Source organism: Telluria sp. ZT3P25 (assembly GCF_059685895.1).
This window is the reverse complement of the sequence record NZ_JCASIJ010000001.1, coordinates 1,704,869-1,820,211: the sequence shown is the minus strand read 5'-3', so window position 1 is coordinate 1,820,211 and position 115,343 is coordinate 1,704,869. Positions and strand designations below refer to the sequence as shown.

General features: G+C 63.9%; 93 protein-coding genes and 3 tRNA genes (2 of these 96 running past the window's edge). 38 read left to right on the top strand and 58 right to left on the bottom strand.

Annotated elements, in window-relative coordinates:
• Positions 1–314 carry the 5' portion of a DUF2721 domain-containing protein gene (locus tag AC56LY_RS08215; protein ID WP_499578224.1) on the bottom strand. Its footprint begins 145 nt before the window's first position, so the window shows 314 of its 459 coding nt (coding positions 1–314); its start codon is at positions 312–314; the stop codon falls past the left edge of the window.
• A 180-nt stretch (positions 315–494) separates the two neighbouring features.
• On the opposite strand from AC56LY_RS08215, the gene AC56LY_RS08210 reads away from it, so the two are divergent.
• The 4 genes from AC56LY_RS08210 to AC56LY_RS08195 are packed head-to-tail and all read left to right on the top strand — an operon-like array spanning position 495 to position 3,589.
• Positions 495–1,520 (top strand): acyl-CoA dehydrogenase family protein, encoded by a 1,026-nt coding sequence (locus AC56LY_RS08210; RefSeq protein ID WP_499578222.1) that lies wholly within the window; start codon positions 495–497, stop codon positions 1,518–1,520.
• Positions 1,508–2,281: a PIG-L deacetylase family protein gene (locus tag AC56LY_RS08205; RefSeq protein WP_499578219.1), complete on the top strand. Its 774-nt coding sequence runs from the start codon at positions 1,508–1,510 to the stop codon at positions 2,279–2,281. The genes AC56LY_RS08210 and AC56LY_RS08205 overlap by 13 nt, the downstream gene beginning before the upstream one ends.
• A complete protein-coding gene (locus tag AC56LY_RS08200; RefSeq protein WP_499578217.1) occupies positions 2,274–2,879 on the top strand; it encodes an SAM-dependent methyltransferase in 606 nt (201 codons plus the stop codon). Before AC56LY_RS08205 ends, AC56LY_RS08200 begins: the two co-directional genes overlap by 8 nt.
• Positions 2,876–3,589: a glycosyltransferase family 2 protein gene (locus AC56LY_RS08195; protein ID WP_499578214.1), complete on the top strand. Its 714-nt coding sequence runs from the start codon at positions 2,876–2,878 to the stop codon at positions 3,587–3,589. The genes AC56LY_RS08200 and AC56LY_RS08195 overlap by 4 nt, the downstream gene beginning before the upstream one ends.
• Before the next feature lie 924 nt (positions 3,590–4,513).
• Here AC56LY_RS08195 and cyoE read toward each other — a convergent pair.
• Both cyoE and AC56LY_RS08185 read right to left on the bottom strand, forming a co-directional pair.
• On the bottom strand, positions 4,514–5,476 hold the full coding sequence (cyoE, locus tag AC56LY_RS08190) for a heme o synthase (protein WP_499578211.1): 963 nt from the start codon (positions 5,474–5,476) through the stop codon (positions 4,514–4,516).
• 132 nt (positions 5,477–5,608) lie between these two features.
• Complete coding sequence (locus AC56LY_RS08185) at positions 5,609–6,298, bottom strand: hypothetical protein (protein ID WP_499578209.1); 690 nt, start codon at positions 6,296–6,298, stop codon at positions 5,609–5,611.
• Between the two features lie 306 nt (positions 6,299–6,604).
• On the opposite strand from AC56LY_RS08185, the gene AC56LY_RS08180 reads away from it, so the two are divergent.
• Positions 6,605–9,835: a di-heme oxidoredictase family protein gene (locus tag AC56LY_RS08180; RefSeq protein ID WP_499578206.1), complete on the top strand. Its 3,231-nt coding sequence runs from the start codon at positions 6,605–6,607 to the stop codon at positions 9,833–9,835.
• Between the two features lie 241 nt (positions 9,836–10,076).
• Here the strand turns inward: AC56LY_RS08180 and AC56LY_RS08175 are convergent, their stop codons facing one another.
• Positions 10,077–10,667 carry a TetR/AcrR family transcriptional regulator gene (locus AC56LY_RS08175; RefSeq protein WP_499578205.1) on the bottom strand — a complete coding sequence of 197 codons (591 nt, stop codon included), beginning with the start codon at positions 10,665–10,667 and terminating at the stop codon, positions 10,077–10,079.
• Between the two features lie 79 nt (positions 10,668–10,746).
• On the opposite strand from AC56LY_RS08175, the gene bdcA reads away from it, so the two are divergent.
• The 3 genes from bdcA (at position 10,747) to map (ending at position 12,568) form a co-directional block, all read left to right on the top strand.
• Positions 10,747–11,460: an SDR family oxidoreductase gene (gene bdcA / locus AC56LY_RS08170; RefSeq protein WP_499578203.1), complete on the top strand. Its 714-nt coding sequence runs from the start codon at positions 10,747–10,749 to the stop codon at positions 11,458–11,460.
• Positions 11,461–11,579: 119 nt separating this feature from the next.
• On the top strand, positions 11,580–11,798 hold the full coding sequence (locus tag AC56LY_RS08165) for a ParD-like family protein (protein ID WP_183552352.1): 219 nt from the start codon (positions 11,580–11,582) through the stop codon (positions 11,796–11,798).
• A complete protein-coding gene (gene map, locus AC56LY_RS08160) occupies positions 11,795–12,568 on the top strand; it encodes a type I methionyl aminopeptidase (protein ID WP_499578200.1) in 774 nt (257 codons plus the stop codon). The genes AC56LY_RS08165 and map overlap by 4 nt, the downstream gene beginning before the upstream one ends.
• Positions 12,569–12,578: 10 nt before the next feature.
• Here map and AC56LY_RS08155 read toward each other — a convergent pair whose 3' ends face one another.
• The 10 genes from AC56LY_RS08155 to AC56LY_RS08110 all read right to left on the bottom strand — a co-directional run bounded on the left by AC56LY_RS08155 (position 12,579) and on the right by AC56LY_RS08110 (position 23,270).
• Entirely contained in the window at positions 12,579–12,965 is a 387-nt protein-coding gene (locus AC56LY_RS08155) for a DsrE family protein (RefSeq protein WP_499578197.1), read from the bottom strand.
• Positions 12,962–13,408 (bottom strand): glycine cleavage system protein H, encoded by a 447-nt coding sequence (locus tag AC56LY_RS08150; protein WP_499578195.1) that lies wholly within the window; start codon positions 13,406–13,408, stop codon positions 12,962–12,964. Before AC56LY_RS08150 ends, AC56LY_RS08155 begins: the two co-directional genes overlap by 4 nt.
• 35 nt (positions 13,409–13,443) lie before the next feature.
• Positions 13,444–13,539 (bottom strand) — tRNA-Sec (locus AC56LY_RS08145).
• Positions 13,540–13,582: 43 nt separating this feature from the next.
• Positions 13,583–15,502 (bottom strand): selenocysteine-specific translation elongation factor, encoded by a 1,920-nt coding sequence (gene selB, locus AC56LY_RS08140; protein ID WP_499578193.1) that lies wholly within the window; start codon positions 15,500–15,502, stop codon positions 13,583–13,585.
• Complete coding sequence (gene selA, locus AC56LY_RS08135) at positions 15,499–16,956, bottom strand: L-seryl-tRNA(Sec) selenium transferase (RefSeq protein WP_499578191.1); 1,458 nt, start codon at positions 16,954–16,956, stop codon at positions 15,499–15,501. The genes selB and selA overlap by 4 nt, the downstream gene beginning before the upstream one ends.
• A 2-nt stretch (positions 16,957–16,958) precedes the next feature.
• Positions 16,959–17,990, bottom strand: coding sequence for a formate dehydrogenase accessory protein FdhE (gene fdhE, locus AC56LY_RS08130; protein ID WP_499578189.1), 1,032 nt, complete (start codon positions 17,988–17,990; stop codon positions 16,959–16,961).
• A gap of 145 nt (positions 17,991–18,135) precedes the next feature.
• Positions 18,136–18,765 carry a formate dehydrogenase subunit gamma gene (locus tag AC56LY_RS08125; protein ID WP_499578187.1) on the bottom strand — a complete coding sequence of 210 codons (630 nt, stop codon included), beginning with the start codon at positions 18,763–18,765 and terminating at the stop codon, positions 18,136–18,138.
• A 10-nt stretch (positions 18,766–18,775) separates the two neighbouring features.
• A complete protein-coding gene (gene fdxH / locus AC56LY_RS08120; RefSeq protein WP_482898745.1) occupies positions 18,776–19,705 on the bottom strand; it encodes a formate dehydrogenase subunit beta in 930 nt (309 codons plus the stop codon).
• A 3-nt stretch (positions 19,706–19,708) separates the two neighbouring features.
• Positions 19,709–22,783, bottom strand: a complete 3,075-nt coding sequence (gene fdnG, locus AC56LY_RS08115; protein ID WP_499578183.1) for a formate dehydrogenase-N subunit alpha — start codon at positions 22,781–22,783, stop codon at positions 19,709–19,711.
• Between the two features lie 136 nt (positions 22,784–22,919).
• Positions 22,920–23,270, bottom strand: coding sequence for a hypothetical protein (locus AC56LY_RS08110; RefSeq protein ID WP_499578181.1), 351 nt, complete (start codon positions 23,268–23,270; stop codon positions 22,920–22,922).
• 586 nt (positions 23,271–23,856) lie between these two features.
• On the opposite strand from AC56LY_RS08110, the gene AC56LY_RS08105 reads away from it, so the two are divergent.
• The 7 genes from AC56LY_RS08105 to AC56LY_RS08075 all read left to right on the top strand — a co-directional run bounded on the left by AC56LY_RS08105 (position 23,857) and on the right by AC56LY_RS08075 (position 36,320).
• Positions 23,857–26,853 carry a TonB-dependent receptor gene (locus AC56LY_RS08105; RefSeq protein ID WP_499578179.1) on the top strand — a complete coding sequence of 999 codons (2,997 nt, stop codon included), beginning with the start codon at positions 23,857–23,859 and terminating at the stop codon, positions 26,851–26,853.
• 90 nt (positions 26,854–26,943) lie between these two features.
• A complete protein-coding gene (locus AC56LY_RS08100; protein WP_499578177.1) occupies positions 26,944–28,623 on the top strand; it encodes a sodium:solute symporter family transporter in 1,680 nt (559 codons plus the stop codon).
• Positions 28,624–28,671: 48 nt separating this feature from the next.
• Positions 28,672–30,888, top strand: coding sequence for a beta-glucosidase family protein (locus tag AC56LY_RS08095; RefSeq protein ID WP_499578174.1), 2,217 nt, complete (start codon positions 28,672–28,674; stop codon positions 30,886–30,888).
• Between the two features lie 41 nt (positions 30,889–30,929).
• On the top strand, positions 30,930–31,334 hold the full coding sequence (locus tag AC56LY_RS08090; RefSeq protein WP_499578172.1) for a helix-turn-helix domain-containing protein: 405 nt from the start codon (positions 30,930–30,932) through the stop codon (positions 31,332–31,334).
• The gene (locus AC56LY_RS08085) at positions 31,331–32,896 is read left to right on the top strand and encodes a GH39 family glycosyl hydrolase (protein ID WP_499578170.1); all 1,566 of its coding nucleotides are present in this window, start codon (positions 31,331–31,333) and stop codon (positions 32,894–32,896) included. The genes AC56LY_RS08090 and AC56LY_RS08085 overlap by 4 nt, the downstream gene beginning before the upstream one ends.
• A gap of 52 nt (positions 32,897–32,948) precedes the next feature.
• Positions 32,949–35,342, top strand: a complete 2,394-nt coding sequence (locus tag AC56LY_RS08080) for a glycoside hydrolase family 3 N-terminal domain-containing protein (RefSeq protein WP_499578168.1) — start codon at positions 32,949–32,951, stop codon at positions 35,340–35,342.
• A gap of 105 nt (positions 35,343–35,447) precedes the next feature.
• A complete protein-coding gene (locus tag AC56LY_RS08075; RefSeq protein ID WP_499578166.1) occupies positions 35,448–36,320 on the top strand; it encodes an alpha/beta fold hydrolase in 873 nt (290 codons plus the stop codon).
• Between the two features lie 360 nt (positions 36,321–36,680).
• Here the strand turns inward: AC56LY_RS08075 and yfcF are convergent, their stop codons facing one another.
• A complete protein-coding gene (gene yfcF / locus AC56LY_RS08070; protein ID WP_499578164.1) occupies positions 36,681–37,298 on the bottom strand; it encodes a glutathione transferase in 618 nt (205 codons plus the stop codon).
• A gap of 1,037 nt (positions 37,299–38,335) precedes the next feature.
• On the opposite strand from yfcF, the gene AC56LY_RS08065 reads away from it, so the two are divergent.
• Together AC56LY_RS08065 and AC56LY_RS08060 are read left to right on the top strand one after the other, a co-directional pair.
• On the top strand, positions 38,336–38,500 hold the full coding sequence (locus AC56LY_RS08065) for a hypothetical protein (protein WP_499578162.1): 165 nt from the start codon (positions 38,336–38,338) through the stop codon (positions 38,498–38,500).
• A 195-nt stretch (positions 38,501–38,695) separates the two neighbouring features.
• Complete coding sequence (locus tag AC56LY_RS08060; RefSeq protein ID WP_499578160.1) at positions 38,696–39,286, top strand: hypothetical protein; 591 nt, start codon at positions 38,696–38,698, stop codon at positions 39,284–39,286.
• 14 nt (positions 39,287–39,300) lie between these two features.
• On the opposite strand, the gene AC56LY_RS08055 is transcribed toward AC56LY_RS08060, so the two are convergent.
• The 5 genes from AC56LY_RS08055 to AC56LY_RS08035 all read right to left on the bottom strand — a co-directional run bounded on the left by AC56LY_RS08055 (position 39,301) and on the right by AC56LY_RS08035 (position 49,646).
• On the bottom strand, positions 39,301–40,392 hold the full coding sequence (locus AC56LY_RS08055) for an SGNH/GDSL hydrolase family protein (protein ID WP_499578158.1): 1,092 nt from the start codon (positions 40,390–40,392) through the stop codon (positions 39,301–39,303).
• 64 nt (positions 40,393–40,456) lie between these two features.
• Complete coding sequence (locus AC56LY_RS08050; protein WP_499578156.1) at positions 40,457–43,324, bottom strand: glycoside hydrolase family 31 protein; 2,868 nt, start codon at positions 43,322–43,324, stop codon at positions 40,457–40,459.
• A gap of 47 nt (positions 43,325–43,371) precedes the next feature.
• A complete protein-coding gene (locus tag AC56LY_RS08045) occupies positions 43,372–45,051 on the bottom strand; it encodes a GH35 family beta-galactosidase (protein ID WP_499578154.1) in 1,680 nt (559 codons plus the stop codon).
• A gap of 30 nt (positions 45,052–45,081) precedes the next feature.
• Positions 45,082–47,385, bottom strand: a complete 2,304-nt coding sequence (locus AC56LY_RS08040; RefSeq protein ID WP_499578153.1) for a glycoside hydrolase family 95 protein — start codon at positions 47,383–47,385, stop codon at positions 45,082–45,084.
• A complete protein-coding gene (locus tag AC56LY_RS08035; protein ID WP_499578151.1) occupies positions 47,382–49,646 on the bottom strand; it encodes an exo-alpha-sialidase in 2,265 nt (754 codons plus the stop codon). Before AC56LY_RS08035 ends, AC56LY_RS08040 begins: the two co-directional genes overlap by 4 nt.
• A gap of 213 nt (positions 49,647–49,859) precedes the next feature.
• Here AC56LY_RS08035 and AC56LY_RS08030 point away from each other — a divergent pair, with 213 nt between their 5' ends.
• Positions 49,860–51,440 (top strand): aldehyde dehydrogenase (NADP(+)), encoded by a 1,581-nt coding sequence (locus AC56LY_RS08030; RefSeq protein WP_499578150.1) that lies wholly within the window; start codon positions 49,860–49,862, stop codon positions 51,438–51,440.
• 83 nt (positions 51,441–51,523) lie between these two features.
• On the opposite strand, the gene AC56LY_RS08025 is transcribed toward AC56LY_RS08030, so the two are convergent.
• From AC56LY_RS08025 to AC56LY_RS07985, 9 genes are all read right to left on the bottom strand, one after another.
• Positions 51,524–52,987: a tyrosinase family protein gene (locus AC56LY_RS08025; RefSeq protein ID WP_499578148.1), complete on the bottom strand. Its 1,464-nt coding sequence runs from the start codon at positions 52,985–52,987 to the stop codon at positions 51,524–51,526.
• A gap of 169 nt (positions 52,988–53,156) precedes the next feature.
• Positions 53,157–54,299, bottom strand: a complete 1,143-nt coding sequence (locus tag AC56LY_RS08020) for a sugar ABC transporter permease (RefSeq protein WP_499578146.1) — start codon at positions 54,297–54,299, stop codon at positions 53,157–53,159.
• Between the two features lie 16 nt (positions 54,300–54,315).
• Positions 54,316–55,869 carry a D-xylose ABC transporter ATP-binding protein gene (gene xylG / locus AC56LY_RS08015; protein ID WP_499578143.1) on the bottom strand — a complete coding sequence of 518 codons (1,554 nt, stop codon included), beginning with the start codon at positions 55,867–55,869 and terminating at the stop codon, positions 54,316–54,318.
• Positions 55,870–55,964: 95 nt separating this feature from the next.
• The gene (xylF, locus tag AC56LY_RS08010) at positions 55,965–56,969 is read right to left on the bottom strand and encodes a D-xylose ABC transporter substrate-binding protein (protein ID WP_183552288.1); all 1,005 of its coding nucleotides are present in this window, start codon (positions 56,967–56,969) and stop codon (positions 55,965–55,967) included.
• 112 nt (positions 56,970–57,081) lie between these two features.
• The gene (locus tag AC56LY_RS08005; protein ID WP_332532123.1) at positions 57,082–58,860 is read right to left on the bottom strand and encodes an IlvD/Edd family dehydratase; all 1,779 of its coding nucleotides are present in this window, start codon (positions 58,858–58,860) and stop codon (positions 57,082–57,084) included.
• A gap of 21 nt (positions 58,861–58,881) precedes the next feature.
• Positions 58,882–59,754 carry an SMP-30/gluconolactonase/LRE family protein gene (locus AC56LY_RS08000; RefSeq protein ID WP_499578141.1) on the bottom strand — a complete coding sequence of 291 codons (873 nt, stop codon included), beginning with the start codon at positions 59,752–59,754 and terminating at the stop codon, positions 58,882–58,884.
• Positions 59,751–60,554: a D-xylose 1-dehydrogenase gene (gene xylB, locus AC56LY_RS07995; protein WP_308638191.1), complete on the bottom strand. Its 804-nt coding sequence runs from the start codon at positions 60,552–60,554 to the stop codon at positions 59,751–59,753. Before xylB ends, AC56LY_RS08000 begins: the two co-directional genes overlap by 4 nt.
• 77 nt (positions 60,555–60,631) lie before the next feature.
• A complete protein-coding gene (locus AC56LY_RS07990; RefSeq protein WP_499578139.1) occupies positions 60,632–61,852 on the bottom strand; it encodes a fumarylacetoacetate hydrolase family protein in 1,221 nt (406 codons plus the stop codon).
• A gap of 385 nt (positions 61,853–62,237) precedes the next feature.
• A complete protein-coding gene (locus AC56LY_RS07985) occupies positions 62,238–63,341 on the bottom strand; it encodes a LacI family DNA-binding transcriptional regulator (RefSeq protein WP_332532126.1) in 1,104 nt (367 codons plus the stop codon).
• 164 nt (positions 63,342–63,505) lie between these two features.
• Between AC56LY_RS07985 and AC56LY_RS07980 the strand changes: the two genes are divergently transcribed.
• Both AC56LY_RS07980 and AC56LY_RS07975 read left to right on the top strand, forming a co-directional pair.
• Positions 63,506–65,476 (top strand): peptidase U32 family protein, encoded by a 1,971-nt coding sequence (locus AC56LY_RS07980; protein ID WP_499578136.1) that lies wholly within the window; start codon positions 63,506–63,508, stop codon positions 65,474–65,476.
• Positions 65,477–65,683: 207 nt separating this feature from the next.
• Complete coding sequence (locus AC56LY_RS07975; RefSeq protein WP_499578133.1) at positions 65,684–66,418, top strand: SDR family oxidoreductase; 735 nt, start codon at positions 65,684–65,686, stop codon at positions 66,416–66,418.
• Positions 66,419–66,437: 19 nt separating this feature from the next.
• On the opposite strand, the gene AC56LY_RS07970 is transcribed toward AC56LY_RS07975, so the two are convergent.
• The 13 genes from AC56LY_RS07970 to mltG form a co-directional block, all read right to left on the bottom strand.
• Entirely contained in the window at positions 66,438–67,136 is a 699-nt protein-coding gene (locus AC56LY_RS07970) for a glutathione binding-like protein (protein WP_499578132.1), read from the bottom strand.
• Positions 67,137–67,155: 19 nt separating this feature from the next.
• Positions 67,156–67,755, bottom strand: coding sequence for an NAD(P)H:quinone oxidoreductase (wrbA, locus tag AC56LY_RS07965; protein ID WP_499578130.1), 600 nt, complete (start codon positions 67,753–67,755; stop codon positions 67,156–67,158).
• Positions 67,756–67,878: 123 nt separating this feature from the next.
• Entirely contained in the window at positions 67,879–68,778 is a 900-nt protein-coding gene (gene lpxO, locus AC56LY_RS07960; RefSeq protein ID WP_482898715.1) for a lipid A hydroxylase LpxO, read from the bottom strand.
• A 190-nt stretch (positions 68,779–68,968) separates the two neighbouring features.
• Positions 68,969–69,196 (bottom strand): DUF6139 family protein, encoded by a 228-nt coding sequence (locus AC56LY_RS07955; RefSeq protein WP_499578128.1) that lies wholly within the window; start codon positions 69,194–69,196, stop codon positions 68,969–68,971.
• Positions 69,197–69,310: 114 nt separating this feature from the next.
• Complete coding sequence (locus AC56LY_RS07950) at positions 69,311–69,511, bottom strand: hypothetical protein (protein ID WP_499578127.1); 201 nt, start codon at positions 69,509–69,511, stop codon at positions 69,311–69,313.
• Between the two features lie 321 nt (positions 69,512–69,832).
• Entirely contained in the window at positions 69,833–70,747 is a 915-nt protein-coding gene (locus AC56LY_RS07945; protein ID WP_499578126.1) for a class I SAM-dependent methyltransferase, read from the bottom strand.
• A gap of 124 nt (positions 70,748–70,871) precedes the next feature.
• The gene (locus AC56LY_RS07940) at positions 70,872–71,546 is read right to left on the bottom strand and encodes an ankyrin repeat domain-containing protein (protein WP_499578124.1); all 675 of its coding nucleotides are present in this window, start codon (positions 71,544–71,546) and stop codon (positions 70,872–70,874) included.
• A gap of 3 nt (positions 71,547–71,549) precedes the next feature.
• Positions 71,550–72,332, bottom strand: coding sequence for a TatD family hydrolase (locus AC56LY_RS07935; protein WP_499578122.1), 783 nt, complete (start codon positions 72,330–72,332; stop codon positions 71,550–71,552).
• Positions 72,333–72,385: 53 nt separating this feature from the next.
• Positions 72,386–72,904 (bottom strand): GNAT family N-acetyltransferase, encoded by a 519-nt coding sequence (locus AC56LY_RS07930; protein ID WP_499578120.1) that lies wholly within the window; start codon positions 72,902–72,904, stop codon positions 72,386–72,388.
• 34 nt (positions 72,905–72,938) lie between these two features.
• Positions 72,939–73,316 carry a PilZ domain-containing protein gene (locus AC56LY_RS07925; protein WP_332532138.1) on the bottom strand — a complete coding sequence of 126 codons (378 nt, stop codon included), beginning with the start codon at positions 73,314–73,316 and terminating at the stop codon, positions 72,939–72,941.
• A gap of 10 nt (positions 73,317–73,326) precedes the next feature.
• Positions 73,327–74,343, bottom strand: coding sequence for a DNA polymerase III subunit delta' (locus tag AC56LY_RS07920; protein WP_499581992.1), 1,017 nt, complete (start codon positions 74,341–74,343; stop codon positions 73,327–73,329).
• 2 nt (positions 74,344–74,345) lie between these two features.
• Positions 74,346–74,954, bottom strand: a complete 609-nt coding sequence (gene tmk / locus AC56LY_RS07915) for a dTMP kinase (protein WP_499578119.1) — start codon at positions 74,952–74,954, stop codon at positions 74,346–74,348.
• 14 nt (positions 74,955–74,968) lie between these two features.
• Positions 74,969–75,970 (bottom strand): endolytic transglycosylase MltG, encoded by a 1,002-nt coding sequence (gene mltG, locus AC56LY_RS07910; RefSeq protein ID WP_499578117.1) that lies wholly within the window; start codon positions 75,968–75,970, stop codon positions 74,969–74,971.
• Positions 75,971–76,145: 175 nt separating this feature from the next.
• Between mltG and ygfZ the strand changes: the two genes are divergently transcribed.
• From ygfZ to AC56LY_RS07895, 3 genes are read left to right on the top strand one after another with little or no spacing between them, the layout of a single operon-like run.
• Complete coding sequence (gene ygfZ / locus AC56LY_RS07905) at positions 76,146–77,150, top strand: CAF17-like 4Fe-4S cluster assembly/insertion protein YgfZ (protein ID WP_499578115.1); 1,005 nt, start codon at positions 76,146–76,148, stop codon at positions 77,148–77,150.
• Between the two features lie 2 nt (positions 77,151–77,152).
• Positions 77,153–77,458, top strand: coding sequence for a DUF4936 family protein (locus tag AC56LY_RS07900; RefSeq protein WP_499578113.1), 306 nt, complete (start codon positions 77,153–77,155; stop codon positions 77,456–77,458).
• Complete coding sequence (locus AC56LY_RS07895; protein WP_499578110.1) at positions 77,449–78,210, top strand: NRDE family protein; 762 nt, start codon at positions 77,449–77,451, stop codon at positions 78,208–78,210. The genes AC56LY_RS07900 and AC56LY_RS07895 overlap by 10 nt, the downstream gene beginning before the upstream one ends.
• Before the next feature lie 20 nt (positions 78,211–78,230).
• Here the strand turns inward: AC56LY_RS07895 and AC56LY_RS07890 are convergent, their stop codons facing one another.
• Genes AC56LY_RS07890 through AC56LY_RS07880 form a run of 3 tightly spaced genes read right to left on the bottom strand, consistent with a single transcriptional unit; the run spans position 78,231 to position 80,273 of the window.
• A complete protein-coding gene (locus tag AC56LY_RS07890; protein ID WP_499578108.1) occupies positions 78,231–79,139 on the bottom strand; it encodes an SDR family oxidoreductase in 909 nt (302 codons plus the stop codon).
• 23 nt (positions 79,140–79,162) lie between these two features.
• On the bottom strand, positions 79,163–79,945 hold the full coding sequence (locus AC56LY_RS07885) for an SDR family oxidoreductase (RefSeq protein WP_499578107.1): 783 nt from the start codon (positions 79,943–79,945) through the stop codon (positions 79,163–79,165).
• 25 nt (positions 79,946–79,970) lie between these two features.
• A complete protein-coding gene (locus AC56LY_RS07880; RefSeq protein ID WP_499578106.1) occupies positions 79,971–80,273 on the bottom strand; it encodes a Dabb family protein in 303 nt (100 codons plus the stop codon).
• Positions 80,274–80,496: 223 nt separating this feature from the next.
• Between AC56LY_RS07880 and AC56LY_RS07875 the strand changes: the two genes are divergently transcribed.
• On the top strand, positions 80,497–82,200 hold the full coding sequence (locus AC56LY_RS07875) for an MFS transporter (protein ID WP_499578104.1): 1,704 nt from the start codon (positions 80,497–80,499) through the stop codon (positions 82,198–82,200).
• 63 nt (positions 82,201–82,263) lie between these two features.
• On the opposite strand, the gene AC56LY_RS07870 is transcribed toward AC56LY_RS07875, so the two are convergent.
• From AC56LY_RS07870 to AC56LY_RS07860, 3 genes are all read right to left on the bottom strand, one after another.
• Positions 82,264–84,354: a 3-hydroxyacyl-CoA dehydrogenase NAD-binding domain-containing protein gene (locus tag AC56LY_RS07870; RefSeq protein WP_499578102.1), complete on the bottom strand. Its 2,091-nt coding sequence runs from the start codon at positions 84,352–84,354 to the stop codon at positions 82,264–82,266.
• Between the two features lie 103 nt (positions 84,355–84,457).
• Positions 84,458–84,655: a YqaE/Pmp3 family membrane protein gene (locus AC56LY_RS07865; protein ID WP_343028176.1), complete on the bottom strand. Its 198-nt coding sequence runs from the start codon at positions 84,653–84,655 to the stop codon at positions 84,458–84,460.
• Positions 84,656–84,728: 73 nt separating this feature from the next.
• Positions 84,729–86,396: a 3-(methylthio)propionyl-CoA ligase gene (locus tag AC56LY_RS07860; RefSeq protein WP_499578101.1), complete on the bottom strand. Its 1,668-nt coding sequence runs from the start codon at positions 86,394–86,396 to the stop codon at positions 84,729–84,731.
• Positions 86,397–86,610: 214 nt separating this feature from the next.
• Between AC56LY_RS07860 and AC56LY_RS07855 the strand changes: the two genes are divergently transcribed.
• The 7 genes from AC56LY_RS07855 to AC56LY_RS07825 all read left to right on the top strand — a co-directional run bounded on the left by AC56LY_RS07855 (position 86,611) and on the right by AC56LY_RS07825 (position 91,703).
• A complete protein-coding gene (locus AC56LY_RS07855; RefSeq protein ID WP_499578100.1) occupies positions 86,611–88,101 on the top strand; it encodes a protein adenylyltransferase SelO in 1,491 nt (496 codons plus the stop codon).
• A gap of 31 nt (positions 88,102–88,132) precedes the next feature.
• A complete protein-coding gene (gene msrB, locus AC56LY_RS07850; RefSeq protein WP_499578098.1) occupies positions 88,133–88,528 on the top strand; it encodes a peptide-methionine (R)-S-oxide reductase MsrB in 396 nt (131 codons plus the stop codon).
• 12 nt (positions 88,529–88,540) lie between these two features.
• Complete coding sequence (locus AC56LY_RS07845) at positions 88,541–89,173, top strand: septation protein A (RefSeq protein WP_499578097.1); 633 nt, start codon at positions 88,541–88,543, stop codon at positions 89,171–89,173.
• Entirely contained in the window at positions 89,170–89,463 is a 294-nt protein-coding gene (locus tag AC56LY_RS07840; protein ID WP_499502162.1) for a BolA family protein, read from the top strand. Before AC56LY_RS07845 ends, AC56LY_RS07840 begins: the two co-directional genes overlap by 4 nt.
• A 104-nt stretch (positions 89,464–89,567) precedes the next feature.
• Entirely contained in the window at positions 89,568–90,347 is a 780-nt protein-coding gene (locus AC56LY_RS07835) for a peptidylprolyl isomerase (protein ID WP_499578096.1), read from the top strand.
• An 84-nt stretch (positions 90,348–90,431) separates the two neighbouring features.
• On the top strand, positions 90,432–91,208 hold the full coding sequence (locus AC56LY_RS07830; RefSeq protein WP_258834112.1) for a peptidylprolyl isomerase: 777 nt from the start codon (positions 90,432–90,434) through the stop codon (positions 91,206–91,208).
• Between the two features lie 114 nt (positions 91,209–91,322).
• A complete protein-coding gene (locus tag AC56LY_RS07825; RefSeq protein ID WP_499578094.1) occupies positions 91,323–91,703 on the top strand; it encodes a GNAT family N-acetyltransferase in 381 nt (126 codons plus the stop codon).
• Positions 91,704–92,064: 361 nt separating this feature from the next.
• Here AC56LY_RS07825 and purL read toward each other — a convergent pair whose 3' ends face one another.
• On the bottom strand, positions 92,065–96,096 hold the full coding sequence (purL, locus tag AC56LY_RS07820; protein ID WP_499578093.1) for a phosphoribosylformylglycinamidine synthase: 4,032 nt from the start codon (positions 96,094–96,096) through the stop codon (positions 92,065–92,067).
• Between the two features lie 225 nt (positions 96,097–96,321).
• Between purL and AC56LY_RS07815 the strand changes: the two genes are divergently transcribed.
• The 4 genes from AC56LY_RS07815 (at position 96,322) to AC56LY_RS07800 (ending at position 100,571) form a co-directional block, all read left to right on the top strand.
• Complete coding sequence (locus tag AC56LY_RS07815) at positions 96,322–97,953, top strand: response regulator (RefSeq protein WP_499578092.1); 1,632 nt, start codon at positions 96,322–96,324, stop codon at positions 97,951–97,953.
• Between the two features lie 11 nt (positions 97,954–97,964).
• A complete protein-coding gene (locus AC56LY_RS07810) occupies positions 97,965–99,272 on the top strand; it encodes an energy transducer TonB (protein ID WP_499578090.1) in 1,308 nt (435 codons plus the stop codon).
• Positions 99,273–99,299: 27 nt separating this feature from the next.
• Complete coding sequence (locus AC56LY_RS07805; RefSeq protein ID WP_499578089.1) at positions 99,300–99,539, top strand: hypothetical protein; 240 nt, start codon at positions 99,300–99,302, stop codon at positions 99,537–99,539.
• An 81-nt stretch (positions 99,540–99,620) separates the two neighbouring features.
• Positions 99,621–100,571 carry a YdcF family protein gene (locus AC56LY_RS07800; RefSeq protein ID WP_499578088.1) on the top strand — a complete coding sequence of 317 codons (951 nt, stop codon included), beginning with the start codon at positions 99,621–99,623 and terminating at the stop codon, positions 100,569–100,571.
• Here AC56LY_RS07800 and AC56LY_RS07795 read toward each other — a convergent pair.
• Together AC56LY_RS07795 and AC56LY_RS07790 are read right to left on the bottom strand one after the other, a co-directional pair.
• Positions 100,568–101,038 (bottom strand): FKBP-type peptidyl-prolyl cis-trans isomerase, encoded by a 471-nt coding sequence (locus tag AC56LY_RS07795; RefSeq protein ID WP_499578086.1) that lies wholly within the window; start codon positions 101,036–101,038, stop codon positions 100,568–100,570. The genes AC56LY_RS07800 and AC56LY_RS07795 overlap by 4 nt on opposite strands.
• Positions 101,039–101,120: 82 nt before the next feature.
• Positions 101,121–104,720: a hydantoinase B/oxoprolinase family protein gene (locus AC56LY_RS07790; protein WP_499578085.1), complete on the bottom strand. Its 3,600-nt coding sequence runs from the start codon at positions 104,718–104,720 to the stop codon at positions 101,121–101,123.
• A 109-nt stretch (positions 104,721–104,829) separates the two neighbouring features.
• Here AC56LY_RS07790 and AC56LY_RS07785 point away from each other — a divergent pair, with 109 nt between their 5' ends.
• Positions 104,830–106,362, top strand: a complete 1,533-nt coding sequence (locus AC56LY_RS07785) for an NAD(P)H-hydrate dehydratase (protein ID WP_499578084.1) — start codon at positions 104,830–104,832, stop codon at positions 106,360–106,362.
• Here AC56LY_RS07785 and AC56LY_RS07780 read toward each other — a convergent pair whose 3' ends face one another.
• On the bottom strand, positions 106,363–107,040 hold the full coding sequence (locus AC56LY_RS07780) for an ABC transporter ATP-binding protein (RefSeq protein ID WP_499581990.1): 678 nt from the start codon (positions 107,038–107,040) through the stop codon (positions 106,363–106,365).
• Positions 107,041–107,089: 49 nt separating this feature from the next.
• On the opposite strand from AC56LY_RS07780, the gene AC56LY_RS07775 reads away from it, so the two are divergent.
• Both AC56LY_RS07775 and mnmH read left to right on the top strand, forming a co-directional pair.
• Complete coding sequence (locus AC56LY_RS07775; protein WP_499578082.1) at positions 107,090–107,746, top strand: arylesterase; 657 nt, start codon at positions 107,090–107,092, stop codon at positions 107,744–107,746.
• A complete protein-coding gene (mnmH, locus tag AC56LY_RS07770) occupies positions 107,743–108,804 on the top strand; it encodes a tRNA 2-selenouridine(34) synthase MnmH (RefSeq protein WP_499578081.1) in 1,062 nt (353 codons plus the stop codon). The genes AC56LY_RS07775 and mnmH overlap by 4 nt, the downstream gene beginning before the upstream one ends.
• A 2-nt stretch (positions 108,805–108,806) precedes the next feature.
• On the opposite strand, the gene AC56LY_RS07765 is transcribed toward mnmH, so the two are convergent.
• The 6 genes from AC56LY_RS07765 to lon all read right to left on the bottom strand — a co-directional run.
• Entirely contained in the window at positions 108,807–110,954 is a 2,148-nt protein-coding gene (locus AC56LY_RS07765; RefSeq protein WP_499578080.1) for a beta-glucosidase, read from the bottom strand.
• 142 nt (positions 110,955–111,096) lie between these two features.
• Positions 111,097–113,016, bottom strand: coding sequence for a SurA N-terminal domain-containing protein (locus tag AC56LY_RS07760; protein ID WP_499578078.1), 1,920 nt, complete (start codon positions 113,014–113,016; stop codon positions 111,097–111,099).
• A gap of 115 nt (positions 113,017–113,131) precedes the next feature.
• Positions 113,132–113,208 (bottom strand) — tRNA-Asp (locus AC56LY_RS07755).
• A gap of 25 nt (positions 113,209–113,233) precedes the next feature.
• A tRNA-Asp gene (locus tag AC56LY_RS07750) sits at positions 113,234–113,310 on the bottom strand.
• Between the two features lie 81 nt (positions 113,311–113,391).
• Positions 113,392–113,664, bottom strand: coding sequence for an HU family DNA-binding protein (locus tag AC56LY_RS07745; RefSeq protein ID WP_332532657.1), 273 nt, complete (start codon positions 113,662–113,664; stop codon positions 113,392–113,394).
• A gap of 209 nt (positions 113,665–113,873) precedes the next feature.
• Positions 113,874–115,343: the 3' portion of an endopeptidase La gene (gene lon, locus AC56LY_RS07740; RefSeq protein ID WP_499578076.1), read on the bottom strand. The gene runs 945 nt beyond the window's last position; the window shows 1,470 of its 2,415 coding nt (coding positions 946–2,415); its start codon lies off the right edge, out of view — the gene reads right to left on this strand; its stop codon occupies positions 113,874–113,876.

Here is a 115,343-nt window from a genome sequence, read left to right as displayed (position 1 = left end):
TGGACGAGTGGCAGGCCGGTGGCGTCACCGAGAAACAGCATGGCGATCACCATGCAGATCAGCAGGCCACACAGGGTGGTGGCGGCAATGGCAATATTGATCAGGTTCGAGCGGCGGTGCAGATTGCTCAGCGCTGCCACACACTCGGCATCGACGCATTTGACCGCGCGATCTTCGAGCAAGCGCATCTGGTCGATGATGCGCCCAAGCCGGTTGGTCAGCACGATCAGCACGATGCTCACACCGGCAAGCAGGAACACGGGCGCGATGGCCAGCTGGATGACCTGACCGATATCGCCGAGCTGGATGTTCATTGCAATGCCGTCCATGGAGGGAAAGATGACGGCAGTGTAGCAGTATCAATATGCAAAACACGAGAGACAAGCAACGCTTCACCCCGACCAGATAGTGCCAAACTGTGTGACATGGCGAACAGGCAGAATGCTGCCTCGCCTGCTAGCATCAGACTGTTGCAATAAAAACACGTCGATGCCATGCAGACTCCCGTTTCAACTTCCCCTGGACTGACCACGCTGCGCAGCAGCCTGGCCAGTCTCGCCGGGATACCCCCGTTAGATGCACTCGTCCAACTCGCCCAGGGCGGCCACACACGTCTTCCCCTGCCCGGCCATGGCGCGACGCTCGGTCGCTGGCAGGCGCTGGCCGCCGTCGGCGCACATGACCTGCCTCTGGCCAAGGTGTTCGAGGGTCACACGGACGCCGTGGCCATCCTGTACGAAGCGAAAGCGCAGGTGCTTGCGGACATGCCCGAAGCTACCTGGGGCACCTGGTGTGCGGAGCCGCCGGATGCACGCCTCGAACTGCTTCCGGCGCAGGACGGCCATATTCTGCGCGGCCGCAAGGCCTGGTGCTCGGGCGCCCACGGTGTCACGCATGCGGTGGTCAGTTGCTGGGATCCGGACGGCGCGCCGATGCTGGCCGCAGTCGACCTGCGCCAGCGCGGCGTGCGCGTGACCGACGATGGCTGGAACGCGGTCGGCATGCGCGCCACGGCCAGTGTCGACGTCTGGTTCGACGATGTGGTGGCGACGCCGCTGGCGGGCCCGGGCTTCTATGTCGAGCGGGCCGGCTTCTGGCAAGGCGGCGCGGGCGTGGCTGCATGCTGGTTTGGCGCCGCCACGCGCCTGGCCGATGCGCTGCGTGAACGACTCGCCGAGCGCAGCGACGCGCATCGCCTGGCGCAATTGGGCGAGGTCTCAGTAGCGTTGCAGGGCTGCGCCGCGCTGATCCGCGAAGCAGCGGCCGTCATCGACAATGCTCCCGGCGTCAATGCGATGCGCACCGCGATGACGGTACGACTGAGCGTCGAAGCCACCGCCAACACGGTGCTGCACGCCGTGGGCCGCGCACTGGGCGCTGGTCCACTGTGCAAGGACGCCACCCTTGCGCAGCTGTATGCCGATCTGCCGGTCTTCATGCGCCAGAGTCATGCCGAGCGTGACCTGGAAGCTGTCGGCAAGCTGGTCGCGGCGCTGGAGATTGCACCATGGACCTTATAAACCGCTCGCGGCATATCGGCGGCACTGGCCCGGCAGCGAGCGACTGGGCGCGCGACGCCGCGCTGGCCGCGGTCGTGCCGATCACGCTCGACGAGCTGATTCCGCCCGGCGCGCGCGTGGTCGTGGTCGCGCCCCATCCCGATGACGAAATCCTGACCTGCGGCGCCTTGCTGCATCTGGTCGCCGCGCGGGGCGACGCGCCGCTGATCGTGGCAGTCACCGATGGTGAAGGCAGCCATCCCGGCTCGCCGGCGTGGCCACCGGAACGCCTGCGCCACGCACGCACTGATGAAACCAATGCGGCCCTGGCCCACCTGGGCATCGACGCCAGCCGCGTGCGGCGACTGCATATTCCCGATGGCGGCGTCACCGCTGCCGCACCGGAACTCGAGCGCCAGCTGGCGGCCATCATCGAGCCGGGCGACATCGTCGTCACGACCTGGCGCTTCGATGGCCATCCCGACCACGAATCGACGGCGCTGGCCTGCAGCACCGTCGCGGGTCAGCGCGGCGCCCGCGTGCTGCAGGCGCCGGTCTGGGGCTGGCACTGGAGTGCGCCGGGCGACGGGGCGATGCCCTTGCACCAGGCGCGCAAGTTGCCCGTGCCGGCCAACGCACTGGCACGCAAGCGTGCCGCCCTCGGGTGCTTTCACAGCCAGATCGAGGGCGACGCCAGTAGCGGCGCGGCGCCCATCCTGCCGGCGTTTGCAATGGAACGCCTCCTGCACCCCTTTGAGCTTTATTTTCCCGACCATGCGTGACGCCCAACCTCTGGCCCATTTCGAAACCCTGTACACCGCATCGGACGACCCTTGGGATGTGCGCGGCGCCTGGTATGAACAGCGCAAGCGCGCGATCCTGCTCGCCAGCCTGGGCAAACGACGCTACCGCAGCGCGTTCGAGCCTGGCTGCGGCAATGGTGAAATGAGCATCGCGCTGAGCGCGCGCTGCGAGCGCCTGCTGGCCTGCGACGGCGCGGCCAGCGCGCTGGACGCAGCAGGCCGCCGCGTACCCGACGCCGCCACGCGCGGTATCCGCTTCGAGACGCGTCGCCTGCCGGTCGACTGGCCGCTGGACGACACCTTCGACCTGATCGTGCTGAGCGAACTGGCGTATTACTTCGACGAGGACGCGATCAACTCGATGCTGATGGCCGCCGCAGCCAACCTGGCGCCGGATGGCGAACTGGTGCTGTGTCATTACCTGCACGACTTCGACGACCGTATTACACCAACCGCGACCGTGCACGCAATTGCCGACGCATTGCCCGGCGTGCGGCGCGCGCTGCACCATCGCGACGAGGCATTCGTGCTGGACATCTGGCGCCCGCTCGCATCGACACAGGGAGACCGCGCATGATCGGCGTCGCGATCCCCGCCCACAACGAAGAAGCATGCCTGGGCGCCTGCCTTCAGGCTGTCCTGCACGCGGCGACGCATGTGCAGCTGGCTGGCGAACCGGTGCTGGTGTGCGTCGTGCTCGACGCCTGCGACGATGGCACCGCCGCTGTCGTGCGCGGATGGCAGGCGGCGTTCACGCTGGCCGGTTGCCGGCTCGATGCACTGGAAATCTCGGCGCGCCAGGTAGGCAGCGCGCGCGCGACGGGCGCACTGCACCTGATTGCCGCCGAGGCGCGCTGGCTGGCATTCACCGATGCGGATACGCGCGTCTCGCCGCAATGGCTGGCCATGCAGGTCGCGCTGGGCGCCGACGTCGTGTGCGGCTCGGTGGCGGTCGACGACTGGTCGCCCCACGCCGCCAAGGCGCAACTGCTGCGCGAACATTTTGCGCGCACTTACCACGACCGCGACGATCATCGCCACATTCACGGCGCGAACCTGGGCGTGTGCGCGCTGGCCTATCAGGCGGCCGGGGGGTTTGCCGCAGTGGCCTGCCATGAAGACGTGCTGCTGGTGCGGGCGCTGGAACTGTCGGGCGCGCGCTTCGCCTGGAGCGCGCTGCCACGCGTGTTTACCAGCGCCAGGCTCGATGCGCGGGCACGCGGCGGCTTTGGCGACACCTTGTTGGCCGTGACCTGCGAGATGGAAGCGGCCCTCCCGACGACCTGAGTGTCGTCAGGAACGTACTGCCAACCCGTCAACGCAGATGAGCCTCAGTCAGTCGGCGAGTGGCCCGGCGGCCTGCAGCAATCTGCATGCCGTCCACCAGCAGCTGCGCCGCCCAGCGGAACACTGTGTTTTGACTGACCATCCCGCGCATTGCACGCAGCTCTTAGAGTTGCCGTTCATCTCATGGGGTGGGCTATGTTCGATACTCGGCGCCACAATGAATGCAGACAAAGCACTTCCGGAACACGACACTCATCACAACGCCCGCCCAGCCTTGAGCGCGAGACTGGCTGAGCGAGGCCGGATGCGGCGGTTTGAAACCCTGGATAGTGGGATGCTTGGAGCAACCAGGGCATTTGTGCAGAAACGCTAGCATCACGTGTACACCTGCCGCCAGAAAAAAAGCCCAGAGCGCTACATCTACGGCAGGTTTCAGAGCGTACATGCCAACCGCTTGTAACACCCACAGAACGCCTGTCAGCCCCATGAAAAACCACGTGACCAAGACGCTAATCGAGTCAGCGCGTATATGGCCGACCTTTGGGTATTCCGAAGGAATCATCTTAGTAAAATCAAAAAGACGTTTAAGGGCCAGAAAATGCGAACGACGGCTTCTGGCCGAACCGAGCCGTTCAGCTGAGCATATCAGGTCACTAGATTGAAAAGTTCAAGTCTGACCGCGACAGGCCGAAAACGATCCAAAGCAGACTTAGACACCGCAACGAGGTACTGAATGATCCAGTGCGTGAGCTTGGGCATGGCTTGATCCTCGGACATTTGTGAAAGTTCGCTTTTAGCCGAAGCCGGCCTATAGGCTGAGCATAGCAGCTTGCCAAACTGAACAATTCACGGACTGTCACGAGGGACCGGTTTACTCCAGGACGGAATCCTGTCGGTCGGTCGAGGCCGCATACCCAGAGCGCCTCAAGCCGCCAACAACAGGGTCAGGTAATGGTCTGCCAGCAGCGCGCCGAACAGCAGCGCCAGATACACGATCGACCAGGCAAATGCCTTGCGGGCGATCGCGTCGCTGTAATGCTTGTGGACCAGCCACCCGTAACGCAGGAACACGGCGTTCAGCGCGCACGCGCAGGCGAGGTAAAACAGACCGCTCATCCCGACCGCCCAGGGCAGCGCGGTCCCGAGTGCCAGCGCCACGCTGTAACGCCATACCTGCTGACCGGTATGTGCCATGCCGTGCGTGATCGGCAGCATCGGCAGGCCGGAGCGGGCGTAGTCATCGCGCCGCGCCATCGCCAGCGCCCAGAAATGCGGCGGCGTCCACAAAAAGATGATCAACACCAGCAGCCAGGCCTCGATCGGCACGCCATTGGCGACCGCGGCCCAGCCCAGTGCTGGCGGCATGGCGCCGGCAAACCCGCCGATCACGATGTTCTGCGGTGTGGCGGGTTTCAGCAGCAAGGTGTAGATGAAGGCGTAGCCGACGAAGGTCGCGAGCGTCAGCCACATCGTCAGCGGATTGACCTGCGTGTACAGCAAGGCCGCGCCGGCGCCGCCCAGCGCCAGCGAAAACACCACCGTATGCAGTGGGCCGAGGTCACCGCGTGCGGTGGCGCGCCGGGCCGTACGGCTCATCCGTGCGTCGACCCGCGCTTCCAACAGGCAATTGACGGCAAAAGCGGCGCCGGCGAGCAGCCAGATACCGGCGGCGCTGTACAGCAACACGGACCAGGCGGGTGCGCCATCGGTGGCCAGCAGGCTGCCAATGACGGCGCAGAACACGGTCAGCAGCGTCACGCGCGGCTTGGTCAGCGTCCAGTACTGACCGGCACGCTGCACCAGGCCAGCCGCGGGCGACGCGCTGGCAACGACGTCAGGGATAGCCAGCGCGGCCGGCGGGATTTCGACAACTTTTGAATTCGACATGATCGGGCGACCGCTGCGGGCAGGTGGTCAGTTCACAGAACCCGTCATGCTAGAGGAAATCGGCGGCGCGACCAACGGGCAATTTGTCCTACTTGCCAAGCGAGCCACATGCGCGCCGCCAGTCAATCCGTCTCAGCGCACCTGGTTTGCGCGAGCATCGACCGCATGATCGCGACCTGGATCCAGGGCCGCCACCCGGTGCCTCAACACGACTGCCTGCAGACTGCACAGCGCCACGTAAGCCAGCAGTTCGACCAGTTCTTCGAAGACCTGCGCCCGCGACGCGACCAGATCGAGATGGCACGACATATGCCCCTCGGCGCAGGTCGAGCCCACGGCCGCGCCGAGCGCCACGAACAGCAGCAGCCACGGCGCGCTGCGTACGAACGCCAGGCGCACCACCTCGTCGATGCGGTAATGCCAGGCGGTGTACGCGAGCCAGCCGATCAGCAGCGCCGCACCCGGCCAGACCAGCGGCTGAAACCACAGCGGCTCGGGCGGCAGCGCCCTGCCCGCCGCATCGAACCCGGGCACGGCGCGCCAGGCGCGGCCCCAGCTGAGCTCACGGCCCGCCAGCAGTAGCCAGACGGGTGCGGCCCACAGCGCCAGCATCGCCGTGCGTTCGGGCCGCCGGCGCAAGAACACCACCACCGCCAGTACAAAGCCGCTCAGCAACACCACCACCTGAGCGTTTTCCAGGACGCCTGCCTCGCGGCCCCACGCCAGCGGCAGGAGCAAGCTCACGGGATAACCAGCCACGAGTGCCGCCAGCAGCGCCCACTGCGCCGGGCGCATCTTCGCCCACAAAAATAATCGCCCCATCGTCTCTCCGTTTACACAATTGTTGCCCATCTGAATGGGCTGATTCGCAATTGTACGAATTGGCATGTCGCGCACGATTGGTTTTTCGAGAAATGCGACGGGCTTGCCGTGTATTTATTGCTACCAGGTGCAACGGAAGTGTCACATCCGCGCAGATTCCTTGACACGTCTTGAGCCGCTCGGTTACCTTATGGTTAACAATTGCCATATAGCAATTATAACGATCCCGGTCGGCGAGCATGACCGGGGCATGCGGAAAGCACGTTTGTAGTTCACCCATTGACGTTCATACCAAGGAGTTCCACCATGGATCAACTGCCTCGCGGGCAGTCGTCACGCCGCATCCGCATGCCCGGCCTGCCGTACGCGCCCACCCTGCTGCTTTCGGTATTACTCACCGGTTGCGGCGGCGGCAATGGCGAGTCGCCTGTCGCCGTCATGCAAAACGCCAGCGCCAGCCTGTTCAGGACCGTGGCCGGCGTCTTCGCCAGCACCGAGACGGCGCTCACCCCGGTCAAGGCCCAGGCCAGCTCGGCTGAGCGGCCAGATCTCGATGGGCCGGCGGCGATCGACCATGATGCCGGCACGCGCTGGGGCAGCCGTTTCACCGACGATGAATCCCTGACGCTCGACTACGGTGCGACGCAGACGATCACCCGCGTGCGGATCGACTGGGAAGCGGCCCACGCCAGCGCCTACCTGCTGCAAGTGTCGGAGGACGGCGGCAGCTGGACCACCATCAAGACCGTCACCGACAGCGTCGGCGGCGTTGAGGATTTCACGGGTCTGAACGGCCAGGGCCGCTACCTGCGCATGAAAGGTGTCAAGCGCGCCGGGCAGTATGGTTATTCGATCCTCGAGATCCAGGCGTTCACCGGCACCCCGGCCGCGCCAACACCCGACCCGGACCTGCCAGCGCCACAGCTGCCGATCGACCTGACCCACCCCGGCGTGGCCGTCAAGCCCGTCGCTGCAACCTCGTCGACACCCGAAAACGGCGGCATGGCGGCCGGCATGGCCATCGACGGCAAGCCCGGCACACGCTGGTCGAGCCGGCCGGAAGACGGCGCCTGGATCAACTTCGATTTCGGCGCGCCCACGGCAATCGGCTACATGAAGCTGAACTGGGAACAATCGTACGGCAAGGTCTATACGGTGCTCACGTCGAACGATGGCGTGACGTGGACGCAGCTGCGCCATGTCGGCACCGGCAAGGGCGGCGTCGAGGAATTCTTCAACCTGGGCTTCCAGGCCCGCTACCTGCGCCTGCAGGGCGTGGCCCGCGCCACGCAATACGGCTACTCGCTGTTCGAAGTCGAGTTCAAGTCGCCGGGCAGCGACAACACGCTGCCCGATGCGCCGACGTCGGCCGTGGCGTTCCCGGCCAATGGCGGCGCGCTGAGCCCGCTGCCTGGCAGCGCCGAGCCGATCGAATCGCTGCAATTCACGCTCGCGGACGGCACGCTGGTGACGCGCTTTGGCGCCCGCGGCCTTGCGCGCCATGGCCGCGAGCGCGGCGAAGACTGGAACGAGATCGGCTACGGCCCGAACGACACGGTCGACCCGGCCACCGGCCTGCCGCTCGACAAGGGTCCGGGCAACTACCTGACGTTCGTGCCGCAGTACCACAAGAACCGCACCTGGGGCGTCGAGATCATCGACAACAGCCGCGTCGCGGGCGTCACGCAACCGATGCTGGTCGTGAACCAGTACACGACGGTCGACTTCCTCAAGGGCGGCGTTGCCTTCTTCCGCCAGTTCGACGAACCGCATTCGACCGGCTATGGCTGGATGCGGCCCGGCGAACTGGTCGACAACGATATCCCGATCTGCAAGCCGACGCCGTACCCGCAGAACAACCGGCTGGCCAGCGCCAACGGCATCAATGGCGGCTGCACCTTGCTGGTCAAGGATTACCCGGGCCACAGCGAACTCAATAGCGAAGGCTTCAGGACCGGCCGCAGCGTGCCGGGGCGGCCGCTCGTGAAGGGCGACATCATTGAAGTCTCGCCGTCCTACTTCACCACGCGCGAGGCATTGGGCGCGCTGGGCGACACGGGCGGCATCCGCTACTACTCGCAGGAATGGAGCTACGTCGTCGGCCAGGGCCTGCGCCCATGGTACGGCGTACAGCCGCGCCTGAACTCGGTGCCGCTGCCGGATGAGGTACTGTCCGGCGGCATTGGCTCGGTGTCGTACAACTACAGCGACAATGGCCTGTTCATGTTCCAGCAGCCGCACAACAACGTCGGCATGCAGAACATGCAGCGCTTCGTCGAAGGCCGCCGCCTGCTGCACACCAACTTCACCACCGGCGAGCACAATGAAGCGGGCAACGACCGGTATGCAGCGGCAGTGGGTCTGCAGGGCAGCCGCTTCAACCAGTCGGCCTGTATTGCCTGCCACGTCGGCAACGGTCGCAGCCCGGCGCCAGCGGCGATCAACCAGCGCCTCGATGGCATGGCGGTGCGTGTGGCGCGCGTCGGTCCGCAAGGCCAGCAACTGCCGCATCCCACCTACGGCACCACGGTGCAGATGAATGCGGTCTCGAGCAACGGCACGCCGCAGAACTGGGGCACCGGCGTGCGCGTGACGGGCTTCGACACCCGCGTTGTCCAGCTGGCGGACGGCACGAACGTCGAACTGCGCAAGCCGACCATCGCCTTTGACGGCCCGGTACCGGAGACCGTCTCGCTGCGCGCGGCCCAGCCGATGATCGGCACCGGCCTGCTCGAAGCCATTCCCGAGGCCGACATCCTGGCACGCGTGCGCGCAAATCCGGACGGCGACGGCGTGCGCGGCACGGCCAACTTCGTGTTCGATCCGGAAACCGGCGCCGTGCGCCTGGGCCGCTTCGGCTGGAAAGCGTCGAAGGCCACGCTGCGCCACCAGGCGGCGTCGGCGCTGCTGGCCGACATGGCCGTGACCTCGCCCGTCTACCCGAGCCTTGCCTGCGACGCCAACCCGGCCGCCTGCGCCACGGCGCAGCGCCAGCGCGGGATCTCGGAAGCGGAGCTGCAGTCGATCTCCAACTATCTGGCACTGCTGGCCGTACCGGCCCAGCGCAGCCTGGCGAGCGGCTTCCCGAAAGGCGTCGCGCCGCTCGACGAGCACCGGGTCGACACGCGCCAGGTCGCCACCGGCCAGAAGCTGTTCGAGACGATGCGCTGCGTGGCCTGCCACACGGCGTCGATGAAGACCGGTGCGAACCACCAGTTCGCCGAACTGCGCGACCAGACCATCCGGCCGTACACCGACCTGCTGCTGCACGATATGGGCCCGGGACTGGCGGACAACTACGTCGAAGGCCAGGCCACCGGCAGCATGTGGCGCACCGCCCCACTGTGGGGCATCGGCTACAGCGACAAGGTGATGGGCAAGGATGGCAAGGTCGGCTACCTGCATGACGGCCGCGCACGCACCTTGAGCGAAGCCATCCTGTGGCACGACGGCGAGGCCGCTGCCGCGCGCAAGCGCTTCGAGAAGCTGGCAACGACCGAACGCGAGGCGTTGCTGGCGTTCCTGCGCTCGCTGTAATGTCACATCCGCTGTGACGATGGCGCCGGGTTCGCAGCCCGGCGCTTTTTTTTCGCCTCGCATATTTTGCACTGTGAAAGCCGGGGTCAGGTCTGACATTTGGACACGGTCTCGACAATTGGGTAGTCGAAACCATCTGGACCGGGCCATGCTCATGTTGGTCATGACACCATTGGCCGTAGCTCAGGCTGAGGCCGTGTCTGAATGTCAGACCTGACCCCGGCTGTAGACCCCGGCTGTACTATTCAGGCAGCGCTTGCTCCAGCGCCAGGCCGGCAAGTCGGGCAGTTGCCAGGAGGCGCTCTACGCCGTGGCCGTTGCGGGACTGCGCGGAGAGTCCCGTCATTGTCGCGCTGACGAAATCGGCCAGATATTCGGCCTGGTCCGGATAGCGCTGCGCAATATAGTCGCGTATGGCGGCCTCGGCTGCACTGTGCACGCGACGTGCCGCGCAGAAGGCTTGCGCATCCTTGGTGTGAATCCCTTCGAGCACCAGGCAGCCGGCAGCTTCCGGATCGGCGCCATACCGGCGCGCCGCTTCCTCCAGTACCGCTTTGAGGCAGGCCGCGACGGGGCGATCCGCTACCAGCAACGTCTGCAGTGGAATCGTGCCTGTGCTGCCATAGCGCACGAGGATGCGTTCATACAGTTCGGCTTTACTACCGAATGCGGCATAAAAACTGGGCGGGTTGATGCCGAGCGCCTGCGTGATGTCACTGATGCCGACCGCATCGTAGCCGCGCGCGTGAAACAGACGCTGGGCGCTCGCAACGGCCTGGTCGATATCGAAGTTGCGGGGACGTCCCCGGGGTTTGGCCATATCTGTAGTCATTCTTACATAATCCTTGACGAGCAATTTTCTGTGGATATATTATGTAACTCATCTTACATTAATCAACAGGGAGTGTCTCATGTCATCGTTTCAGGGAAAGTCAGTATTGGTTCTGGGTGGCAGCCGGGGTATCGGTGCGGCGATCGTCCGCCGCTTCGCTGCCGAAGGTGCGCTGGTCACGTTCACCTATGGCCAGTCAGCGCCAGCAGCGCACGAGCTGGCAACTGCCACGGGCAGCAAGGCGGTCATGACGGATAGTGCCGACCGCGACGCCGTGATCGCGCAGGTGCGCGCGAGCGGACCGCTGGACATTCTGGTGGTGAACGCCGGCATCGCGATCTTTGGCGATGCGCTCGACCAGGACCCGGACGCCATTGACAGGCTGTTCCGGATCAATGTCCATGCGCCCTATCACGCTGCGGTGGAAGCGGCGCGGCAAATGCCGGAAGGCGGACGCATCATCGTGATCGGGTCGGTCAATGGCGACCGGATGCCGGTGGCCGGCATGGCTTCCTACGCGCTGAGCAAGTCCGCCTTGCAGGGTTTGGCACGCGGACTTGCGCGCGACTTCGGCCCGCGTGGTATCACGATCAATGTCGTGCAGCCTGGGCCGATCGATACCGATGCGAACCCGGCCAATGGGCCGATGAGAGACCTCATGCACAGCTTCATGGCCATCAAGCGCTTTGGGCGGGCCGACGAGGTTGCGGGCATGGTCGCCTGGCTGGCCGGACCGGAGGCCGGATTCGTCACCGGGTCCATGCACACCATCGACGGCGCATTCGGTGCCTGATTTCTGACACCGGCAGGCAGCGTCTGGAACCAGGCCTTCCGGCATTTGACCAGTTTCTCTTGGTTCCACCGCCGATTGAATATATACTTCGTATACGATTCATATAACGGAGTATATCCATGGGCATTGTCAATATCGACGGCGACCTGCACGATCAGGTCCGGCTGGCCACCAAGGTCTCGTGCCGCTCCATCAATGCGCAGGCCGCATTCTGGCTCAAGGTCGGCATGCTGGCCGAGACCAATCCATCGCTCAGCTTCAACGAGATCATGGCGCGCGAACTGGCTGCGGCCGGGGTGGCGGTGCCGCCACTCGTCACAGGGTTGCGCGTCGCGTGACCAAGCAACCGCATGAACTGGCGCTGATGGCCGAATCGGGGCGCCTGCTGGCGTCCGTATTCGGGATGCTCGACTGCTTGTCCCTTGCGGGCATGACCACGCTCGACGTCGATACGCTGGTCGAGCGCTTCATCGTCGACGATCTGCACGCGCGCCCGGCCAGCAAGGGCCAGTACGATTACGGCTTCGTGTTGAACGCCTCCATCAACCACGTGGTCTGCCACGGCGTGCCCAACACGCGCGATGTACTCAGGGACGGCGACATCGTCAACTTCGACATCACGCTGGAAAAAAACGGCTTCATCGCCGACTCCAGCAAGACGTATCTGGTGGGCGATGTCGACCTGGCGGCCAAACGCCTGGTGCAGACGACCTACGAGGCACTGTGGAAAGGCATTCGCGCCGTGCGGCCGGGCGCACGCCTGGGCGACATCGGCGCGGCGATCGAGCGCCATGCGAAGCGCAATGGCTGTTCTGTGGTGCGAGAATACTGCGGCCATGGCATCGGGCGCGACATGCACGAAGAGCCGCAGGTGCTGCACTTCGGCGCCAAGGGCACGGGGCTGAAACTGGTCGAAGGCATGGTCTTTACGATCGAACCGATGCTCAATCGCGGCGGGCGCAGCGTGCGCACCGAAGAAGATGGCTGGACCGTGGTGACACGCGACGGCTCACTGTCGGCGCAGTTCGAACATACAGTGGCGGTGACAAAGACCGGGGTGGCGGTGTTGACGCTGCGGCCTGAAGAAGCCGGCATGATGCTAACCTAGGCGTGCCGGCTTAGAACACCAGCATGCGCCAGCCGGGCGCGCTGCCCTGCTCGACGAACGTGACCATGCCTTCAACGCCGGCGCATTGCGGCGCCAGCGCAGCCAGGTCTGCACCCAGGGCGCTCAATGCCTGGCTGCAGGCGCGGATCTCGACACCCAGATCGACCGTCGCATCCAGATGCCGCGCGACCGTCCAGCGGTCGGCGCCAAAGCCGGTGGGGCGCGCGCTGTGTTCACGCAGCAGCCACGCAACCGACTGGTTGGTAAACAACATCTTCACGGGCAGGTCGAGCGCCGCCGCAGCCTGCGCCGTCATGAACGGCGTCGTCAATGCCTCGGGCCGGGTCAGGTCGCACGACCAGACCATGATCGCCAGGCCTGCCTGCGCTGGAATCACGGCTTGATCCAGTCATCGACCGGTTCGAGCCGCATGCGCCGCTCGGCCTGCTCAACGAGATCGGCGCGATGTGCCAGTTGCGCGCGGTCGCGTTCCCAGTCGCTGGCCTGGATCACGGAAATCCAGCCGGCGCCGTACGGGTCCTGGTGGATCAGCTCGGGCTGTTCTTCCAGCGCCGTGTTGATCTCGACGATCGTGCCGGCCACCGGCGTCTTGATCGTCACGACCGTTTTGCTCAGCTCCACCACCCCCACCGTTTTGCCCTGCTCGACCTCGTTACCCACCGGCTTTGGACGGCACATGTAGAAATGGTTGCCGCTGATCTGGACACCGAATGCGCTCACGCCCACCTGCATACGGCCGTCACCCAGCGGGCGGCACCACATATCGTTGTCGAGGTCAAAATAGCAGTCGTCCGGATAGTCGAAGCCGAGGATGATCATAGGAGTGTGAAGAACAGGAACAGCAACAGAAAGAATGGCGGAAGGATGCGGGAGTCGAACCCACCCGGCGACGCATGGCGCCACCAACTGGGTTTGAAGCCCAGCCGCCCCACCAGGGACGATTTCCTTCCGTTGAGCCGCGATTTTACCTTGTACTGAAAAATTGCGTCAGGCTCACGGTGATTTCTCGGAAAACAGCAACGTTCCCGGCCGCAGCAGGTGCGCGTCGCCCACGCGGCGCAGCAGGCCAATGCGGTCAAAGAACTCGAGGATCTGGATCGCGCGCTTGCGCCCCAGGCCCGTCAGGTCGCGGAACCGCGCGGCCGTGACCTGGCCACCCGCCTCTTCCGCCGCCAGCTTTCGGGCCAGCGCCGCCAGCTCATGCATCACGGCCGGGTGATAGAACAGGTCCTTGACCACCTGGTACACATCGCCGCCGCGCGCCATGCGGCCCAGCACCTGGCGCACCTGCGCTTCGGGCAACCGAGCCTGCAGCGCGATGTCGCGCACCCACGGCGGATCGAAGCGCCCTTCGCGCAGCATCGGCAGTGCGTGCTCGGCCACGATCTGTTCGGCAGCGCGCAGGGCCACGCCGTGCTCCGGCAAATGCAGGAAGCCATTGCGACGGGCGAGCACGCCCGCCTCGATCATGTGGCTTGTGAGCTGCAACCACAGCGCCTCGGGCATGCGCGGCGCGGCCAGGCGGCGGGCGCGCTGCACGTCGGGGCCGATTTCATCCGGATACTTGTCGTGGAAGTCGCGCAAGGCCGCCAGCAGGCCGGCCTGCGCCTCGTCCAGACGCGCACGGGCGATCAGCCACTCGCCGCCGGCACCGACGACAATGTCCGGCACCGTCGCCAGGTCGAACGGCCAGCGCGCCAGGCCACTGCTGCGCAGCCACGTTGCGCCATTGACGCCGTACTGCGCCTGCGCCAGCGCGCCCAGCAAGCGGGTGAGCGGTTGATCGGCGCGCTGCGTTTCCAGGTACGCCAGGCGTTCGGGCGTCTGCCGGTAACGGATCGGGCCCAATGGATCGAGCACCTGGCCACCAGCCACCGTGCGCACTGCCGATGCGTCGCGCAGGATGAAACGGTCGCCATGCCAGACATTGGCCGGCTTGTGCAGCACGAGCTGGGCCGGCGCGCCGGCGCCCGGGGCGATGGACGGCTGGCCCAGCACGGCCACCGTCGCGAGGCAATCCTGGGTCGCTGCGTGCAGATGCACGAGCGTGCCCGAACGCAGTGGCTTGTCTTCGGTGGAGGCCACCTGCAGCCAGATATCGATCCGCTGCGTGGTCAAGGCGATGGCCGGATCGCACAACACCTGGCCGCGCAGGTCGTCCGTGCGTTCCAGGCCCGCCAGACCGACGGCGCAGCGCTGGCCCGCCTGGGCCACCTGGGCCGCGCGGCTGTGTACCTGCAGGCTACGCACGCGGTAAGAATCGTCTGGCGAGGATGCCAGCGACAACGCGTCGCCGATCGTCACGCCGCCCGCCGAAACGCTGCCAGCGACCACAGTGCCGACGCCATCCAGCGTGAAGGCACGGTCCAGGCCCATGCGGAAACCCGCGCCCTCCACGCCGTCGCCCGGCGCAGCCGCGAGCGCATCAACCAGGTCCGCGCGCAAGGCATCGATACCATCGCCGCGCACGCTCGAGACGTGCAGCACCGGGTAATCGTCCAGCCCGCTGCTGGCCAGCAGCGCGCGTACCCGCGCTTCGGTCTCGGCGATGCGCGCCGGCTCCACGCGGTCGATCTTGGTAATCACGGCCGCGCCGCGCCGCACGCCCAGCAGCGACAGGATCGTCGCGTGCTCGATCGTCTGCGGCATCGGGCCGTCGTCCGCCGCGATCAGCAGCAAGCCGAAGTCGATGCCGCTGGCGCCGGCCACCATCGTGCGCACGAGTTTTTCGTGGCCGGGCACGTCGACGAAGCCGATGCGCCGGCCGTCTTCCAGCGGCATCCAGGCATAACCGAGTTCGATGGTGATGCCGCGCCGTTTTTCTTCGGGCAGCCGGTCGGCGTCGATGCTCGTCAGCGCGCGCACCAGCGCCGTCTTGCCGTGGTCGATGTGGCCTGCAGTGCCGACAATCATGCAGAATCTCCGATGATGGCCAGGCGCAGGCCGGCCAGTTGATTGATGACCTCGTTCGGATCGTCGACGCAGCGGCAATCGAGCAGCACGCGGTCGTCGGCAATGCGGCCGATGATCGGCGCCGGCAAGCTGCGCATGGCGTCCGACAGTGCGTCGAGCGCCGTGCCCATGCCGCGCTTGCCGGACAGGACCGGCGCGATCGCCAGCCCGCACGATGGCAGGCGGTCGATCGGCAGTGAGCCGGAACCGATCTGGCTCAGCATAGGTTCGAGCGTGACCGTGTAGCGCGGCGCCAGCGCAGCGCGCAGCGGTTCCAGGATCGCGTTTGCCGCAACGGCCACCTGCTCCTGCGTGCGCGTCAGCCAGCGCAGCGTCGGCAATTCGCGCACGAGGAGTTCAGGTTGCAGGTACAGCTGCAAGGTCGCTTCCAGCGCCGCCAGCGGCAGCTTGGACAGGCGCAGCGCGCGCTTCATCGGAAACTTGCGAATGCGCCCGATGTGTTCGCGCGTGCCGACGATCAGGCCCGCCTGCGGCCCGCCCAGCAATTTGTCGCCCGAGAACATGACCACGTCGCAACCGTCCGCCAGCATCTGCTGCGGCGTCGGTTCCTGCGGCAAGCCGTACTTGCCCATGTCGATCAGCGAGCCGCTGCCCAGGTCCGACACGAGCGCCACGCCGCGGCTGCGGGCCAGCGGCGCCAGTTCGGCTTCGCTCACCGCACTGGTAAAGCCCTGCACCATGTAGTTGCTGGTGTGGACCTTGATCAGCATTGCGGTGCGCTCGGTGATCGCGCGCTCGTAGTCCGCCAGGTGCGTGCGGTTGGTGGTGCCTACCTCGACCATGCGCGCGCCGGCGCTGTCCATCACGTCCGGCATGCGGAAAGCGCCGCCGATTTCCACCAGTTCGCCGCGCGAGATGATCGCTTCGCGCCCGCCGCTCAGGGCGGCCAGCGACAGCAGCACCGCCGCAGCGTTGTTGTTGACCACCGTCGCCGCTTCGGCGCCAGTGATTTCGCACAGCAGGCCTTCGACGATGCTGTCGCGATCGCCCCGTGAGCCGCTGTCGAGGTTGTATTCGAGATTGTTCGGGCCGGCCATCATGGCCGTCAGGTGACGGATCGCCACGTCCGGCAGCACCGAGCGGCCCAGATTCGTATGAATGACCGTGCCGGTCAGGTTGATCACGCGGCGCATGCGAGGCGCGATGCGCGCAGCGATGCGCTCGGCCAGCACGCCGCCCAGCGCATCGGGCGTTACGGCGCTTGCCGCGAGCACGCCGGCCAGCGCCTGCGCGCGCAGGTCATCGACCAGCGCACGCGCCTGCCCGGCGACCAGCGTGTGGCCGTGGGCAGAAAGTTGCGCCTGCACCGATGGCAGACGCAGCAGTTTATCGATCGAAGGCAGTTCCTTGACTGTCGCCTTCGAGCCGTGGACCACGGACTCGCTGAGCGACATGATCAATTACTCCGGTTCGATGGTGGTGCGATGGCCGGTTCGCCCGGTGCGTCCTCGCCGCCCGACAAGAGCAGCAGATTCACGCCATGCGCCTCGTAGCCCGCTTCGGACACCAGGATGTCCAGCGTCAGCGACGCCAGGTCGTCCGCCACCGGATCGACATTGAGCTCGCGCTCCATGCGCACGATCTTGATGTAGTGGTGGCACTCGTCGCACGTTTCGGCTTGCACCGATGCCTGCGACGCGTCCTGCACCGCGCCATCGGTGGCCAGCGCCTCGAGTGAATGGTAGTGGATACCCTTGGTGCTTTCGCAGTGGCTACACTTGACCCGCACCATATGCCACTGCGCCGAACACAGCGAGCAGTGCAGATAGCGGAAGTTGCTGCCGGTCTGGTCAACGCGCGTGATCGACGACGTCGGCAGACTGCCGCAGCATGGGCAGGTCGTCATGTCGAGCGTGCGGCCATACGGCTGCTGGCGCGCGGCGCCATACGCTTCCTGGATCGCCAGGACCATATTCGTCCAGTACACCTGCAGACCGGCCGCCACCAGCGGTGCGGCGCTCATGTCCAGGCCCGCCGCGCCCTGCAGCAGCAGTTCGGCCTGGCCTTCGAGATGGTCGTCGCCGGCGGCCAGCAGGCTCTGCACGGCAGCTTGCGCCGGGCTGCCCGCCAGACGCGGGACCAGCAGTTCCAGCATGCGGCGCATTGCGCTGCGCCAGACCGGATCGCGCGGCCACAGCGGCGCCGGCACCGGTGCCTGGGCAGCGCGCGCGGCGGCGGCCAGGTCGTCCAGCGTCGGCAGCGTAACGGTCGGGTAATCCTGCAACACTTCGTGCTGCACGGCGGCCAGTTCGGCGGCAAACAGTAAAAAGTCGTGCATCGCGTGCCCCGGCGCCAGCTGGCGCAGACGGGTCGCACGGGCGGAGAACAACTCGCGGCGCACCGGGAGTTGGATATACGGCATTTGCTCGCCAGCCCGGACAGCGATTTCTTCGGGGCTGAGCAGCTTTGAGGCTTTGGTAATGCTCATGGAAAGGATGCTTCCTATTCGGTTCGTGCGATGGTCAATCCGATCGGCCGGGGCCCATTTACTGCCCCCGTTAGTGGAAAGACCGTCGTTCCCGCGGTGGCGGAAACGACGGTCTCGACAGCCAGCTTAGCCGAACAATACTACGTTAGCGCTTGTTGCGCTTGGCGTCCTCTGCCACTTCCTTGTACCACAGCGGATGGTGCGACTTGGCCCAGTCCTCGTGCACGGTGCCACGGGTCATGGCGCGGAACGAACCTTTGACCCAGATAGCGGCGTACACGTGCATGATCACGCTCAGCACCAGTGCCAGGGCCGAAGCCGCGTGCACCAGCATCGCGAAACGACGCAGCGGAATCGGGAAGAAGTCCGCGAACCATGGTTGCCAGAACATGAAGCCGGTGATCAACAGCAGCACCAGGCTCACGGCAAAGATCCAGAACACGCCTTTCTGGCCCGCATTGTACTTGTGTACAGGCGGCATCGCGTGCTCGTTACCCTTGAGGAGTTCCGGCGCCTTCTTGACCCAGGCCGTATCGGTCTTGGTCCAGAAGTTGTCGCGCACCACGGCGAAGAACAGGAACACGAAACCCAGCACCATCAGCAAACCGAAGAACGGATGCAGGATGCGGGTCCACTGTCCGCCGCCGAAGAACATCGAGAAGAAGAACATCGACGGATGGAACAAGGCCAGGCCAGTCAATCCGGCGCAGATGAACAACAGAGCCACGGCCCAGTGGTTCATGCGCGTCATGTCGCGATAGCGAGTGATAAACATGGTCTTCTCCTTATACCCGTTCGTCGTCGCGCTGGTCGGGACCAGGCGTCGGCTGAACATCGGGTTCGTCGTGGTGCGTCTCGATCGGGCCGACCTTCATGTAGTGGAAGAAGCCGGCCACAGCAGCACCGACCATCGCAGCCACACCCAGCGGCTTGGCGATACCCTTCCACAGCGCCACGGTCGGGCTGATGGTCGGGTTCTCGGGCAGGCCGGCATACAGGTTCGGCTTGTCCGCGTGCTGCAGCACGTACATCACGTGCGTGCCGCCCACACCAGCCGGGTTGTACAAACCGGCGTTCTTGTAACCACGTTCCTTCAGGTCGATCACGCGGTCACCCGCGTAGTCGATCATGTCTTCCTTGGTGCCGAAACGGATGGCGCCAGTTGGACAGATCTTCACGCAGGCCGGTTCCATGTTCACTGCAACGCGGTCGGCGCACAGTGAGCACTTGTAGGCCTTCGAGTCCACCTTGCTGATGCGTGGCACATCGAACGGGCACCCGGCAACGCAGTAGCCGCAGCCGATGCAGTTTTCGCTGATGAAGTCAACGATACCGTTCGTGTACTTGACGATCGCGCCAGGCGCCGGGCAGGCCTTCAGGCAGCCTGGCTCGTCGCAGTGCATGCAGCCGTCCTTGCGGATCAGCCACTCCAGGCGATCGCCCTCTTCCTCGGACTTGGTCACGACTTCCGAGAACTTCATGACGGTCCACGACTGTGGCGTCAGGTCGATCGGGTTGTCGTAGGTACCGTGGTTTTCGCCGATTTCATCGCGCAGATCGTTCCACTGCATGCAGGCCACCTGGCACGCCTTGCAGCCGATGCAGCTGGACACGTCGATCAGCTTGGCAACTTCCGGCTTGTGCGTACGGGCCACCGGCGACTGCGTGGTGGTTGCCGAACGCGCCGCAATATCGAGAGATTGTAATGAAGACATTGTTTAGACCCTTTCGATATTGACCAGGAACGACTTGAATTCCGGGGTCTGGGTATTTGCATCGCCCACGAATGGGGTCAGCGTATTGACCAGGAAGCCCGGCTTGGCCACACCGACAAAGCCCCAGTGGTTCGGCAGACCCACTGTATCGACCTTCATGCCATCGCAGTCGAGTTGCGGAATACGCTTGGTCACCAGGCACTTGGCCTTGATGAAGCCGCGCATCGACGACACCTTGACCATATCGCCATTCGAGATACCCTTGGCCTTGGCCAGCTGCTCGCCAATTTCCACGAACTGCTGTGGCTGGATAATCGCGTTGGAGACAACGTTCTTGGTCCAGTAGTGGAAGTGCTCGGTCAAGCGGTAGCTGGTCGCGACATACGGGAAGTCCTTGGCCGTACCGAACGCTTCCATGTCGCCCTTGAACACGCGCGCCGCCGGATTGGAACGGGCAAGCGGGTTTTTCGGGTGCATCGGATTGACCGGGAACGGCGACTCGAACGGCTCGTAGTGCTCTGGCAGCGGGCCTTCGGCCATGCCGGTCGGTGCGAACAGACGCGCCACACCTTCAGACGTCATGATGAACGGCTGCGTACGGTTCTCTTCGGCCGGATCGGCATCAGGACGGATGTCCGGAATATCCGAACCGGTCCAGGCCGTACCGTTCCACGAAATCAGGTTCAGCGCGGGATTCCACGGCTTGCCCGTTTTTGGATCGGTCGATGCGCCGTTGTACAGCACGCGGCGGTTTGCCGGCCAGGCCCAGGCCCAACCCAGCGTTTGCCCGATGTTGTACGGGTCCGCATTGTCGCGGCGCGCCATCTGGTTGCCCGCCTGCGTCCATGCGCCGGCATACACCCAGCAGCCGCTCGCGGTGCTGCCATCGTCGCGCAGCACGCCAAAGCCCGGCACCTGCTCGCCAGCCTTCAGGATGAGCTTGGTCGGATCTTTTGCGTCATAGATATCGGCCAGCGCCTTGCCGTTGAATTCCTTGGCAAGCTCTTCAGCAGAAGGGCTGTGCGGAATCTTGTACGGCCACGACAGCTTGGTGATCGGATCCGAGAAGGCACCGCCATCTTTCAGATAGAGGTTCTTCATGCGCGTGAACAGGTCGGCGATGATCTCGATGTCCGGCTTGCACTCGTACGGCGCTTCGGCGCCCTTCCAGTGCCACTGCAGCCAGCGGCTCGAGTTCGACAGCGAACCGTCTTCTTCGGCGAAGCACGTGGTCGGCAGGCGGAACACGGTCGTCTGGATCTTGCTTGGATCGACGTCGTTCGACTCGCCGAAGTTCTTCCAGAACTCGGACGTTTCGGTGTTCAACGGATCCATCGTGACCAGGAACTTCAGCTTCGACAGACCGGCGATGATCTTCTTCTTGTTCGGGAACGATCCGACCGGGTTGAAGCCCTGGCAGATGTAACCGTTCAATTTACCTTGACCCATCAATTCAAACGCCTGCAGCACGTCGTACAGCTTGTCGATTTTCGGCAAGTAGTCGAAGGCCCAGTTGTTCTCTTTGGTCGCGGCATCGCCCCACCAGGATTTTTGCAGGCTGACGAAGAACTTGGGATAGTTCTGCCAGTAGCTCATCTGGTTCGGACGCAAAGGCTTCAGTGCGCGCGGCTTGTAGTACGTCTCGAGGTCCTGCTCCTTGTCGGTTGCCAGCGACAGATAGCCCGGCAGCGAGTTCGACAGCAGACCCAGGTCGGTCAGACCCTGGATGTTGGAGTGACCGCGCAGTGCGTTCAGGCCACCGCCGGCGATACCGACGTTACCCAAGAGCAGCTGCATGATTGCGCCGGTACGGATGATCTGGCTACCCTGGCTGTGCTGGGTCCAGCCCAGTGCGTACAGGATCGTCATCGCACGGCCCGGCTGGGCAGTCGATGCGATGTATTCGCAGACCTTCAGGAATTGCTTGACCGGGGTACCGGTGATCTTGCTGACCTGCTCAGGGGTGTAGCGCGAATAATGGCGCTTCATCACTTGCAGCACGCAACGCGGGTGCTCCATGGTCGGATCGACCTTGGCGTAACCGTCGTCACCCATTTCGTAGCCCCAGCTTTCATTGCTGTAGCGACGCTTGGCTTCGTCGTAACCCGAGAACAGACCGTCCTGGAAGTCGAAGCCTTCGTTCACGATGAACGGGGCGTTGGTGTAGCTCCGGACGTATTCGGTCTGGATCTTGTTGTTGGTCAGCAGATAGTTCAGGACGCCGCCCAGGAAGGCGATGTCCGAGCCAGCGCGGATCGGCGCGTAATAGTCGCTCATGGCGGCCGAACGCGTAAAGCGCGGGTCTACCACGACCAGCTTGGCTTTATTGTGATGCTTTGCTTCAATAACCCATTTAAAACCGCATGGGTGTGCTTCAGCGGCATTGCCGCCCATGATCAGTACAACATCGGCATTCTTGATGTCAACCCAATGGTTGGTCATCGCTCCTCGTCCGAACGTCGGGGCCAGACCGGCCACCGTAGGTCCGTGTCAAACGCGAGCCTGGTTATCGAATACGAGCATGCCCATCGAACGCATCGCTTTGTGCGTGATGTAGCCCGTTTCGTTGCTCGACGCGGACGCGCACAGCATACCCGTGCTCGTCCAGCGATTGACCAGCTGGCCTTCGGCGTTGGTCGGAATGAAGTTCGCATCGCGGTCAGCCTTCATCAGGCCAGCCAGACGCGTCATTGCCTCATCCCACGAAACGCGTTTCCATTCGTTGGTGCCAGGTTCACGGACTTCCGGGAACTTGAGACGGTTTGGCGAATGGATGAAGTCGAGCAAGCCGGCGCCTTTCGGGCACAGCGTACCGCGATTGACCGGGTGATCCGGGTCGCCTTCAATGTGGATGATGTCCGAGGTAACGTTCTTTGCGCCGTCGCCCAGACTGTACATCAGCAGGCCGCAGCCCACCGAGCAGTACGGACACGTGTTGCGCGTCTCCTTGGCTTTCGCCAATTTATAGTGCCGCGTCTCTGCCATCGCCGGCAACGGCGAGAAGCCGAGCGCGACGATGGTGGAGGCGGCGAGTCCCGCACCGCTTGCGCGGAGGAACTGCCTTCTGTTCATGCCCATCTAGATTCTCCTGCTAGTAATGGATTGCGCACATCAGAATGGGGTTAGCCAGGGTCGTCGCCCTGGCTTTCTTTCCATCCTGACCGTTACCGGAGCCACCATGCGCCGGTGTGCGCGCCGTTGGACTCGCCAGCAATTATTTTGCTGGCGGCGTCGCTGCCTGCGTGGTGGCGCCATCGCCACCCGTTGGTTCTGAAGCACCGCTGTCGCGGGGTTTGTTCGAGTCTGCATCCTGGCCGGCAACCATGCCGCCGATCGCGGTACCACCTTCGGCGGGACCGGTTTCCGGCACGGCCGCATCGGCGTTCACCGATTCCGATTTCAGGCCTGCGTGCGGATCAATGGCCGCGCCATTCGGACCGGCGACGTCCGGCGTCTGCACCGGCGCGGTCGTTTCCTTCTTCTGGCACGCGGCCAGAGCGAATACGGCGGTCGCTACGATGGCTGCATTGCGCAGGGTAAGTGCTGTTTGTTTGAGGTGAATCATTGCAATATCCATTGACTTAGAGATACAACTGAAAATATAGCGGAAATGCGGAACTACTTGAATAAGTATTTTACGCACAGCCGTTCGCAAAGGGTGACATTCCGTGAGTTTTGACCCGCTTTTATGACGAATATTTTCGTCAAAGGCGGATGTAAAGACTATCTGGCCGCCAAATTGACGGTTTTATCGACATTTTTACTGTTTCCGCCCTACTTTCTGGCGGCTAACAACCACAAGGCGGCGCTAGTGTAGCCTGCCTTGGCGCGCGTTGCAGAAGCGCGTCAAATTTCGGATCCTCGCCCAAGAAATCGCTGCCACGCAGAGTGCGATTGATCAGTATCGGTGGGGCACGCATCCACCACGCTTCTTACCCTATTCACATCAAACGACGCGGTCGCGTCAAGTGCTATGTAGCAAAAATGGTATTTACCAACAGGCCATAACAAAAAATGGTTGCGCCTAACATTTAGTGTTATATTATTTTACAGCTTGCATGGACGCCGCCCCTACGCCCCTGACGAGCACGGTATTTCCAGCAGAGAGTCCCGGCAGATGGGCTCTTCACAACAAAGACGGAGACAACAGAATGAAGCATCTGAATCGATCGGCGATTGCCGTGGGCGTGGCACACCTGTGCTGGTTGTCCGCAGCGTTTGCCCAGGAAGCCGCCCCGGCCCCTGCCGAAGCGCAGGTCGTTAAAATCACCGGGCAGCGCGCCGCACTCAACAGCGCACAGCAACTCAAGCGAAATTCGGACGAGGTCGTCGATTCGATCGTCGCCGACGACATCGGCAAACTGCCCGATAAATCGATCACCGAAGTCCTGCAACGCATCCCTGGCGTCACCATCGACCGCACCATGTCGCGCTCCGACCCGGAACACTTCTCGGTTGAAGGCTCGGGCGTATCGATCCGTGGCCTGACCTGGGTGCGCTCGGAACTCAACGGCCGCGATTCGTTCTCGTCCAACGGCGGCCGCGCACTGAGCTTCGAGGATGTCCCGCCTGAGCTGATGGCCGGCGTCGACGTCTACAAGAACCCGTCCGCCGAACAGATCGAAGGCGGCATCTCCGGCCTGGTCAACCTGCGTACGGCACTGCCGTTCGATATCAAGGGCCAGCGCATCTCGGGCAGCGTCGAAGGCACGTACACCGAACTGAACAAGAAGAAGGACCCGGCCGGCTCGTTCATGTATTCGAACCGCTGGAAAACCGGCATGGGCGAATTCGGCGCCTTGGTCAACTTCGCCAGTTCGAACAGCAACACGCGCACTGATGCCTTCCAAGTCGAGCCGTACTACCCGATCGCAGGTGCCGAGCCTGGCCGTACCGTATGGGTCCCGAAGGGCGCGCAATGGCGCACGCTCGATTTCGAGCGCAAGCGCCAGGGCGCTTATGCCGCGCTGCAGTGGAAGCTTGACAACACTCTGCGAAGCCACATCACGTACTTCAAATCGAAGTACGACATGCAGTGGGACGAGAACGCCCTGTTCTCCGCTGAAGGCACCCCGACCAATCTGCGTGTCAGCAATGGTGTCTACGACGCGAACGGCGCTTTCCTGAGCGGCCAGATTACGAACCCGACCGATGGCGCCATCGAGTACGCCAACAACAGCCGCACCTCGACGCGCGACTCGTCGACCACCGACGTTGCCTGGAACATCGAATGGAAGCCAAGCCCGAACTGGACGTTCACTTCGGATATCCAGCACGTCAAGGCAAAGTCGGAAGGATTCGACTCGACCGTGGCGCTCGGCACACTGGTGCCGTCGCTGAACCTGGATCTGACGGGCAGCCATCCGAACATCCTGTTCAACGCCGCCGAGGCAGCGCGAATGAGCGACCCGGCCAACTATTTCTGGGCCTTTACCCAAGAACACCGCGACCGCAGCGTGACCGAGCAAAAAGCCTGGAAAGGCGACGTCAAGTACGAGTTCGATCATCCGGTGCTTCGCGACATTCGCTTTGGCGTACGCCTGACCGACCGCGATGCCAAGACCATCAACTCCAACCCAAGCTACAACTGGGTTGGCATCTCGCAACGCTGGATGATGCCATGGCAAATCAATCAGCTCGCCACGCTAAGCGACCCGCGTTTCAACGCGCCGACCACGGTCAACAACTTCCCGAACTTCTTCAACGGCGATGCCAGCGTCCCGGCGATCGTGTTCCCGGCCAAGGAACTCACTACTGGCTATCCGGGCACGTACGCCAATCTGCACAGCTTCCACGACGTACTGTGCACGCAGGCAGGTAATACCTGCACTCCCTGGAAAGCAGCCGTGTTCGGCGAAGCCAATCCGTCAGGCGACAACGAGCAAGCCGAGAAGACCAAGGCGCTCTACACGCAGCTGCGCTTTGCCTTTGATGACTTGCGCATGCCGATCGACGGTAATGTAGGCGTCCGCTATGTCAAGACCGACAACAAGTCGTTCGGCTACACGGTGTACAACTCCACGTTCACCATTCCACCGGGCGGGACCACTGGTCTGGGCGTACCGGTCATCGCGCCGTTCGCTGCGCGCGAGGACTACGAGAATAGCTACCACAACTGGTTGCCGAGCTTGAACCTGCGCATGAAGGCAACCGATCAGCTGCAATTCCGCTTTGCGCTCGGCAAGGGCATGTCGCGGCCTGACTTCGGCCAGCTGCAGGCCTACACCACGCTTAGCCAGAGCGTGACAAGTTCGACCACCGGCACTGGTGCCGCACAAGTCACCAACGTGACATCGGTCGGCCATACAGGTGAATCGGTCGGCAATCCTCTACTGCGCCCTGTCACCTCGCGCAATATGGACCTGACGGCGGAATGGTACTTCGCGCAGGCCGGGTCGCTGACCTTCGCCGTGTTCGACAAGCGCCTGAAAGACATCATCATCAAGCAGAACGCAAGCTATCAGCTGACCGATACTGCAGGCCGTGCAATCGATTTCAATGTCGCCACCCCAGTGAACGGCGCCCGCGGGACGGCGCGTGGTATCGAGATGGCGTACCAGCAGTACTTCGACAAGCTGCCAGGCTGGTTGTCAGGTTTTGGTGTGCAGGCGAACTACACGCACGTCAAGAGCAAACGCGAGTTGTACAACCCGGTGTTCTCGGAATACTGCAGCAACGTCACGGGCGCGGCCAACATCAATCTGAACATCAACGGTTGTGACACCGATGGCCGCACCTTCGGTAACCTGCCGCTCGATTACCTGTCACGCAATTCGTACAATCTGGCGGCACTGTATGACAAGGGCCCATGGTCGGCGCGTCTGGCGTACAGCTGGCGCTCGAAGAGCCTGCTCGGTGTCAACAACAACGGCACGAACGGCACGAACGGCGTTGACACCAATCCGAACAGCTCGACCTTCGGCCAGAACGTCATCGCCTGGGGCTTGCCGATCTGGGCCGACGACTACGGTCAGCTCGACGGCGGCGTGAGCTACAAGTTCAACGAGAACTTCCGCATTGACTTCCAGGGTACCAACCTTACGGACGCGAAGTACAAGCAGATCATGACGCACCACATCGGCGACAAGGGCCGTGCGTGGTTCGTCAGCGGTCCCCGCTACAGCGTGCGTCTGGGCGTGACGTTCTAAGTCGATGCCGATGTAATCCCGACGCCCGCTGACCTGCCGCCCCGCGCGGCAGGTCAGCGGGCTTTTTGCTTTTCCAAGAAAACCCGACCAATGCAAAGCTCGACTTTCTCGTCGCTGGACACGTTCGTCTTTTTTGTCTACTTCATCATCGTGGCCGGCTATGGCTTCTGGGTCTACAAGCGCAAGCAGCGCTCGGCCTCCGCCTCGCACGACTATTTCCTGGCCGAAGGCTCGCTGACCTGGTGGGCGATCGGAGCCTCGATGATCGCGTCGAACATCTCGGCCGAGCAGTTCATCGGCATGAGCGGTTCGGGCTTCAAGATGGGCATGGCCATCGCCGTCTATGAACTGATGGGCGCGTTCACGCTGATCCTGGTGGCGGTGTTCTTCATGCCGATCTACCGCCGCAACCGCATCTACACGATGCCCCAGTTTCTCGAACAGCGTTACGGCAGCACCGTTGCCACCGTCATGGCGCTGTTCTGGCTGTCGCTGTACGTCATCGTCAACCTGACCTCGATCCTGTACCTGGGTGCGCTGGCCATCGGCGCCATTGCCGGCATCGACGTCTGGACCTGCATGGTGTTCCTGGCTGTATTTGCCGTCATCATCACACTGGGCGGCATGAAGGTCATCGGCTACACGGACGTGATCCAGGTCCTGTGCCTGGTGCTCGGCGGCCTGGTGACCACCTGGCTCGCGCTCGATCTGGTCGCGCAGAACAATGGCGGCGGCGGTGTGATGGCCGGCTTCAATCACCTGCTGGGCGTGGCGCCGGATCACTTCGACATGGTGCTCACACGGGACAATCCGAATTACCTCGACCTGCCCGGCGTGTCGATCCTGATCGGCGGCATGCTGATCGTGAACCTGAACTACTGGGGCTGCAACCAGTACATCATCCAGCGCGCGCTGGGCGCCGACCTGCACACGGCGCGCAAGGGCATCCTGTTCGCGGCCGGCCTCAAGCTCCTGATGCCGGTGATCGTGGTCCTGCCGGGCATTGCCGCGTTCGTGCTGCACCAGCAGGGTGTGCTGGGCGCATCGATGGGCGTTGGCGCCGACGTCAATCCCGACCGCGCTTACCCGGTGCTGCTTACGCTGCTGCCGACGGGCCTGAAAGGCATCGCATTTGCCGCGCTGACGGCGGCCGTGGTCGCCTCGCTGGCCGGCAAGGCCAACAGCATCGCGACCATCTACACGTTCGACATCCACAAGAAAGCCTTCAACAAGGGCATCTCCGAACAGCGCATGGTCTGGATCGGCCGCGTGACCGTGGTCGTGGCGATGCTGCTGGCCGTGCTGATCGCGCCGTTCATGGGCATCGACAAGAAAGGCGGCTTCCAGTATATCCAGGAATACACGGGCTTCGTCTCGCCCGGCATCCTGGCCATGTTCCTGATGGGCTTCTTCTGGCGGCCGGCCACGGCCAGCGCAGCGATGTTTGCCACGGTCGGCGGCTTCCTCGGCTCGATCATCCTCAAGTTTTTGCCCGGCCTGATGGACCTGTCGTTCCTGGCGCCGATCGGTTTTGCCGTGCCAAACAGCGCCGGCATCTACGAGATCCCTTTCGTGGACCGGATGGCGATCGTGTTCGTTGCCGTCGTCATCGGCATGGTCATCATCAGCAAGCTGTGGCCAAAGGCCGGCCTCGAGCAGAGCAAGGGCGTCGAAGTCGAAGCGTCGATGTTCAAGGTCCAGCCGGGGTTCGCGTTCGGCGCGACCGTCATCTGCATCGCGCTGATCGCGATCTACAGCGCGTGGTGGTAAGGTCGCTGCGCTACTAACACCATTATAAAAATTCAAGGAGACATACACATGCACCCAGCTTTGCCCTTCGGCCGTTCGGCCATCGCCCTTGCCGCCGCCCTCGCCTTCGGTGCCGCGCATGCTGCACCATCCACTGCGCCGACTGCTGCACCGGATGCGGCCCAACAGCGCGCAGCCAAACTGGTGAGCCAGATGACGCTTGATGAAAAGATCGGCATGGTGTTCGGCTACTTCGGCACCGAATTCAAGGGCCAGAAAGCGCCGACCGGCGCCCTGCCCCAGTCGGCCGGTTTCATCAAGGGCATCGAGCGCCTGGGGATCACGCCGCAGTGGCTGACCGACGCCGGCATCGGCGTGGCCTCGCAGCCGGGCAAGGATGCGCGCGAGCGCACGTCGCTGCCGGCCGGTATCGCCACCGCCGCCACCTGGAATCCGCAATTAGCGTTCGAAGGCGCGGCGATGATCGGCAAGGAAGCGCGCCTGTCGGGCTTTAACGTGATGCTGGGCGGGAGCGTGAACCTGGCGCGCGAGCCGCGCAATGGCCGCAACTTCGAGTACACGGGCGAAGACCCGCTGCTGGCCGGGATCATGGCCGGCGAACAGATTCGCGGCGTGCAGTCCAACCACGTCGTCTCGACCCTCAAGCACTACGCGTACAACGACCAGGAAACGGGCCGCAACCACCTGAATGTCAAGATCAACGATGCCGCAGGCCGCATGTCCGACCTGCTGGCATTCCAGATTGCGATCGAACGGGGCGACCCGGGCTCGGTCATGTGTTCGTACAACCGCATCAACGGGCCGTATGGCTGCGAGAACGACCATCTGCTGAACAAGGTGCTCAAGGGCGACTGGGGATATAAAGGCTACGTGATGTCCGACTGGGGCGCGGCCCACTCGACGATCCCGGCTGCACTGGCGGGCCTGGATCAGCAATCGGGCTACCCGTTCGACAAGTCGCCCTACTTCGACGGCGCGCTGAAGGAGGCCGTTGAAAACGGCCACGTGCCGCAGGCTCGTCTGGACGACATGGTGGCCCGCATCCTGTGGGCGCTGGGCGCGCACGGCGCGCTGGATCATCCGGTCAAGGTCCAGGCCAAGGACATTGACTACACGGCGCACGGCAAGATTTCGCAGGCGGACGCGGAAGAAGCGATCGTCCTGCTCAAGAACAAGGACAACGTGCTGCCGCTGGCAAAGGACGTGCAGCGCATCGCCATCATCGGCGGGCACGCCAACAAGGGCGTACTGTCGGGCGGCGGCTCGGCGCAGGTCTACCCGCGCGGCGGCATGGCCGTACCGAACGAAGGCCCGGCCGCCTGGCCAGGCCCGATGGTCTACCTGCCAGGCTCGCCGATGAAAGCGCTGGCGGCGCGCACCAAGGCCAAAATCACCTGGCACGATGGCAAGGACGCCGCCGCAGCCGCGAAAGTCGCAGCCGCTGCCGACGTGGTGCTGGTGTTCGCGACGCAGTGGACATCCGAAGCCGCCGACGTGCCGACGCTGGCGCTGCCGAACAACCAGGACGCGCTGATCGCGGCGGTGGCCAAGGCCAATGCCCGCACCGTCGTCGTGCTGCAAACCGGCACGCCGGTCACGATGCCGTGGGTGAACGACGTTGCCGGCGTGGTCGAGGCCTGGTACCCAGGCACGAACGGCGCCGAAGCCATCGCACGCGTGCTGACGGGCGAAGTCGATGCGTCGGGCCGCCTGCCGCAGACCTTCCCGCTGGCCGAGAACCAGCTGCCGCGCCCAAAGATCGATGGCATCGACCTGCCGAAGGACACGCGCTTTGACGTCGACTACGACATTGAGGGCGCGGCCGTCGGCTACAAGTGGTTCGACCTGAAAGGCCACAAGCCGCTGTTCGCATTTGGTCACGGCCTGTCGTACACGAGCTTCAAATACACGAACCTGAAGGCCGACGCGACAAACGGCAGTATCCGCGTGAGCTTCAATGTGGCCAACAGCGGCGCGCGCGCCGGCAAGGCGGTGCCGCAGGTGTACGTGTCGAAAGTGGGCGCCGGCTGGGAAGCGCCCAAGCGCCTCGGTGGCTGGGACAAGCTGGCACTGGACGCCGGCGCAAGCCGCACCAGCGAAGTGACGATCGATCCGCGCACGCTGGCGGTGTTCGACGGCGCCAGCAACCGCTGGAAGATCGCAGCGGGCGACTACCGCGTGATCCTGTCGACGGCGGCCGATGCGCCGGTATCGACGGTGACGGTGCGCCTGCCAGCGCGCGAGTTTGCCGCCGGCGCGCGCTGATTGCGTAACTGCACGAACGCCGCCTGAAAGACGGACCGCCCGTGGCCTGCCAGCAGCGCTCGCTTGACCCGCATCGTGACCGCGAAAAATCCGCGGTCCTGCATGCCATCGCCAGCCGTTTCGCCGATGCGGAGCTCGAACTGGGCGCGGTTGCGCATGGCGCTGGCGTGAACCGCAACAAGGTCAACGAGGTGCTCAAGGCCGAACTGGGTTGCACGTTCACCGGTTACCTGAACCGGTTGCGCCTGACCGAAGCAGCGCGCCTGCTGGCCGAACGCGATTCGGCCAGCATCACGGACATTGCCTACACGGTGGGCTACAACCACGTCTCGTACTTCAACAAGCTGTTCAAGCTCGATTATGGCTGCACGCCGAAGGCATTTCGGGCGGCAGCGCAACGCACGCCCATCTGCCCCTCGCCCACATCCGGAGACAAGACCCCATGAAGCACACGATTACCACCATGACGCTGGCGACGCTGCTCGCCCTGCCAGCGATGTCCCAGGCGCAGCAACGCAATATCGACCTCGATGTCACCCAGGTGAAGGGCCAGCTCGATCGGATGTTCAACCTGTCCGTCGGCGCCGGCCGCGCCAATGAGGGCTTGCGCGCCGACTGGCAGCAGCAGCTGGCCGAACTGCGCAAGGACACCGGCTTTCGCTACATCCGCATGCATGGCCTGCTGAGCGACGACATGGCCGTCTTCCGCATCGATGCGCAAGGCAAGGAGCAGTACAACTTCCAGTACGTCGACGCGCTGTTCGACTACCTGCAGAGCATCGGCATCAAGCCGTTCGTGGAACTGGGCTTCATGCCATCGGCGATGGCCAGCGGCACCAAGACCATCTTCTGGTGGCGCGGTAATGTCACGCCGCCGCGCGACTACGCCCAGTGGGAACGCCTGATCAAGGCGCTCACCACACACTGGACCGAGCGCTATGGCAAGGCCGAAGTGGCAAGCTGGTACTTCGAAGTCTGGAACGAGCCGAACCTGGATGGCTTCTGGGCCGGCTCGCAGGACGAGTACTTCAAGCTGTACGCGCATGCCGCGCGCGCCGTCAAGGGCGTCGACGCGTCGTACCGCGTGGGCGGCCCAGCCACTGCGGGCGCTGCCTGGATCCCCGAGATGATCAGCTACGCCAGCAAGAACAGTGTGCCGCTCGACTTCGTCTCGACCCACTCGTACGGCGTGAACCAGGGCTTCCTCGACGAATTCGGCACCACCGGCACGGTCCTGAGCCCCGACCCCATGGCCGTGACCCACGACGTGCTCAAGAACCGCAAGGAGATCGACGCGTCGGCCATGCCGAAGCTCGAGTTGCACTACACCGAATGGAGCTCGTCGTACACGCCGTCCGATCCGACCCACGACAGCTATCACCAGCCGGCCTACATCCTGAGAAAGCTCAAGCAGAGCACTGGCGCCGTGCAGTCGATGTCGTACTGGGTGTTTACCGACATCTTCGAGGAAGCCGGTCCGCGCTTCGAAGCCTTCCACGGCGGCTTCGGCTTGATGAACACGCAGGGGATCAAGAAGCCGGCCTACTTTGCTTACCAGTTCCTCAACCAGCTGGGCGATCGCGAGCTGAAGAACGCCGACCAGGATTCGACGGCAACGCTCGACGACAAGGGCAACGCCCAGGTGCTGCTGTGGGATTACTCGCACACGCTGCCGGCGGGGATCAACAACCAGCAGTACTTCATCAAGGATCTGCCGCCAAGGTCGAAAGGCCAGGTCAAGGTGGCGATGCGGGGCCTGAAGCCCGGCGCCTACACGATGACGGTCTCGCAGGTGGGCTACAAGCAGAACGATGCGTTCACCGCGTATATCGGCATGGGCTCGCCCAAGCAGCTGACGCGCCCGCAGGTCGCTGCATTGAAAGCGACGGCGACCGGGAAACCGTTGAAGCAGCAACCGGTGACGGTCGGGCGCGATGGCGTGTTCAGCACTGCCTTGCCTTTGCGCGAGAACGATGTCTATCTGCTGCAATTGAACGCGGTGCGGTGACACCGTGAGTGGATTGGCGCGCTGACGCTGACTATAAAAACGAGGAGACACGATGCACCACGATTCAAGCAACAGCCGGCGCAGGTTCCTGGCCACGGTAGCTGTCGCCGGTGCGGCACCCGCACTGTCATTCGCCGCCACCGCGCGCCCCCTCTACAAGAATCCCGCCGCACCCGTGCCGAAGCGGGTCGACGACCTGTTGGGGCGGATGACGCTGGAAGAAAAGATCGCGCAAATGGATTGCGTGTGGAGCGAAAAAGGCAAGGTCGAAGACAACGGCGCCTTCTCGGCAGCAAAGGCTGCGAAGGTCTACCCGAACGGCGTGGGCATGCTGGCACGGCCATCGGACCGGCAGGGCAAATCCGACGCCGGTGGCGCCGCAGTGGCCGGCGACGATGGCGCGCGGCTGAACCGGGGTGCACTGGAGACGGCGAACTACGTGAACGCTGCGCAGAAATGGGCACTCGAACAGACGCGCCTGGGCATTCCCATCTTCATGCACGAGGAAGCGTTGCACGGCTACGCCGCGCGCGATGCCACCTCGTTCCCGCAGGCGATCGGGCTGGCATCGTCATTCGACACGGACCTGGTGACCAAGGTGTTTTCGGTGGCGGCGCGCGAGATGCGCGCGCGCGGCGCGACCTTCGCGCTGGCACCTGTGGTGGACGTGGCGCGCGAACCGCGCTGGGGCCGCATCGAGGAAACCTTCGGCGAAGACCCGCACCTGTGCGCGGAAATCGGCAAGGCGGCCGTGACCGGCTTTTCCGGCACGTCGCGCCAGCTCGCGAAGGACAAGGTGCTGACGACACTGAAGCACATGACGGGCCACGGCCAGCCGGAATCGGGCACCAACACCGGCCCGGCCGAAGTGTCCGAACGCACACTGCGCGAGGAATTCTTCCCGCCGTTCGAACGCATCGTGCGCGAGACCACGGTGGCCGCGATCATGCCGTCGTATAACGAGATCGGCGGCGTGCCATCCCACGCGAACCGGTGGATGCTGAACGATGTCGCCCGCAAGGAATGGGGCTTCAAGGGCGTGATGGTGTCTGACTACATGGGCATCAAGGATCTGGTCACGCGCCACATGATCGCCGCCACGCCGAAGGAAGCTGCCTGGTACGCGGTGAAGGCCGGCGTGGACATTGAAACGCCGGACGGCCACGCCTACCGGCACCTGGCTGAACTGGTCAGGGAAGGCAGGATCGCGGAAACCGACATCGATGAGATGGTGCGCCGCATTCTCGCACTGAAGTTTTACGCCGGCCTGTTCGAAAATCCCTATGCCGATGCCCGCAATGCCGATGCGCGGACGGCCACGGCCAGCGATGTGGCACTGGCGCGTGAAGCGGCCACGCGATCTGTCGTGCTGCTCAAGAACGACAAGGGTCTGCTGCCGCTGCAGCCAAAAAAGGTGGGCAAGCTGCTGCTGCTCGGCACGCACGCGAAGGACACGCCGATCGGCGGCTATTCCGATGTGCCGCGAAAAGTGGTGTCAATCCACGAAGCGCTGGCCGCAGAAGCGAAGGCGCAGGGCTTCAGCTTCGATTACCGCGAAGGCGTGCGCATCACCGAAGAACGCATCTGGGGCAAGGACGAGATCCGCTTCACGGCGCCGCAAGTCAACGCACGCTTGATTGCCGAAGCCGTGGAAGCGGCGCAGTCGGCCGATACGATCGTCATGGTCCTTGGCGACAACGAGCAGACGAGTCGCGAAGCGTGGGCTGACGGGCACCTGGGCGACCGCGCGACGCTGGACCTGATGGGCCAGCAGAACGATCTCGCGAAAGCCATCTTCGACCTGGGCAAGCCGACCGTGGTATTCCTGCTCAACGGCCGGCCGCTGTCGATCAACCTGCTCGCCGAGCGCGCCGATGCGATCGTCGAAGGTTGGTACATGGGCCAGGAAACAGGCCATGCGGCGGCCGACGTGCTGTTCGGGCGGGCCAACCCGGGCGGCAAGCTGCCCGTGTCAATCGCCCGCAGCGTGGGCCAGCTGCCGATCTTCTACAACCACAAGCCAACGGCGCGGCGCGGTTATATTGACGGCAGTACCAAGCCCCTGTTCCCGTTCGGCTTCGGCCTGTCGTACACGAAGTTCGATGTCGCCGCGCCACGGCTGACGAAGGCGACCATCCGGCCCGACGAAGCCACGCAGGTCGAGGTGGATGTGACCAACATTGGTTCCGTCGCCGGCGACGAAGTCGTGCAGCTCTACATTCGCGACGATATCTCGTCTGTGACGCGCCCGGTGCTGGAACTGAAGGCATTTCGTCGCGTGGCCCTGAAGCCGGGGGAGAAACGCACGGTGGTGTTCGACATCCGGCCAGCCGACCTGGCGTTCTACAACCTGGACATGAAGCGCGTGGTCGAGCCGGGCAGTTTCACCATTCACGCGGGGCCGGACAGCGTGCAGCTGAAGTCGGTGAAGCTGCTGGTGTCGTGATGTGGCCGAAGCCGGCCCTTCGCATCAGGATCGGGTTTGGATAATGTGCGTCGCACTGGCGCAATGGCGTGATACAACCCGTGAATCGTTCACGAAAGGATGTCTATGCCCACCACGATTCAACACCACACACTTACTGCGAATGGCATTCGCCAGCATTATCTGGAAGCCGGCAACGGCCCACCGGTCGTACTGCTGCACGGCTTCCCGCAGACAAATTTCGCCTGGCGCTTCCAGATTCCGGCGCTGGCCGAACAGTATCGAGTCATCGCGCCCGACTTGCGGGGCTATGGTGAGACGGACAAGCCGGCTACGGGCTACGACAAGCGCACGATGGCACGCGACCTGCGCGAGCTGTTGCGAGCGCTCGGCATCGACCGGATTGCGCTCGTCGGCCATGACCGCGGCGCGCGCGTGGCCACGCGCTTTGCCAAGGACTATCCGGAGATGGTCGACCGCCTCGTCGTGATGGACAATGTGCCGACGCGGATCGTCGCGCGTGAGTTCACTCCGGCAGTAGCGCGCGCATACTGGTTCTTCACCTTCAATCAGGTGCCTGACCTGCCCGAAGCGCTGATCGCCGGCCGCGAAGACTTGTGGCTGCGCCACCTGTTCTCGGACTGGTGCTACAACCCGCTGGCAATCGATGGCGATGCATTCCAGACCTATGTTGACGCTTATCGCCGTCCAGGCGCACTGCGCGGCGCGATGTCTGATTACCGCGCCAACTCGGAAGACGTGAAGCAAGACGAGGCCGATGCCGACGTCAAGATCGCTTGCCCGACGCTATCTTTATGGGGTGCCGACTTTTACGGTGTTGGCAAGATGTTCGACATGGCCGCGATCTGGGCCGAGATGGCGAGTAACCTTCGTACAGTGGCAATTCCGCAGTGTGGCCACTTGCCGCAGGAAGAACAACCCGAGCGTGTGAACGCCGAACTGCTCGACTTCCTCAAGGGCTGGACCGACACGCCGTAAATATTGTGTTTTCCATTGTCCTGCAAACGTTCACTCCTGGCCGAATCCAGTGGGTCGGTCCAGCATAGCGGGGCCAGGTTGAAAATCCATCGCCCCCGCGACGGACCAGCACCAGCGGGGTTAAAGCACCAGCGGGGTCAAAGCACCAGCGGGGTCAGGTCTGACGTTTAGACACGAGCTTAACAAAAAGTCTATTTGTGGATTTCTTGGTAAAGTTACTAAGGAAGAGTTCGAGTCCAAATGTCAGACCTGACCCTCGCCACTTGACCCTCGCCACTTAAAATAACCACGTCCGCCCCATTCCAGCCTGGCGGCCACTTAACGATCGCCGCAGTCAACCCTCAGACTGGACTGGTTTCGTCAAAGTGCTGGGCGCTTCAGGCTGACCCATTCCTGTACTGATGGTCGCTGCCACTGTCTACGGGCATAGTCAGCAAGCTTTTCAGGTACAACATCGCCGTTCAGAATAAGCCGATTCAACATGAGTGCCAGGTCGACATCGGCGATACTCCAGCTGCCGAACAAATGATCGCCGTTATGCTCAAGCAGGGCCTCCGACGCCCGGAACAGTTTGCGGCTTGCGATTTCTGCAGCGGGCGATAGGGGAACGTGGCTAGGTCGGTAGAACACGACGATTGTTGAGCGCTCCTGGCGGATCGGCAGGGGGTCACTTCTGATCCACGCCTGGACTTGCCGTGCACGCGCTTTCGCTGCTGGATCAGACGGGTAAAGAGCCACGCCTGGATGGGCTTCATCCAGATATTCGGTGATAGCTGACGACTCAGACAGTGAGAAATTACCGTCTACTAAAGTGGGCACCCGCCCGGTCAAAGATTCTGTTGCGTATTCCAAGCTATGGTTTGCCCCAGTCTCCAAGTCGATGGTCCGTAGTTCGAAGGGGATATTTTTTTCTTTTAGCGCTACAAATACTGACATCGCATAGGGGCTTGTGTACTGAGAATCAGCGTAAAGTAACATTGGGTTACCAAATCTTTAAATGTGTGAACAATCGTATCCGAGCCAGGAGTGGTCGGGTCAACTAACGGTGACGTTAGCAGATCACTAAATTTAAAAGTATTTCCCTCCAGCTTTGACCGTCCGGTTCTGGCAGATTGGCGCCATTCAGATCAGTAAACTAGCTGTCTATAGGCGAACTCTCATTTTGTCAGGAGCGCATGCTCGCAAGACTTGGTCTAATCCTGATTTTTTTGCTTTAGTTTTTTTCGCCTTATCAGCTCCGCAAAAAATAATATCGTGGCAGATATCAAGAATATTACGGTTGTAAGAGCGGAGTTATCCGACGAAACTAATCGGTATGCAGAAACGGAGAACAGTACGACGGCAGAAGCGTTGCGTATTGCGGACATGGGACATGATCCATCGATTAATTGAGTATAACGCACGACTATCACGGCAACGACCAGACATCCGCTTTTGGCCGAAGAGCTGAGCATATCAGTTCATCAAGTTGAAAAAGTCGCGCATTGTCACCAACGGCAGCAAATAACTCAAAGCAATGGATTGGGCTTCTATCCGAGGCCAAGTTAGCGCCAAATTGGTGTTTCCACAAAACGGGTTTGGAAAGAAGGAGTCCGCCAGAAAGCTTATGACCGCAGCGGGGGCAGACGCAGCAGGGTCTGGTCTGACATTCAGATACAAGCTTAACAAGAAGTCTGTCAGTGAATGCCTTGTTGCACGTTTAGGGAAGAGCTCGTGTCCAAATGTCAGACCTGACCCCGGCTATAGGCTACAAATTTCAGACCTGACCCCGGCTACATATTTGGCCGAACCCCGCCGTTAAGCTGAACATATCTGGGTACCAAGGCGAAAAAGGCGCGGACTGTCACGAAGAACGGAAACCGACCCGAAGAGGAATTGGTAATCGATGGGCAGCCATCAGAAAATTCTAAGCGTGCTTCCTGAACAGCTTGAACCCCACCCACACAATCAAGCCAACCAAGACGAAGAGCGCGGCCTGCGCCGAATACACTTCAATCGCTTGAGGACAGCCCCACATGCAGACAGAAATGTTAAAGATTGCTGACAATGCTAGTCCAGCGATTGATGCAACCAGTATCAACCAGAGCAGCAACTTTTTCATAGTGTTCCCTACCATTGAATACCGCAAGTCCGCCGCATGGCTGTGTCATCATCCGCGTCTGGCCGATGCCGGCCTTTAGTAAAGTGTACGCAGGTATTGCACTTATCGCAAAGACATACCTTCCCTGGACTTAATCACTTCAATAACCGCGGAAGCAGTATTTCACTAACCTCGCGCTGTTTTCACGTTCTGTGTTACGCGACATAAACGCGCGGGCGCGCATTGCCAACGCTAAGCGTGCTAGAGTTGGTTACTTCATCCGGTAACCAGCGCCATGCCTCATATTGCTGTTGACGTCAATAACGTGCGTATCACGACAATCAACCTGACGTCAATGCGCGTCATGGATGTATCCGTGCATGGGGCGCTCGACCGGGCGTTGAAAGCGGCCGCCGATGCGATGGGTGCTAATTACGACGAAGACGGCTGCGGTCATCTGACCTGGCTGATGGAACATCCCCTGCAGCCGGGAGACATGGTGCGCGTCCACCTTAACCAGGGTGACGCGAAGGGCGATGCCGGCAAGACGTTCAAGGAACTGTTCCCTGACGAGCCGCCATCGACCCAGACCGATTTTTCGATCTCCGACACCATGGCCGCTGAAATTCGCGCCAGGCCACGCCTCCATGCGGCATTCGAGGTGCAGGCATCGACATCGGCCGGGCTGCAGGCGACTGCCACCAGCGGCGAACACAATACCGACTTCAGGTTCAGCGTCTTATGGAATCACTTTCAACCGGACCAGGCCCGCGTTCACCTTGCAACCTACTGCCTTGATGATGTGCTGGCCCGCATGGCGGGAACGACGCATCTGCAAACGACCATTCAGGCCGGCGAGAGCGCAACGTTCTCGCTCGTGGCATGACAGGCACTGCTCCGTTATCTGGTCCCCGTCCAACCCAGTTTTTTTCGCACGAATGCGGTCAGCAAGTCTGCATTGGCCTGATGATGCTTGACGCGCGGATGCTGGCCATAACCAGTGAACGGGAAGAACAGCGTGTCAATGCGCGCGTCGCCTGATGCGCGCAGGTTCGCCACCGCCGACTTGACGTAGCCCGGCCACGTGGAACCGGCACGGGTCGCGTCCATGCTCCCCAGCGCGCAGACGATGTAGGCGTTCGGATACAGCGCACGCACGCGGGCAACGAACGCCTGATACGCCGCGATGCGCTGAGTATCATCCGGTTCCGGCTGCAGCTTGTGATCGCGCCCGATCAGCCAGCTGTCGTTCTGCATCAGGTTGATGACGACGACGTCGGGCGTCCAGCGTTTGAAGTCCCACTGGCTGTCGTTATCGCCGACGGCACTCATCTGGTCGTAAAAATCCGGCATCGTAAACGGGAACCAGCTGATCATCACGCCGATGCCGCCCTGCGACGTGATGTGCGCTTCGGCGCCGAGCTGGCGCGCCGCGATCGACGCATAGGATTGGTAGTTGTTCTTGTCCTTGCCCAGGTCGTCCCGCCCGTCGTCGGGCGCCTCGTTGCCCATGCCGCTCGTGATCGAGTCGCCGAAGAACTCGATCCGGCGCTTGGGGCGCGCCGGCGGCGGCGCCAGCGTCGCCTTGTCATCGAGTTCGAGCCCCTTGAAGATCGTTGCGCCTTCTGCGCCCTCGGTGCGCTTGGTGAGCAACAGCGTGTGCGCGCCCGGTTTCAGACCATTGGCAACGACGTACGTCTTGCTGCCCTTGTCCGCCTGCAGAATGACCGGACGCGCCGTTTCGCCGTCGATGAATACGTTGAAGAAATTCTTGCCTTCGTGGTCGTCAAGCACAATCGCCAGCGAGGTCCCGGTGAAATTGGCGGCAATCGCCGTGCCGGGCCAGCTCAGGACCGGCGCCTTGGCATCGGTCATGTCGATGCGGCCCGTGTAGGCCAGATGCGGATGATCCGCCGCGATCTGGTTGGCAGCGCCAGCTGGTCCCAAGTGCAGCAAGGCGGCCAGTGCGAGTGAATACGCGAGATTTTTCATGGAAGTCAGTACGAAAAAAGCCGGGCGCGCGCTGGCACCCGGCTGTTGGTAAACGCCGTAGTGATTACAGCTTGATGGTCACCGGCTTGCCGTCATAGACCACGGTCTTGTCGGCCGCGTCCAGGTTCTCCGCCGTCGACACGCCCGGCTTGATGACGCGCACCTTGAACTCGCGCTTCATCGGCATGCCCTTGTACTGGCCGGCGCGCTCGCCGATCTGCACGACACCCGTCTTGTCGTCGTAGGCGATGCGGATGCGGCTGGCCTCACCACGCTCGTAGGCATTGGTCACACCGTCATCTTCGTACAGCGTGGCTTCGCCATTGGCGCCCGCATACACGAACAGCGTGACCGGCGCATCCGGCTTCTCGTCGACATACTGGGTCACCGGGCCCGCCGTGATGACCGAGCCGGCCTTGACGAACAGCGGCATGCGCTCGCGTGGCGCCTGTACGGTGCGGGTGGCGCCGCCCTTGAAGCGCTCGCCCGTATGGAAGTCATACCAGTCCGCGCCCGCCGGCAGGTACACCTGGCGCGACGTGGCCTTGTACGCGTACACCGGCGCCACCAGGAACGATGGACCGAACATGTACTGGTCCTTGATGTTCTTGACCTTCTCGTCGTGCGGGAAGTCCATCACCAGGCCACGCATCATCGTGCCGGAGCCGTAGTGCGTGTCGGCCGCCATCGTGTAAATGTACGGCATCAGGCGATAGCGCAGCTTCAGGTACCACACCATATTGTCGCGCATGGTGTCGTCGCCATTGGCGATATTGTAGATCTCGCGCTTGACCACTTCACCGTGCGAGCGGAACAGCGGCGTGAACGCGCCAAACTGGAACCAGCGCTGGTTCAATTCACGCCATTCCTTCATGTCTTCCGGATTCGCTTCGGCGCGCGAGGTGACGCGGTTTTCCTGGGCCGAGCCCACGTCGCCCGTCTGGTAGCGCACTTCCTGGGCGTAGCCGCCGATATCGTGGGTCCAGTTCGGGATGCCCGACATCGACATGTTCGTGCCCGATGCGATCTGGTCGTACAGGTTGTTCCAGCGGCCGACCGTATCGCCGCTCCACACGGCCACCGAATTGCGCTGGATGCCGGCAAAGCCCGATCGCGACAGGATGAACTGGCGCTTGTCCGGCTGGTCGCGTGCCAGGCCATCGGCCATCGCGCCCGTGCTCACCAGGCTGTACGGATTGAACGTGATTTCGCCGGCGCCATACACGGTCGGGCCGATCAGCTCCTTGAAGTCTTCCAGGCGGCTGTTGGACAACACGTCAGGCTCGGTATTGTCCATCCACCAGGCGTCAAAGCCCAGGTCGACCAGTTTCGTCTTGAGCTGGCGGTAGTAGATGTCGCGCGCTTCCTTGGTGTACGGATCGTAGTGGCTGTTCAGGTAACCCTTGCCGACCCAGTCACGCGAGCCATTCTCGACGTTCTTGGTCCACATATAGCCCTTGGACTCGAGCTCCTTGTAGTTGTCGGTATTGGCGTAGAACTTGCCCCACACGGACAGCATGATGCGCGCGTTCTGCTTGTGCACCGCGTCAACCATGCCCTTCGGATCCGGGAAGCGCTTCTTGTCGAAGTCGTGCGAACCCCAGCCATCTTCGGGCCAGTAGAACCAGTCCTGCACGATGTTATCGAGCGGCCAGCCGCGCTTGCGGTATTCGGTGACGGTGTCGAGCAGCTGCTGCTGCGTCTCGTAGCGCTGGCGCGATTGCCAGAAGCCGTACGACCACTTCGGCATCATCGGCTGCTGGCCGGTCAGATGGCGGTAGCCGGCGATCGCGCGGTCCATGTTGTCGCCGCTGATGACGTAGTAGTTGATCGCCTCGGCGATCTCGGACGACAGCGTCAGCGAATGGCGCTCCGGCGCCGGCAACGGATTGTTGTGGGTGATCGCGACCATGCCGCCCGACGGCTTCCACTCCAGGTGCAGCTTGACCGGCTTGTTCTTGGCGAACTTGACTTCGAAGTTGTGGTACCACGGGTTCCAGCCCATGCGCCAGACGTCCATGACCTGCTTGCCGTCGACGGTCAGCGTCGCGTAGTCCGACGAATACAGCTGCATCTTGTGCACGCCAGGCTTGTCGCTGCTCATCGTGCCTTCCCAGACCACGCGCACGTCCTTCAGGTCCTTGTGCGGGCCGAGCTCTTTCGGCCAGTTCTCGTCGAGGTCTTTCAGGTACTGATAATCGATGTCCTTCTCCTGGCGCGTGAGCGCCAGCTTGCCGCCGATGTAGTAGCGGGCCGTCAGGCCTTCGCTCTTGCCGTCGGCGCCGCGCAGCACCAGGTCACGCGACATCAGGGCGTACGGCGTCTGGTCGCCGAAACGCGAGATCGAATTGTTGTCCCACAGGACGCCATAGCCCTTGTCGGACACCACGAACGGCACTGCGGCGATCATATTATGCTGGGCCAGCAGCACGTCTTCGCCGTTGTAGTTCATCTGGTTGTTCTGGTGCTGGCCCAGGCCGTAATACGCATCCTTCGTGCCGTGGTTGAAACCCTGCTTGATCGCCACAAATGGCTTGCCGCCCACGTTCACGGGCTGCATCGATTCGGATGCCTGCGCCAGGAAGCGCTTGCCGTTCGCGTCGAAGAAGGCGACCTGGCCATCCTTGAGCGAGACGGTGGCGGCGATCTTGCCGGCCTTGAGCTGGACCGTGTCCTTTCCAGGCGTGACAGTAAAGGTGCAGCTGCTCGCACATGGCTTGGCGACCGTCATCAGGGATGGTGTGAGCGTCTTGTCAGCCTGGTCGAGCTTGACCACCTGGACGATGTTGTCGCTCATGAGATTGAGCCGCACCACCTTGGCGCCGCTGTCGGGACGCACTTCGATACCGGTCGCGGTCTGTTGGAAGGTGCCTGCATCGGCCCCGGTTGCCGCCAGCATCACTACTGCGGCCGCCACTTGTGTCATACGCATTTGTCGATCTCCTGTTGTGTACTTGTTATGCTTATTACTTGTTATGCTTACTCGGTATAGGTGCCCAGCCGGACCTTGAGGACGGTCGGCGTGGCCGGCAAATTCAAACCGTAATCGGTCTGGTCGCCATTCCAGTTGCGCTCCATGACCCATTTGCCATTCGCGTCGAAGCGCCCTTCTTCGACCCGCGCCAGCATCGACGGCTTGCCGTCGTTGGCGCCGCTGCCGGAGAGCTTCACGCGCGCCTGCTGGCCGACGATGACGAATTCGTTGTCGCCGATCTGCGCGAAGGCGACGCCGCCGCCTGGCTGATCGGTGCCCGACTGGTACTCGTTCTTATCCTTCAGGTACTGGCGCTCGCCGAACTGGAATTCGCGGAACGACACGTTCGCCGTCCAGCCCTTCATGGCCACCGTCTGCGCGGCGCGGTCGTCGCCCTCGGCCACGCCATAGGTGCGGCCTTCGAACGCCCAGCGCGCCCACTGGCGCGTCATCGGTGCGAACACGCCATACACCTTGGCGAATGGTTCGACCATCCGCTTGTCGGTGTGCTTGGCGCCCAGCGGGTAGTTGCTGTAATCCGCGTAATCCAGGCCGAACGGGGCCACGCCGATTGCGCCCATGCCCAGCGCCTGGTACACATAGCGCGCGTAGCCGGGCGCATTGCCCATTTCCGGGATCATCAGCGCGTTGTCGGGGCGCTGGAACGACTTGAGGATCGCGGTGACCTTGGTCGATTCCGGCATGTAGATGTCGGGCGCGGCGAAGTCGATGTGCGGCGCGGCCGCTTTATAAATATCGAGCACGTCGTAGGTCGGACCGCCGCTGGCAAAGTTGGCCTGCCACGGCGCTGCCGGCTCACCCGCCAGCGCCGGTTCGCGCAGTGCGTTGTTGACGAACATCGGCAAGTCGTAGACCGCACGGCCGGCCTTGGCGATCGACTCGATATAGCTGGCGATCGCCCATGAATGGAAATACTGATCGGCGTAGTCGCCATATACCTGGGACCAGGTGCCACTCGTCACGCCCTTGACCTTCGGTGTCTGGCGCGCCACGATGGCAGCCGGCACCGGTTGGGCAAACGCAGCCTGCGCGCGCGCGCCGAAGTCGCGCTCCACCCCGTAGGTACCGACTTCGTTCTCGACCTGCACCATGATCACGGTGCGGTGCGCGCTGTCGATCTTCTTGATGTGTTCCATCATGCGCACGAATGCGCGGCGATCCAGCGCCAGCGTCTCTTCGGCGAACGGCGAATGGCTGTAGACGGTCTTGCCGTCCTTGTCCTTCATGCGCGGAAAGCGCGCGTTGTCGAACTTGACCCATTCCGGCAGGTAGCCTGGTCCCGTGTTCTTCCAGGTGCCGAACCAGACGATCACGAGGCGGATCTTGTGTTCGCGCGCCTGTTTCACCAGCGTGTCGAGGAAGCTGAAGTCGAAGCTGCCCTCCTTCGGTTCGATCTGCTCCCACGCGATCGGCATCTCGAGCGTGTTGGCGCCGGCATCCTTCAGCGCGGCCCAGACCTTCGGCAAGGCCGCCGGGTAGTTGCTGGAGTTGTGGGCCTGGCCGGCCAGCATCGTGAATGGCGCGCCGTCGACGATCAGCGCGTGGCGGCCGTCCTTGCTCTCGAGGCGCGGCAGCTCGGGCGCGGCCAGCGCGCCATGCGCCGTCAAGGCCAGGCACAGCGGCGCGAGATGCGTCAGGCGGCGGGCGATCTGGTTCAGCTTCATGCGGGTTGTCTCCTTCGTGGTGTCGTTTTTTTATTTGAACAGCGAGGCAGACACGGTGCGGCTCTGCCCTTGTTTGAGCTCGACTTCGGTCACCCAGGCGCCGTAGCGCAGCTTGACCTTGCCGTCGTTCGACGGGGCGCGCACGGTGACGTTCTTCAGCAGCCCCTTGCGCCAGACGATGTCGACTTCAAAGCCGCCGCGCGCACGCAAACCCTTGACCGAGCCGGTGGCCCACGCCTTGGGCAGCCCGGGCAAAACCTGGATTTCGCCCGCGTGCGATTGCACGAGCATTTCGGCCATCGCGGCGGTGGCGCCGAAATTGCCGTCGATCTGGAATGGCGGGTGCGCATCGAGCAGGTTCGGATAGGTACCGCCTGCATTGTTATGTTCCGAGAAGATGCCGCCCTGTTCGGCGGCGCGGGCGCCCGGCGCAGCCAGCACGCCGCGCAGCATGCGATGGGCGCGCTCGCCCTCGTGCAGGCGGGCCCAGAACGCCATCTTCCACGCCATCGACCAGCCGGTGCCGGCGTCGCCGCGCGCTTCAAGCGTGCGCTTGGCGGCAGCGGCCAGCTCCGGCGTTTTGACGGGCCCGATCTGGCGGCCCGGGAACAGCGCGAACAGGTGCGACACATGGCGGTGCGTGTCATGCGGCGTATCGAGCACCGGGTCATGCTTTTCGTCCAGCCACTCGAGCAGCTGGCCCCAGCTGCCGATGCGCGGGCCGGCCAGGCGGTCGCGCATCGCGGTCAGCTCGGCGCGCAGTTCGGGATCGATGTCGAGGATCCCGGCCGCTTCGACGGTATTGTTGAAGAGGTCCCAGACGATCTGCTGGTCGTAGGCGACGCCGTCTTCCACCGGGCCATGTTCGGGCGACCAGCCTTGCGGCGCCACCAGGCGTCCGTCAGGCAGCACCTTCAGGTAGTCCTGCCAGAACGCGGCGGCCTCCTTCATCATCGGATAGGCCGTCTCGCGCAGGAAGCGTTCGTCGCGCGTGAATGCGTAATGTTCCCAGAAGTGCTGGGCGTACCAGGCGTTGCCCGTCTTGTTCCACAGGTAGCCCATGGCGCCGAACGGGTTCGACTCGGTACGCAGCGTCCAGCCACGTATTGGCTTGCCATCCTTGCCCTTGAATTCCTGCGCCGTCTGCTGACGCCAGACCGGCGCCAGACCATTCACGAAACCGAAGAACGGTTCGGCCAGCTCAGAGAGGTTGGTCACCTCGGCCGGCCAGTAATTCATCTGGACGTTGATGTTGGTGTGGTAGTCCGCATTCCATGGCGGCGCATAGCTGTTGTTCCACAGGCCCTGCAGATTGGCCGGCAGCGAGCCGCGCGAACTGGCGGTGAGCAGGTAGCGGCCATACTGGAAATACTGGGCTTCGAGTTCCGGATCGCCCCCTTCGCGCGTGTAGGCCAAGAGGCGCGCATCGGTCGGCAGCGCGCGGCGCTCGGCGAGCGTCGGGCCCAGATCGAGCTCGACCCGCTTGAGCAGGCCGCCGAGATCGCGTTCGTGTTCGACGCGCAGCTCGTCGACGGGGCGCGCCGAGGCCGTGCTCACCTGCTGCGTCACGCGCGCCAGCGGGTGGCCCCCTTCGAAGCGGCGCGCCGGGTCCATCACGAAGCTGGTGCCGGCGCCCAGCACCAGCGTGACCGAATTCGCATTCGTAAAACCGAGCCGCTTGCCGTCCACGGCCAGCTTGCCGCCGTCATTCTGCACCTGTACCTGGCTCGCATACGACATCACGTTCGTGCTTGGCGCCTGGTCGGGCAACACAAAGCCGGCCAGCGTGCCCGCCGCGTACAGGCGGTTGCCGCTGACGGCCAGGTTGGCGCCGTGGCGGTCGGTCAGCGCGACGCTGCCCGTGTAGCGGCCCGGCTTGTCGGCAGACAGGCGCAAGACGATCACCTGGGCTGGATAACTGGCCCAGGCTTCGCGCTTGTAGTTCACGCCATCGTGCGTGTAAGTGACCGTGTGCACGCCGCGCACCAGGTCGAGCGTACGGCGGTAGTTGGTCGCGCCGGCCGCATGGGCCGGCAGATCGACCAGCACGTCACCAAACGGCTGGAATGCGCCTATCGTCTTGTCGTCGCCGGTCCAGAGCGTGATGTCATTGAACTGCAGGTGTTCCCGGCCCGGCTGGCCGAACACCATGGCGCCGATGCGGCCATTGCCGATCGGGAGTGCCTCTTTCTCCCAGCCGGTGTCGTTGTCCTGCGCGGGCGCGTTGTAGCGCAGCACCAGGTCAGGGGCAGCCAGCGCGGCGCCGGCAAAGGTCAGGCCGAAGCCAAGGCTGGTGGCGGCAAGCGCCAGGCGCAGCGTGTGATGCAGAGTCATTGGGTAAGGGGCTTTCCGTGCACGATGCCGCGTCCGGCAGTGCTCATGTAGACAACGCCGAAGCGGTTCATGTCACCGACGATGAAGTGGCCGTCGCCAGGGCCGCCGTACTGGTGCGCGTCATCGTTGATGCGCTGCCAGGTGGCGCCCGTGTCGAGCGAGCGGTAGATGCCACGCACGCCCTTCACGCTGCCCCAGATGAACACCGTCGGATACGTTTTGCCCGGTGCAGCCTTGCCGAAGCCGACCGCGCCGCAATAGTCGATATCGAATACCGGCTTGAAATTGGCGCCGCCATCGATCGAGCGCGCGAGGCCCCCCTGCTTGAGCGGGGCCCACAAGTCGCCTTCACGTTCGGGTGCCGCGCGGATCAGGCGCGAGCCGCCCGAAGGCAGGCTGGCGCGCGCCGTGAACGTGGCGCCGCTGTCGCTGCTGGCTACCAGGGCCTTGTCATCATACGCGTAGAACACGTTTGCACGCACCGGATCGGCCACGGCGCGCATCCGGTTGCCCGTCAGGCCGGCGACCGGGGTCCAGGTCGCGCCCGTGTCGCCGGAGCGGAACGAGGTGATCGAGTCCTGCGGCGTGTGCACGAGCGTCGCGCCGTCGGCCGAGATGGCAATCTGGCCCCGCTTGCCCTGCATCGTCGGCGTCTTGTTCCAGGTGGCGCCACCGTCGCGCGTGACCAGCATCGCGTCACCAACCCGCACCAGGGTGCCGGGCCGGCGCGCGGCGGCGTCCAGGCCCGTGGTGGTGCCGATTTCAGGCTTGTGGATGCGGCCATGGCGCGCCGGATCGTCGTGCACGAAGCCGTCGTAGTCGCCGATGGCGGACACCAGCGGCGCGCCCGGCATGCTGACCAGACCAAGCGGCACCGTCTCTTCCAGGCCCTTGACCGTGAACGTCCAGGTGGCCGGCACGGCATCGACGTTTGCGGTGCGGAAGATGCCGTTGCCGGACGTGACCCAGACCGCGCGAGAATCGCCGGGATCGAATTCGACCGAACCGGCCCAGTGGATCGCGTGCCCTTCGAGCCAGGGCACACCGGCGGCATCACGCCGGAAGCCCCGCGCGATCACGTCGGTCCAGCTGGCGCCGGCGTCGTTCGACACCAGGATGCGGTCGCCCTTGGCGTCGCCCTGGGGGATGAACGTGTTGATGGTCGAGACGACGAGCCGGCGCGGGTTGGCCGGGTCGACGCTGATGCCGGCGAACGGGCGCGTCCAGCCGGCTGGCGTGACGTCGGTCCAGGCGCCGCTGGCAAGCGCATAGCGCCAGACCTGGCCCCGTTGCATGGGCTCAAGACCGCGCTTGTCCGGATGCGGGCCGGCGCCGTCGGCGTAGGCGATGTACAGGTTGCCTGCGCCATCGAGCGCGGCGCGCTGTGGCATCAAGTCCGCCGGCCCGCCCTTCACCGGCTGGAACGTGGCACCGGCATCATCGCTGCGGTACAGATTGGGGCCGACGCTGCCGAAGCGCGAGACGCCAACGAACACGCGGCGCGCGTGGCCGGCCGCCACGCTGGCGGGATCCGGCAGCACGATGTTCAGGCCAACGTCGTTCGGCGTGGTCGTGACCGGCAACCCATCGTTTCTCTGCCAGGTCTTGCCGGCATCGTTACTGGTGAACAGGCCGTTGCGGCGCGAGCCGAGGTACAGGCGCGTATGCGTTGATTGATTCGGTGACTGAGTTGATCCTTGCGTCGATCCCGGATCCACGGCAAGCCGCTCACCATTTTGTCGGCCGAAGCCATTGCCATGGGTTTTGAACTGGGCGGTGACATCGACGACGTCGAAGGTCTTGCCATAATCGGTCGAGCGCAGGATGGCGGTGCGACCGCCGTTCAGGTAGGCGATGCCGGCCAGCAGCCAGATGTTACCGGCGTGGTGCGGGTCGACTGCGAGTGCATCGATGCCCAGGAAGCCCGTCTGGTCTTCGCCGACCCAGTCGAGCAGCGGATACCAGCGGCCCTCTTTTGCGCTCCAGCGGTAGGCGCCGCCAACGTCAGTGCGGGCGTAGGCGACATCCGGCTCGCTGCGGCTTGGGACGACGGCCGTCACGAAGCCGCCACCGCCGATCACCACGCTGTCCCACACATAGGCGGCAGGTGCGGTCGCTGGCACTGCGGCGCCCGATGATGGCGTCGCGGGCGCGGCATTGGTCGCTGTGGCTGTGGCTGTGGCCGTGGCGGCGGCCCCGACGACGATGGCCGCGACCGCGCCCACGAACACGCCAAGCTGGCGCGCGTACGTGGAAGGCATGGTGTCTCCTGATTGTTCTTATGTGCCGCCTGTGGGTGACGGCTATTAGCTTGCTGCAAACCATGCTAAACAATACAGACGACGCTGGCAAGCAGAATGTTCGCGCTAACAAATAAATTTCAGGATACGAACTGGGATGTCGAGCAACTTCTCCACACACGCATGATTGCGTATAACATTGGCGACCTACACGAATTCAAACCAGGAGATTGCATGAACATCAGCGGCGAAATGATCATTGGCGGGCGCATCGTGCGCGGCGCAGGCGGCACGATCCGCGCCTTCAATCCAGGCACGAAGCAAGAATTTGAACCGGCGTTCGGCCTTGCCACGGCCGACGACCTGGCCAGCGCCTGCCTGCTGGCCGACGCGGCCGTCGAGCCATATCGGGCCCTGCCCCTCGAGCAGCGCGCTACGTTTCTCGAGACGATCGCACAGCGCATCCTCGACCTGGGCCCGGTCCTGATCGAACGCGCCAGCCAGGAAAGCGGCCTGCCGACAGCGCGTCTCGAAGGCGAGCGCGGTCGCACCGTCGGACAGTTGCGCCTGTTTGCCAAGGTCGTGCGTGACGGCCTGTTCCTGGAAGCGACGCTCGATTCAGCCTTGCCCCAGCGGACACCGCCACGCGCCGACCTGCGCATGCGCAAGATCCCAGTTGGCGCGGTCGCCGTGTTCGGGGCCAGCAACTTCCCGCTCGCGTTTTCCGTGGCCGGCGGCGACACCGCCTCTGCCCTTGCCGCCGGCTGCCCGGTCGTCGTCAAGGCGCACAATGCGCACCTGGGGACGTCCGAACTGGTCGGCAAGGCGGTCCTGCAGGCTGCGCTCGACTGCGGCATGCCCGACGGCGTGTTTTCACTGCTGATCGGCGAAGGCAATGCCATCGGTGGCGACCTCGTGAGCCATCCGGCGATTCGCGCCGTGGGCTTTACCGGTTCGCGCGCAGGCGGGCTGGCACTGGCGCAAATCGCCAGCCGCCGCAAGGAGCCGATTCCCGTCTACGCCGAAATGAGCAGCATCAACCCGGTCTACCTGTTGCCGGGTGCCCTGGCCACTGGCGGCGCCGCGCTGGCAGGCGCGTTCGTCGACTCGCTGACGATGGGCGTCGGCCAGTTCTGCACCAACCCGGGCCTGGTGATCGGCGTGGCCGGGCCGCAGCTCGATGCGTTCCGCGCTGCGGCTACGGCAGCGCTGCAGCTCAAGCCGGCGGGCACGATGCTCACCGCGGGGATCCATACCGCCTATACGGACGCGGTGGGCATTCGTGCCGGCATCGCGGGCGTCAAGCTCGTCGCGGACGGCAGCAGCGAAGGCGCTGGGTGTGCGGCGAAAGCGGCGCTGTACGAATGCGACGCCGCCACGTTCCTGGCCAATCCGGCGCTGGAGGAAGAAATCTTTGGCCCGGTCTCGCTGTTGATCGCGTGCCAGGATGAGGCAGAGCTGCTGGCCGTCACGCGCCATCTGGAAGGCCAGCTGACGGCCACCGTGCATGCGGTCGCGAGCGACCATGCGCTGGCCGGCGCCCTATTGCCGCTGCTTGAACGCAAGGTCGGCCGTATCCTGTTCAATGGCTTCCCGACTGGCGTCGAGGTAGCGCATGCGATGGTGCACGGCGGCCCGTTCCCCGCCACGACCGATCCACGCAGCACGTCCGTGGGCGCGACCGCCATCGAGCGCTTCCTGCGTCCCGTGTGCTACCAGGATGTGCCAGCCGACCTGCTGCCCGATGCACTCAAGGACAGTAATCCGCTGGGGCTCGCACGTCTGGTCGACGGTGCAATGACGCTACCTGCGTAACGGTCAGGACCGCAACAAAGAACGCGACACATACAGCGACCAGGCGCAGCAACCAGGCCCAGCAGCCAGGCCGGCAGCGCCAGCTAATGGTACTGAATGTCGCGATCGTCGCCGTCATCCATCGACAAGTGCGCATCATCCGGGGCGAGCGAGAGTTCGACCCGGATCTCGTCGACGTAAATGGCGTTGCCGGCCGGCGGACGATCGCCATCGACACGCACCCACGACAACACGAGCTCGCCGAAATTGACGCGCTGTTGCCGTACCAGCAGGTTTGATACGTCAAATTCGAGCCTGGGCATGCCATGGTGCGCCGCGGCAGCAATCTGGAACGCGCCCAGCGTACCGATCAACGTCGCGTCCCGCTCGCCGGGCGACTCGAACAAGGCGGGCATGTCGAGATAGAGCGCATAAAAGAAGCCACCCTTTGCTGCGGCTTTGCCAATCACCAGATTGTCGAACACCAGCTTGATCATTGCCGGCATCGGCCGCGCATCGGACTCGCCCGTGTCACGGCACAGGGCAACGACCCGTGCCAGCTCGGCCGCATCGCTTTTCGCCAGCCGCAACAACACCGATACCGACTGCTCGTCGAACGGCACCTGCGCCACACCACTCACCGACCGCCGCGTGTTCGACAGGCGCCGCCCGGCGAGCGACCGGAACGAGCGGAGTGGCGGCCGCTGCAGGATCGCAGCGCGGGCTGCGGGCGCGGGCGGCAGTGCCTTGGGCACGGCAGTCGACGCGTACGAGGTGCCGAGCCAGCTGGGCGTCCTCGTCTTGTAGCGCTCGATGCTGAGACCGGTCGCATAGTCATGGTTGCCCGCCCAATAGACGTCGCTGTTGGTCGACGAATACGGATTCGCCGAGGCGGGTATGGTTTTGCCCGCAAGCAGAGACCATGCGTACGTCAGGCGATCGATGCTGGCGTGATGGAGGAAAAAGATGGGGTCGAGCGGCGACTGCATCGTGCTCATGACACCGCCGATCAGATCATGAATCGGATTGTGAACGTCTTCGATGCTCGGCTCGAATGCATTGCTTTTGCCGCGCTGAAAATTGCGCACTGACGACGCAAATGGCGCCAGGCTCAGTGCGCTGTGAACGTTCGCGCTCTGCCTGGGTACATACAACGGATTGCCGGGCGTCGGATCGGTGAATTCCGCCGGCAAGGTGGCGTAGGAATAATAGTCCCAGTACGGCAGCATCAGATAAGGGTTGCCGGACACCGTGCGCAACTGCTGCTCGAAGTGGTACAGATACCCGCGGTGCCAGGCGATGAAATACGGCACCCCGTGCGGACAGCGGTTGACATGCACATTGGCCCAGTACGCGAACGATCCGCGGTTGGCCTGGTTGGTGTTGCTGCGCATCGTCGCGATGGCATTGACGAAGGCCGGATACTGGTTGGTGGTCTTGAACTGCTTCCATTCGAGCCGGGGACCACTGCTGGCCTGCGCTGCCGCCAGCTCGGGGAGACACTGTGCAACAGTGACCCCGACACCTGATTTTAAAAACATTCTCCTGGAGCCGCTGTGGGTTTTCATCGCATCCCCCGACTGAACAAAATGCTGTACATGTTCAGTCGAGTGTAGAAACACATGCGGTGACCGGCAGCGCACACCTTCACCAGAATTAAGCGCGATCAAATGTGCGCCAAAGCGCGTGGCTCACATCGGACAATTGGTGCGCTGACAGCGATAAATCCGATGACGCTCAGCGCGTGTTGCCACGCGTCGCGACATCCAGCCACACGGCCAGTGTCAGGATCAGGCCCTTGACGATCATTTGCCAGTACGCATCCACGTCCAGCATCGACATGCCATTGTCCAGGCTCGCCATCACAAGGGCACCGACCAGTGCGCCATGCACGGTGCCCGCGCCGCCGCGCATTGAGGTGCCGCCGATGAAGCAGGCAGCGATCACGTCCAGCTCGGCCGACACGCCGGCCGACGGCGAACCGGCCGCCAGGCGCGCCGTGTTGATCAGGCCAGCCAGCGCGCACATCAGACCCATCAGGCCGAAGATCCACAGCTTCACCTTGCGCACGTCGATACCGGACAGGCGCGTTGCTTCCATATTGCTGCCCACGGCGTAGATGCGGCGGCCAAACACGGTCTGGCGCGCGATGTAGCTGAACACGCCCAGCAGCACCAGCAGGATCAGCACCGGCAGCGGAATGCCTTCGTAGCTGTTGAAGGTCGAGATCAGCCCGGCCAGCACCGCGCCGGCCACCACCACGCGCAGCGCCGAGCGCCACATCGGGATCACCGGCAGCTTGTGGCGCGCCTGGCTTGCGCGCTGGCGCCAGACCAGCACACAGGTCAGCACGAACAGGCCAATGCCCAGGATGCTGCCCCACAGCGGCGGCAGATAGGCCTGGCCCAGCTGTTCCATGCCTGGCGAGACGGGCGCCACGGTGGCGCCGCCGGTCAGCCCCAGCACGACTCCGCGGTAGGCCAGCATCCCGCCCAGGCCGACAATGAAGGACGGTATGCCCGCATACGCCGTCAGGTACCCATTCAGGAACCCGCACAACAGGCCCGCGCCGAGCACGATGAGGATGGACAGGGGCAGCGGCAAGCCGTGCGTGACATCGAGCACGGCGGCCATCCCGCCCAGAAGCCCCAGCAACGAGCCGATGGAGAGGTCGATTTCGCCGGCGATGATGACGAACACCATGCCGCAGGCGAGGATGCCGGTCACCGACATCTGGCGCATCAGGTTCGACAGGTTGCGCGCCGAGGTAAAGCCGCCATCGGTCTTCCAGCTGAAGAAGGCCCAGATCAGCGCGATCGCCACCAGCAGCGCCAGAATCTTGTACTGCGTGAAAATCCGTTTGAACGTCATCGTGGTCATTGTGTGATTGTGGTTGTCATGCGTGAAGTGGAATCGACGGCGCCGCGGCCGCCTGGCCCAGCGCGGCGGCCAGCACCGTTTCCTGGTTCAGGTTCTGGTTGACGAAGTCGCCGTTCAGGCGTCCTTCCTTCATCACCAGCACGCGGTCGGACACGCCCAGTACTTCGGCCAGTTCGGACGAGACCATGATGATCGCGATCCCCTGCGCCGCCAGTTCCAGCATCAGTTTGTAGATTTCGAACTTGGCGCCGACGTCCACGCCGCGCGTCGGTTCGTCCAGGATCAGCACTTTCGGGCCGGTCAGCAGCATCTTGGCCAGCACCGCCTTTTGCTGGTTGCCGCCCGACAGCGACGTGATGGCCAGCGCCGGTGTCGCGGTCTTCAGCGCCAGCCGGCTGATCTGCTCACTCACGGCGCCCGCTTCTTCGTGGTCGTCGATACGGCTCGCGTGTGAAAAACGCGGCAGGACCGACAGCGTGATGTTCTCGCCCACCGACAGGTCGCGCACGATGCCGTGGTGCTTGCGGTCTTCGGGCACCAGCGCGAAGCCGGCGCGGATGGCTTTCAGGGGCTCGGACGTATCGACCTTGCGGCCTTCGAGCCAGACTTCGCCCTCGTGCTTGCCCGGATAGGCGCCAAAGATGGCGGTGACCAGTTCGGTGCGCCCGGCCCCGACGATCCCGGCGATGCCGAGGATTTCGCCGCGCCGCACCTGGAACGAGACGTCGTCGACCTTCTTGCGGCCCGGCTGCTCCGGGTCGTAGCAGGTGATGTGGCGCGCCTCCATGACCACCTCGCCCACCGGATGCGGCAGCGAAGGATACATCTGGCTCATCTCGCGGCCGCACATCTGGTTGATGATGCGCTCGACGCTCATCGCTTCCATCGGCGTGGTGGCGATATGCTTGCCGTCGCGGATGACGACGACCGTGTCGCAGATGGCCGCGACTTCTTCGAGCTTGTGCGAGATGTAGACGCAGGCCACGCCCCGGCTCTTCAGGTCGCGAATGATGTCCAGCAGGACCGCGATTTCCGACGCGGTCAGCGACGCCGACGGCTCGTCGAGAATCAACAGGCGCGCGTTCTTGTTCAGGGCCTTGCCGATCTCGATCAGCTGCTGGTGCCCGCCGCCGTAATGCTTCACCGGCAGCACCACGTTCACGTCCGGCAGCTTCAGGCCGCGCAGGATGTCCGCGGCCTTCTGGTTCATGGCCGGATAATCCATGCGCCCGCCGGGCAGCGTGATCTCGTTACCCAAAAAGATATTCTCGGCCACGCTCAGTTCGGGCACGAGCATCAGTTCCTGGTGGATGATGATGATGCCGGCATCCTCGGTCTCGCGCACCGAGCGCGCTCGCAGCGGCTGGCCGTCCAGCACGATCTCGCCCTCCCAGGTCCCGTGCGGATAGACGGCCGACAGCACCTTCATCAGCGTCGATTTGCCGGCGCCGTTCTCGCCGCACAGGCCGATGCACTCGCCCGGGCGGATCGCCAGGTCGATGCCATCGAGCGCGGGCACCCCGTTGAATCGCTTGGCGATTCCCTTCATTTCAAGCAGATAGCCGGCCATCGAAAGACTCGTTTCAAGACGTTGGACCACCGGCCGGCGAGGTTCGCCAGCCGGTTCGCCCGCAGGCGCGGGCGCTGTAGCAGCGTAACGCCGGCTTATTTGCCGGCCAGCTGGCCCTGCGTGTAGAAGCCGTCCTTGACCAGCATGTCGACGTTGGCCTTGTTCAGCAGGATCGGCTTGAGCAGGATGGTGTTGACGGGCTTGAAGCCGTTATTCAGCTGCGCGTTGTAGGCGGGCTTTTCGTTCCTCACCAGTTGCACGGCCAGCGTCGCGGCGCTGGTGGCGATATTGCGCAGCGGCTTATAGACCGTCATCGACTGCGTGCCGGCGATGACGCGGCGCACGGCCGCCAGGTCGGCGTCCTGGCCCGAGACCGGGACCTTGCCGGCCAGCTTCTGTGACGACAGCGCCTGGATCGCGCCGCCGGCGGTGGCGTCGTTCGAAGCCACGACAGCGTCGATCTTGTTGCCGTTGGCGGTCAGTGCATTTTCAATGATGGCCATCGCCTCGGACGGGCTCCAGTCCTTGACCCACTGACGGCCGACGACCTTGATGTCGCCCTTGTCGATCAGCGGCTGCAGCACCTTCATCTGGCCTTCGCGCAGGATCTTGGCGTTGTTGTCAGTCGGCGCGCCGCCCAGCAGGTAGTAGCTGCCCTTCGGTTTGAGCGCAACGATCGACTGCGCCTGCAGTTCGCCGACGGCCTTGTTGTCGAACGAGATGTAGGCGTCGACATCGGCATTGAGGATCAGGCGGTCGTACGACAGCACCTTGATCTTGGCTTTCTTGGCTTCGCGGATCGCGTTGTTCAGCACCGTCGCGTTGTACGGCACGATAACCAGCACGTCCACGCCGCGCGAGATCAGGTTCTCGATCTGGGCGATCTGGCGCTGCTCGCTGGCGTCGGCCGACTGCACATACACCTTGGCGCCAAGCTTTTCGGCCGCGCCGATGAAGTAGTCGCGGTCACGGGTCCAGCGCTCAAGGCGCAGGTCGTCGATCGAAAAGCCGATCTTGGGATTCTTGGCGTCGGCCATGGCCGGGGCGGATGCGAACAGCATTGCGCAACCGATACCGACTGCCGTGATGAGTTTTTTCATGCTTGTCTCCAGTGTATTTTCGACGCCTGGACGGTAGGGTCCGGGCGAAGTTCCGACATTCTGCTCAAGAATGGCTATTTATGCCACTTTTAGTCATCGTACAAACTGCGGTTTAGTGGTTATGCCGCGGCATCGCACCGGCGACAGCCCGATATGGCAAGGCCAGTTCCATGCAGGCGCCCGTGTGCAGCTGGCCCACCGTGGCGCGGTAGATTTCTTGCCACGGTGTCTGGCTTGGAGGGATCGCTGGCGGCGTGTCGAGCTTGCGCGCCTCGAGTTCAGCGTCCGACAGCAGCACGTCGCAGCGGCCATGCACCAGGTCGACGCGCACGATGTCGCCCGTGTGCAGCAGCGCGAGATTGCCGCCGGCCGCGCTTTCGGGCGACGCATTCAGGATCGACGGGCTGTCCGAAGTGCCCGACTGGCGGCCATCGCCCAGTGTCGGCAGGTTGTTGATGCCGCGCTTGATCAGCGCATCGGGCGGCTGCATGTTGACGACTTCGGCCGAACCGGGCCAGCCGATCGGGCCCGCGCCGCGGATGACCAGCATCGTGTGCTCGTCGATGCCCAGCTCGGGATCATTGATGCGCGCATGGTAATCGTCCGAGCCGTCGAACACGACGACCTTGCACTCGAAGCAGTTCTCGGCGCCCGGCGTGGCCAGGTAGCGTTCACGGAAGCTCGGCGAAATCACGCTCGTCTTCATGATCGCAAAATCGAACAGGTTGCCCTTCAGGACCAGGAAGCCTGCGTTTTCCTTGAGCGGATCGGCGAACGGACGGATCATCTCGCGGTCCATCGTCTGGTGCATGTCGATGTTCTGGGCCAGCGTTTTGCCGGTCACCGTCAGGCGATCCGAACGCAACAGGCCCGCCTGATCGAGTTCCCACATCACGGCCGGCACGCCGCCCGCGCGGTGGAAGCGCTCGCCCAGGTATTTGCCGGCGGGCTGCATGTTCAGCAGCAGCGGCACTTCGTAACCGTAGGTCATCCAGTCTTCGGTGGTGATCTCCACGCCCGCATGGCGCGCCATGGCCATGATGTGCGGCTGCGCATTGCTTGAGCCGCCGATGGCCGCGTTGACGACGATCGCATCGAGGAACGCGTCGCGCGTCAGGATGTTCGACGGGCGCACGTCTTCCATCGCCAGGCCAACGATGCGCCGGCCCGTTTCGTACGCCATCTGGCCGCGCTCGCGGTACGGCGCGGGAATCGCGGCGCAGCCGGTCAGCGACATGCCCAGCGCTTCGGCCACGGCGTTCATCGTCGACGCCGTGCCCATCGTGTTGCAATGGCCGGCCGACGGTGCCGAGGCAGTGGCGATGTTCATGAATTTCTGTTCGTCGATCGAGCCTGCGGCCAGCTGGCGGCGCGCCTTCCAGATCGCGGCGCCCGAACCCACCAGTTCACCGTCGAACCAGCCGTCGAGCATCGGCCCGCCCGACAGCACGATGGCCGGCATGTCGACCGTCGACACGGCCATCAGCTGGGCTGGCGTGGTCTTGTCGCAGCCGGTCGTCAACACGACCGCATCGATCGGGTAGCCGTGCAGGATCTCGACCAGGCCCAGATACGCCAGGTTGCGGTCCAGGGCGGCGGTCGGCCGGCGGCAGTTCTCGAAAATCGGGTGCAGCGGGAATTCCATCGGGATGCCGCCGGCGTCGCGGATGCCGTCACGCACGCGCTTGACGAGTTCGAGGTGAATGCGGTTGCACGGCGTGATGTCGCTGCCGCTCTGGGCGATGCCGATGATCGGTTTGCCCGAGCGCAGTTCGTCGGGCGTGATCCCGTAGTTCATGAAGCGCTCGAGGTACAGCGCCGTCATGTCGATCCGCTCCGGATTGTCGAACCAGTCCTGGGAACGGAAACGGAAGGTGGATTGCTTGGTCATGCGGTGATTCTCCAGTGCGCGTTACAGGTGCAACGCATGTTGCGGCAGGCCCGGCGCATCGGCGCGGAACGTGAACAGGCCGCCGGCCAGCGGCTGCGCGAGCAGATCGGCCTCGCTCAAACCCTTGCGCGCGGTGGTGGCATACACGGTGCGCAGATCGTCGCCGCCGAAGGCCGGCTTGGTGATGTTCGCGCACGGGAAGCGCACCTCATCGACCTTGCGCCCTTGCGGATCGTAGCGGTCGATACGCCAGCCGCCGAAGACGGCCACCCACAGGTGCCCTTCTGCGTCGACTGCCATGCCGTCCGGATGGCCGCTGCCTTCGTGCTTGACGAACAGGCGTTTGCCATCGATCGCGCCGTCCGGGCCCAGGTCGAAGGCGTGGATCGTTCGCGCCAGCGTGTCGGTGTGGTACAGCGTGGTCGCGTCCGGGCTGACGGCCGGACCGTTGGTGATGATGTAGCCGGCGTCCATCGCGCGTGCCGGCTGGCCGGCACCGTCGAAGCGGTACAGCGTGCCGGTGGCCTCGCTCTCGCCATTGTCCATCGAGCCAAACCACAGGCGCCCGGCTGCATCGACGTGGCCATCGTTGAAGCGGTTGCCCGGCAGGTCGGCTTCGACGCGGGCCAGCGCGATGAACGCGCCGTCGTTCTCCAGAAAGCGGTACAGGCCATCTTCGAGCCCGCACACCATGCCGCCATCGTCGCTCGGCGCGAGAAAGCCGATCTGCGACGGTGCATCCCAGCTCTGGCGCGCGCCGCCGTCTTCATCGCAGCAGTGAATGCGGCGGCCCTTGATGTCGACGAACCAGATCTTGCGCCGTACCGCATCCCACAAGGCGCCCTCGCCCAGCGTGGCCTTGACGTCCCACAGGCAGTGCACGGCGCCGCTCATGCGCCGTACCAGCCAGCGTCGACGAAATATTCGCGGCCGCTGCAGCGGCGCGCGTTGTTCGAGGCCAGGAACAGCGACAGCGCCGCCACGTCCTGCATCTCGACGCGCTGGGGCAGGCACTGGCCGGCCAGGATGCGCGCTTCTTCTTCCGGCGTATGCCACAGCGCCTGCTGGCGCGGCGTGCGCACGGCGCCCGGGATGACCGTATTGACGCGGATGTTCTCGGCGCCGAGATCGCGCGCCAGGCCGCGGCTCATCGCCTCGATCGCCGCCTTGGCCATCATGTACAGCGACAGCTGGTTCGACGCCAGATACCACGAGATCGAACCGAAATTCAAAATCACGCCGCTGCCCTGACGGCGCATCATCGCCACTGCTGCCTGGCTGCAAAAATACGTGTGGCGCAGATTGACCGCCATCCGGCTTTCCCAATAGTCGGGCGTGACGTCGTCGATGCCGTGGCGGTCGTCGTTGGCCGCGTTATTGAGCAGGATGTCGATGCCACCAGCCTCCGCCTCGATGGCGGCAAAGGTCGCGGCCAGCGCATCGAGGTCGGTCAGGTCGCATGGCAAAAAACGTGGCTTGTGCGCGGAACCGGCCAGCGCGTCGGCCAGCGCCGTCGATGCTTCCTTCGCGATGTCGAGGAACCAGACCTGCGCGCCCTGGCCGGCAAACGCCGTCACCAGTTCGCTGCCGATGCCGGTGCCGCCACCGGTGATGACGACGCGCTTGTCGCGCAGGTCGGGATAGGTCGCGTAGACCAGTGCGGCGGGGGTGGAATCTGGTGTTGAATCGTGCATCGTGAACTCGTGGTTATCTTGAAGCGGATCGGGGGTCGAAACGTGTAGCGAATCGTGCAGCGCGCCATCAGGAGGGGTCATGCTGGACGGCCTGCAAGCAGTTCGCGCCGCGCCAGGTTCTGGTACAGCGCGCGCACGCCGAAGGTCCAGGGGGCGATGGTGTCGCTGCGGCCGACCGTGTTGACCAGGGCGCCCAGCGCCGGGGTCGAGATGGTGACCTTGTCGCCCGGGTGGTGCGTGAAACCGCCACCGGCCACGCCACGGTCCTTGATCGGCGAGAACATCGTCCCCAGAAACAGCATGAAACCGTCCGGGTACTGGTGGTGCGCGCCGCAGGTCTGGGCGACCAGGTCGAGCGGATCGCGGCTGATCTCGCGCATCCGGCTCGAACCGGCCAGCGTGAAGCCGTCGTCCGCGCCTTCGATCAACATGCCCACTTCGCAGCTGCGCAGCGTGTCGAGCGTGAAGTCGCCATCGAAAATGCGCACGAACGGGCCGATGGCGCACGAGCCGTTGTTGTCCTTGGCCTTGCCCAGCAGGAGCGCGCTGCGCCCTTCGATATCGCGCAGGTTGACGTCGTTGCCCAGTGCGGCGCCGACGATCTCGGCGCGGCTGTTCACGGCCAGCACGATCTCGGGTTCCGGATTATTCCAGTGCGACGACGGGTGCAGGCCGACCACCGCGCCGTGGCCCAGCGACGACATCGGCTGCGATTTGGTGAAGACTTCGGCGTCCGGGCCAATGCCCACTTCCATGTACTGCGACCACAGGCCGCGCGCGCTCAGCTCCGTTTTCAGGCGCATGGCGGCGCTGGAACCCGGCACCATCTCGGCCAGGTTGGTGCCGATGGTCGCCTGCAGCTCCGTGCGCAGTGCAGAAGCGCGGGCAGGATCGCCCTTGGCCTGTTCTTCGATGACGCGCTCGAGCAGGCTCACGGCAAACGTGACGCCGGCGGCCTTGATGGCCTGCAGGTCGCACGGGGCCAGCAGCTGGACGCCGCCTTCGCCCAGGCCGCCGTCCAGCGCCGCTTGCAGCAGGCTGGCGGCGTCGCCCAGGTCGTCCCCTTCGGCGTTCCTGACGATCGCCAGCATGTCGGCGGCGTCGCGCTCGAACAGGTCGGCGACGGTGGCTGCGTGGTGCGTGATGTCGATCAGCCGGCCGGCGCGCACGGCGACGACGGCCGGGCCGTCGATCGGCGCCGGGCGCCAGACGCGGCCAACCAGCAGGGCCGACGCGATATCAGCGGGTAGCGCGTCAGGTAGCGTGCCGGGCAGCGCATTGATGGAAGATGCGGTCATGTTTTCTCTCGTTCGTGGTGACGGGTCCTGGCGGGCGCGCAGACGGCTGCGAAGACCGATGCAAAGCAGCGTGGCGCGGGTAGCCTGGACAAACCGGTACTCAGGAGGTGTGACGGGAAGGCGCGCGGCTGAGCAGGGCTGCAGCCACGCCGGCGGGCAGCCGGGTGTGCGGGTCTGGCATGGTCGTCTCCTGATGCTTTTTGATTATTTTAATGTGCGTCACAACAATCCTTTAACAGAATTGTTAGCGCAACCATTGCAGTCTAAACTTCTGCTCGGACGGTTGTCAACGAATTATTGGAATGCTTGCAGGGGGCGGGAGTGGCACAGAAATCCGTGCCGCGTGCTGGTACTGGCCCAGGACGGGACCAGCACGGTATCTTGATCAGAGGGTTCGCGCAGCAGCAGGCAAGCGCGCCGGCGGGCGCACGCGCGGCGCGGCGTCGGACTGGCGCCGCACCAGGACAAAGTCCATGCGGGTCTGCTCCGGCTCGGCCGGTTCTTCTTCGCGCATCGCGCGCACGCGCCGCACCAGGGCCTGCACTGCTTCGCGCGCCATCTCGGCAATCGGCTGGCGCACCGTCGTCAGTTCGGGCCAGATGGTCGTGGCCAGCGCCGTATCGTCAAAACCCGTGACCGTGAGGTCGCCCGGCACGTCCAGCGCCAGGCGGTGGGCGACGGCGACCGTGGCGGCAGCCATGTCGTCGTTGCTGGCGAAGATCGCCGTCGGCCGCTCGGCAAGGGCCAGCAACTGCTCGGCCGCGTCCAGGCCCGAACGGTAGGTGAACATCCCCTGCACTACCAGTTCGTCGGCTGCGTCGGCGTTCATTTCAGCGATCGCAGCGCGGTAGCCGTCGAGACGGCGTGCGCTGGCGCTCTGGTTCGGGTGGCCGACGATGAAGCCGATGCGCTGGTGGCCGAGGGCAATCAGGTGGCGCGTCATGTAATGGGCGGCATCGTAGTCGTCGATGCTGACCGCGCCCAGGCCAGGCGCGGGCGAACCACAGGCGACGACGACAGCGGGAATGCCGGCGCGTTCCACGCAACCTAGTACGGCTTCGCTGTCGCACAGCGGCGGTGGCAGGATGACGCCATCGAGGCCATTGTCGATCAGGCGCTGCGTGTGTTCGGTTTCGTGGTTGCCCGCCTCGCACTTCTCGACGAAGAGTTGGACATTGTTCAGGCCCGACTGGTTCAGCAGGCCGACGAGAAATTCGCTCAGGTACGCAGCACTCGGGTTGCTGTACAGGAAACCTACGCGGATCGGCTTGGAACCGGCCAGATTGCGCGCCTCCTGGTTCGGCGTATAGTTCAGTGCAGCGACCGCATCGGCGACCTTGCGCCGGGTGCTTTCGCGCACCAGGGTTTTCCCGTTCATGACGCGCGAGACCGTCATGGCGGACACGCCAGCCAGCTTGGCGACGTCCACCATCGTTGGCTTGCCGTGTTCCATCGCTTCACGGATGCTGTCGAGCGTCACTTTACTCATGTCGGGATTGTTTTCAAGGCCAGGGAAATGGGCTTGATGTTAGCACAGCAACGCTTGGGATTGCGCTAACATCCTCTCGCTTCGGCCGGCGCTGCAACGTCGCGGCACATGACGGCAGCGCGCTGACTGGCTATAATCCCGGTCTTCGCATCGAAGGATTCCCCATGTCATTGCTAGCCCACGAGCTTGAACTGCTCTCGCCCGCCAAAACCGCCGAGATCGGGCGCGAGGCGATCCTGCACGGCGCCGATGCCGTCTATATCGGCGGCCCGGCATTCGGGGCGCGGCACAATGCCAGCAACCCGCTCGAGGACATCGCCGGGCTCGTGCAGTTCGCGCACGCCTACCGGGCGCGCATCTTCGTCACCATGAACACGATCATGCACGACAGCGAACTCGAGCTGGCGCGCAAGCAGATCTGGCAGCTGTACGAGGCCGGCGTCGATGCGCTGATCATCCAGGACATGGGCTTGCTCGAGCTGGACCTGCCCCCGATTCAGTTGCATGCGAGTACCCAGTGCGACATTCGTGGGCCAGAGAAAGCGAAATTCCTCGCCGACGTCGGTTTTTCACAACTGGTACTGGCGCGCGAACTGACCGTTGAGCAGATCCGCAAGATCCATCAGGTCACCGACACGCCGCTCGAATACTTCGTGCACGGCGCGCTGTGCGTGGCGTACTCGGGCCAGTGCTATATCTCGCACGCCGACAACGGCCGCTCGGCCAATCGTGGCGACTGCTCGCAGAATTGCCGCCTGCCCTATACGCTCAGCGATGGCCAGGGCCGCGTGGTTGCGTTCGACAAGCACCTGTTGTCGATGAAAGACAACGATCAGAGCCGCAATCTTGGCGCGCTGGTCGATGCCGGCATCCGCTCGTTCAAGATCGAAGGCCGCTACAAGGACATGGGTTACGTGAAAAACATCACGGCCCACTACCGCCTGCTGCTCGACGAACTGCTGGACCAGCGGCCGGAATTCGTGCGCGCCTCGAGCGGCCGCACGCGCGTCATGTTCACGCCGGACGTCGACAAAAACTTCCACCGTGGCCATACCGAGTACTTCGCGCAAGGCCGCCTGACCGATATCGGCGCGTTCGATTCGCCGAAGTACGTGGGCGTGGAGCTGGGCATCGTGGCGCGCCTGAATGGCGACAGCTTCGATGTCGTGACGGGCGCGCCGATGGCCAACGGCGACGGCCTGAACTATATGTACAAGCGCGATACGGTCGGCATCCAGGCCAACAAGGCCGACAAGCTCGGCGACGAGGCTGACGGCCAGCGCTGGCGCGTGTATCCGAACGAGCCGATGCAGACGCTGGCCGGCCTGAAGGTCGGCACCGTCATCCACCGCAACCGCGACCACGGTTGGGAAGCGACGCTCAACAAGAAATCGTCGGAGCGCAAGGTGGCGCTGGAACTGGTACTGAGCGAACAGCCGGATGGATTGCGCCTGGACATCATCGACGAGGACGGCATCGCGTCGCATGCAGCGGCGGCAATTGCCCTGCAGCCGGCAACACAGGCCGCGCAGGCCGATGCGGGATTGCGCGCCAGCGTTGCCAAACTCGGCAACACGATGTTCGAAGCGGGCCATGTCGAGCTCAAGCTGAGCCAGTCGTGGTTCGTGCCGAGCGCGGCAATCAACGCGCTGCGGCGCGACGCCATCGCGGCGCACGAAGCGGCGCGACTGGCGGCCTGGCAGCGGCCCGAGCGCAAGGCAGCGACCACGCCGCCGCCGGTGTATCCTGACGTGCAGCTGAGCTATCTGGCCAATGTCTACAACGACAAGGCCCGCGCGTTTTACCAGAAGCATGGCGTGCAATTGATCGACGCCGCGTACGAGTCGCACGAAGAAGCCGGCGAAGTCTCCTTGATGATCACCAAGCACTGCCTGCGCTTCTCGTTCAATCTGTGTCCGAAACAGGCCAAAGGTGTGCAAGGCGTGCAGGGCCAGGTGAAAGCCGAGCCGATGACGCTGGTCAGCGGCGAAGACCGATACACGCTGCGGTTTGACTGCAAGCCGTGCGAAATGCACGTGGTGGGCGCGATGCGCTCGAACATCCTTAAGCAGCCGCCACCATCGGCTGTGTCGTACACGCCGCTGACGTTCCATCGCCAGCGGCCGCGGGCCTGACCTGTTGCTGCCAGCTCTGACGTGCCGAATGGCATCCTAGGGTGGACGGGTTTCCCGTCCACCCGTTCAACTGTCATCGAAACGGCGCCTGAGGGTGCCGTTTTTCATTTCCGGAGGATCGTGCAATCGATGCCGAGGTTTCGGCATGGGCAGCATCGCGGGTCCTATCCATACTGACGCCACTGATCACACACAAGGGAGCACAGCATGGAACACGCATCGAAAGTCATCCTCATCACGGGCGCCAGCAGCGGCATCGGCGAAGCCACCGCCCGTTTTCTCGCCGCACAGGGGCACCGCGTCGTTCTCGGCGCGCGGCGCGTCGAGCAGTTGGTGGCGCTGGCAGGCGCCATCCGTGCTGCGGGCGGCACTGCTGACGTCACCCGCCTCGACGTCACGAGCATGGAGAGCATGACGGCGTTCGCCGACTTCGCGCTCGACTGCCATGGCCGGATCGATGTCCTCGTCAACAATGCCGGCGTCATGCCGCTGTCGAAGCTCGAGGCTTTGAAGATCAATGAATGGAATCAAATGATCGACGTGAACATTCGCGGTGTGCTGCATGGGATTGCTGCCGTGCTGCCCGGCATGCAAGCGCGTGGTACGGGCCAGATCATCAATATCGCGTCGATCGGGGCGTATGCGGTCAGTCCGACGGCGGCGGTGTATTGCGCCACGAAGTTTGCCGTGGCGGCGATCACGGAGGGTTTGCGGCAGGAAGTCGGTGGCGCTATCCGCGTGACGCTGGTGTCGCCGGGCGTCGTGGAGTCGGACCTGGCCGAATCGATTTCGGATCCGGGCGCGCGCGAGGCGATGCGTGACTTTCGCAAGGTGGCGATCAAGCCGGAGGCGATTGCACGCGCGATCGGGTTCGCGATCGATCAGCCGGCCGACGTGGATGTCAGCGAGCTGATCGTGCGACCGACGGCCAGTCCTTACTGAGGCGGGCTCGCCGTCTCGTTCAGGCCGGGATCTTGAGGCCTTTTTGCACGGAAGGACGCGCCAGAAATTGCGTGAGCGCCGCCGATACGTGCGGGAAGTCCTTGATGCCGACCAGGTCCCCTGCTTCGTAGAAATTCAGCAGCCCATTGATCCATGGGAAGACGGCGATATCGGCAATGGTAAATTCGTCGCCCGCGAGCCAGGCGTGCTGCGCCAGCTGGCCCTCGATCACGCCAAGCAGGCGGCGTGACTCGTCGACATAGCGGTCGCGGGGGCGCTTGTCCTCGTAATCCTTGCCGGCGAACTTGTGGAAGAAGCCAAGCTGGCCAAACATCGGCCCCACGCTGCCGATCTGGAACATCACCCACTGCATGACCTGATAGCGCGCAGCCGGGTCCTGGGGCATGAGCTTGCCGCTCTTGTCCGCCAGGTAGATCAGGATGGCGCCCGACTCGAACAGCGGCAGCGGCTGGCCACCAGGGCCGGCTGGATCGATGATCGCTGGAATCTTGTTGTTCGGACTGAGCGACAGGAAGGCCGGCGAATGCTGGTCGTCCTTCGCGAAGTCGACCTTGTGCACCTCGTACGGCAAACAGATCTCTTCCAGCATGATCGGAATCTTGACGCCATTGGGCGTCGGCATCGAATACAACTGCAGCCGGTCCGGATGCTGCGCCGGCCATTGTTGCGTAATGGGGAATGCGGAGAGATTGGTCATGGCAGTGGCGCTCGCCCGATCAGCCGAACAGCTTGGCGGCGGTCTCGGCGATCAGCTTGCCCTGGTGGCGCGCGCCGCCCAGATCGATTTCGCTCGGCTGACGTTCACCCTTGCCGCCGGCTATCGTCGTCGCACCATACGGGCTGCCGCCGGCGACTTCGTCGAGCGTCATCTGCTGCTGGTAGCTGTATGGCAGGCCGACGATGGTCAAGCCCAGATTCATCAGGTTCGTGATGATCGAAAACAGTGTGGTTTCCTGGCCGCCATGCTGGGTGGCGGTCGAGGTGAAGGCGCCGCCCACTTTACCGTTCAGGGCGCCGCGTGCCCACAAGCCGCCGGTCTGGTCGAGAAAGGCCGCCATCTGGCTCGGCATGCGGCCGTAGCGCGTCGGTGCGCCGATGATGATCGCGTCGTAGTGCTCAAGCTCATCCACCTTGGCGATGGGCGCAGCCTGCTCCAGCTTGAAGTGGCCGTTCTTGGCGATGTCTTCGGGGACGGTTTCAGGGACGCGCTTCACGTCGACCGTTGCACCGGCGCCGCGTGCGCCTTCCGCCATTGCGTTGGCCATCGTTTCAATGTGACCGTAGGTCGAGTAATACAGAACCAGTACTTTTGCCATGGACTTCTCCGATAGATGAAAACAGAAAAGCCATTGTAGCGAGATCGGTAAATATACCGGTTTCGCTACAATGGCTTGTCGTGTTGTCTAAGTATCGGCGCAAGGCGGCGTTAGACCCGCGCGTCAGATCCAGTAAATGAATGCGGCCAGTGCGATGACCAGCGCCACGCGCGTGATGTTGTAGGCGGTCTTGTTCCACGCCTTGAAACGGCGGCGGTACTGGCCCATGTAGAACGAAATGCGGAACAGCTTGCTGACCAGGCCGACCTGGTCGCCCGTTTCGTTGGGCGATGCCGCGGCGGTCATCAGGTTGCGGCCGAGCCAGCGGTTCACGCTCTGCATCCAGCGATAGCGCATCGGACGCTCGACGTCGCAGAACAGGATGATGCGGTCGCTTTCGCTGCCGTTGATAGCCCAGTGGATATAGGTTTCGTCGAACACGACGCCCTGGCCATCGCGCCAGCTGTGGCGTTCGCCATCGACCTCGATGAAGCAACGATCATCGTTCGGCGTGGCCAGGCCCAGGTGGTAGCGCATGGAGCCTGCGAACGGATCGCGGTGCGGGTTCAGCTTGCCGCCCGGTGGCAGCTCGGCGAACATCGCGGCCTTGACAGAAGGAATCGACTGCAGCAGTGCATAGGTCTGTGGACACAGGCGCTCGGCCGACGGGTGGCTGGCGTCATACCATTTCAGATAGAAACGCTTCCAGCCATTCTTGAAGAAGGAATTGAAACCGGCGTCATCGTTCTGCTCGGCGGCCTTGATCTTCTTGAGCGCGAGCATGCTCTCGGCTTCGGCGCGGATGATGGGCCAGTTTTCCTGCAGGCGGGCCAGTTCGGGGAATTCGGAGAGCGGCGTGAACGGCGTATTGGGTACGCGCGAAAACTTGTGCATGAAGATATTGATCGGCGCCATGAACGACGAGTGATCGAAAATCTGACGCCGAAACGGAAGACGGACGCGGCCACGGAAATGGATGTGCAGGATCGATAACACGTAAAAACCGACGACAACCCACTTCATACCATCCTCCGTCCCAGTCCATTGCGTGGCTGGCTTGCTTGATCGAGGACGCAGAATACCACAACGGCTATGGGGCCGTTGCGGGTGGGCCGGGTTCCCGGGGGAGAGGCGCCGGCACATCGGCGAGGTGCGCGCCAGGCGCATGCCGATCTGATGAAACTGGCGGACCTGAGGGCCCGCGAAGGAAATCTTAGTGCGTCACCGACGTGATCGCATACCCTTTTTCAGCGATCTGGTCGCTCAGGTGTTCGATGTCGAAATCCTTGATGCCATCGGCGTTGTCTTCCACCTCGTAGCCCTTGGTTTCAATTTCCCAATCGGTATTGGTGGCTTCTTCAGGAATGCTCTTCGATTCCGGCACGGCCAGGTACGAAAACTTGCCGTCATGTTCAGCTCTGCGGTAGATATCCAGGCGCATATTATTTCCTCTATTTAATGATTGCTTTCGAATTGAAAGCGAGCATCTTCACAGTAAAAGATCGCGCAAGAATCGTCTGTTAATTGCCCAACACTCAGTCGTGCCAGGATGATATCAACGGCCGGGCTGCTGTCCCAGCACACGCGCCGGCAGCATGACGATGGCCTTGAGCAGGTTGAACACCGCATCGACACCAATCCCCAGCAGCCTGAACGGCAGCAGTAACAGCCAGACGACCGGATAGACCAGCAGCGCCAGCAACGCAATCGGCCAGCACACCATCAGCAGCAGCACCCACACCAGAAAACTCAGCATATTGCCTCCACATTGAACATGGAAGCACTCTACCCGCCACCGTTATCCGCAGGCTACCCCCATCCGACGCACAGTCAGTTTCCCGGCACGAACAGTCGCCTACCCCGATAAGCGGTCAAGGCAATAGCCTTAGGGCTCAATCCAAACAATTAGGGTCAGAGTCGAATTATTGAGCAACTGATTTACTGAAGTTGGCAAACAATTCGACACTGACCCTATTTATCCATCGAGCAATGACCCATCAATTGGGGTCAGAGTCGAATTATTGGGTAATTGATTAACTGAAGTTGTCAAACAATTCGACACTGACCCTGGTTGGGGTTAGGCGTATTCGGGGATTTGTTCGGTGACGGTCTGGGTGACGACGTCGGCCTGGATCGAGGCTTGCAGGGACGGGATCGAGCCGCCGGCGCGGTAGGCGAAGGACAGGCGCAGCAGGTCGCCGGCTTTGACGGTGATGGGCGTGTAGAGCGGGAGCGTCATGTAGTGGTTCAGCCAGTCGATCGTGGTGGCTTGTTCCTGCACGATGGCCAGGACGTTTTTCGTCACGAAGCGCATGGCGTTCAGGGTGCCGGACTGTTCGATCAGGACCGAGCCTTCCCAGGCGATCAGGCTGTCGACCGGTTGGCCGAAGTCGATGATGCTGTAGACGGCGGGCTGCGACAGCTCGATCGTGCCGGGCTGGACGACGCCGGTTTCCTGGAACTGGACGATCGGGGCGTAGAAGCCGTCGAAGTCGTATTCCTGCTGGAGGGGCTGGACGGCCATGATGACGGCTTCCGGCATGAACAGCGGGAGCGGGCCGCCGAATTTGGCGAGGTAACGGCGCTTGAACGACTCGATCACTTCGACCTGTTTTTCACGCAGCATGCCGACGTGGATCATTTCGCAGATGACGACATCGACCGGCTCGGGTGGCAGGTAGTCGAATGCGTCGGCGTGGACGACCTCGACCTTGTGGCCGTTCGGGTTCATGGCCAGGAAGCGGCGGGCTTCACGCACCATGTCCGGGTTGTATTCGACGCAATAGACTTTCGACGCTTTCTGCGCCGCGAAGAACGACAGCACGCCCGTGCCGCCGCCCAGTTCCAGCACCTTGGCGCCAGGGAAAACCGAGTAGTGGATGGCGGACTTGAAGCTGTGCATCCGGTTCTGGTCCATCAGCATATTGTGATGGTAGTGGACTGGAATGAACTGCCCCAGGTAGCAGCTTTCAATTTCGCGTTCGTTCAGCATGATTATCCTCGTCGTCCTGTGTAGTGGGACCGTAGGACTATTATGGATACTATTTCCTGCACGCAATCTGTCGAGGTGAGGGGCAAATAACGCCCAATTCAATTCACACGCAGTTTGCCGCCCATCAGCGGCCGGACAACAGCCCGGCCACTTTGTCGTGCCCGGCCTGCTTGGCCAGCTGGGCAGCGGTGAAGCCTTCGGTGTTCTTCAGCCCCGCGTTCGCGCCCTTGGCCAGCAACAGGCGCACGATCCCGTCCTGCCCCTCGCGCGCGGCCATCATCAACGGCGTCACGGCGCCGGACGGGCGTGGCGACAGTGCATCGAGCTTCGCCCCGCGCTCGATCAGTAGTTGCGCGATCGCGGCGTCGCCGCTGGCGGCTGCGTAATGCAGCGCGGTCCAGCCGGGCTGGTTGACCTTTGCGCCCTTGTCCAGCAGCGCGCGCACGGTGTCGCCATCGCGCTTGAACGCCGCCATCATCAGCGCCGTATTGCCGTTGACTGCCTTGCGTTCGAGGTCGGTGCCGGGATGCGCCAGCAAATCCTGCACGACGGCCGTCGAGCCCTCGCGTATCGCCAGCACCAACGCCGGCTCACCACCCAGCGGATTGAGTTCGTTGGCGTTGACGACGGTCCCGACCATCTTGCGCACAGTGCTCGCATCGTCCATCTGCACGGCGCGGAAGAACGACGACACCTGCTTGTCGGTCGGCGGCTCAGCCGCAAAGGCACCGGCACCGGCGGCCAGCCCGCCCAGCACACCCGCCGCGCCCAGGCGCGCCATCCAACGAACGATTTGCATGTGTCAGCTCCTGGCTGTCTGGAACAGGTTGAAGAAGTTCTCGCTCGTCTGCGCCGCGACATCGCGCAGCGACACGCCCTTGAGCGTGGCGATGTACTCGGCCACGTGCGCCACATAGCCCGGCTCATTCATGCGGCCACGGAACGGCACCGGCGCCAGATACGGGGAATCGGTCTCGATCAGCATGCGCTCGAGCGGCACCGCCAGCGCGACCGCCTGCAAATCCTTGGCGCTCTTGAACGTGACGATGCCCGAGAACGAGATGTAGAAACCCTGCTCCATGGCCGCCTGCGCCACCTCGAGCGACTCGGTGAAGCAATGCATCACGCCCGCCACGCCACCGGCGTCGATGCCGGCACCCTCTTCCTTCATCAGGCGGATCGTGTCTTCACTGGCCGCGCGCGTATGGATGATCAACGGCTTGCGGGTCTCGCGCGACGCGCGGATGTGCACGCGAAAGCGCTCGCGCTGCCAGTCGAGGTCACCCTTGAGGCGGTAGTAATCCAGGCCTGTCTCGCCGATGGCGACGATCTTCGGATGGTCCGCCAGGTCGACCAGCTGCTGCACGGTCGGCTCAGGGGTGTCCTCGTAGTCGGGATGCACGCCGACCGAGGCGAAGATATGGGGATACTGCTCGGCCAGCGCGAGCACTTGCGGAAAGTCCGGCAGGTCGACCGACACGCACAGGGCGTGCGTGACCTGGTTCTCGGCCATCTTGGCCAGCACCTCGGGCATGCGGGCGGCCAGTTCCGGGAAATTGATGTGGCAGTGGGAATCGATAAACATCCCGCCATTGTACGCGAGGCGCCCGGCCGCAGCACGGGCGCCACGGTCACAACTCAGGCCACGCGCTTGCCCAGGATGATCAGGTCGCGCTCGACGCCATCGAGGTTCGCCACGCGCGGGAAGTTGGCCCAGGTCTCGAATCCGTATTTACCGAACAGCGCCAGGCTCGGCGCATTGTGGCCGAAGATGAAGCCCAGCAGCGTGTGCACCTTGACTTCGGGTGCGAACGCGATCGCCAGCTCCAGGCAATAGCGCCCCAGGCCCCGGCCGCGCGCGCTTTCCGCGATATAGATCGAGACTTCCGCCGTACCCGAATACGCCGGCCGGCCATAGAAGTTCGAGTACGACAGCCAGCCAATCACCGCCGGCTGTTCGCTCGTGTCGAGCGCATCATGGATCACCCACAGCGGGCGCCGGTCGGGCGTGTGCTCGTTGAACCACGCTTCGCGCGACTGCACCGACACCGGCTCGGTATCGGCCGTCACGTCGCGCGAGGCGATGGTGGAATTATAGATATCGACGATGACCGGCAGGTCGTCGCGTCGTGCCAGGCGATGGACGTAGGAAGGCATGCAGCAAGATGGGTTAGTTACAAAATTTGGTTAGTTACAACGTATGGGTAGCGCGCGAAGAACGCAGCGCGGCGCCGAGGATCTCTTCGATGCGCTGGCGGGCACGCTGGCCCGATTCGTCGGCCGGGAAATGCACGCCGATGCCTTGCGCCTTGTTGTTGTTGGCGCCCGCCGGCGTGATCCAGGCGACGGTGCCGGCAATGGGGTATTTGTTCGGATCGTCCATCAGCGCCAGGATCAGGTAGATCTCGTCGCCGATCTGATAGGGCTTGGTGGTCGGGACGAACATGCCGCCATTACGCAGGAACGGCATATAGGCCGCGTAGAGCGCCGCTTTTTCCTTGATCGCCAGCGACAGCACGGACGGGCGCGGAGCCTGGGCTGCAGTGGCATCGGGCGGATTGGCGCTCATCGTGGTCCTCTCATGTACAGCAGCCAGTGTACTCAAGCAGCATGTCCTCGACAAATAATTTTGCCGACAGCGGATGATCGGCCACCGCGCGGCGCTCGTTCATGGCCTTGATCGCGCGCAGCAGGTTGCCCGTCTGCGCCCGGCCGGCCAGTGCCGCCAGCTCTTTCTGGTAACGCGGGTAGTACCGGATCTTGCCCGACAATTTAAGCGAAAACACGTCGTACAGCCAGCGCTGGGTCCACGCCACCAGCGCCGGCAGCTCGGCCTTGGCCAACTTGTCGGCCGCGCGCAGCGCCGCATCCGGCGCCGGGCGTGCCAGGAAGTTGAGCAGCACGTCGAGCTCTTCGCGGCTGCCATGCGCGGACGCGGCCAGCGCCGCCAGCGGCGCCCCGCCCTGCTCGCGCAGCCAGCTGTCGGCATCCGGCACGCTTTGCGCGTTGAGCCATGCCAGTGCGTCGCCATGCGACGGCATCGGCAGCGCAAACTTGCGGCAGCGCGACAGGATCGTGGGCAGCAGCCGGTCCAGGCTATTGGACGACAGCAGGAACACGGTGCCCGGCGGCGGTTCTTCCAGCGTCTTGAGCAATGCGTTCGAGGCCGGCGTATTCAGCGCCTCGGCCGGATACAGCACCACGACGCGCAAGCCCTGGCGGTGCGTCGAGATGTTCATGAAGTCAGCCAGCGCCCGGATCTGCTCGATCTTGATCTCTTTCGACGGCGCCTTGGTCGACTTCGATTTACGATCGCCGTCGCCTTCTTCGTCGCCCGCGCCCGGCTCGTCTTCGAGTGCTTCGGGCCGCACACGGCGGTAATCGGGATGGTTGTGCTGGATGAACCAGCCGCACGATGCGCAGACGCCGCACGCCTGGCCGTCAGGCCGCGCGTTCTCGCACAGCAGCGCCTGGGCAAACGCCTCGATGAAGTCGGCCTTGCCGGTGCCGGCCGGGCCGTGGAACAGGATCGCGTGCGGCATGCGCGCGCGCAGCGCCTGCAATTGGGTCCAGGCGGCGCCCTGCCACGGATACATCGTCACAGCAGGCGCTCCAGGACAGCCGCGAGTTCACGCTGGATCGCCTCGATGCTGCGCGTCGAATCGATGACGACGAAGCGCCCCGGGAACTGCGCCGCGCGGCGCAGGTACTCGGCGCGGCACCTGGCAAAGAACTCGGCCTGCTCGCGCTCGAACTTGTCGAGCGTGCGCGAGGCCGCAAGCCGTTCGCGCGCCACGTCGAGCGGCACGTCGAACAGCAGCGTCAGGTCAGGCTGCAGCGCTGGATGCACCCACGCCTCGAGCGCTTCCATCTTCTCGCGCGACAGGCCCCTGCCACCGCTCTGGTACGCAAAACTGGCATCGGTAAACCGGTCCGACAGCACCCAGTGCCCCATCTCCAGCTTTGGCGCAATCACCTGCGCAATGTGTTCGCGGCGGCTGGCAAACATCAGGAGTGCCTCGGTCTCAAGATGCATCGTTTCGTGCAGCAGCACGTCGCGCAGCTTTTCGCCCAGCGGCGTGCCGCCCGGCTCGCGCGAAGCGACCACGGTCTTGCCGCGGCCCGCGAGAAAATCGGTGACGAAACCGATATGGGTGGATTTTCCGGCGCCGTCGATGCCTTCGAACGTGATGAACTTGCCCTGCATGGAACAACCTTCTGTCATTGGGTGGTGATCCCGCGCTGGTAGCGATTCACGGCGCGGTTATGGTCCGGCAGATTGCTGGAGAACTGGCTGGTGCCGTCGCCGCGCGAGACGAAATACAGCGCTGGCGTGTCGGCCGGCGCGAGCGCTGCCTGCAGCGACTGCAGGCCAGGCAGCGAGATTGGCGTGGGCGGCAAGCCGCCCCGCGTATAGGTATTGTACGGCGTGTCGGTCAACAGGTCCTTCTTGGCGATCTTGCCGACGAACGCGTCGCCCATGCCGTAGATGACGGTCGGATCGGTCTGCAGCAGCATCCCGGTGCGCAGGCGGTTGACGAATACGCCGGCGATCATCGTGCGCTCGCTCTTCTGCCCCGTTTCCTTCTCGACGATCGAGGCCATGATCAACGCTTCGTACGGCGTCTTGTACGGCAGTTCCTTGTTGCGCTTGTCCCAGGCTTCGTTCAGGTGGGCCAGCATCGCCTGGTGCGCGCGGCGGTAGATCTCGATCTCGGACGAACCCTTCGCGAACAGGTAGGTGTCGGGGAAGAACAGGCCTTCCGGGTTTTTATAGTCGGTCGAAATCTTCGCCATCAGTTCGGCGTCGGTCAGCTTGACAGTATCGTGCTTCAGGCGCGTGTGGCTGCTGATCGCCTGGCGCATCTGCTTGAAGCTCCAGCCTTCGATGATCGTTACCGCTTCCTGCGCGAACTCGCCGCGCACCAGTTGCGACAGCAGGCCGCGCGGCGACGTGTTCGGCTTGAGCTCATAGCTGCCGGCCTTGATGCGGCCCGCGTCGCCCGTCAGGCGCGCCAGCAGCACGAACAGCGTCGGGTTGACGGGCACGCCGGCAGCGGCCATCTGCTGCGCGCTGGCGGCCACGCCACTGCCAGGGTTGATCGAAAATTCAATGGGCGCCCCAGGCACGGGCAAGGCCTGCTTGGTCCACCAGGCAAAGCCGCTGGCGGCAGCGACGGAAACGATGACGCCGGTAACGAGTAGTTTTTTTATCAGTGCCATGTGTTTGCGCGGTCAACGTGCGAAATGGACCGCGCCCGGCGCGATTTTCCACACAACTCTATAATGAGGCCGTAATGATAAAGCCTAATTGCCTAAATATAAGCGGATTTTGATGACGACCCAGACAGACATCCAGAACACGCCTTCGCCAGCACCTGGCCATGACCAACCTGGCATGCATACAGAGGTTGCAGACACGGGCCCGCAGCTCACGCTCGACAATGTCGCCGCCGGTTTCATCGCGACGGTACGCGACCAGGGCCTGATCGCCGTGGGCGGTGACGACGCTGCCAAATTCCTGCACACGCAACTGACCAACGACGTCGAGCACCTGACGGCGACGGACGTGCGCTTCGCGGGCTTCTGCACGCCGAAGGGCCGCCTGCAAGCGAGCTTCCTGATGTGGCGCAACAATGATGCCGTGTACCTGCAACTGCCGCGCACCATCCAGGCGCCGCTGCAGAAACGGCTGTCGATGTTCGTCATGCGCTCCAAGGCCAAGCTCGTCGATGCGACCGATGCGGCGCCATTCGCCACGGTGCTGGGCCTGGGCGGCGCCCGTGCGCAAGCGGCGCTCGGCCAGATCGTGCCGACGCTGCCAGCCACGCCAATGACCAAAACGGATGGTGCGTTCGGCACCGTGCTGCGCCTGAACGATGCGTTCGGCGCGCCGCGCTACTTGTGGCTCACGTCGGCCGAGACGGCAAGTGCCGCGCTGTCCGCACTGTGCACGCAACTCGCCGTCGGCGGCGACCAGGCCTGGCAACTGGCGACGATCCACGCGGCCGAGCCACAGGTCGGCCCCGCGACGCAGGAACAGTTCGTCCCGCAGATGATCAATCTCGAGCTGCTCGGCGGCGTCAATTTCAAGAAGGGCTGCTATCCGGGCCAGGAAATCGTCGCACGCACCAAGTACCTCGGCAAGATCAAGCGCCGCGCTGCGCTGGCCCGTATTGACGACGCGGATGCACGCGCCGGCGACGAAGTCTTTTCGCTGCTCGACCCGAGCCAGCCATGCGGCATGGTCGTCAACGTCGCGCCCAACGGCATGGGCGGCGCCGATGCGCTGGTCGAAATCAAACTGGCGCAGCTGACGGAAGAAGTGCGCCTGGGCTCGGCCACCGGCGCACGCGTGAGCTTTTTGCCGATGCCGTACAGCCTCGACGCGATCGACGACTGACGATGGCCGATCTGTCCGTCTCAGACCTGTACGTGTACTACAAGGTGCGCGACGCCGACACCGCGCAACTGGCCCCGCTGGTGCGCGCGATGCAGGCAGTCCTCGTCGCCAGCGAAGGCGTGCACGTACAACTCAAGCGCCGGCCCGGCAACCACGATGGCCTGCAAACCTGGATGGAAGTCTACCCGTCCGTCCCCGCCGGCTTTGACGCCGCGCTCGCGCGCGCCGTCGATCAGGCCGGATTCGAACCCCTGCTCGCCGGCCCGCGCCGTGTCGAAGTCTTTACGGAGTTGCCGCCATGTGCCTGATCGTCTTTGCATGGCACGTCGTCCCTGGCGTGCCTGTTATTGCTGCCGCCAACCGCGACGAATTCTATGACCGGCCCGCCCTGCCCGCAGCCCCGTGGCCAGAGCATCCGCACGTGATCGCCGGGCGCGACCTGCAGGGCGGCGGCAGCTGGATGGGCGTGTCAACCACGGGCGCGAACGGCCCGCGCTTTGCTGCGCTGACCAACATCCGCAGCCCGGGTGAACGCCAGCCCGATGCGCCGACACGCGGCGCGCTGGTGGCCGACTATCTGGCTGGCGAGCTCGATGCGGGCGCCTACGTCGCGCAGCTCGCGGCGCAGCCAGACCGGTACAACGGCTACAACCTGGTGCTGGGCGATGCCGAGAGCCTGTACTGGTACTCGAATCGCGGGCAACACGACCCACGCAATGGCCAGCCGCTCGAACGCGGCCGGATCTACGGCATCTCCAACGGCCTGCTCGACGCGCCGTGGCCGAAGGTGCTGCGCACGAAAGCGCAGTTCGCGAGCCTGTTGTGCCAGGGCGCGCCGGAAGACGCGTACTTCGAAATGCTGGCCGACACGACGCGTGCGCCCGATCTGCGCCTGCCGGAAACGGGCGTGCCGCTCGAGATGGAGCGGATGCTGTCATCGGTCTGTATCGAGTCCGAGGAATATGGCACGCGCACGTCGACGGTGGTCAAGCTGTACCTGAACGGCGCACCCGACCTGCACGAGCGCGTCGTGGTGCCGGGCGAGCAAGCTGCAGCTTGATGCGGTAGAGGGCCGGCCGCTCAGCGCCGCCCCTTGAGCCCCACTTTCAGGATATCCCGCAGATGCGGCGTGGCCGCATACGGATCCGGCGGCTGCCGGCCATGCACCAGCGTATCGGCATGCTCGGCCACGGTGCCCAGCGCCTGCGGATGCGAGAACACATAAAAACGCTCGGCGCGGATGGCGTCAAACGTCAGTTGCGCGACCTGCGCCGCCGACACCTTGCCCGAGCCGACCGCTTTTTCGGTCAGCGCCTGCGCCGCCATCTGGCTCGCCGTCATGATCTCGTCGGTGCGCAGTTCATCCGGCCGGTGCCGGTGCGACTGCGCGATCTGCGTCGGGATGAAGTACGGGCACAGCACCGATGTGCCGATCGGCGCATCGACCAGTTTGAGGTCGTGATACAGCGTTTCGGTCAGCGCCACCACCGCATGCTTGGACACGTTGTACAAGCCCAGTGCCGGTGAGTTGATCAACCCCGCCATCGACGCCGTGTTGACGACATAGCCCCGATACGCGGGATCCTTGGCCGCGCATTCGAGCATCACGGGGATGAACGCGCGCACGCCGTTGACGACGCCGTACAGGTTCACGCCCAGCACCCATTCCCAGTCTTCCTTGGAATTTTCCCAGATCAGCCCACCAGCGCCAACGCCCGCATTGTTGAACACGAGGTGCACCGCGCCGAAGCGCGCCATCGCCGAATCGGCCAGCTCCTGCACGTGCGCGCTCTTGCGCACGTCGCACACCATCGCGATCACGTCGGCGCCACCATCCATCAATTCCTCGGCAGCTTTCTCGAGTGGCTTGCGCTGCACGTCGCCCAGCACCAGCTTCATGCCCAGGCTGGCGGCCATGGTGGCGAACTCGCGGCCCATGCCACTGGCCGCGCCCGTAATGACCGCCACCTTGCCCTTGAAATCATCCATCGTCTTGTCCTTTGACCGTGCGTTCAGACAGCGGTGACGCCGCCATCGACCGCCAGTATTTGTCCCGTGATGTGCTTGCCGGCGTCGGAGGCGAACAGCACCACCGCGCCTTTCAGGTCTTCGTCGTCACCCAGCCGTCCCAGCGGCGCAGCAGCTGCCAGGCCCTCGGCGCCGTAAGCGGCCAGCACGCCCTTCGTCATTTTGGATGGGAAAAAGCCCGGCGCGATCGCATTGACCGTGATCCCGTGGCGGCCCCATTCGCCGGCCAGCGTGCGCGTGAAGTTGATCACCGCGCCCTTGGACGTGTTGTACGCAATGGTCTGCATCGCGTCCGGCGGGTTGCCCGACAGGCCGGCAATCGACGCGATATTGACAATGCGCCCGTAGCGGCGCGGGATCATCGACAGCTTGCCAACCGCCTGCGAGACCAGGAAGACCGAGCGCACGTTCAGGTTCATCACCTTGTCCCACGCTTCGAGCGGATAATCCTCGGCCGGCGCGCCCCAGGTGGCGCCGGCATTGTTGATCAGGATATCGACATGACCCAGGCGCGCGAGCGCCGTCTCGACCAGGCTTGTTGCATGCGCCGGATCGGACAGGTCGCCCGCAAAGCAGCTCGCCTCAATGCCCAGATCGTGCAGCCGGGCGACGGCGGCGTCGAGTTCCTCCTGCTTGCGCGACGTGAGGATCAGGCGTGCGCCCTGCTCGCCCAGCGCCTGCGCCATCTGCAGCCCGAGCCCGCGCGAGCCGCCGGTGACGATCGCGGTCTTGCCCTCCAGTGAAAACAGTTCCTGCGTGGTGCGCATACGGCCTCCGGTCAGAACGGCGTGGTCAGACTTCGTAATCCATGCACTGGCGGCCTTCGCGGATCGCGCCGATGAACGGCACCACGGCCTGGTGCACCGGATGCGCGATATACGCGGCCAGCGCCGCGCGGTCGGCGAATTCGGAATACAAGACGATGTCGTAGGTCGCTTCGAGGTCGGGCTGGGCCAGTGTCACTTCGAACGTGATGATGCCCGGGACGATCGCGGCGCATTCGTCGAGCCGGCGTTTCATCTCGCGTGCATTGCTTGCGCGGTCTGCACCTTCGGCCGCGTCCTTCAGTTTCCACATGACGATGTGCTTGATCATTCATTCTCCTGTTGTCAGCGTCGTGGGCAGGGTTGCCTGCCCCTCGCAAGCAGTATAGCGAGCGCACGACCGTTCGCCAAAACCATACGAAAAACATATTTACAGCGCTGGCCTCTGCCCACCCATTTTGCAAGATTCGCGTAAGTTTCGAGGCGCACATTGGGTTGGCTGACCAACAATCAGCCTTTCCGCTTAAACACAAAACAACGAACGGAGACCACCCATGGCCATCACACCCGGCAACACTGTCGGCGCCGTACCACCACCTGCTACCACCGCCGGCCTGACCAAGGAAGAGCGCAAGGTCATTGCTGCTTCCTCGCTCGGCACCGTGTTCGAATGGTACGATTTCTACCTGTACGGCTCGCTTGCCACGATCATCGCCAAGCAGTTCTTCATTGGCGACCCCAACACCACCTTCATTTTCGCGCTGCTGGCCTTTGCCGCCGGTTTCATCGTGCGGCCATTCGGCGCGCTGGTGTTCGGGCGCCTGGGCGACATGATCGGTCGCAAGTACACATTCCTGATCACGATCCTGCTGATGGGTGCATCGACATTCCTGGTGGGCATCCTGCCCAGTTACGCGCAGATCGGCATCGCCGCGCCCATCATCCTGGTCACGCTGCGCATCCTGCAGGGCCTGGCGCTGGGCGGCGAGTATGGCGGCGCGGCAACCTACGTGGCCGAGCACGCGCCGCACGGCAAACGCGGCCTCTTCACGGCGTTCATCCAGACCACCGCGACGATCGGCCTGTTCCTGTCGCTGCTGGTCATCCTGGGCACCCGCACGCTGATTGGTGAAGAAGAATTCCAGGCCTGGGGCTGGCGCATTCCGTTCCTGATCTCGGTCGTGCTGCTGGGGATTTCGGTCTGGATCCGGCTCTCGATGAACGAGTCGCCGGCCTTTGCCAAGATGAAGGCGGAAGGCAAGACGTCGAAAGCGCCGCTGTCGGAAGCCTTTCTGAAACCGAAGAACGCCAAGATCGCCCTGCTGGCGCTGCTCGGCCTGACGATGGGCCAGGCCGTGGTCTGGTACACGGGCCAGTTCTATGCGCTGTTTTTCCTGACCAAGACGCTCAAGATTGCCGACCCGACGGCCAATATCCTGATCGCCATCGCCCTGTTGCTGGCCACGCCGTTCTTCATCATCTTTGGCGCGTTGTCGGACAAGATCGGCCGCAAGTGGATCATCCTGGGCGGCTGCGCGATTGCAGCGGCGACCTACTTCCCGATCTTCAAGGCCATCACGCACTACGGCAATCCGGCACTGGAAACGGCGCTGCGCACCGCGCCCGTCTTCGTCGTGGCCGATCCGGCTACCTGCAGCTTCCAGATCGATGCAACCGGCACCCGCAAGTTCCCGTCGTCGTGCGACATCGCCACGCGGATGCTGACGGCAGCATCGGTCAGCTACAACCGCATCGACGCGCCAGCGGGCACCGTCGCCACCATCAGGATCGGCACGACCGAGTTCAAGTCGTTCAACGCCGTCATGACGCCGGATAACCTGAACTTCGACGATGCCTCCAAGGCCAGCGAAGCGGCGCTCAAGAAAGAGGTCAATGGGGCGCTGGCGAGCGCGGGTTATCCGGAGAAAGCCGATCCGGCCGCGATCAACAAGCCGATGCTGGTCGTGCTGCTGTTCATCCTCGTGCTGTATGTGACGATGGTATATGGCCCGATCGCGGCGATGCTGGTCGAGATGTTCCCGACCCGGATCCGCTACACGTCGATGTCGCTGCCGTATCACATCGGTAATGGCTGGTTCGGCGGGCTGCTGCCGACGACGGCCTTTGCGCTGGTGGCGTTCAAGGGCGATATCTATTACGGCCTGTGGTACCCGATCATCATTGCCATGACCACGTTCGTGATCGGTGCGTTGTTCGTGCGGGAGACCAAGGACAACAATATCTACGCGAACGACTAGTGATGTAGCTGCGACCATGAAGCGTGGAAGGCGGCGCCTTCCACGCTTCGAACCGTGTTAACTTCAGGCGTTGAACGCGCCATTCGCCGCGGCCAGCTGCACCAGCAGCGGCGCCGGCGTCCACGCCTCCCCACTGCGCCCGCGCGCAAAGCCTTCGATCGCCGCCAGCACGGCCGGCAACCCGACCATGTCGGCATACAGCATCGGCCCGCCACGGTGCAGCGGGAAGCCGTAGCCGCTCAGGTAGACCATGTCGATGTCGGACGCCCGCAATGCGATGCCTTCTTCGAGGATCTTGGCACCCTCATTGACCAGCGCATACACGAGCCGCTCGACGATTTCAGCGTCCGGGATGGCGCGGCGCTCGACCCCGATCTCGTCCGAGTACTGCGTCACCATCGCGTCGACGGTGCCTGAGGGCGTTGCCGCCCGCGCGCCCGCCTGGTAGTCATACCAGCCCGCGCCCGTCTTTTGCCCGAAGCGGCCCTGTTCGCACAGGCGGTCCGGCAGCTTCGAATAAGCAAAGTCTGGTGACTCGATCGCACGCCGCTTGCGGATATGCCAGCCGATGTCGTTGCCCGCCAGGTCGCTCATGCGGAATGGCCCCATCGCGAAGCCGAACGCTTCGATCGCACGGTCGACCTGTTCCGGCAGCGCGCCTTCTTCCAGCAAGTCGTACGCTTGGCGCAGATACTGCTCGAGCATGCGGTTGCCGATGAAGCCATCGCAGACGCCCGAGACCACACCCGTCTTCTTGAGTTTTTTCGCCAGCGCCAGCGCCGTGACCAGCACATCGGCCCCGGTCTGCGCACCGCGCACGATCTCGAGCAGCTTCATCACATGCGCAGGGCTGAAGAAATGCAGGCCGATCACATCCTGTGGCCTGCCCGTGAATGCGGCGATGCGGTTCACGTCGAGCGACGACGTATTGGTGGCCAGGATCGCGCCCGGCTTCATCAGTTTGTCGAGCTCGCGGAACACCAGCTCCTTGACGCCCATGTCTTCGAATACCGCTTCGACGACGATGTCGGCCTGCGCCAGCGCATCGTACGACAGCGTGCCGGTGATGGAGGCCATGCGCTGCACCAGCTTGTCGGCCGTGAGCTTGCCCTTGGCAACGCTGCGTTCGTACACGGTGCGGATGCCGGCCAGGCCCTTGTCGAGCGCTTCCTGCTTCGTCTCGAGGATGGTCACCGGGATGCCGGCATTGGCGAAGGTCATCGCGATGCCGGCGCCCATTGTGCCGGCGCCCACGACCGCCGCGCTGGCAATCGGTCGTGGTTGGGTATCCGGGGCCAGGCCCGGTACTTTGCCGGCGGCCCGCTCGGCAAAGAACGCATGGCGCAGTGCCTGCGATGCCGGCGTCGTGGTCAGGTACATGAAGCGTTCGCGCTCGAAGTGCAGGCCGGCCTCGAACGAATCGGCAGTGACCGACGCGGCGACCGTCTCGACACACTCGCGCGGCGCCGGGAACGGCCCGGCCATCGCATCGACACGCGCGCGCGCCGCTGCCAGAAAGCCAGCGGCGTCCGGGTGCGCGACGGCGCGGTCACGCACTTTCGGCAGTGGCCGGACGGCGGCAACCGATTCGGCAAACGCGATGGCGGCTGGCAGGAGTTCAGTACCTTCGTCAAACACGCGGTCGAACAGCGGCGTGCCGGCCAGCTTGTCGGACAACACCGGTGCACCGCTGAGGATCATGTCGAGGGCTTGTTCCAACCCCAGCACGCGTGGCAGGCGCTGCGTGCCGCCGGCGCCGGGCAGTAAGCCAAGCTTGACTTCAGGCAGCGCGATCTGCGCGCCCGGCGCCGCGACGCGGTAGTGGCAACCCAGCGCCAGCTCCAGGCCGCCGCCCATGCAGACGCTGTGAATGGCGGCAACGACCGGCTTGGCCGCGCCTTCCGCGGTGGCGATCAGGGTATGCAGCGACGGTTCGGTGAGCGCCTTGGGCGAATTGAATTCACGGATGTCGGCACCACCCGAAAACGCCTTGCCGGCGCCGGTGATCACGATGGCCGTGACGGCCGGGTCGGCTTCGGCCTGCCGGATACCGGCAACGGCTGCCGTGCGGGTGACCAGGCCGAGGCCATTGACGGGGGGATTGTTCAGCGTGATGACGGCAACGCTGCCGTGCACCTGGTAGTCGGCGCTCATGTCGATTTCGTCTCCTGAAAGTGGGAATGACCGAGCTGCCAACTATACCGCAAATAAACGAACGAACGTGTTATTCGGGCAAGCCAGGAGGGGGATTACCCAATCAGAATTGGCCGCGCTGGCTCGCTTCGGCGATCTTCTTGTCGGTCTTGTACTGGCTCAGTGCGTACACGGCCCAGATCGTGGCAGGCAGCCAGCCGACCAGCGTGATTTGCAGGATCAGGCAGATGACGCCAGCGATCGGGCGGCCGATCGTGAAGAAGGTCAGCCAGGGGAAGATGAGGGCGATGAGCAGGCGCATGGGAATTCCTGTGAGTGGAAGATTGTTAAAAGTGACACAACTTTACCCGCCCGCCGTGAAATGCGTCGCACAGTTATTTTTCGGCAACCTGCGCCGATGGCAGACGGTGCTGCGCATACGTTTCACGCAGGCGGTTCTTCTGGATCTTGCCGGTGCCGCCGACCGGCAAAGCGTCAGCGAACACGACGTCGTCGGGCGTCCACCAGCGTGCCACCTTGCCGTCAAACCAGTCGATCAGCGCATCGCGCGTGACGTCCATGCCGGGCCGGCGCACGACCACCAGCAGCGGGCGCTCGTCCCATTTCGGGTGCGCCACGCCAATGCAGGCTGCCTGCAGCACGGCCGGGTGTGCCATTGCCACGTTCTCCAGATCGATGGTGCCGATCCACTCGCCACCGGACTTGATCACGTCCTTGCTGCGGTCGGTGATCGCCAGATAGCCGTCGGCGTCGATCGTGGCCACGTCGCCTGTCGGGAACCAGCCGTCGACCAGCACGGCGCCGCCCTCCTCGCGAAAATACCCGGAGACGACCCACGGCCCCTTGACCAGCAGGTGGCCGAAGGTCACGCCATCCCAGGCCAGTTCGGCGCCAGCGTCGTCGACGATCTTCATGTCGACACCATAGATGGCGTGCCCCTGCTTGCGCAGTACCGCGCGCTGCGCGTCCGGCGGCAGCGCCAGGTGCGTGCTGTTCAGTGTGCAGGCCGTGCCCAGCGGCGACATCTCGGTCATGCCCCACGCGTGCACGACCTCGATGCCGAAGCGGTCCATCAGTGTGTCCATCAACGCCGGCGGGCAGGCTGAACCGCCGATCACGGTGCGGCGGAACGTGGAGAACGCCAGAGCGTGCTCGATGACGTGGTTGACCAGGCCCAGCCAGACCGTGGGCACGCCGGCCGAGAACGTCACGCCCTCGCCTTCGAACAAATCGTAGAGCGACCGTCCGTCGAGCGCCGGCCCCGGAAACACGAGCTTGGCGCCCGACAGCGGCACCGAGTACGGCAAGCCCCAGGCATTCACATGAAACATCGGCACGACCGGCAGCACGACATCGCGCGCCGATACATTGAGCGCGTTCGGCATGGCCGACGCATACGCGTGCAGGACCGTCGAGCGGTGCGAATACAATGCGCCTTTCGGGTTGCCGGTGGTGCCGGACGTGTAGCACAGGCTGGCGGCCGAGCGTTCGTCGAACTGTGGCCACGCGTAGTCATCACGCTGCGCGCCGATCAGGTCTTCGTAGCACAGCAAGGTGTCGATACCGGAATCGCGTGGCAGCGCCGAGCTGTCGCACAAGGCCACCCAGGCCTTGACGCCCGTGGAGATGCGCGCCAGCGCGGTGACAATCGGCAGGAAGGTCAGGTCGAAGAACAGCACCTGGTCCTCGGCGTGGTTGACGATGTACGCGATCTGGTCCGGGTGCAGGCGCGGGTTGATCGTGTGCAGCACGGCGCCGGAACCCGAGACGCCGTAATACAGCTCCAGGTGCCGGTAGCCGTTCCAGGCCAGCGTGGCCACGCGGTCGCCCATGGCGATGCCCAGGCTGTCGAGCGCATTGGCCAGCTGGCGCGAACGAGCCGCGGCGTCACGCCACGTGTAGCGGTGCAGGTCGCCCTCGACGCGGCGCGAGACGATCTCCCGATCGCCATAGTGGCGCGCGGCGAATTCGATGATGCCGGAGACCAGCAACGGTGTATCCATCATCTGGCCTTGCAGGGGACTCATCGGGTAGTCAGACATGTGGGCTCCGGGATGTAAAGAGGATTAAGCTCAGCAGCAACGTGGAAAGTGTCGTGCGCGATGGCGCGCGGCGTCAACGCAATTCGATGATGCGGTGCGTCATGGCGCCACCACCTGCGCCAGTCCGCGCTGACCCGCTGCCGTTACAGGATGTAACGCGCGCAGACTGGCGTGCCCGATCACGCATACTATCGCGGTCGGGTAAAATCGTTCCATGCCGACTACGTCAACGAGGACTGCCATCACTGCCGACGAACTTGCACTGAACAATTCGTTCGCCGAATTGCCGCCAGCGTTTTACACGCGCCTGATGCCCACACCCCTGCCTGCGCCGCATTTCATTGCAGCCAGCAAACCTGCGGCGGCCCTGATCGGGCTGACCGTCGAGGATCTCGCACGTCCCGATTTTGTCGACGTCTTCACCGGCAACAAGGTGGCGCCGCGTTCGCAACCGCTTGCTGCCGTGTATTCCGGCCACCAGTTCGGTGTCTGGGCCGGCCAGCTGGGCGACGGCCGCGCGATCACGCTGGGCGACATCGCCACCCCCGCCGGGCCGATGGAAATCCAGCTCAAGGGCGCCGGGCGCACGCCGTATTCCCGCATGGGCGACGGCCGGGCCGTGTTGCGCTCGTCGATCCGCGAATTCCTGTGTTCCGAAGCGATGGCGGCGCTGGGCATCCCGACGACGCGCGCGCTGTCCCTGACAGGCTCGCCGCAAGGCATCGCGCGTGAAACGCTCGAGACGGCCGCCGTCGTGGCGCGCATGGCGCCGACGTTTGTTCGCTTCGGCTCGTTCGAGCACTGGGCTTCGCAAGGCCGCGAGGACGAGCTGCGCACGCTTGCCGATTATGTCATCGAGCAGTTCTATCCCGAACTCGCCAGCGAGGCCAATCCCTACGCGGCGCTGCTGGCCGAAGTCACGCGCCGCACCGCGCGCATGATTGCGCACTGGCAGGCCGTGGGGTTCATGCACGGCGTGATGAACACCGACAATATGTCGATCCTGGGCCTGACGCTCGACTATGGCCCGTTCGGCTTCATGGAAGCGTTCGACGCCCGCCACATCTGCAACCACACGGACCAGGGCGGGCGCTACTCGTATGCCAACCAGGTGCCGGTCGGCCACTGGAATTGCTATGCGCTGGGCAATGCCCTGCTGCCGCTGATCGGCGAACCCGAGGTGGCCGAGGAAGCCCTGGCCGTCTACCGGCCCGAATTCGGGCGCCAGATGGACATCCTGATGCACGGCAAGCTTGGCTTGCAAGCCAGCCAGGACGGCGACGCCAAGCTGTTTGAAGACACGATCGAGCTGCTGCAGGCGAACCACGCCGATTTCACGTTGTTCTTCCGCCTGCTGGGCGACCTGCAGGTGGATGCGCCCGAGAACGACGAACCGCTGCGCGACCTGTTCATCGACCGCGCCTCGTTCGACGCCTGGGCCGCGATCTACCGCACCCGCCTGCGCAGCGAACACAGCGTTGACGCCGCCCGCCGCGTCGCGATGAACCTGGTCAACCCCAAGTACATCCTGCGCAACTACCTGGCCCAGACGGCCATCGAACAGGCACAGAACGGCGACTTCAGCGGCGTGCACACGCTGCTGGCCGTGCTCGAGCGCCCGTTCGACGAACAACCCGACCATGCAGCCTATGCCGAGCTGCCACCCGACTGGGCTGCGCATCTCGAAGTGAGCTGCTCTTCATAAACACACCAACGAGACACGAGGAAACCACATCATGACCGACAAAGTCACCAAGACCGACGCCGAGTGGCGCAACCAGCTCGATCCAATGGAATACGAAGTCACGCGCCACGCGGCGACCGAACGCGCCTTCACCGGCAAGTTCTGGGACCACCACGAGCACGGCATTTACAGCTGCGTCTGCTGCAATACGAAGCTGTTTGAATCGGACACCAAGTTCGACTCCGGCTGCGGCTGGCCAAGCTACTTCCGCGCGCTCGATCCGGCCAATGTGATCGAAAAAACCGACCGCACCCACGGCATGGTGCGCACCGAAGTCATCTGCGGCGTCTGCGACGCCCACCTGGGCCACGTGTTCCCGGACGGCCCGCCGCCAACCGGCCTGCGCTATTGCATTAATTCCGCCTCGATGCGGTTCGACCCCGCCTGAGAGTAATGCACGATGAAATTCCTGTTCGACTTTTTCCCCGTCCTGCTGTTCTTCGGCGTCTATAAATACGGCGACAGCAACCAGGCCTGGGCGCATCGCATGGCCGTCGAGTACCTCGGCCCCCTGATTGCCGGCGGCGGTGTGCCGCCGTCACAGTCGGCAATCCTGCTGGCCACTGCCGTGGCCATCATCGCCACCGTGTGCCAGGTCGGTTACCTGCTGGCGCGCGGGCGCAAGGTCGACAATGCGATGTGGCTGACGCTGGGCGTGATCGTCGTCGCCGGCGGCGCCACGATCTATTTCCACGATGACCTGTTCATCAAGTGGAAGCCGACGATCCTGTACTGGGCGTTCGCACTGGGACTATTCATCGCGCAGGTGTTCTATCGTAAAAACCTGATCCGCTCGGTGATGGAGCCGAACATGAAGCTGCCCGAGCCGTTCTGGAACCGCATCGGCTACATTTGGATGGCGTTCTTCGTCGGCATGGGTTTGCTGAACCTGCTGATGGCGTTCGTGGTCTTCCATAACGATACCGGTGCCTGGGTCAGTTTCAAGCTGTTCGGCTTTACCGCCATATTCTTTGCCTTCATCATGCTTCAGACGATGATGCTCTACAAATACATCAAGGAGGAAGACGCATGACCAATCTGACAGACAAAAGCGATCGCGAACCACGCATGCGCGCCCAGCTCGAAGCCGAACTGGCCCCTACCCTGCTCGAGATCAGCGACGACTCGCACCTGCACGCGGGCCATGCCGGCGCGGCCTCCGGTGGCAGCCATTATTCGGTGAAAATCGTGTCCTCGCGGTTCGAAGGCCTCAAGCTGGTCATGCGCCATCGTCTTGTGTATGATGCCGTGCACGATATGATCAACAAGGCGGAAATCCACGCTCTGGCCATCAACGCCATCGCGCCTTCCGAGCTGTCCTGAAAGCGGGTTTTCAGGCAGTTTTAAGAAATTTGCCCGACAATCGAACAGATAAGTACACCACCTGAACTTCTCTCGTCCAGTTAAAACCCGTCACAGGAATACACATGACCTTTAAGCCTGCTCGCCTGCTGTTAGCCCTCGTTGCCATCGCATCGGCCCCGGCCTTTGCCCAGAACATCGCAGTGGTCAACGGCAAGGCGATTCCTTCGGCACGCGCCGACGCCGTCGTCAAGCAGGTCGTTGCCCAGAACCAGGGCAAGGACTCGCCAGAGCTGCGCGAAGCCGTCAAGAATGACCTGATCGCCCGCGAAGTGCTGATGCAAGAGGCTGTCAAGCAAGGCTGGGACAAGAAGCCTGAAGTGCGCGAAGCCATGGACAGCGCCCGCCAGTCGATCGTCGTCAATGCCCTGGCGCGCGACTACATCGCCAAAAACCCGGTGACCGATGCCGAGATCAAGGCTGCCTACGACAAGGTCAAGGCAGAAACCGGCGACAAGGAATACCACGTCCGCCACATCCTGATGGGCACCGAAGCCGAAGCCAAGGCAGCGATTGCCAAGATCAAGGGCGGCGCCAAGTTTGAAGACGTCGCCAAGACCTCGAAAGACACCGGCACGGCCAACACCGGCGGCGATCTGGACTGGGTCACCCCAAACACGATGCCGCCAGAATTCGCGGCCGGCTTCACCAAGCTCGCCAAGGGCGCGATCACCGACGTGCCGGTCAAGACCAATGCCGGCTTCCACGTGATCAAGCTGGACGACACCCGCGCGACCAAGCTGCCACCGATGGACCAGGTCAAGCCACAGATCTCCGAGACGCTTGCGCAAGAGAAGCTGCGTACGTTCCAGGAGCAAATGGTCAAGAAGGCAAAGGTGCAGTAAGATGTATTGTCGCCGGCGCGCGCACTGCACGCCGGCATTCGTCGCCTGCGGCGATACTTTTCGAGTTTATATAGGATCTCAACGATGATTTTGAAGCCAGCCAGCCTGTTGTTCGCCATGATTGCAGTCGTTGCCGTGCCTGCCCTCGCGCAGAACGCCGCTACCGTCAATGGCAAGGCAATCCCGCAAGCTCGGGTCGACCAGCTGGTCAAGCAGGTCGTGGCCCAGGGCCGCGCTGCGGACTCCCCTGACCTGCGCGAAGCGATCAAGAAAGACCTGATCAGCCGTGAAGTATTGATCCAGGAAGCCGACAAGCAGAACATCGGCGCCCGCGCCGACGTCAAGTCGGCCATCGACAACGCCCGTCAAAGCATCATCATCAACGCGATGCTGGCGGACTACGTCAAGAAGAACCCGGTCAAGGATGCCGACGTCAAAGCCGAGTACGACAAGCAGAAAGCGCTGATCGGCGACAAGGAATACCACGCGCGTCACATCCTGGTCGATTCCGAAGCCGATGCCAAGGGCATCATCGCCAAGCTGAAAGCCGGCGGCAAGTTCGATGAGCTGGCCAAGCAGTCGAAAGACGGCAGCGCACAGAACGGCGGCGACCTGGGCTGGGCCAGCGCGGCCACCTATGTGCCTGAGTTCTCGAAAGCCATGGTCGCCCTGCAGAAAGGCGCCATCACCGAAACGCCTGTGAAGTCGCAGTTCGGTTTCCACGTCATCAAGCTGGAAGACGTCCGCGCAGCCAAGGTGCCGGCGCTGGAAGAAGTCAAGCAGCAAGTTACCGAAGGCCTGCAGCAGCGTCAGCTGGCAGCCTATCGCGAGACCCTGGTCAAGAAAGCCAAAGTGCAGTAACTCACTGTCTGGCTAGACCGCAAAGAGCGCACCCAAGGGTGCGCTCTTTTTACTTGAAGGCTGGCGTTTATGCATCCCGTATTTCGTGAAGCGGCGTACAACGATATACCGCACATGACCCGCATCCGCCTGGCGGTGACCGAGAACGTCTTGCGCGACCCCACGCGAATCACGCCGCAGATGTACGCCGATTTTCTGGAAAGAGATGGTCGCGGCTGGGTGGCGCTGGTCGATAACGAAATCGTCGCGTTCAGCTATGCCAACAAGATCGACGGATCGATCTGGGCCTTGTTCGTCGATCCGCGTTTCGAGGGAAAAGGGCTGGGCAAGGAATTGCTGGCCCGGGCTTCCGGGTGGCTGTTCTCGCTGGGCTTCAGACGCGTGACACTAAGCACGGGCGCACGCACCAGAGCCGCGCAGTTCTACACGCGACTGGGTTGGCGCCCTGAGCCGTCAAGCAACGACGACGTCGTCTTCGTGCTCAACGCCTCATAAGATGAGCGGCGACGCCACCCACGCGTTCAAATTCACTTAAAGAGCCGCAAAAGCCGGGGTCAGGTCTGACATTCGGACACGACCTCGACATTCACCTAACCAAAGCCGGGGTCAGGTCTGACAATTGGACACGATCTCGACAATCAACCGGTCCGGCTTCGCTGGCATCGCCGATGCTGATTCCGAACAAGCCATCATTGGAAGTGGCTAAAGCTGAGGTCGTGTCCGAATGTCAGACCTGACCCCGGCTGTGCTTTACCTAAGGCTGAGGTCGTGTCCGAATGTCAGACCTGACTCCCGGCTGTGCTACGGCGCAAAAAAAAACGCCTCCAAGGAGGCGTTTTTTGCATCAGTCAGCTGATCAGCCAACCCACTTGCGTGCGTTGCGGAACATTCGCATCCATGGTGACTCATCGCCCCAGGATTCCGGTGCCCACGAGTGCACGGCGCCGCGGAACACGCGCTCCGCGTGTGGCATCAGGACCGTGAAGCGGCCGTCCGCCGTGGTCACCGACGTCAGACCACCCGGCGAGCCGTTCGGGTTGAACGGGTACGTTTCGGTGGCCTGGCCACGGTTGTCGACGAAGCGCATTGCCTTGATCGACGCGTCGTAGTCGCCGGTCAGCGAAAAGTCGGCAAAGCCTTCGCCGTGTGCGATGGCGATTGGCGCGTGCGTGCCGGCCATGCCCTGGAAGAAGATCGATGGCGAATCGAGCACTTCGACCATGCCGAAGCGTGCTTCGAACTGCTCCGACTTGTTACGGGTGAACTTCGGCCATGCCTGCGCACCCGGGATGATCGACTTCAGGTTGCTCATCATCTGGCAGCCGTTGCAGACGCCCAGGCCGAAGGTGTCCTGGCGCGCGAAGAAGCGGGCGAACTGGTCCGACAGCTGCGGGTTGAACAGGATGGTCTTGGCCCAGCCTTCGCCGGCACCCAGCACGTCGCCGTACGAGAACCCGCCCACGGCGATCACGCCATGGAAGTCGTCCAGCTTGGCGCGGCCGGCGATCAGGTCGCTCATGTGCACGTCGATCGCTGCGAAGCCCGCCTGGTGCATCACCCAGGCCGTCTCGATGTGCGAGTTGACGCCCTGCTCGCGCAGGATCGCCACGCGCGGGCGCTTGCCAGTCGCGATGAACGGTGCAGCGACATCCTCGTCCAGGTTGAAGCTGATCTTCGGCGTCATGCCGATATCGTGCTCGTCCAGCAGGCGGTCGTATTCGGCGTCTGCGCACTCCGGATTGTCGCGCAGGCGGGCGATGCGCCAGCTGGTCTCGCTCCACAGGCGATGCAGGCTGCTGCGCTTTTCGTTGTAGATGACTTTCGCGTCGCGCGTGAATTCGATGGCGCCGCGGTCATTGAGCTTGCCGATGATATGGCTGCAAGCGCCCAGGTTCGCTTCGCGCAGCACGTTCATGACGGCCGTCTTGTCCTCCACGCGCACCTGGAATACGGCGCCCAGTTCTTCGCTGAACAGCGCGCGCAGCGTCATTTCGTTGCGGCGCTCGGCCACCTGGCCGGCCCAGTTCTTGGCGTCGCCCCAGTCGGCGCCGTGCCCGCTCTCCATCGTCAGGATGTCGAGGTTGACCGACACGCCGGTGCGGCCAGCGAAGGCCATCTCGGCCAGCGTCGCGAACAGGCCGCCGTCCGAACGGTCGTGGTAGGCCAGCAGCTTGCCATCTTTGTTCAGCTTCTGGATTGCGCCGAACAGCGCTTTCAGGTCGTCAGCCGAATCGACGTCCGGCACCGAGTCGCCCAGTTGCTGGGTGACTTGCGCCAGGATCGATGCGCCCAGGCGGTTCTTGCCGCGGCCCAGGTCGACCAGGATCAGGGCCGTGTCGCCCGCATCCGTGCGCAGTTGCGGTGTCAACGAGCGGCGGATATCGGCCACCGGCGCGAACGCCGAGACGATCAGCGACACCGGCGAGATGACGGCCTTCGCTGCGCCTTCGTCGTTCCAGGTGGTACGCATCGACAGCGAATCCTTGCCGACCGGGATCGACACGCCCAGCGCCGGGCACAGTTCCATGCCAACGGCTTTCACGGTATCGAACAGCGCGGCGTCCTGGCCCGGCTGGCCGCAGGCCGCCATCCAGTTGGCCGACAGCTTGATGTCCGAGATATCGTCGATTGCGGCGGCCGCGATATTCATGATCGACTCGGCCACGGCCATCCGGCCCGATGCGGCAGCGTCGATGACGGCCAGCGGCGTACGCTCACCCATCGCCATCGCTTCGCCGAGGAAGCCGTCGTAGGCCATTGCCGTGACGGCGCAATCGGCCACCGGCACCTGCCATGGGCCGACCATCTGGTCGCGCACCGTCATGCCGCCGACCGTGCGGTCGCCGATCGTGATCAGGAACGATTTGTCGCCCACGGTGGGATTCTGCAGCACGCGGCGCGCTGCTTCCACCAGCTCGATGCCGGTCAGGTCGACTGGCGGGAACGTGTTCTGCACGTGCTGCACATCGCGCGTCATCTTCGGCGGCTTGCCGAGCAGGACGTCCATCGGCATGTCGACTGGCGACGCATTCGGGCCACCGGCCTGCTCTTCGTCGAGCAGGCGCAGCTGACGCTCTTCGGTCGCAGTACCGACGACGGCAAACGGGCAGCGCTCGCGCTCACACAGCGCGGCGAACTTCGCCAGGCTCTCGGGGGCGATCGCCAGCACGTAGCGTTCCTGCGATTCGTTGGACCAGATTTCTTTCGGCGCCAGACCGCTTTCTTCGAGCGGCACCTTGCGCAGATTGAAGATCGCACCGCGCTTGGCGTCATTGACGATTTCCGGGAACGCGTTCGACAAGCCGCCCGCGCCCACGTCGTGGATCGAGATGATCGGATTGTGCGCACCCAGCTGCCAGCAGCCGTTGATCACTTCCTGCGCGCGGCGCTCCATCTCCGGGTTGCCGCGCTGGACCGAGTCGAAGTCCAGGTCGGCCGTGTTGGTGCCGGTGGCCATCGACGACGCGGCGCTGCCGCCCATGCCAATGCGCATGCCAGGGCCGCCAAGTTGAATCAAGAGGCTGCCGACCGGGATCTCGTCCTTGTGCGTGTGCGCGGCCGAGATGCTGCCGATACCGCCGGCGATCATGATCGGCTTGTGATAGCCATAGACCGCGCCAGCTGCGCCGACGTTCTGTTCGTAAGTGCGGAAGTAGCCGCCCAGGACCGGCCGGCCGAATTCGTTACTGAACGCGGCGCCGCCGATCGGGCCTTCGATCATGATCTGCAGCGGCGAGGCGATGCGTTCCGGCTTGCCGTACAGCGCATCCGAGCGCACCTGGCCCGTCACGTCCGACGCGTTTTCCCACGGTCGCACGGCATCCGGAATCACCAGGTTCGAGACCGTGAATCCGGCCAGGCCCGCCTTCGGCTTGGCGCCGCGGCCCGTTGCGCCTTCGTCGCGGATCTCGCCGCCGGCGCCAGTCGAGGCGCCCGGGAATGGCGAGATTGCGGTCGGGTGATTATGCGTCTCGACCTTCATCAGGGTGTGCACGAGCTCCGTCGACGGGCCGTATTCTTCGCCATCGCGCGGGAAGAACCGGGTCACGGTCGCGCCTTCGATGATCGACGAATTGTCGCTATAGGCGACGACGGTGCCGCGCGGGTTCAGCTGGTGCGTGTTCTTGATCATGCCGAACAGCGAGATGCTCTGCTTCTCGCCGTCGATGACCCAGTCGGCATTGAAGATCTTGTGGCGGCAGTGCTCAGAGTTCGCCTGGGCGAACATCATCAGCTCGACGTCGGTCGGGTTGCGCTGCGCCTTCGTGAAGGCGTCGTTCAAGTAATCCACTTCGTCGTCCGACATCGCCAGACCGAGTTCCGTGTTGGCGCGCACCAGTGCGGCGCGGCCAAGACCCAGCACGTCGATGCTCTCGAGCTGCTTGCCCTCGAGTTCATTGAACAGGTGCTGCGCGTCGTCGGCATTGCGCAGGACCGTATCGGTCATGCGGTCGTGCAGCAGGCCGATGACCGCCTGCAGCTCGTCGTCCGCCAGTTTCTTGGGCGCGCCGAAGCTGCTGCCAAGGATGCCGGTCTTGAGCACGACGGTGTAGCCGATGCCGCGCTCGATGCGGTGGACGTGGCCCATGCCGCAGTTGCGGGCGATATCGGTCGCTTTCGAGGCCCACGGTGAGATGGTGCCAAGGCGCGGGATGACGAAGAATGCTTCGGTCACGCCGTCGTACAGGGTCTCCGGCGCAGGCTCGCCATAGGTGAGCATGGCCGACAGGCGCGACGTATCGTCGATGGACAGTGGCGCGCTGGTGTCGATGAAATGGTAGAAACGGCCCTGGACGGCGGCGATCGACGGGGCGACAGCTTGCAGTTGGCTCAGGAGGCGTTGGCTACGGAAGGCGGACAGGGCATTGGAACCCGGCAGAATCAACATGGCTTGGACAGTCGGTTGATGCAGCGTCGCTGCTAGGGTGGAAGATAGGCCGGTATTATACAGCCTCGCCCCCCTGGTCGGGCCGCCATCGGCGACCGGCTGGCACCCCGCGCACGTAGCGTACCGGTTTCCTTGATCGTTTCGGCACTTGCCGGTATCTTAACGGTGGACAATCTTGCGATGTGCGCCGTCCGGCGTACACGGCCAGAGCAGACGAGAGCGACGATGCAAGAAAACGCGAACCTGGCGGTGCTGGTGATCGATCCCAATCCGGGCATGCGCGCCAGCCTGCAAAACATGCTGGGCCTGGCAGGCATCACGAAGGTCGAGCACGCGGTCAATGCCGGCACGGCGATCCGCCAGTTGCAACAGCGCGCGTTCGACATCATCCTGTGCGAATACGATCTGGCCAGCGGCGCCGGCGAAGGCCAGGACGGCCAGCAACTGCTGGAAGACCTGCGCCAGCATCGGCTGATTACGCCGTCGACCATTTTCATCATGCTCACCTCCGAGGCCGAGCGCGACAAGGTCGTCAGCGCCGCCGAACTGGCGCCCACCGACTACCTCCTCAAACCCTTCACGGTGGAGTTGATCAGCACACGCATCAGGCGCGCGCTCGATCGGCGCGGCGCCCTGCTCCCAGCCTGGCAACTGGCGGCGCAAGGCAGACTGCGCGAGGCGATTACCGCGTGCGCCGACGGCGCGCTGGCGCAGCCGCGCTTTGCCGCCGACTTCGCGCGCGTGCGCGCCGAGCTGCACACGACGCTGGGCGAACATGCCGAGGCCGCCGCGGTCTACCGCGACGTGCTGGCCGAACGCGCCGTCGGCTGGGCGGTCCTGGGCCTGGCGCGCACGCTGCTCGCGCTGGGCCAGCTGGATGACGCCCGCGCGATCCTCGAAGAACTGCTGGCGGCCAATCCGCGCCTGATGGCCGCCTACGACCTGCTGGCACGCTGCCTCACATCGAGTGGCGAGCCGGCACTGGCCCAAAGCGTGCTGGCCGACGCGGTGGCCATCTCCCCGCACGTCGTGGGGCGGCTGCGCACGCTGGGTGACCTTGCGCTGGCCACAGGCGACATGGCCGTGGCCGAGACGTCGTTCCGCCAGGTCGTCTCCAAGGCGCGCTACTCGGCGTTTCGCGATCCCGAAGACCACGTCAGCCTGGTCAAGACGCTGGTGGCGCGCGGCGATCTGCTGCAGGCCACGGGCGTGATCCGCGACCTCGAACGCTCACTGCGCGCCGCGCCGGGTTATGAAGCCTGCCACGCCTATGCCAATGCGCTCCTGTACGACAAGTCCGGCAACGGCGGCGCGGCGGTGGCTGGGCTGCAGACCGCCGTGTCGGCGGTGCGGGCCAACAATGCGCTGTCCTCCGGCCTCAAACTGGAACTGGCGCGCGCATGCCTGGCGCACCGGCTCGACGACCAGGCGGCCGGCGTGATGCTGACGGTCGTGAACGACGCAGGCAGCGGCGTGTCGCCCGAACAGGCAATGACGGTCTTTGTCGACGCTGGCCGCGCCGACCTGCTCGAGAACATGGGCCAGCAGCTCAAGGCCCAGGCGCAGATCCTGCTGGGCGTGGCCGACGAAAAACGCAATATGGGCGACGTGCGCGGCGCGGTCCAGACGCTGCGCGAAGCGCTGCATCTGGCGCCGCGCAACCTGCAGGTGATGGCCGCCACCGCTGGCGGCATCCTGCGCCAGATTAATGAACTGGGCTGGGACCATCCGCTGGGCCAGACCGCCGCTGGTCTGCTCGACGGCATCCGGGCCCAGGATGCGCAGCATCCGCGGCTGGCGACACTGACCGAAGAGTATCAGGCGGCGCGGCGCAAGTACGGCATTGCGGCCGGTTGAACGACGTGCGCATGAGCCGCATGCAGGCCGTCCTGCTCCACGTTGCCATCGGCGCCACCGCCATCATGGGGCCGGGCATTGCTGGCGCCGCCGACGCTCAGTCGGCGCTCGATCTTGACCTGTACGCCTGCCAGCGCCCCGTCTGGCCAGCCGATGCGCTGGCACAGCACGCCAGCGGCATGACCACGCTGGACGTGCGCATCCACGAACCAGGCTACTTCGTCGAAGGGCGCGTGACGGGTTCTGCGGGCCGGGCCGACCTGGATCAGGCTGCGCTCGACAGCCTGCGCGGCTGCACCTATCACGCAGTGGTATCCACCGGCGAGGCGCGAAGCGGCTGGCTCAAGGCGCAGTTCAGATGGTCCCATACAGGCGCATCCCCGGCGCCCGATGCTGCGCTGCTTGTCACTACGACGGCGCAGGCGATCGGCGGCGATCCGGTGGCCCAGAACCGGCTGGGCACATGGTACGAGCGCGGCACCCACGTCAAGACCGACCTTGCACAAGCCGCGCACTGGTACGAACGGGCGGGGCGGGCCGGCAATGCGCATGCACAGAATAATCTGGGCGTCCTGTACCTGCGCGGCGCTGGCGTGCCGCGCGATCCACACAAGGCAACCGCGTGGTACGCACAGGCTGCCGCCCAGGGGCATGGCTGGGCGAAGGCCAACCTGGCCTGGAGCTACCAGCACGGCCAGGGCAACGACCTCGATCCCGAGCTGGCGACGTACTGGCTGACGCAAGCCGCCGAGGGCGGCCTGCCTGATGCCCAGATACGACTCGGCACCCGCATGATGCGTAGCGCGGTGAACGACGATGAACGCCATACCGCTGCCAGCTGGCTGGCGCGCGCCGCGGCGCAGGACGATCCGTCCGGGTTGTACCTGCTGGGCCGTACGTTCGAACTGGGGCTCGGCAATGTGCAGGACGACGTCGAGGCGGCAGCGCTGTACCGCAGGGCGCTGGGCCGCAGCGCAGGGCGCGCCGAGACTGCCCTCGGCATCCTGCTCGATACGCTGCGCGCGCAGCCGCAGCATGACGGTGAAGCGGCGCAGCTGTACGAACGTGCCATGGGCGCGCGCCACCCAGCCGCGTTCTACCGGTATGGGCTGCTGCTGGAACAGCGCGGCGAGGACGCGCTGGCGGTTGCCCTGTACCAGCATGCCGCTGCGCAAGGCAACTGCGATGCCGTGCTCAGATATGTGCAATTGCGGCCCGCCGTGCTGGTGCCCGATCCCCGGGACAGTCATCCGCCACAGTGGGCACGGCAACAACGCTGGTGCAGCACCGACCCCGCGTTGCAGCCGCGCTTCGAATGATCTTTTAACCGTACACGACCACCTGCCATGGCACTACTCTCCCTTTTTCTGACGCTGCTGTCAGTGCTGACCCTCTGGCTCGCCATCACGATCTTCATCCTGCCGCCGCTGGCCGCGTATGTCGGCTATCGGGCGTATCGCGCACAGCGGCAACGACACCCGCACATGACCCGGACACAAAAACTGGTGTGGATGCTGCCCATGCTGCTGGCCATCGTCGCCATGCCTGTGGAGCTGTACGTGCTCAACGTCGGGTACCGCGCCTGAACCCGCAAACTTGACGCACTGCACAAGTTACGGTCTACTGTCGATGTCATTGTTACTACAGCGGCCCGATCGCCTTTCATTTTGCTCGACCTAATCAACGCCCTACCCCGCAATCTTTTCCTGCCTCCCACCAGCCTGTTCCTCATCATCGCGCTGGGTTTAGTGCTCTGGCGTTTCCGGCCCAAAGCCGGGCGCATCGTCGCCGGTACCGGGCTGGCCCTGCTGACCTTTATGTCGAGCAATGCCGGATCGAGCTTCCTGGTCGGGCCGCTGGAACAGCTGACCAAGCCGCTCGCGCGACCCGAAAGTGCGGGTGCCGAGGCGATCGTCGTGCTGGCGGCAGGCCGCTTGAGCAGCGCAGGCGAATACGACAACCGCGACATTCCCGACCACACAGCGCTGGCGCGCCTTCGCTACGGCGCGCACCTGCAGCGGCGTACCGGTCTGCCCATCCTGGTCACCGGCGGCAACGGCGGCAGCGGCGCCGATCCAGCCACGATCGACATGGAATACACCAAGGCCGATGCAATGGCCAGGGCGCTGCGCGAGGATTTCGGCGTGCCGGTCAAGTGGATTGAACGGCGCTCGCGCGATACGGGCGAAAATGCCATCTATAGCAATGTGCTGCTGCGCAAAGCCGGCGTGAAACGGATTTTGCTCGTGACCGATGCGATGCACATGCACCGCGCACGCAATGTGTTTCAGCGCGAAGGTCTCGATGTGGTCGAGGCGCCGACAATGTTCGTCTATAACCCGCACTATGGGTTCGATGCGTGGCTGCCAAGCGCGGAAGGCATGCGGCGCTCGTGGTATGCAACCTATGAACTGCTGGGCCTCGCATGGTACCGGATCCGGGATCGGGAAGCCCCGGGGGCCAAACAGGACCCGGTGGCGACGACACCCCGGCGCGTGGCGCTGCCCCCGGCATTGACACCGGCGTTGGCACCGGCATTGGCACCACAACCGGCACCAGCGCAGTCAGCAGCGCCAGTCAAGGCACCCGCAAACGCGCCGGCGCCGGTCGCGAATTAGCGCACGTCGAGCAGCTCGACCTCGAACACCAGCGTGGCGTTCGGGGGAATCGGGCCTGCGCCGCCGGCGCCATAACCCATGTCGGCCGGCACGATCAGCGTGCGCTTGCCTCCGACTTTCATGCCCTGCACGCCCACGTCCCAGCCTTTGATGACCTGACCGGCGCCGACCTGGAAGCTGAACGGCTCGCGGCCGACCGACGAATCGAACTCCTTGCCGCGCTGCTGGGGCGCTGCCGGCTCGTACAACCAGCCGGTGTAGTTGACGACGGCGGTCGCGCCGGACGTGGCTTCCTTGCCGGTGCCGACCACGGTGTCGATCTGTTGCGAGGCTACGGCCGGCGCGGTAGTGCTGGTCGCGCTGCTGGTTTCAGCAGCCGGCGTGGCCGGGGCTTCGGCGCGCTTGCAGGCAGTCACCGTCAGCAGCATTGCCACAGCGACGGCGGAACAGGTCAGTACACGTTTCATGGTTTCTCTCGTAGTAGTGTTAAAAATCGATGCTGGTGCAGCATACAGGGCGAGCGGGCCCGCCACAATATGCTGCCCCGTGCTAGGGCTTGCCGTAACCGCCACCGCCCGGCGTCTCGATGACGAACACGTCGCCCGCGGCCATGTCGATCTTGCCGATATGGCCAAGTGGCTCGATGCGGCCATCGGCACGCTCGACGCTGTTTTTGCCGCGCGCTGCCTCGCCGCCGCCGGCCATGCCGAACGGCGCATGGATCCGGTTATTCGACAGGATCGCCGCCGTCATCGGCTCTAAAAAGCGCACCCGGCGCACGCCGCCGTTGCCGCCATGCCAGCGCCCCGCCCCGCCCGAACCGGGCCGGATCTCGTAACGTTCGAGCCGCACCGGGAAGCGGAACTCGAGGATTTCGGGATCGGTCAGGCGGGAGTTGGTCATATTGGTCTGGACCACGTCGGTGCCGTCAAACCCGTCGCCCGCGCCGGAGCCGCCCGAAATGGTCTCGTAGTACTGATAACGGTCGTTGCCGAACGTGAAGTTGTTCATCGTGCCCTGCGCGGCCGCCATCACGCCCAGCGCGCCGTACAGCGCATTGGTGATGCAGGTCGAGGTCTCGACATTGCCCGACACGACCGACGCCGGATAGTGCGGATTGAGCATCGAGCCGGGCGGGATGATGACCTCCAGCGGTTTCAGGCACCCGGCGTTCAGCGGAATCTCGTCGTCGACCAGCGTGCGGAACACGTACAGCACGGCCGCCATGCACACGGCCGACGGTGCATTGAAGTTGTTCGGCAACTGGCCTGACGTGCCGGTGAAGTCGATCTGCGCAGTGCGCGCCACGGCGTCCACGCGAATCGCGACGTCGATGTGGGCGCCGTTATCGAGCTGGTAGTGGAAGCTGCCATCCTTGAGCGCCGAGATCACGCGCCGCACCGCCTCTTCGGCGTTGTCCTGCACGTGGCCCATGTAGGCGCGCACGACGTCCAGGCCGAAGTGCGCCACCATCTTGTGCAGCTCTTCGACGCCTTTCTGGTTCGCGGCCACCTGCGCGCGCAGGTCGGCCAGGTTCTGGTCGGGATTGCGCGCCGGGTAGCGCGCGCCCAGCAGCAGTGCGCGTATCGCGTCTTCGCGCAGCAAGCCATCCTGCCCGTCGATCAATTTGAAGTTGTTGATCAACACACCCTCCTGCTCGATATGGCTCGAGTCAGGCGGCATCGAACCCGGCGTGGTGCCACCGATGTCGGCGTGGTGGCCGCGCGAGCCGACATAGAACAGAATCCCGGCGCCGGCTTCGTCGAACACGGGCGAAATCACTGTCACGTCGGGCAGGTGCGTGCCGCCGTTGTACGGGTCGTTCAGGATGTACACGTCACCCGCATGCATGCGGCCGGCGTTCTCGCGGATCACGGTCTTGATGCTCTCGCCCATCGAGCCCAGATGCACCGGCATATGCGGCGCATTGGCGACCAGATTGCCATCCTGGTCGAAGATTGCGCAGCTGAAGTCCAGGCGCTCCTTGATGTTGACCGAGTGCGCCGTGTTCTGCAGGCGCAGGCCCATCTGCTCGGCGATCGACATGAACAGATTGTTGAAGATTTCGAGCATCACCGGATCGGCCGTGGTGCCGATCGCGCGGCGTTCCGGCAGCACTTCTACCCGCTGCAACACCAGATGGTTGAAGGGCGTCACGCGCGCTTCCCAGCCTGGCTCGATGACGGTGGTCGCATTGTCTTCGGCGATGATTGCCGGACCGCGCACCGCGTGCCCGGGCTGCAGCGCAGCGCGTGCGTAGACACCGGTGTCGTGCCAGCGCCCTGCGCTGTACATGCGCACGCTGTCCTGCGGTGCTGATTCCCCGACCGGCGTCGTCGTTGCCATCGGCTGCTCCGGCGGTGCATCGGACTGGCCGATGGCCTCGACCGACACCGCTTCGACGATCAGCGCGCGCGCCGGCATCAGGAACGAATAGCGGCGCTTGTAGGCTTGCTCGAACTGCGCGCTCATCGCCGCCATGTCGCCCGCAAGCACGACGAGCGCCGAATCGGTGCCTTCGTAGCGCAGGTGCACCCGTTCGACGAGCGTGATGCGCTCCGGCGCCACGCCTTGCGCCAGCAATTGCGCGCGCGCGGCCTCGCCCAGCACACCGAGACGTTCGGCCAGCGCCGGCAGCACGGCATCACTGAGCCGCTCTTCGACGGCCTGCTCGCGCATCGCGCTCTGGTCGGCCAGGCCCATACCGTACGCCGACAGCACGCCGGCCAGTGAGTGGATGAACACCGTCTGCATGCCCAGTGCATCGGCCACGAGACATGCATGCTGGCCGCCGGCGCCACCGAAACTGGTGAGCACGTAGTCGGTGACGTCGTGGCCGCGCTGCACCGAGATCTGCTTGATCGCGTTGGCCATATTACCTACCGCGATCGCGATGAAGCCTTCGGCCACGGCCTCCGGTGCCGGCTGTTCACCCGTGGCGACGCCGATCTCTCCCGCCAGCCTGTTGAAACGACGGCGCACGGTGGCGACGTCCAGCGCTTCATCCCCGCGCGGACCGAACAGGTGCGGGAAATAATCGGGCTGCACCTTGCCGAGCATGACGTTGCAGTCGGTGACGGCCAGCGGCCCGCCGCGCCGATAACTGGCCGGACCGGGATTGGCGCCAGCGCTGTCGGGCCCCACGCGATAGCGGCTGCCGTCGAAGTGCAGGATCGAACCGCCGCCGGCGGCAACGGTGTGGATGCTCATCATCGGGGCGCGCATGCGCACGCCGGCGACCTGGGTTTCAAATACGCGTTCAAACTCGCCGGCGAAGTGCGACACGTCGGTGGACGTGCCGCCCATGTCGAACCCGATGACGCGCTCGAAGCCAGCCTGCCGGCTCGCACGCACCATGCCGACGATGCCGCCGGCGGGCCCGGACAGGATGCTGTCCTTGCCCTGGAACGCGCGCGCATCGGTCAGGCCGCCATTGGACTGCATGAACTGCAGGTTCACGCCGGGCAGTTCGTCGGCCACCTGGTCGACATAGCGGCGCAGGATCGGCGACAGGTAGGCGTCGACGACGGTCGTGTCGCCACGCGCGACCAGCTTCATCATCGGGCTCACTTCGTGCGAGACCGACACCTGTGTGAAGCCGATCGCGCGCGCAATGCGGGTCACGGCCGCCTCGTGCGCCGTGTAGCGGTAACCGTGCATGAACACGATGGCCAGCGAGCGCAGGCCGGCGTCGAACGCCCCCTGCAGACTGGTCTGCGTGGCCGCTTCGTCGAGCGCCTGCACGATGTCGCCATGCGCGCCGATCCGCTCATCGATCTCGATCACCTGCGCGTACAGCAGCTCGGGCAGCACGATGTGGCGGTCGAACAGGCGTGGCCGGTTCTGGTAGGCGATCCGCAGCGCGTCGCGGTAGCCGCGCGTGATGGCCAGCACCGTCGGCTCGCCCTTGCGCTCGAGCAGCGCATTGGTGGCCACGGTCGTACCCATCTTGACGGCCTCGATGCCGGCCGCCGGCAACGGCGCGCCCGCGGCCACGCCCAGCAGGTGACGGATGCCGGCGACGGCCGCGTCGCGGTACTGTTCGGGGTGCTCGGACAGGAGCTTGTGCGTGACGAGTTCTCCGTCCGGGCTGCGCCCCACGATATCGGTGAATGTGCCGCCACGGTCGATCCAGAACTGCCAATCCATACAAGCTCCCTCTGCTGGCCAAATGATGGCAATCATTGTAGTGCGGACGGCGCGCCAACGTTGGCGCGAATGCACGACAATGGTGGCATTCTCATTCACGCAAACGACCATGGCATACCCTCTCTACACTGTCGCGCAGCTGCGCGCCATCGAACACGCGGCCAGCAGCACGCTGGCGCCGGGCACCTTGATGACCCGGGCCGGCAAGGCCGCCGCCGACTATGCGCTTGAACTGTTGGGCGAGTCAGGGACTGACCTGCGCGGCGCGCCAGTGCTGGTGCTGGCCGGTCCCGGCAACAACGGCGGCGATGCGTTTGAAGTCGCGGCCAACCTGGCCGAAGCGGGCGTGAACGCCACCGTGCTGCACTTGCCGGGCGAAGGCAACGACGACGCCTCGAGCGAAACCGCCGCCGCCTACGAACGCGCGCGCAGCGGCTCGGTCGGCTGGCTCGACATGCTGCCGCCCGATGGCCAGTGGGCGCTCGTCGTCGACGGCTTGTTCGGGATCGGCCTGACCCGCGCGCTCACCGGCGAGTACCGCGAGGTCGTCGCGGGCCTCGACGGTCTGCGCTGCCCGATCCTGGCGCTGGACGTGCCGAGCGGTCTGGATGCCGACACCGGTGCGGTTATCGGACAGGACGGCATCGCCGTGCGCGCCACGCACACGATCACGTTCGTGGCCGACAAACCGGGCCTGCACACGGCCGACGGGCGCGATCACGCAGGCCTGGTGCGCGTGGACACGCTCGGCATCGATACGGCAAGCACGCCTGCGTCGGCCGCCATGAACGGGCTACCCGTGTTTGCACACTGCTTCGCGGCGCGCCGTCAGAACTCGCACAAGGGCAGCTTCGGGGATGTCGCCGTGATCGGTGGCGCGCACGGCATGGCCGGTGCACCGGTGCTGGCCGCGCGCGGCGCGCTGTATGCGGGCGCGGGTCGCGTGTATGTCGCTGCATTGAACACGCCGCCCGGCTACGACAGCAGCCAGCCCGAAATCATGTTCCGCGCCGCCGACGACCTGGATCTGTTCGGCCGTACGCTGGTGCTCGGGCCGGGCATGGGCGACTCGGTCGATGCGATGCGACTGGTGGCCAAGGCACTCGACAGCGACTGCCCGCTGGTGCTCGACGCCGATGCATTGAACCTCATCGGTGCAAGCCCGGACCTGCAGGCGCGCCTGGCGCAGCGGAGCGCCCCAAGCGTGCTCACGCCGCATCCACTGGAAGCCGCGCGCATGCTCGGCATGACGGTGTCGGTGGTGCAGGCCGACCGCCTGGCCTGCGCACGTGAACTGGCGCAGCGCATGCATGCGGTCGTGATTCTCAAGGGTTCGGGCACCGTGATCGCCGGGCCGGATGGTGCGGTGCTGATCAACCCGACCGGCAACGCGGGCCTGGCCACGGCAGGCAGTGGCGATGTACTGGCCGGGATCTGCGGCGCCCTGCTCGCGCAGGGCTGGCCGGGCAAAGAGGCGGCAGCGGCAGCGGCCTGGCTGCATGGCGCCGCGGCGGACGCGCTGGTGGAAGATGGCGTGGGGCCGATCGGCCTGACCGCCGGCGAGCTGCCGGCGGCCGTGCGCAAAGTGCTCAACGCACAGGTACGCGCAGGTGCACGCAAGTGCGCCCAGGCCGCTGATTGATCAGCCGACGAGGCGGCCGGCAGCGATCGTGATCGTCCGGCCGCAACGCGCGGCCATGCCCGGATCGTGCGTGACCAGCACCAGCGTCGAGCCACGCTCGCGATTGAGTTCGAACATCAGCCCGATGATCGATTCGCCGGTGGCGGCATCGAGGCTGCCGGTGGGTTCGTCGGCAAACAACAGCGGCGGCTGCGTAACAAAAGCGCGCGCCAGCGCGACGCGCTGCTGCTCGCCACCCGACAGAAATTTGGGGTAATGCTTCAGGCGGCTTCCCAGGCCAACGCGGCCCAGCATGTCGGCCGCCTTCTCGCGTGCACCGGATTCCCCCCGCAATTCAAGTGGCAGCATCACGTTCTCGAGCGCGTTCAGGTGCGTGAGCAGCTGGAATGACTGGAATACGAAGCCCAGCTTGGCCTTGCGAAACGCCGCGCGCCCATCTTCATCGAGCGCGAAGATGTCGGTGCCATCCAGGCGCACGGTGCCGGACGACGGCGTGTCCAGGCCTGCCAGCAGCCCAAGCAGCGTCGACTTGCCCGAGCCGGAAGCGCCGACGAGCGCGAGCGTCTCTGCCGGTTGCACGGTAAAATCAATCTCTTGCAGGATGGTCAGCTCGCCGCTGGCGTCCGCGACCTTCTTCGACAAGCCGCTGACTTCAATTGCGGGCGGCCGGCCTGTCATTACACCGACGTCAGTGACGTCATTTTTGAATGCCTCGGGATGATCACGCATGCTTGCTTTTCTTAAGAACGCAGTTCTCGGTAAATTAATTGTCGGCGCTGCACTGGGGTTGAGTCTGTCCCTGGCGGCGACGGCGAACGCTTATTCTGCACCAAAAACCGTACTCGTGGTGGGCGACAGCCTGTCGGCCGAATACGGCATCGCACGTGGCGCCGGCTGGGTGGCGCTGCTCGAACAAAAAATGAAGAGCGAAAAAATCGACGCCAAGGTCGTCAACGCCAGCATCAGCGGCGAGACCACCAGTGGCGGCAAGGCGCGCTTGCCGGCGCTGCTGGGCCAGCACAAGCCGGACCTGGTCGTAATCGAACTGGGGGCCAACGATGGGCTGCGCGGCTTGCCCGTGCCGTCGGCGGAAGCGAACCTGCGCGCGATGATCGCCGCAGCGCAGGCGCAGAAAGCACGCGTACTGCTGGTGGGCATGCGCATGCCGCCCAACTACGGGCGCGCCTACACCGAGCGCTTCTTCGGCATGTTCAAGACCGTGGCGACGTCGACGAAGTCGCCGCTGGTGCCGTTCATGCTGGAAGGCGTGGCCGACAAGCCGGCCCTGTTCCAGCAGGACCGTCTGCATCCGACCGCACAGGCACATCCGATCATCCTGAACAATATCTGGCCGACGTTTGAAAAAATGGTGAAACAGCCATGAAGTATCCGGAAGTCGCAGGGTTCGACGCCCTGCTCCCGCGCCTCGGTGAATTCGACGCCATCATCGACGTACGCAGCGAAGCCGAATTCGCACTCGACCATATTCCCGGCGCGATCAATTGCCCGGTGCTGAACAACGACGAACGCATCCTGGTCGGCACGCTGTACAAGCAGACCAGCGCATTCGACGCCAAGAAGGTCGGCGCGCCGATCATCGCGCGCAATATCGCGCACCACATCGACACGCTGTTCCACGACAAGCCGCGCGACTGGCGCCCGCTCGTCTATTGCTGGCGCGGGGGCAACCGCAGCGGCGCGATGGCGCTGATCATGGCGCGCATCGGCTGGCCGGTGGCGCAGCTCGAGGGCGGCTACAAGAATTACCGCGCCTGGGTCAGCGCGGCGCTGGCCGAGCCACCCGAAGTCGATTTCCGCGTCGTCTGTGGCCCCACCGGCAGCGGCAAGAGCCGCCTGCTTGAAACGCTCGACAGCATCGGCGCGCAGGTGCTCGACCTGGAACAACTTGCCGCGCACCGCGGCTCGGTGCTGGGCCACTTGCCGAACGAACCACAGCCAAGCCAGAAGATGTTCGAAACGCAGGTACTGGCCAAGCTGCGCAGCTTCGACCTGACCCGCCCCGTGTTCGTCGAGGCCGAAAGCAAGAAGGTCGGTAACCTGCGCGTGCCGGATGCCGTGATGGTGCGCATGCGCGCCGCGCCCTGCATCGACCTGCAACTGGCGCGTCCCGAGCGCGTGCGCCTGCTGATGGAAGACTACCGGCACTTCTGCGCCGATCCGTCGGTGCTGGCCGATCAGCTGGTGCACCTGACGCTGGTGCATGGCCGCGCGAAGATCGCCGACTGGCAGGCGATGGCGCAAGGCGGCGCGCTGCCGGCGCTGGTCGACGAGCTGCTGGTGCAGCACTACGACCCGGCCTACCTGCGCTCGATCGACCGCAACTTCGTGCAGTATCCGCAGGCGCAGGTGGTGGAACTGGCCGACATTGGAACCAGCGATTTCCTGGACGCGGCGCGCCGCCTGCACGACGCGCCAGCCTGAGGCTACGGCGCGATCCGGCGGGCCTCGTCGATCGCGATATCCTGCCAGAGCGCGTCGTCGCCGGCGTGCTGCGCCGCCCACACACGGTAGACGCCGGACTCGATGGCAAAGCCCGGCGCGTCGCCGCCCACCTGGTAGCGCGCAAGGATGCGCGGCTCGAGGTCGATCTCGACGCTGCCGCGTTCTCCCGCCGCCAGCGTCGTTTTGGTGAAGCCGGCAAGGCGCTTGACGAAGCCGTCGGCGCCCTGTCTGGCGACATAAATCTGCACGACAACCGCGCCCGTACGCGCGCCGGTATTGGTCACTTCAACGCTCGCCGTGTAACGCCCGTCGACGCCCACGCGCAGACCGGCCAGCTCGAATGTCGTGTACGACAAGCCGAACCCGAACGGGAACAGCGGCTGATGCCCTTCACGCGCGAACCAGCGGTAACCGACATCCGATCCGTCGATATCGTAATCGAGCGGGATGATGCCGCCCTTGCGCGGCGTAGCCGGATTGGACGTTGTGGTCTCCGGATCGATCTGCTCCGGGCGTGGCAACTGCGCCTCGCTGGCTGGGAACGTCACAGGTAACCGGCCCGATGGATTCACACGCCCGAACAGCACGCCCGCCACGGCCGGCCCGCCGCCGGATCCCGGGTACCAGGCCGCCAGGATCGCGGCCACGTTGTCACGCCACGGCATCGTGACGGGGCCACCCGACTGGATGACGACGATCGTCGCCGGGTTGACACCGGCGATGGCCGCGATCAGCGCATCCTGGTCGTCGGGCAGCGCAAGGCCGACGGCGTCGAGGCCTTCCGAGCGCCACTCCTGTGCAAACACGATCACCGCGTCCGCCTTGCGCGCGGCGTCCATCACCTGCTGCCGATCGGTGCCGCCGACGAACACGACGTCGCGTGCGCCGCTTTCTTCTTCAATCGCGGTGACGAGCGACGACGGCTGGATGACCTTGGCCACGTCCATTCCCATGATGCTGGTGCCGGGCAACTGCAGGCTGCCGATCGGCGTCACGGCCGATGAACCGCCGCCACACAGCACGCCATGGTCCGCATGCTCGCCGACGATCAGGAGCCTGCCCAGGCGTTGCGGCAGTGGCAGCGTGGCGTTCCGGTTCGTGAGCAGCACGATGCCTTCCTCGGCCTGGCGCTGCGCGATCAGCTTGTGGTGGCTGAAATCGATCGGCTGCGTGCGGTCGTCAATCGACTCTGCCTCGAGTGCGCCGACGTCGATCAGGCTTGTCAGGATGCGCGCCACCATATCGTCGATGCGCGACTGCGGCACCTGGCCGTCGCGCACCGCGTCGTGCAGCGCCTGGCCGAAGTAATGTGCGTCGTCGAGATTGGCGCCCGATTGCACGTCGAGGCCTGCCAGCACCGCCCTGACGGTCGAATGCGTGGCGCCCCAGTCCGACATGACCCAACCGGGGTAACCCCATTCGTCCTTGAGGACCTGCTGCAGCAGAAAGGCGTTCTCGGACGCGTAATCACCATTGACGAGGTTATAGCCAGGCATGACGGCGCCCGGCTTGCCGATCTCGAGCGCGATCTGGAACGCCAGCAGGTCGGATTCGCGCAGTGCCGCTTCGGTCAGGTTCGCACTGACCATCACGCGCCCCGTTTCCTGGCCGTTGGCGACGAAATGTTTGACGGTCGAGACGACGCCCTGCGCCTGGATGCCGGCGACCGTGTGGCCGGCCAGCACGCCGGTAAGCAGCGGATCCTCGCTGATGTATTCGAAATTGCGGCCGCCGCGCGGTTCGCGGATCAGGTTGGCCCCGCCGGCGAGCTGCACGTTGAAGCCCTTGGCCCTGGCCTCGCGTCCGACCAGGGCGCCGCTGTCGTGTGCGAGCTGGCGGTTGAAGGTCGCACCCAGTAGCAGCGAGCTGGGCAAACCCGTGGCATGGTCGCCCGGGCGCACGCCACCGATATTGCTGATCCCGAGACTCGCATCGGCCTGCTGCATCGCGGGGATACCCAGGCGCGGGATGCCGGGATAGAACGCGGCCGAGCCGATGGCGCCCTGCGCTTTGAGTTCGTCCGTCAGCGGGATGGCCATCGGGCCGGACAGCCAGGCAAACTTTTCGTCCTCCGTCATGCGCGCGACGAGTTCTTGAGCGCGCTGACGGCTCGTGGTGGCAGTGGTCATTGGAACGGTCCCTTCATGCGTAAGAGTAGCTGATCGGTCCAGTGTTCCAGATGCCATCTCCCGGGTCGGTTAAGCACATCGCAAAAAAGCCCGGCTGCTTGCGCAACCGGGCTTTTTCGATCGGGGAAGGATAGCGGACGACTTACTGCGCGTCGGTATTTCCGCCCAGTTGCGACGGCGTGGCCGTTACCTTGGCCTTGGCCTTGACCTTCAACGCTTCAACATAGTCGACCATCTGCTGCTGGCCCATCATGTTGCCGATCTGGTCGGCTTCCTGCTTGCGGCGCGCCGCGTCGAGCTGCGCCGGCTGCGAGACCTTGTTGATGCGGTACACCGCGTAACCCTGGCCTGGCACATCGACACCGACATACGCCGGCAGCTTGGTGGCATCTGCCTTGAGCACGGCAATCGCACCTGCCTGGTTGATCGTCGGCTTCGTGGTGCGCGAGACCGTTACAGGAGCGCCGAAACCGGTTGCGTCGCCTGCTGCCTTGGCTGCCGCCAGCTTGGCTTCGCCGGCCTGACGTGCCAGGCGCACCGCCTCCTCGATCGTTACGCGTTGACGAATCTGCGCTTCGACCTCGGCCAGCGGACGCTTGGCCGCCGGACGCAGTTCGACGACGCGACCTGCCACCAGCACGCTAGGCGCGACTTCCACGGCTTCGGTATTGCGCTTGTTCTTCAGCGCATCGTTGCCGAACAGGGCCGTCAGGAACTTGGCGTTGTTGAACGGTGCATCGCCCAGCGCCGGATTCGGCGTACGGGTCAGGTTGTCGACGGTCTGGATCTGCAGCTTGAGCTTGTCAGCCACCGGCTTCAGGCTGTCCGACTGGTCATATGCGGTCTCGGTGAACACGCCAGCCAGTTCGGTGTACCTGGCAGCCATCTTCTGTTTCTTGAGGTCGCCCGCGATCTGTTCACGCGCCGTGTCCAGCGACTTTTGCGTCGCCGGCTTGATCGAGTTCAGCTTGATGATGTGCCAGCCGAATTCGGATTGCACCAGGCCGCTCGTTTCGCCTTCTTTCAAGGCATAGATCGCATCTTCGACCGACTTCACGAACAGGCCCTTCTCGACCACGCCCAGATCGCCACCGGCCTGGGCCGAGCCCGGGTCCTGCGAATTGGCCTTGGCAATCGCGGCGAAATTGGCCGGGGCAGCGCGCACTTGCGCCAGCACGGCTTCCGCTTTCGTCTTGGCCGCAGCCTGATCGGCTGGCTTCGCATCCTTGGCCACCGTGATCAGGATGTGGCTGGCGCTGCGCTGCTCGGGCGTCGTGTAGTTCTTGAGGTTCTTGTTATAGAAGTCGCTGATTTCGGCGTCCGGCACCTGCACCTGGTTTTCGACGGTGGCAGCATTAAAGACGACGTATTCGGCCTTGACCTGCTCAGGAATCTGGAACAGCGTCGCGTTCTTGTCGTAGTACGACTTGACCATCGCATCGGTGACCTTGACCTGTGGCAGATAAGTCGCGATCGGGAACACGATCTCCTGCACTTCACGCTCCTGGTCGTTGATGTTCGACAGGCGCGTCGCGACGCTGCGTGGTGCGAATGCGGTAGCCTGGATCGAACCGGTCAGTTGCTGCACGGTCAGGTCGCGGCGCAGGCGCTGGTCGAACATCGCCGGCGTCATGCCCTGCGCTGCCAGAGCGGCCTTGTAGCCTTCCATGTCGAAACCACCGTCCGGCTGACGGAACTGCTGGATCTCCATGATCGTCTTTTGCAGCGTTGCATCGCTGACGTTCATGTGCGAGCGGGCGATCTCGGTGCTGATGGCGCGTTCGCCGACCAGATTGTTGAGAATCGTTTTCTTCGCTTCAGCAGTCTCGAACATCTTCTGATCGAACTGGGCGCCCATCATCTGGCGTGCCTGGTCGATCTGGCGACGCTGCGCATCTTCCCATTCCTGGCGCGAGATCTTTTCGCCGCCAACGGTGGCGACGTGAGTGCCGGCATCGTTGCTCTGGTAACTCTCCAAACCGACAAACACGAACGATGGGACGATCAAAAGAAGCAGGATCCCGTACATCCAACGCTTGTTGTTCCGAATAAATTCAAACATGGTCAGCCATTCAAGGTTGAGAATGCAATAACAGCACAAGTTAAAAAAAAAGGCGAACTCGCGTTCGCCTCTTCTAGCGGGATTGCCCCGTGAGGCATCCCATACTACTATATTCTGGCGGAGCGGACGGGACTCGAACCCGCGACCCCCGGCGTGACAGGCCGGTATTCTAACCAACTGAACTACCGCTCCAGACATGGTGTCTGTGCGTTTTTTGTGGCGGAGCGGACGGGACTCGAACCCGCGACCCCCGGCGTGACAGGCCGGTATTCTAACCAACTGAACTACCGCTCCAGCAAAAAACACACCAACGAACATCAGGGACTACACAACAACCCCTGTTGCTTTCCTTCGCTTGTCACCGCGAAGAAGGCATTAGTTTACAGCATCTTTCAGCGCTTTACCAGCCTTAAATTTCGGGACGCGTGCGGCCTTGATTTTGATGGGCTCCTTGGTGCGCGGATCGCGGCCCGTGCGTGCGGCGCGCTCGCCGACCGTGAACGTGCCAAAACCGACCAGGGTGACGCTGTCGTTCTTTTTCAGGGTCTCGGTCACGGCGTCGATCACGGCGTCGAGGGCACGCGCTGCCGATGCCTTGGTAATGTCCGCGGACTTCGCGATTTCTTCGATCAGTTCTGTCTTGTTCACTCGTTCCCTCGTTTCCCGTTCGTGACGCACGCGCGCCGCTGCTGCTGCAAAAGTGCAGGCCGTATTAAACAAGGGCAACATGGCGCTGTCAAGCGAGGCCGCGTCAATGCAGGTTCATCTGTGGCATATGGCGCGCCATGCAGACAGCACAAAAAAACAGGCGCCACATGGGCGCCTGTTTCAGAAAGCTGCAAGCAGCTCGGTACGATTTAATGCTTGACTACTTCGGGCTTGGCTTCCACCGGCGCTGGCGCAACGGCCACCGCAGGATCTTCGACCAACGGCTGTGGCTGACGTTCCAGTGCGATCTCCAGCACTTTCTCGATCCAGCGCACCGGCACGATCTCGAGCTTGTTCTTGACGTTGTCCGGAATTTCGGCCAGGTCCTTCACGTTCTGCTCGGGAATCAAGACCGTCTTGATGCCACCGCGATGCGCTGCCAGCAGTTTCTCTTTCAAGCCACCGATCGGCAGTACTTCACCGCGCAGCGTGATCTCGCCCGTCATCGCCACATCGGCGCGCACCGGGATCCCCGTGAAGGCAGAGACCAGCGCCGTTGTCATGCCGATACCGGCCGACGGACCATCCTTCGGCGTCGCGCCTTCCGGCACGTGGATGTGGATGTCGGCCTTCTCGAACGCCTCGTTCTTGATACCGAGACGTGCGGCGCGGCTGCGCACCACGGTGCGGGCGGCTTCGATCGATTCCTTCATCACGTCGCCCAGCGTACCGGTGCGGATGATGGCGCCCTTGCCCGGCACATTGACGGCTTCGATCGTCAGCAGGTCGCCGCCAACTTCGGTCCAGGCCAGACCGACCACCTGGCCGACCTGGTTGTCTTTCTCGGCCACTCCAAAGTCATAGCGACGCACACCCAGGAACTTGTCCAGGTTCTTGCCGTTGACGAGGACGCGCTTGTCGACACCGGTACCCGGCTTTTTCAGCAGCAGCATCTTGACGACCTTGCGGCAGATCTTCGACACTTCGCGCTCCAGCGAACGCACGCCGGCTTCACGGGTGTAGTAACGGATGATGTCGCGGATCGCGGTCTCTTCGACCTTGATTTCCTCTTCCTTCAAACCGTTGTTCTTCAACTGCTTCGGCAACAGGTAGCGCAGTGCAATGCTGGTTTTTTCGTCTTCGGTGTAACCCGACAGACGGATGACTTCCATCCGGTCCAGCAGCGCCGGCGGAATGTTGTACGAGTTCGACGTCGCCACGAACATCACGTCCGACAGGTCGAAGTCCACTTCAAGGTAGTGGTCCGAGAACGTGTGGTTCTGTTCAGGGTCCAGCACCTCGAGCAGGGCCGACGACGGATCGCCGCGGAAATCGGCGCCCATCTTGTCGATCTCATCGAGCAGGAACAGCGGGTTGCGCACGCCGACTTTCGCCAGCGATTGCAGCACCTTGCCCGGCATCGAACCGATGTACGTTCGGCGGTGACCGCGGATCTCGGCCTCGTCACGCACACCACCCAGGGCCATGCGCACGAACTTGCGGTTCGTCGCGCGGGCGATGGACTGGCCGAGCGACGTCTTGCCGACGCCCGGAGGGCCGACGAAGCACAGGATCGGCGCTTTGAGCTTCTCGACGCGCTGTTGCACTGCGAGGTATTCCAGGATGCGTTCCTTGATCTTGTCCAGGCCATAGTGGTCCTGCTCAAGCACGGCTTCGGC

Excerpts from the sequence above, each read along its gene's own strand:
- AC56LY_RS08210 (WP_499578222.1), top strand. The coding sequence starts at position 495 with ATGCAGACTCCCGTTTCAACTTCCCCTGGACTGACCACGCTGCGCAGC.
- AC56LY_RS08205 (WP_499578219.1), top strand. The coding sequence starts at position 1,508 with ATGGACCTTATAAACCGCTCGCGGCATATCGGCGGCACTGGCCCGGCA.
- AC56LY_RS08200 (WP_499578217.1), top strand. The coding sequence starts at position 2,274 with ATGCGTGACGCCCAACCTCTGGCCCATTTCGAAACCCTGTACACCGCA.
- AC56LY_RS08195 (WP_499578214.1), top strand. The coding sequence starts at position 2,876 with ATGATCGGCGTCGCGATCCCCGCCCACAACGAAGAAGCATGCCTGGGC.
- cyoE (WP_499578211.1), bottom strand. The coding sequence starts at position 5,476 with ATGTCGAATTCAAAAGTTGTCGAAATCCCGCCGGCCGCGCTGGCTATC.
- AC56LY_RS08185 (WP_499578209.1), bottom strand. The coding sequence starts at position 6,298 with ATGGGGCGATTATTTTTGTGGGCGAAGATGCGCCCGGCGCAGTGGGCG.
- AC56LY_RS08180 (WP_499578206.1), top strand. The coding sequence starts at position 6,605 with ATGGATCAACTGCCTCGCGGGCAGTCGTCACGCCGCATCCGCATGCCC.
- AC56LY_RS08175 (WP_499578205.1), bottom strand. The coding sequence starts at position 10,667 with ATGACTACAGATATGGCCAAACCCCGGGGACGTCCCCGCAACTTCGAT.
- bdcA (WP_499578203.1), top strand. The coding sequence starts at position 10,747 with ATGTCATCGTTTCAGGGAAAGTCAGTATTGGTTCTGGGTGGCAGCCGG.
- AC56LY_RS08165 (WP_183552352.1), top strand. The coding sequence starts at position 11,580 with ATGGGCATTGTCAATATCGACGGCGACCTGCACGATCAGGTCCGGCTG.
- AC56LY_RS08150 (WP_499578195.1), bottom strand. The coding sequence starts at position 13,408 with ATGATCATCCTCGGCTTCGACTATCCGGACGACTGCTATTTTGACCTC.
- selB (WP_499578193.1), bottom strand. The coding sequence starts at position 15,502 with ATGATTGTCGGCACTGCAGGCCACATCGACCACGGCAAGACGGCGCTG.
- selA (WP_499578191.1), bottom strand. The coding sequence starts at position 16,956 with ATGTCGCTCAGCGAGTCCGTGGTCCACGGCTCGAAGGCGACAGTCAAG.
- fdhE (WP_499578189.1), bottom strand. The coding sequence starts at position 17,990 with ATGAGCATTACCAAAGCCTCAAAGCTGCTCAGCCCCGAAGAAATCGCT.
- AC56LY_RS08125 (WP_499578187.1), bottom strand. The coding sequence starts at position 18,765 with ATGTTTATCACTCGCTATCGCGACATGACGCGCATGAACCACTGGGCC.
- fdxH (WP_482898745.1), bottom strand. The coding sequence starts at position 19,705 with ATGTCTTCATTACAATCTCTCGATATTGCGGCGCGTTCGGCAACCACC.
- AC56LY_RS08110 (WP_499578181.1), bottom strand. The coding sequence starts at position 23,270 with ATGATTCACCTCAAACAAACAGCACTTACCCTGCGCAATGCAGCCATC.
- AC56LY_RS08105 (WP_499578179.1), top strand. The coding sequence starts at position 23,857 with ATGAAGCATCTGAATCGATCGGCGATTGCCGTGGGCGTGGCACACCTG.
- AC56LY_RS08100 (WP_499578177.1), top strand. The coding sequence starts at position 26,944 with ATGCAAAGCTCGACTTTCTCGTCGCTGGACACGTTCGTCTTTTTTGTC.
- AC56LY_RS08095 (WP_499578174.1), top strand. The coding sequence starts at position 28,672 with ATGCACCCAGCTTTGCCCTTCGGCCGTTCGGCCATCGCCCTTGCCGCC.
- AC56LY_RS08085 (WP_499578170.1), top strand. The coding sequence starts at position 31,331 with ATGAAGCACACGATTACCACCATGACGCTGGCGACGCTGCTCGCCCTG.
- AC56LY_RS08080 (WP_499578168.1), top strand. The coding sequence starts at position 32,949 with ATGCACCACGATTCAAGCAACAGCCGGCGCAGGTTCCTGGCCACGGTA.
- AC56LY_RS08075 (WP_499578166.1), top strand. The coding sequence starts at position 35,448 with ATGCCCACCACGATTCAACACCACACACTTACTGCGAATGGCATTCGC.
- yfcF (WP_499578164.1), bottom strand. The coding sequence starts at position 37,298 with ATGTTACTTTACGCTGATTCTCAGTACACAAGCCCCTATGCGATGTCA.
- AC56LY_RS08065 (WP_499578162.1), top strand. The coding sequence starts at position 38,336 with ATGCAGACAGAAATGTTAAAGATTGCTGACAATGCTAGTCCAGCGATT.
- AC56LY_RS08060 (WP_499578160.1), top strand. The coding sequence starts at position 38,696 with ATGCCTCATATTGCTGTTGACGTCAATAACGTGCGTATCACGACAATC.
- AC56LY_RS08055 (WP_499578158.1), bottom strand. The coding sequence starts at position 40,392 with ATGAAAAATCTCGCGTATTCACTCGCACTGGCCGCCTTGCTGCACTTG.
- AC56LY_RS08050 (WP_499578156.1), bottom strand. The coding sequence starts at position 43,324 with ATGCGTATGACACAAGTGGCGGCCGCAGTAGTGATGCTGGCGGCAACC.
- AC56LY_RS08045 (WP_499578154.1), bottom strand. The coding sequence starts at position 45,051 with ATGAAGCTGAACCAGATCGCCCGCCGCCTGACGCATCTCGCGCCGCTG.
- AC56LY_RS08040 (WP_499578153.1), bottom strand. The coding sequence starts at position 47,385 with ATGACTCTGCATCACACGCTGCGCCTGGCGCTTGCCGCCACCAGCCTT.
- AC56LY_RS08035 (WP_499578151.1), bottom strand. The coding sequence starts at position 49,646 with ATGCCTTCCACGTACGCGCGCCAGCTTGGCGTGTTCGTGGGCGCGGTC.
- AC56LY_RS08030 (WP_499578150.1), top strand. The coding sequence starts at position 49,860 with ATGAACATCAGCGGCGAAATGATCATTGGCGGGCGCATCGTGCGCGGC.
- AC56LY_RS08025 (WP_499578148.1), bottom strand. The coding sequence starts at position 52,987 with ATGAAAACCCACAGCGGCTCCAGGAGAATGTTTTTAAAATCAGGTGTC.
- AC56LY_RS08020 (WP_499578146.1), bottom strand. The coding sequence starts at position 54,299 with ATGACCACGATGACGTTCAAACGGATTTTCACGCAGTACAAGATTCTG.
- xylG (WP_499578143.1), bottom strand. The coding sequence starts at position 55,869 with ATGGCCGGCTATCTGCTTGAAATGAAGGGAATCGCCAAGCGATTCAAC.
- xylF (WP_183552288.1), bottom strand. The coding sequence starts at position 56,969 with ATGAAAAAACTCATCACGGCAGTCGGTATCGGTTGCGCAATGCTGTTC.
- AC56LY_RS08005 (WP_332532123.1), bottom strand. The coding sequence starts at position 58,860 with ATGACCAAGCAATCCACCTTCCGTTTCCGTTCCCAGGACTGGTTCGAC.
- AC56LY_RS08000 (WP_499578141.1), bottom strand. The coding sequence starts at position 59,754 with ATGAGCGGCGCCGTGCACTGCCTGTGGGACGTCAAGGCCACGCTGGGC.
- xylB (WP_308638191.1), bottom strand. The coding sequence starts at position 60,554 with ATGCACGATTCAACACCAGATTCCACCCCCGCCGCACTGGTCTACGCG.
- AC56LY_RS07990 (WP_499578139.1), bottom strand. The coding sequence starts at position 61,852 with ATGACCGCATCTTCCATCAATGCGCTGCCCGGCACGCTACCTGACGCG.
- AC56LY_RS07985 (WP_332532126.1), bottom strand. The coding sequence starts at position 63,341 with ATGAGTAAAGTGACGCTCGACAGCATCCGTGAAGCGATGGAACACGGC.
- AC56LY_RS07980 (WP_499578136.1), top strand. The coding sequence starts at position 63,506 with ATGTCATTGCTAGCCCACGAGCTTGAACTGCTCTCGCCCGCCAAAACC.
- AC56LY_RS07975 (WP_499578133.1), top strand. The coding sequence starts at position 65,684 with ATGGAACACGCATCGAAAGTCATCCTCATCACGGGCGCCAGCAGCGGC.
- AC56LY_RS07970 (WP_499578132.1), bottom strand. The coding sequence starts at position 67,136 with ATGACCAATCTCTCCGCATTCCCCATTACGCAACAATGGCCGGCGCAG.
- wrbA (WP_499578130.1), bottom strand. The coding sequence starts at position 67,755 with ATGGCAAAAGTACTGGTTCTGTATTACTCGACCTACGGTCACATTGAA.
- lpxO (WP_482898715.1), bottom strand. The coding sequence starts at position 68,778 with ATGAAGTGGGTTGTCGTCGGTTTTTACGTGTTATCGATCCTGCACATC.
- AC56LY_RS07955 (WP_499578128.1), bottom strand. The coding sequence starts at position 69,196 with ATGCGCCTGGATATCTACCGCAGAGCTGAACATGACGGCAAGTTTTCG.
- AC56LY_RS07950 (WP_499578127.1), bottom strand. The coding sequence starts at position 69,511 with ATGCTGAGTTTTCTGGTGTGGGTGCTGCTGCTGATGGTGTGCTGGCCG.
- AC56LY_RS07945 (WP_499578126.1), bottom strand. The coding sequence starts at position 70,747 with ATGCTGAACGAACGCGAAATTGAAAGCTGCTACCTGGGGCAGTTCATT.
- AC56LY_RS07940 (WP_499578124.1), bottom strand. The coding sequence starts at position 71,546 with ATGCAAATCGTTCGTTGGATGGCGCGCCTGGGCGCGGCGGGTGTGCTG.
- AC56LY_RS07935 (WP_499578122.1), bottom strand. The coding sequence starts at position 72,332 with ATGTTTATCGATTCCCACTGCCACATCAATTTCCCGGAACTGGCCGCC.
- AC56LY_RS07930 (WP_499578120.1), bottom strand. The coding sequence starts at position 72,904 with ATGCCTTCCTACGTCCATCGCCTGGCACGACGCGACGACCTGCCGGTC.
- AC56LY_RS07925 (WP_332532138.1), bottom strand. The coding sequence starts at position 73,316 with ATGAGCGCCAATCCGCCCGATGCCACTGCAGCCCAGGCTCCGCGCCCG.
- AC56LY_RS07920 (WP_499581992.1), bottom strand. The coding sequence starts at position 74,343 with ATGTATCCGTGGCAGGGCGCCGCCTGGACCCAATTGCAGGCGCTGCGC.
- tmk (WP_499578119.1), bottom strand. The coding sequence starts at position 74,954 with ATGCAGGGCAAGTTCATCACGTTCGAAGGCATCGACGGCGCCGGAAAA.
- mltG (WP_499578117.1), bottom strand. The coding sequence starts at position 75,970 with ATGGCACTGATAAAAAAACTACTCGTTACCGGCGTCATCGTTTCCGTC.
- ygfZ (WP_499578115.1), top strand. The coding sequence starts at position 76,146 with ATGCATACAGAGGTTGCAGACACGGGCCCGCAGCTCACGCTCGACAAT.
- AC56LY_RS07900 (WP_499578113.1), top strand. The coding sequence starts at position 77,153 with ATGGCCGATCTGTCCGTCTCAGACCTGTACGTGTACTACAAGGTGCGC.
- AC56LY_RS07895 (WP_499578110.1), top strand. The coding sequence starts at position 77,449 with ATGTGCCTGATCGTCTTTGCATGGCACGTCGTCCCTGGCGTGCCTGTT.
- AC56LY_RS07890 (WP_499578108.1), bottom strand. The coding sequence starts at position 79,139 with ATGGATGATTTCAAGGGCAAGGTGGCGGTCATTACGGGCGCGGCCAGT.
- AC56LY_RS07885 (WP_499578107.1), bottom strand. The coding sequence starts at position 79,945 with ATGCGCACCACGCAGGAACTGTTTTCACTGGAGGGCAAGACCGCGATC.
- AC56LY_RS07880 (WP_499578106.1), bottom strand. The coding sequence starts at position 80,273 with ATGATCAAGCACATCGTCATGTGGAAACTGAAGGACGCGGCCGAAGGT.
- AC56LY_RS07875 (WP_499578104.1), top strand. The coding sequence starts at position 80,497 with ATGGCCATCACACCCGGCAACACTGTCGGCGCCGTACCACCACCTGCT.
- AC56LY_RS07870 (WP_499578102.1), bottom strand. The coding sequence starts at position 84,354 with ATGAGCGCCGACTACCAGGTGCACGGCAGCGTTGCCGTCATCACGCTG.
- AC56LY_RS07865 (WP_343028176.1), bottom strand. The coding sequence starts at position 84,655 with ATGCGCCTGCTCATCGCCCTCATCTTCCCCTGGCTGACCTTCTTCACG.
- AC56LY_RS07860 (WP_499578101.1), bottom strand. The coding sequence starts at position 86,396 with ATGTCTGACTACCCGATGAGTCCCCTGCAAGGCCAGATGATGGATACA.
- AC56LY_RS07855 (WP_499578100.1), top strand. The coding sequence starts at position 86,611 with ATGCCGACTACGTCAACGAGGACTGCCATCACTGCCGACGAACTTGCA.
- msrB (WP_499578098.1), top strand. The coding sequence starts at position 88,133 with ATGACCGACAAAGTCACCAAGACCGACGCCGAGTGGCGCAACCAGCTC.
- AC56LY_RS07845 (WP_499578097.1), top strand. The coding sequence starts at position 88,541 with ATGAAATTCCTGTTCGACTTTTTCCCCGTCCTGCTGTTCTTCGGCGTC.
- AC56LY_RS07840 (WP_499502162.1), top strand. The coding sequence starts at position 89,170 with ATGACCAATCTGACAGACAAAAGCGATCGCGAACCACGCATGCGCGCC.
- AC56LY_RS07835 (WP_499578096.1), top strand. The coding sequence starts at position 89,568 with ATGACCTTTAAGCCTGCTCGCCTGCTGTTAGCCCTCGTTGCCATCGCA.
- AC56LY_RS07830 (WP_258834112.1), top strand. The coding sequence starts at position 90,432 with ATGATTTTGAAGCCAGCCAGCCTGTTGTTCGCCATGATTGCAGTCGTT.
- AC56LY_RS07825 (WP_499578094.1), top strand. The coding sequence starts at position 91,323 with ATGACCCGCATCCGCCTGGCGGTGACCGAGAACGTCTTGCGCGACCCC.
- purL (WP_499578093.1), bottom strand. The coding sequence starts at position 96,096 with ATGTTGATTCTGCCGGGTTCCAATGCCCTGTCCGCCTTCCGTAGCCAA.
- AC56LY_RS07815 (WP_499578092.1), top strand. The coding sequence starts at position 96,322 with ATGCAAGAAAACGCGAACCTGGCGGTGCTGGTGATCGATCCCAATCCG.
- AC56LY_RS07810 (WP_499578090.1), top strand. The coding sequence starts at position 97,965 with ATGAGCCGCATGCAGGCCGTCCTGCTCCACGTTGCCATCGGCGCCACC.
- AC56LY_RS07805 (WP_499578089.1), top strand. The coding sequence starts at position 99,300 with ATGGCACTACTCTCCCTTTTTCTGACGCTGCTGTCAGTGCTGACCCTC.
- AC56LY_RS07795 (WP_499578086.1), bottom strand. The coding sequence starts at position 101,038 with ATGAAACGTGTACTGACCTGTTCCGCCGTCGCTGTGGCAATGCTGCTG.
- AC56LY_RS07790 (WP_499578085.1), bottom strand. The coding sequence starts at position 104,720 with ATGGATTGGCAGTTCTGGATCGACCGTGGCGGCACATTCACCGATATC.
- AC56LY_RS07785 (WP_499578084.1), top strand. The coding sequence starts at position 104,830 with ATGGCATACCCTCTCTACACTGTCGCGCAGCTGCGCGCCATCGAACAC.
- AC56LY_RS07780 (WP_499581990.1), bottom strand. The coding sequence starts at position 107,040 with ATGACAGGCCGGCCGCCCGCAATTGAAGTCAGCGGCTTGTCGAAGAAG.
- AC56LY_RS07775 (WP_499578082.1), top strand. The coding sequence starts at position 107,090 with ATGCTTGCTTTTCTTAAGAACGCAGTTCTCGGTAAATTAATTGTCGGC.
- mnmH (WP_499578081.1), top strand. The coding sequence starts at position 107,743 with ATGAAGTATCCGGAAGTCGCAGGGTTCGACGCCCTGCTCCCGCGCCTC.
- AC56LY_RS07765 (WP_499578080.1), bottom strand. The coding sequence starts at position 110,954 with ATGACCACTGCCACCACGAGCCGTCAGCGCGCTCAAGAACTCGTCGCG.
- AC56LY_RS07760 (WP_499578078.1), bottom strand. The coding sequence starts at position 113,016 with ATGTTTGAATTTATTCGGAACAACAAGCGTTGGATGTACGGGATCCTG.